The organism is Streptomyces griseiscabiei, from assembly GCF_020010925.1.
Classification (GTDB): domain Bacteria; phylum Actinomycetota; class Actinomycetes; order Streptomycetales; family Streptomycetaceae; genus Streptomyces; species Streptomyces griseiscabiei.
Genome location: NZ_JAGJBZ010000001.1, coordinates 173015 through 287211 on the forward strand (window position 1 = coordinate 173015; position 114197 = coordinate 287211).

Consider the following 114197-nt stretch of genomic DNA (forward strand, 5'->3'; position numbering starts at 1 on the left):
CCCCCCGCCCGGGCCGCGTCCACGGTTCGCAGACGAACGCCGCGAGCAGGGCGAGCCCGCACGCCGCGACGAGCGGAGCACGCGCCCCCCACTGGGTGATCAGCAGACCGCTGAGTGCGGTACCGGCGACGTTTCCGGCGGCGAACATGCTGTTCATCCACCCGAACGCCTCGGCGGCCGCGCCTTCGGGCGCCGTCGCGGACAGTCGCTCGAACAGGCCGGACATCGCCGGGGCGACCGTGAGCCCCCAGAAGAAGAGCAGGACGGTCAGGGTGAACTCGCCGGTGGCGAGCGGCAGGACGGCGAGCCCCGCCGCGAGGAACACCATCAGGTGCCGCAGCCGTGCCCGGTGGTTCTTGCGTGTGCCGTGGATCAGTCCGCCGACGAGGGACCCGAGGCTCCCGACCGCGATCACGAAGCCCGCCTCCGCGGACACCTGCCGCCCGCTCACCAGGGCCACCACGCCGAGCACCTGTCCGGCCAGCGCACCGGTCAGCAGGAATCCCGCCGCGAAGAGACGCGGCAGGCCAGGTCGCCGCAGCAGGGCCCCGGCCTTCGCGGGAGCCGCCGAAGCGCGACCGGCTTCCGCGTTGCGGTCCCGCACATAGGCGAGCGTTCCCGCGAGGACCAGTGCGCCGCAGGCGCCGAGTGCGAGCCGGGGCCCACCGAACACCGCGAGCGACGACGTGACCACCGGCCCCACCACGAAGATCACTTCTTGTGACGTCGCTTCGAGCGCGAAGTAGGTCCCCCGTTGGCCGGAACGCAGCAGCGTCGGCAGGGCCGCCCTGACCGCCGACGTCATCGGCGGTGTGCAGAGCCCGAGGAACAGGGACAGTCCCACCAGCGGCACGGGCCGTGGCGGCGCCAGGAGCAGTGCCGCGATGCCCACCGTGTGCAGCACGGTGGTGGCGGTGAGGACCCGGCGTCGTCCGTGGGCGTCGGCCAGTCTGCTCAGCAGTGGCCCGGCGACGACCGCGCCGGCCACCCCGGCCGCCGACACGGCGCTGTAGACCGGGTAGCTCGCGTGCTCGGTGGTCAGCATCATCAGGGCCAGGCCGGTCATGCCCTGGTGGAAGCGGCCCACGATCGACGTGACGAACAGCCAGGACACCGAGGGAACCCGCATGATGTCCCGATAGGCGGCTACCGACACGACCGGTCACCCGCCACCGGAGTGTCGAGCGTCCGGGCTCGTGGAACGAGGCGGTCAGACACGCTCGACCACTGCCTCGCTGAGAAACGCGCGCTCGCCGCTCGCGAGGACCCGTGCTCTGCCCAGGACCTCGAACGCACCCTCGACGCGCCGGTCGTCGGAGTCGAAGCCGAGGAAGAAGTCCACGCGCGCCGGTTCCACCGCGAAGTCCCTGGCCGCGCCCGTGTGTCCGAGCTGGGCGGCCCGGACCTCGAAGGTGACACGGCGGGACTCCCCGGGTCGCAGGTCGACCCGGCGGAAGCCGGCCAGCTGCTGTGCGGGACGGGTGACACCCGAGGTGTTGATCCGGACGTAGAGCTGGACGACGGCCGCGCCTTCGGCCCCGCCCGTGTTGGTGACCGTGGTCGCGATCCGCACGGCGCCCGAGGTGTCGGTCGAGTCGTCGGATGCGAGGGCGCCGAGGGCGAAGTCCGTGTAGCTCAGGCCGTGTCCGAACGGGTACAGCGGTGTGGCCTCCATGTCGAGGTAGAGCCGCGTGGTGCCGGGCGGCAGCGGGTTGCGGTAGCCGGTGCCGGTCTTCTGGTGGTGGTACACCGGGATCTGCCCCGTGTGACGCGGAATGCTGTACGGCAGCTTTCCGCCGGGGTTGACCGTGCCGAAGAGGACTTCCGCGACCGACTTCGGCCCGAACGGGCCCCCGTAGGGCGCGACCACGATCGCCGCGGCGTTCTTCACCACGTCGGGCAGAGCGTAGGCCCGCCCCTGGAAGAGGACGACGACGAGGGGCTTGCCGGTGGCGGCCACCGCCTCGGCCAGGCGGGTCTGCGCATCCGGCAGTGAGATGTCCGCCGAGTCGCTGCCCTCGCCCTCGGTACGTTCGCCGTTGAACCACAGGGAGGCTCCGCCGAGGGCCAGCACGACGACGTCGGATCGCGTCGCGGCGTCCACGGCCCGGTCGAGCTGGTCCTGGTCCAGGGGCCGCGTCAGCGTGCTGCCCGTCTCGGTCAGGACGCTCCCGGCGAGGTCGGCGATCTCCTCGGAGAGCGAGCGTGCCCCGTAGCGTTCCCGGACGAAACCGGCGGTGTCGGCGCCGCTCAGCACGCCGTCGTTCCACGCGGTGTGCGCGGCCTCGGCGCCGACCATGTTGATCATTTCGCCTCGGCCCATGGCCAAGGCGGCGTCGCGCCAGGCCGGGTAGGTGTAGGTCGGGAACTGCAGCGCGGCGGCGTCGGCGTGCGGGCCGATCACCGCGACGGTCAGCCCCCGCGGGGAGAGCGGGAGGACGCCCTCGTTCTTGGCGAGGACGACCGAGCGACGGGCCAGTTCGTGGGAGAGGTCCTTGCCCTCGCCCGCGGCGGCGACCAGGTCGACGCCCTCCTGCGGATACGGGTTCTCGAAGAGTCCCAGCGCGAACTTGGCCCGCAGCACGCGCAGGACGCAGGTGTCGACATCGCGCTCGTCCAGCGCTCCGCGCCGCACCTCGTCCACCAGGGTGCCGTAGGCGTACGGGGTGGGCAGTTCGACGTCGAGACCGGCGAGGATTCCCAGGCGTGCCGCCTCGCCGGGCGTGGCGGCGGCCCGCTGGCGGGTGACGACGTGGTCCAGGGCCGAGTAGTCGGAGGAGACGAAGCCGTCGAAGCCGAGGGTGTCGCGCAGCAGGCCGGTGAGCACCTCGCGCGATATGCCGACGGGGACGCCGTCGACATCGGCGTAGGAGTTCATCACGGACCCGAGACCGGCGAGTCGGATCGCGGCCTCGAAGGGATGGGCGAAGAGGTCTCGGGTCGCCCGCGCGCCGCCTTCGTAGGCGGACAGGTTGATCCCGCCCGCCGCGAGGCCGTAGCCGACGAAGTGCTTGGCGGTGGCGATGACACCGCGCGTGAGGTCGTCGCCCTGGAGTCCGCGGGTGTACGCGACGGAGAACGCGGCGCAGAGGTAGGGGTCCTCCCCGTACGTCTCGTGGACTCGTCCCCAGCGGGGGTCCAGGGCCACGTCCATCACCGGGGACAGCGCCTGGACGAAGCCCAGGCGGCGCATCTGGCCCCGGATCAGGTCGCTCATCTCCTCGACGAGGTCCGGGCTGAAGGTCGCGGCGAGCCCGACGGGGGTCGGGAACACCATGTGCCCGCCGGTCATGAACCCGTTGAGCGCCTCCTGGTGGATCAGCACGGGGATGCCGAGCCGGGTACGGGTCACGAACTGGTGCTGGATCGCGCCGACGAGGCGGACGAGCCGGGCCGGGTCGTCACCGGCCAGGGCCGGGACATGACCCGGCGGGCACCGGAGCAGCGTGTCCACGCCGTCGGCGTCCGAGCCGTCCGCGTCGACGAACGTCCATGGCCATGCCCCGCTGAGCTGGCCGCACTTCTCCTCCAGCGTCATCTCGCGCAGCAGCAGTCCGGCACGGACGTCGGCGGACAGTTCGGTGTCACGGTGGGTTCGGGCTGATGCGGTCACGATGGTCCTTGGATCTGGATGTGGCTGTGCTGCGGGCAGGCGATGGGCGGGGCGGGCGGGCCGGTCAGCGCACGACGACCCGTACCCGGCCCAGGTTGCGGACCCTGGCGAACGGTGTGTGGGCGTCGCCCTCGCGTTGGGCGGTGGCGCGCAGTGCCACGAAGTACGTGCCGGGCTTGTCGTAGGTGAAGGCCGCCTGGACCTCCGCGGCCTCCCGCGCGGGGCCGCAGGGCCGTGCGGTGAAGGTCCCGGATCCGGTGAAGTCCCATTCGGTGGCCACGATCCGGCCGGCCTTCGGGGGCACCTCGATCCTGGCGCGGAAGACGACCGGCCGTCCGACGGCGACCTCGACCCGGTCCCGGCCGTGCACGGTGAGGTCGACGACGGGCTGGACACCCAGCCGGGCGCGGGCCCGCGCCGGCACGGCGATCTGGCTGTCGCTCACGCGGTAGGCGGTGGTCCGCGCCGGTGCCCTGCCCTGTTCCACCCAGGCGCACAGGTCACGGAGCGCGTGCTCCAGGATGCCTGTCCAGTCCACCAGCCGGTTCGTACCGACCCCGGTGGGGGGTTCTTCCAGATGGTCGGCGCTGTCGTTGTACCAGAGCCGGTAGGTGTCGTCGAACCGGTCGCCCATGGCCTGTTTCACCTGGGCGCCGTACCAGTCACCGGGCCAGGGGCAGGCGTCCGGGTCCAGCAGGTTGCCGACCACGATGACCTTGCCGTTGACCTTGCCCGTGTGGGTGCCGCCGCCGCTGGTGTTGGCGGACACCAGCGGGCCGATCTGGACCGCCCGCTGCGGGTACAGGGGTTTGCCGTCCGGCCCTCGGTACTGGTCGAAGGTGTGGAGACCGGGCCGGGTCGGAACCTGATACCGGTGGTAGGCGTGGAGGGCGAGGAACCAGTGGTTGTCGCACCGGAGCCTGCCACCGTCGGCGAGGGCGTCCAGGACGTCCGCGCTGTTTCCGGCGGCGAGGGTGAACGTCCTGGCGGCGACGTCCAGCGAACCTGTCAGCGCGCCGATGCTCGTCGTGCCGTCCGCGCCGCGGGCCGTGAAGTCGAGGGGTGTCCTGATCTCCGTGGACGGCACGCTGCCGAGGAGCAGAGCGGTCGGCACGCCGTCCGCGTCGCGGCGCACCTCGGTGACGGTGGCCGTGTGATCGATCCGCGCGGCGCGGACGAGGTCGCCGAGAGGTGACCGCTCGGTGCCCAGGTAGCCCGGCTTCGACCAGAAGTCGTCCGCGTACGTGGGATCGATGCCGCGCACGATGGCCCCGATCCCCAGCAGGTTGTCGGGGTCCACCGGCAGTCGGAGTACGTAGGAGTAGTCCTCCCAGGTCCGGAGCGGGACTCCCATGGCCGACACCTCGCGCAGCATGGCGCGCTCGACGCCGTTGAGCCCGGCGTAGGGGTCGCCCGAGCCGCCGGGGGCGACCGCGTCACCGATGCGGGCGGCCTTCTCCCGCAGTACGAGCCTGGCCAGGGCGCGCACGGTGAAGCTGTTCGGGACGGACACCGGGCTGCCGGGGATGAACGGCACCGCTCCGTCCCACACGCCCACGGTGTTCTCGATGGCGCCGATGGTCTGGTAGGAACCGCCGCTGCCGCCGTAGACGTAGCCGTAGATCCGCCGGCCTGAGCGGTAGTACTTCGCCGCGACCGTCCGGGAGAACTTGGCCGCCGCCGCCTCGACGCGGTAGCCGATGCCTCCGTCGGTCTGGACGGTGTACGCGCCGCTGGCAGCGCCGAAGGCGACGACGTCGTCCGGGGCCTGCTCGTCCTGGGTCGGGTACACCTTGTGGAAGAACCTCCCCTGCCACTGCTTCCTGGGCGGCAGGTAGATGGTGAACTTCTTGGACGTGCCCTCGAAGTGGCCGGACACCTTGCGGTGCCGTACGGGGGTGGTCAGGTCCTCCTCGCTGTCGATCACGGGACGGTCGTACGTCGGGTCGTCGCAGTCGGGTGTGACCTGCAAGGCGCCGCCGGGGCCGCTCGTCGTGCACACCGGCCGTGCCTCGGCCGAGGCGGGGGTACTCAGCAGCGGGGTCGCTCCCAGCACGACGGCGGTGCCTGCCGCGGAGGTGCGGACGAAATCGCGTCGGGAGGGTCGTCGTACGCTCATGTGCTTCTCCTGGGAGGGGAGGTACTGCGCTGGTTCCTTGGGGGCGGGCATGCCGGGCCCGCCCGTCGGTGGCAGGGCATGCCGGGGAGCCGCCCGTACTCATCGGCGTACGGGCCGGCCGGTGCGGTGGTGCGTCAGTGGGCGTCCGTGGTCTCGGGCACGACGGTGCCCTCGTCGGCGACGAGGCTCAGCCGCTTCGCGCGGCGGACGCGCTGTCGCCTGGGGTCCGCGACCGGTGCCGCCATCTGGAGCTTGCGGGTGTAGGGGTGCCGGGGGTTGGTGGCGATGTCGTGGGCGTCGCCGATCTCGGCGATGCGCCCCTGGTTGAGGACGGCGATCCGGTCGCTGACCTGGTTCACCACGCCCAGGTCATGGCTGATGAACAGATAGGCCACTCCGCTCTCCCGCTGGATGTCCTGGAGGAGCGTGAGCACCCGGGCCTGTGTCGTGACGTCCAGGGCGCTGGTGGGTTCGTCGCAGATGATGACCGAGGGGTCCAGGGCGAGGGCCCGCGCGATGGCGACGCGCTGCCGCTGCCCGCCGGAGAACTCCCGCGGGTATCTGCCGCCGGAGTCGGCCGGGAGACCGACGGCGTCCAGGAGTTCCCGTACGCGTGCGCGTCCGTCCCGCGAGCCGGCGGCGAGGAGGGGTTCCACCAGGATGTCCTCGACCGGCATCGACGGGTTCAGTGACGAGTAGGGGTCCTGGAACACGACCTGGATGTCACGGGCGATCTTGCGTCGGCGGGCCCGGGAGATGTTGCTGATGGCCTCGCCGCGGAAGAGGACGGAGCCGGAGGTCACCGGCGCGAGTCCAAGAACGGCCCGGCCGATCGTCGTCTTCCCCGATCCGGACTCGCCCACCAGGCTCAGGGTCTCCCCCGCGCACAGGTCGAACGAGACGTCGTCGATCACCGTGGAGCCCTTCTTGCCCCGGCGCCCTCCGTAGCTCACGACGAGGTTCTCGACCCGCAGAACGGTCTCCGTCATCCGTCACACCTCCGCGATCTCGACACGGCGTGCCGACGAGAGCAGTTCCCTTGTGTACGCCTCGGCGGGTGCCTCGAAGAGCGCGTCCACATCGCTGCGCTCCACGATGTGGCCGTCCTTCATCACGCTGACCCGGTCGCAGAGGTCCGCGACGACGCCCAGGTTGTGCGTCACGAGGATCACGGCGAGGCCGCGTTCGTCCCGCAGTTCGCGGAGCAGTTCGAGCACCTCCGCCTGCACGGTCACGTCCAGGGCGGTGGTCGGCTCGTCCGCCACGATCAGGTCCGGGCCCGAGGCGATCGCGCCGCAGATGAGGACGCGTTGGGCCATGCCGCCGGAGATCTCGTGCGGGTACTGCCCGAACACCCGCTCTGGGTTCTTGATCCCGACCCGCGCGAGCAGGGCCAGCAGTTCCTGTTCGGCCTCCCGCTTCGTGATGTCCTTCACCGCGCGCAGGCCGTAGGTGAGCTGCGCGCCCACCGTGAAGCACGGGTCGAGGTTCGACATGGGTTCCTGCGGTACGTAGGCGATCCGTCGGCCGCGTGCCTCACGCATGTGCCGCTCGTCGGCGAGCAGGTCCTTGCCGTCGAGGACGATGCCGCCGCCCAGGACGACCGCCTCGCGGGGCAGGATGCCGAGAGTGGAGAAGGCGATCTGCGACTTGCCGGACCCGGACTCGCCGACCAGACCGTGGATCTCTCCGCGCAGGACGTCGAGGTCGACACCGTGCACCACCTCGTTCACCCCGTTCTCGCCGTCCGGGTAGCCGATGCGCAGGCCGCGTACGGACAGGACCGCGTCCGTCGGAGCGGTCGTCGTCCCCGCCTCCGCCGCCCGGTCCCGCGCCTGCCGGACCAGTTCGCGGCGCCGGCTCGGGGTCACCGTCCTGCTGCGAGAGGACGACTGGAGCACATCGCGCAGGGCGTTGCCGAGCAGGACGAGTGCCAGGACGGTCAGGCTGATGAGCAGCGCGGGCCACAGGACGCCGGCCTTGTTGTTGTAGATGTTGCCGAACGCCTCCTGGAGAACGCCGCCCCAGGACGCCTCGGCCGGATCGCTCAGGCCGAGGAAGCCCAGTCCGGCCTCGATGCTGATCGCCGCGGCCAGGACGAAGGCACTCTGGATGATCACGGGCGCGCGGACGGCCCAGAGCACATGGCGGCCGACGATCCGCAGGTCGGACAGTCCGACCACCTTGGCGGCGTCCACGTACAACTCGTTGCGGACCCCGAGGACGACGTTTCTGACGAGGCGGAAGTAGGACGGTGCGACGATCAGCCCGTACGTGGCCATCGCCGCCACGATGTTCGCCCCGGTCCGCGTGTAGAGGGCGATGAGCAGGATGATGCCGGGGGTGGCCATGACCACGTCGGAGGCCCAGTTCGACACCGCGTCGACCCTGCCCCGGTAGAAACCGGCGACGAGACCGGTGATCACGCCGAACAGCATGGAGACGAGGAGCACCACCACACAGGCGAGCATGGTCTGCAGGGTGCCGCTCATGAGCCGGGACAGGATGTCCCGTCCCGTCGAGTCCGTCCCGAGGAGGTGCCCGGCGGAGAACGGCGCGGTGTTCACCGAGTTGACGTCCGTCACGCTCTGGCCGTGCGGGGCCAGCCAGGGGCTGGACAGTCCCGCGAACGCGACGCAGATCAGGAAGATCAGGCAGACGACGGCCTGCGGGTTGGTGAGCAGCCGTCTGACGAGCGAGGCTCCCTTGGCGGCCGGCTCGGCGGGCCCGGCCGTGGTCAGCGGGGGCGTCGTGGTCATCGCTTCCTCGCTTTCGGGTTGACCGCTGCCGTGACGAGGTCGCCCAGCAGGTTGACGACGAGGACGACGAGGATGGTCACCAGTACGCAGCCCATGACCAGCGGCACATCGCCCTTCTGGGCGGAGGTGTTGCTGAGGTCGCCCAGTCCGGGGAGCGCGAACACCGACTCGATGATCACCGCCCCGCCGATGAGTCCGAGGGTCTGCAGGCTCAGGGTGGTCAGTCCGGGACCGGCGGCGTTGCGCAGCACGTGCCGGAACACCACCCGTGACTCGGGGACGCCGCGTGCTCGCAGGGTGCGGACGAAATCCTGCGAGAGCGTGTCGAGGACCGCTCCGCGGAACTGCGCGGCGGCGTTGGCGACGGATCCGATGAGCAGCGCGATCACCGGGAGGGCGATCGATTCGAGCCACCCGCCGAGGCTCTGGTCCGGCGAGACGTACCCCGTCGCCGGGAACATCCGGATCGAGACGGCGAAGGCGAAGACCAGACCGATGGCCATGATGAAGGGCGGCACGGCCGTGCCCAGGACCGAGGTGAACTGCACCATCCGATCGATCCATCCGCCGCGGACGGCGGCGGCGACCCCGACGAGGACGCTCACCGCTGTCGTCAGCACGATCGTCAGCACGATCAGAGCCAGGGTCACCGGGACCCGGGAGGAGAGGGCCGACGTCACGGACTCGCCCGTGAAGAAGGACTCGCCGAGGTCACCGGTGACGACCCCCTTGAGCCAGTCCCCGTACTGGACCAGCAGCGGTCTGTCCAGCCCCAGCTTGACGACCTCCGCCCGGACGTCGCTCTCGGTCGCTCGCACTCCGAGGACCGACCGTGCGATGCCCGTCCCGTTGCCGTACATCAGCGCGAAGGTCGCGAAGCTCACGAGAAGCAGCACGCTCACCGAGCGGACCAGTTTCCTCAGTACTGCACCCAACACCTGCGGCTCCAATCGTCACCCTCCGTCGGCCTACTGGAAGTCCCACAGCATGGGGTGCAGACCGCTCGGGTCGGTGGACGGGCGGACATCGACCTTGGGGTTGTAGGCGTAGTGCATGCTCGCCTGCACCATGGGCACGAACCAGGCCTGGTCGACGATGTAGCGGTTGAGGGCCTGCTGCTCCTTGGCGGACTCGGCGGCACCGCTGGTCAGGATCTTGTCCCAGCCCTTGGCCACCGTGGCGTCCTTCTGGTGCATCACGTTCCAGATGCCGTCGGGCAGCAGGTAGTCGCTGATGTCCAGGACCGAGTTGCCGTAGTTGCCGAGCTGCCAGAACGGGACGGGGTACTTGCCGCTGAGCAGCTCGCTGATGGCGTTGGGACCACTCAGGTTGACCTGCTTGACCTTGATGTTCAGCAGGCCCAGCTGCTGGATGACGACCGGCATCAGCGGTTCGAGGTTCTGGCCCTGCATGAACGGGATCTCCAGCGTGAAACCGTTCGGGTATCCCGCCTTCTTCATCAGGGCCTGCGCGGCCTTGACGTCGAAGGGGTAGGGGTCCTTGAGGCCGTCGATGTACGCCGCGCTGCCCGGGCGGAAGATCTGGGCGGTCGGGTCGGCCAGGCCGCGGTAGATGTTCTTCGCGATGGCCTCCTTGTCGAAGACCATGTTCATCGCGCGGCGCACGTCGACGTCGCCGAGGGCCGGGACCTTCTTGCCGAGGTGGTCCGTCAGCAGCAGCCGGGTCACCTGGGACTTCTGCGACTGGATCTTCAGCTTGGCGGCCTCGGCCTGGCCGTAGGTCGCCTGGGTGATGAGGGAGCCGTCGATCTGTCCCGTCTTGAGGGCGTTGATCGCGGCGGTCTCGTTGGTGAGCACCTTCAGGACGAGCTTCTTGTACGGGAAGGTCCTGGAGTCCCAGTAGCCGTCGTTCTTGACGAAGGTGTACACCGAGCCGGCGGTGGTCGCCGAGGTGTCGAGCGTGTAGGGGCCGGAGCCGACGGGGGCCTTGTTGAGCTTGCCGGAGGCCAGGTACTTCGGACTCGCCACTCTGACGTCGCACAGACGGGCGACGAACATCGGGTTGGGCTTCAGGGTGATCTTGACGGCGAGATCACCCTCCGCGGAGATGTCCCAGCCGGCCAGCCGGGCCTTGCCCGCGCCGTGGTCGCGTCCGTATTCGATCGACGCCTTCACCGCCTCGGCGTTCACGGGCGTACCGTCCGAGAACTTCATCCCCGGGTGAAGGGTGAACGTTCCGCCGGTGTTGTCCTGGTTCAGGTCCCATGACTTCGCGGCGCCCGGCCGAGGCTTGCCCTGCCCGTCGCAGCGGAGCAGGGTGTCGTAGACGGCGGACGCGCCCCAGCCCTGGTAGCTGGGCTGATTGGTGGGGTCCCAGCCCTGGATGTCCTGGCTCATGCCGAGCGTGAGGGTGCTCTTGTCCTTGCCGCCGACCTCGTTCCCCGCGCTGGAGCCGGCATCGGTGCAGCCGCTCGACGCGGCGAGTGCGGCGACGGCCGTGATCACGGTGACCGCTCTGTGGGCAGGTCGAATGGTGCGCCTCATCGTGGACTCCTTCGGACGCGAATGAGGGTGCCGCCGGGGCTGTGTGCCGCCTGGCGGGAAATCGTCCCAGCGCCTCGGGACAGACCGACGCAGACTGGACGGGAGAAGAGGTTGTACAACGTTCTACGCGGCAACGTACGGAGCCGAATCGGCCGCGTCAAGAGGGTGCCCCGGCCCGCACGGGTAACGGTTCCGCAACGCACCCGTAGCCTTGCGTTCGCACGCGCCGACACACGGACACGCGTCACCGCCGACGCGGCAACCCCGGTTGAGCAGGGAGGATACCCGCCGGCGACACGACGGTGCCGTTCAGCCGATTCCCTTCGGCACCCGGGCCCCGGCCGCGGGAGCCGCACTGGTCCCGCGCGGCAGGAGCCGTGGCGCCACGACGTAGTGGACGGGCTGGGTACGGCCTTCGAGCCGTTCCAGGAGCAGGCGGGCGCTCGTCTGGCCGGTGAGGTGGCCGGACTGGTCGACCGTGGTGAGGGAGACCCTGCCGATCGCCGAGGCGTTGACGTTGTCGTATCCGGTCACGGTGAGGTCCTCGGGCACGCGCAGGCCACGTTCCTCGGCCGCCCGGAGCACACCGAGGGCGGCGATGTCGGCGCCGGCGAAGATCGCGGTGGGTGGCGTGGGTCTGGAGAGGGCTTCGAGCGCGGCACGGTGTCCGCCCTCCTCGGTGAAGGACGTCTCGATGACGTCCGGTTCCAGCCCGTGCCGTCTCATCGCCGCCACGAAGCCGTCCAGCCGCGCGGTGTGCGCGAGGACGTGCGGACGTTCCAGCTCACCCATGGGGTGCGTCGTGTGCACGATGCGCCGGTGGCCGAGCCCCACGAGGTGATCGACCATGAGACGCGCTCCGCCCTGGTCGTCGTCCACGACGGTGTCGAAGCCGGCCGCGCCGCCGTGCCGGGCGACGGCCACCGTGGGCAGACTCGCCCCGAGACGCTCCAGCCAGGACGTGCTCATGGCCGGTGAGATGACGACGAGGCCGTCGACCCCCCGGTCCATCAGCGCCTCGATGCTGCGCTGCTGGCGTTCCCGTTCGAGCCCGCCGGTGATGAGTATCTCCTGGTAGGGGGTCGGTTCGAGTTCGTCCGTGACACCTTCGACGATCTCCGGCTGGAACGGGTGCGACAGCGCCACGAGCATGACACCCACCGTGTACGAACGGCCCCGCATCGCGCGGGCGCCGGCCTGCGGGCGGTACCCCAGCTTCTCGATGGCGGCGGTGACCTTGGTCCGCATCTCGGGGCTGACGCCATAGGCGTCGCGGAGAACCTTCGACACCGCCGAGACGGAGACCCGCGCCTCCCTGGCCACGTCCTGGATGGTGACGCGGCGGACGCCGGAGGCCCCCGGGCTCCTCCCGCCGCGGCCCTCCCGCCGCTCCTGTCCGTCCTGTGCGGCGGTCATGTCGCCCCGCCCCCCGTCAGCAGAGCTGGTGTCCATGCGCGCCATGCTACAAGCGCGGTCCTGGCCGGCTTCCTCATGGACCGACCTCCTCCCTCGTCCTTGACACGCGTGAGCAGCGCTCCCTACGCTGCGTGCGTAGAACGTTATACGACACCGGCCCGCCACACAGCGCTCATCACCGCGCGCGGGCGTTCCTGGGCAAGGCCGTGAGCCTGCCCCAGGCCCGGTCACCGACTGCCTGAAAAGTCTGGAGACTTGCATGGCCGTGGCTGCCGCTCCCCACGCACCCCACTTCGAGCACCTCACCGACCCCTCCCCCGTGCGGGGCATCGGAACGGGCTCGCCCCGACTGTCCTGGACGGTTCCGCACGCGGACCCGGACTACCGGCAGACCGCCTACGAGGTGGAGATCCTGCGCGGTGGACGCGCCGAGCGCCACCGGGTGCACAGCGCCGAACAGGTGCTGGTGCCCTGGCCCGCCGCGCCGTTGGGATCCCGTGAGTTCGCCTCGGTCCGCGTGCGCGTGGCGCACGGCTCCGACTGGAGCGAGTGGAGCGGGCGTTCCGTCGTGGAGGCCGGGCTGCTCGACGCCGCCGACTGGTCCGCGGCCTTCGTCAGCCCGGTGGCCATCGGTGGCCTGCGGATGCCGGCACCGGTGCTGCGTGGGTCCCTGCACGTGCCGGGCGAGGTGCGCAGGGCCCGCCTCTACGCCACCGCGCACGGCGTGTACACCGCCACGCTCAACGGCCGCCGCGTCGGCGACCAGGTCCTCGCACCGGGCTGGACCGCGTACGAACACCGGCTGCGCTACCAGACGTACGACGTCACGGACCTGGTGCGCGAGGGCGACAACGAACTGGACGTCCTGCTGGGCAACGGCTGGTACCGCGGACGCCTGGGCTTCAACGGCGAACGCGCCCTGTACGGCGACCGGCTCGCCCTCCTGGCACAGCTGGAGGTCACCACCGACGACGGTCAGGTGCACACACTCGCCACGGACGGCACCTGGACCGCGCGGGAGAGCGAGGTGCTCGCCGACGACCTCTACGACGGTCAGCGCACCGACCTGCGACGGCGCGACGCGCGCTGGCACGCGGCCGGCGACGCCGTGGAGGTGGTCCCGGGCGACCTCGGACGCCTCGTCGCACCGGAGGGGCCGCCCGTCCGGGTCGGCAGTCTCCTGCCCGCCGAGAAGGTGTGGACGACACCCGCCGGCCGCACTCTGGTCGACTTCGGCCAGAACGCGGTGGGCTGGGTGCGGTTGAGGGTGCGCGGGCTGGTGCCCGGCAGCGAGGTCGTCGTCCGGCACGCGGAGGTCCTGGAGAACGGTGAGCTCGCGACCGCTCCCCTGCGCTCCGCCGAGGCGACCGACAGCTATCTGGTCACCGGCGCGTCCGAGGAGACGCTGGAGCCCTCCCTCACCTTCCACGGCTTCCGTTACGCGGAGGTGTCGGGTGTGCCCGGTCTGCGCGCCGAGGACGTGGACGCCGTGGTGATCGGCTCCGACCTGCGCCGTACCGGCTGGTTCAGCTCCTCCCACGCCCTGCTCGACCGCTTCCACGAGAACGTGGTGTGGAGCATGCGCGGCAACTTCCTCGACGTCCCCACGGACTGCCCCCAGCGCGACGAACGGCTCGGCTGGACCGGGGACATCCAGGTGTTCGCGCCCACGGCCATGTTCCTGTTCGACAGCGCGGGCTTCCTCGGCTCCTGGCTCGCGGACCTGGCCGCCGAACAGCAGCCCGACGGGTCGGTGCCGTATGTGGTGCCGGACGTGATCCGCACGCCCTCGCCCGCCGCGACGGCCTGGGGCGACGCCGCCGCGCTGGTCCCCTGGACGCTGTATCTGCGCACCGGCGACCACGGCATCCTGGAGCGTCAACTGCCCAGCATGCGCGCCTGGGTCGACCATGCGGCGGGGCTCGCCGGCCCCGACCGCCTCTGGTCGGGGGGCTTCCAGTTCGGCGACTGGCTCGACCCGACGGCTCCCCCGGAGGACGCCGCCCGTGCCAAGGCGGACCCGGACGTGGTGGCCACCGCGCACCTGGCCCGCTCGGCGGAGGTCGTGGCCGAGGCCGCGCGTGTACTCGGTCGCACGGCGGAGGCCGACCGGTACGCCGCCCTGGCGGCCGAGGTACGTACGGCGTTCGCCCACGCGTACGTCACCCGGACCGGCCGGATCCTCTCCGACGCCCCCACGGTGTACGCGCTGGCCGTCCAGTGGGCCCTGCTGTCCGACGCCGAGCAGCGCGAGCACGCCGGGCGGAGGCTGGCGGACCTGGTCCGCGCGAACGCGTTCCGCATCAGCACCGGCTTCGTGGGAACGCCGCTGGTGACCGACGCGCTGGTCGCCACCGGACACGTCGACGTCGCCTTCCGGCTGCTGTTCCAGACCGGGTGCCCGTCGTGGCTCTACCCGGTGACGATGGGCGCCACCACGATCTGGGAGCGCTGGGACAGCATGCTGCCTGACGGCAGCGTCAACACCGGTGGGATGACGTCGTTCAACCACTACGCGCTCGGCGCCGTCGCGGACTGGCTGCACCGCACCGTCGCCGGGCTGGCCCCCGCCGCGCCCGGCTACCGCGAGATCCGCGTCGACCCTCGCCCCTCCGCCGACCTGACGTCCGCGTCGGCCCGCCACATCACGCCGTACGGCGAGGCCCATGTCGCCTGGGAGAGGTCCGCGGGGACGTTCCGTCTGAGCGTGCGCGTCCCGGTCGGCGCGTCCGCCCATGTGCGTCTGCCCGGAGCCGACGAGCCGCTCACCGTCGGACACGGTGAGCACCGCTGGGAGGCACCCGATCCGGTGGCCGCCGACGTGGTGTCCGGTGCCATGGCCACGGTCCGTGATCTGCTCGACGACGCGGGCGTCTGGTCCGAGGTCGTGGTGTCGGCCGTCGACACCGGTGTCGTCCCTGGGGGCGAGCCGGATGTCGCCGCCCGCCTCGCCCCGTACCTGGACTCGCCCGTGTCCGCCGTCCCGAAGGCCCTCGCACCGCACGAGGTCAACGCCGCGACCAGGGCACTGGAACAGCGGCTGCACACGATCCTCGGCCTGCGCCGCGCCTGACAGCGATCCGCACCAACCGATCCGCACCACAGGAAGAACACCCACATGTCCAGCAACGATCACCGCGACGTGCGCCTGCCCGCCGGCGAACGCGCCACACTGCTGCTGCGGGAGCTGACGGTCGAGGAGAAGTGCCACCAGCTCGTCTCCGTCATGCCGTGGAGCCTGGTCCGCGCCGACGGTTCGGACTCCGACGAGGCCGAACAGTGGCTGCGGAACCCGCCGGGCCATGTCGCCCAGCTGATCACCGACACCCCCGCCAAGCTCGCGCAGCTGGTCGGCAGCATCCAGCGGCAGGCCGTCGAGCGGACCCGGCTCGGGATTCCCCTCCTGTTCCACCAGGAGGCGCTCAGCGGGTTCCTCGCCGGCGGGCACATGTCCTTCCCCACCGGTACCGGCCTCGCGGCGGCCTGGAGCCCGGAGCTGGTCCAGGAGATGACCGAGCTGATCCGCCGCCAGATGATCCGCACGGGCATGCGGCACGCGCTCTCCCCCGTGATGGACGTGGCGCTCGACCCGCGGTGGGGCCGGGTGCACGAGACGTACGGCGAGGACCCGTATCTGGCCGCCGCCCTCAGTGTCGCGTTCACTCGCGGTCTGCAGGGCGATGACCTGCGTCAGGGCGTCCTCGCCACCGGCAAGCACTTCCTCGGCTACGCCCTGCCGGTCGGCGGCGTCAACACCTCGGCGTACGAAGGGGGCGCGCGGCAGACCAGGGATCTGTTCGCCTACCCCTTCGAGGCGTCGATCCGGCTCGCCGGTCTGCGTTCGGTGATGAACTCCTACGCGGACGTGGACGGCATTCCCGTGGGCGCCTCGCGGGAGGTGCTCACCGACCTGCTGCGCGGCGTCCTCGGCTTCGACGGCTTCGTGTCGTCGGACTACATGACCCTGGACCAGCTGGTCGAGCGCCAGCGGGTGGCGGACACCCCGGCGGAGGCCGCCTGCCTCGCGATCGCGGCCGGACTGGACGTCGAGATGCCCAAGCCGTACGGCTACGGCCAGGTGCTCGCCGAGGAGGTCGGGCGGGGCAACGCGGACCTCGCCGACGTCGACACCAGCGTGTGGCGGGTGCTGCGGGCCAAGTTCGAGCTGGGGCTGTTCGAGAACCCGTATCCGGCGGAGCGCATCGATGTGGCGGCCGTCGCGGCCGAGGGCACGGAACTCTCGCGGGAGCTGGCCCGGCGATCGGTGGTCCTCGCGAAGAACGACGGCATCCTTCCGCTGGCAGGCGGGGTGAAGGTCGCCGTGGTCGGTCCGCACGCGGACGCGGCGAAGCTCCAGTTCGCGACCTACACCTACGCCGCGTGGCGGGAGGCGACGGATGCCGTACTGAGCGGGGAACTCGGCAACATGCTCGGCTCCGACGACGTCACCGGCCCCTGGTACAAGGCTCTCGTGACACCCACCGACCCCGAACAGCTGGTCCACGACCGGTTCGGCGCCCGCTCGATCGCGGAGGAGCTCTGCGACTTCGCCGGGCAGGTGCGGACGGAGCAGGGCAGCACACTGACCCGCTCGCTGGGGGACGACGCCGTCGCACGGGCCGTGAAGTCCGCCGAGGACGCGGACGTGGTGGTGCTCGCCCTGGGCGGCGCGAGTCTGTGGTTCACCGGGGAGCGCACCGAGGGAGAGGCCAGCGACACGGCGGACATCTCGCTGCCGGCCGCGCAGACGCGGCTCGCGGAGGCCGTCGCCGCCACCGGCAAGCCCCTGGTGGCCGTCCTGGTACAGGGCCGCGCCTACGCGCTGCCCGAGGTGATCCGCGATGCTCAGGCGATCGTCATGGCGTCCTACGGCGGCCCGTTCGGGCCCAGGGCGATCGCCGAGGTCCTCTTCGGCGCGACGAATCCCAGCGGGAAGCTGCCCTACAGCATCCCCCGGCACTCCGGCCAGGTCCCGGTCTACCACCACCAGAAGGCCGGCTCCGGCTACCGCAACCCCTTGCCCCCCAGCGTCGACCAGCACTACCTCGACCTGGAGGCCACGCCGCTCTACCCCTTCGCACACGGCCTGAGCTACACCGACTTCACCCTCGACGACCTGTCGCACGACGCGCGGGCCGCTACCGACGGGACGATCCGGATCACCACCACGGTCACCAACACCGGCCCCGTGACGGGTGCCACCGTCGTCCAGCTCTACGTCCGGGTGAACAGCAAGGGCGGTGTCACCCGGCCCACACAGCAACTGGCCGGCTTCCACCGGATCGAGGCGGACCCGGGCGACTCCCACCGGGTCACCTTCCGCCTCGCCGCCGCTCAGCTGGGCCACACCGACGCCACCCGCGCGTTCGCGGTCGAACCCGCGCGCGTCGACTTCTTCCTCGGCTTCGACTCCGACGACCGGCGACTCACGGGCTCCTTCGACCTGGTGGGCGCGCCGCGCGAACTCACCGGCGCCCAGCGGGCCTTCCTCTCCGAGGCGGTGGGCGAGCGGGTCTGAGACGTACGCCCACGGCGTCACCGGTTCGGTGGGCATCGAGTGGACCGTCATCGAGAAGGTCCTGTCGGTCGAGGCGGGCGCCGGCTACGCCCATAGCTGGTCGTACGCGAAGTTCTCGGGCTGGTCCACGACCACCCGTATCACCGTCCCGCCGAAGCGGGTGGGCCGGATGGCGATGCGCCCGATGCTCGCGAGCAGGTCGACTCCTGCCCCTGGCGCGGCCACGACTACAACCGGCTCCCACCGCTGCTGATGCTGCCGCCGGGCGGGCGCACCTGACTCTGCCGGTCCGCGCGGGACGCCTTGGGTGACATCACCACCCCTCCGGCCGCCAATCCGCGGACCGGTTGGGCCAGTTGCGCAGCCGCGGCACGGTCGGCCTGGTCTCCCGCGACGTTCCGCCGGGTCGTCCCGCCGCCCGGGGGATGGGTGCCCGCCGTACGGCGGGGGTGGACCGGCCACTCGTCGGATATCCCGAGCGGGGGCCGCGCTCCAGCATCGAGACATGACCCAGAACCCACGGGAAACGGTACTCACCCCATCGGCCGGCGCGCCCACCGGCGTCACCGGGAGCCCGACGGACACGGCTCCGCGCGATGACCGGCCTTCGACAGGACGTCTGATCGGCGTGGACCTCGCCCGAGGGCTGGCCGTCTTCGGGATGTACGCGGCCCATGTCGGCCCGGACCCCTCCGAAGGAGGCACGACCGGCTTCCTGATGGAACTGGCGCACGGGCGCGCCTCGGCGCTCTTCGCCTTCCTGGCCGGGTTCTCGATCATCCTGATGACCGGCCGGCGCGCCCCGAAGACGGGCCGTGCAGGCCGTCAGGCGGTCGCCAAGGTCGTGATCCGGGCACTGGTCCTGCTGGCCGTGGGCACCGCGCTGAGCCTGACCGGCACACCGGTCGAGGTGATCCTCGCCTTCTACGGCCTGTACTTCCTGATCGTCCTGCCGCTGTACCGGCTCGGTGCCCGCCCTCTGGCGGTCATCGCCGCGGCCGGTGCCCTGGTCCTGCCGCAGGTCCTGTACCTGATCAAGGGGGCCCTCGGCGAGAGCGCTCCCGGCGGTCTCTGGACCTGGCCGGCCGACGCCGACGGCGTCCTCTCGCTGCTGTTCACCGGCAGCTACCCCGTCCTGACCTGGATCCCCTTCGTCATCGCCGGCATGGCCGTGGCCCGTCTCGACCTCGCCGCGACCGCGGTACGCGTACGTCTCGCGATCGCCGGTGTCTCGCTGGCCGTCCTCGGTTACGGCGGCTCCTGGCTGGCCCTGCGCCTCGTCCCCGGCGCGCTCACGACACTCACCGAGAACAGCTGGACCGGCTCGGCCTCCTCGGCCTGGTGGTCCGACACCTGGGGCTACCCGTTCGGCGACACCCCGGCGGAGCTGCTGGTCGCCTCACCGCACAGTGAGACGACGCTGTCGATCCTGGGCAACACCGGTGTCGCGCTCGCCGTCCTCGTCGCCTGCCTGGCCGCCGTCGACGCCTTCCCGCGCGTCCACCGTCTGGCCCGGCCGGTCATCGCGGTCGGCACCATGTCGCTGACCGCGTACGTCTTCCACATCGTCGGCATCTGGTTCCTCGGCATCGAGGAGCTGCCCGGCTCGCCCCTGCATGTGCTGCTCGCCTTCATCGCCGCCATGACCGTGTTCGCGACGCTCTGGTCCCGCTTCTTCCGGCGCGGACCCCTGGAGTGGCTGCTCGGGAAGGCCACCAAGCCCGCGGAACTGGTCCGCTGAGCCGACCACGCCCCCTCCCGTCCCCCTCCATTCCCCCCTCTCCACCGATCGGAGCCTCCCCGTGCTGTTCAACCCCCTCACCAGGTCTGCGTCCAGACCTCGTCGGCAGTCCCTTCCCCGCGTTCTGCTGTCGACCGTCGTCGCCATGGGTGTGGCCGGTACCGGGCTGGCCCTCGGCGCCGCACGTTCCGACGCCGGGACGGGCGGGGAGGAGACCAGGTCGCTCGACCAGCTGTACGCCAGGGCGAAGGCCGAGGGCGGGAAGCTCGTCGTCTACGCGGGCGGCGACTGGAAGGACCAGCAGGACGACACCAAGAACGCGTTCGAGGAGCGATTCCCCGGCGTCGAGGTGGAGATGGTCGTCGACTACAGCAAGTACCAGGACGCCCGCGTCGACAACCAGCTCGCCACGGACACCCTGGTGCCCGACGTGGTCCAGTTGCAGACACTGCAGGACTTCGAGCGCTGGAAGCGCGAGGGAGTGCTGCTCCCGTACAAGCCCGCCGGCTTCGGCAAGGTCCACGACAAGTTCAAGGACAAGGACGGCGCCTGGGTCGCCACCGATGTCCTCGCGTTCGGCGCGGCCTACAACAAGGACCTCGTCGGCAAGGACGCGCCGCGCGGCGTAAGGGAGTTGGCGGACCCGAAGTGGAAGGGCCGGATCGCCTCGGCGTACCCCAACGACGACGACGCGACGCTCTACCTCTACAGCCGGTACGTGCGGAAGTTCGGCTGGGAGTGGCTCGACGGAATGGCGCGCAACACCGAGTTCCTGCGCGGCTCGGACTCCGCCGGCAACCGGATGGCGGAGGGGAAGAAGGCCGTCGGTCTCGGCGGATGGGTCACCCCCGACGCGGGGAACGACCCGGAGGCCACCACGGTCGGCATGCTTCCCCGTACCGACGACCCGTTCGTCGCCTGGGGGCAGCGCGAGGCGATCCTCAAGGACGCCCGCCATCCGGCCGCCGCCAAGCTCTTCCTCAACTGGCAGCTGTCCAAGGAGCGGCAGACCAGCGACGGTTGGTCCGTCCGCACCGACGTGGCCGCGCCCACCGGCCTGAAGAAGGTCTGGCAGTACGAGAACTCCGGCATCGACGGCTTCCCGGCCTTCATGCGCGACCGCGCCGCGGCCGAACGCCTCCGTCAGCAGATGACCGTGTACATCGGCGAGGTCAAGGGCGCTCCGACCCCGGGGCACCTGGGCCCGCACCCCGGCGGACCGCAGGCCGCTTCCCGCTGACGGCCGCTTCCCGCTGACGGCCGGCGCCCGTGTCCCTCGCGGCGGCACGGGCGTCCATGTGATCGGTGGTCGTCTCGGCGGGCCGGTTCAGCGGGGGCTGTCCGCCGGCAGCGCGCCGGGCATGGACCCGGTCGTGCGCAGGTGTTCCCGCAGCCATTGCTCGGTGTTGCCGACATGCAGGAGCGCGGCGGCCTTGCTGAGGGCGGCGTCGCGGCCGACGAGGGCGTCGAAGATCGCCTGGTGTTCGGCGAGGGTCCGGTCGGCGGCGCGGGCGTCGACCAGACCGCGCCAGATGCGCGCCCGCAGCGTGCGGCCGGAGACGCCCTCCAGGAGGGTGAGGAGCGATTCGTTGCCGGTGGCCGACACGACGGCGTGATGGAAGGCGGCGTCGTGGGCGTTGAGCCGCTCGACGTCGTCCTGTGCCTCACGCATGGCGTCCAGGTGCCGCTTCACCTCCGCGAGGCCCTCGTCGGAGATCCGGATGGCGGCCAGCGCGGTGGCGGCGGGTTCGAGCAGCCGTCTGACCTCCATCAGGTCCAGCAGGGCACCGGAGTCGCTCTGGAGCAGATCGACGGCGCCGCTGAGGCCCTCCAGCAGCAGACTCGGCTGCAGGCTGGTCACATAGGTGCCGTCGCCCCGTCTGACCTCCAGCACCCGGGCCACGGCCAGCGCCTTGACCGCCTCTCGTGCGAGGTTGCGCGACAGGCCCAGCTGGGCGGCCAGTTCCGGCTCCGGGGGCAGCTTCGACCCGGGCGGCAGGGCGCCCGACCGGATCAGCTCCCGGATCTGCGCGATGGCCTTGTCCGTCAGAGACAACGCTGAACACCTCCCGTGACTGTGGGCACATCAGCCCTGATCAGGCCTTGATCGCGAAGATCGTCCCACAGGGCGTCGGGCACGCTTCGGCGGTGGAGCTCCACGTTCCGCCCGACCTGCTCGGCATTCCGCATGCCGAGGGTGACGTTGATGATACTGGGGTGGCCGAAAGGGAAGGCCATGGCCGCCGCGGGGAGCGTCGTGCCGTGCCGTTCGCAGGTGTCCGCGATGGCGTGGGCGCGGGAGACGAGGTCCTGCGGGGCGTCCTGGTAGTCGAACTTCGCGTCCTGAGCGGGACGTTCGCGGGAGAGCAGGCCGGAGTTGAACACCCCGGCGGCCACGACGCTCTTGCCGAGTTCCAGGGCGGTGGGCAGCACGTCGTCCAGTGCGGTCTGGTCGAGGAGGGTGTAGCGGCCGGCGATCATCATCACGTCGGCCGGGGTCTCGCGGAGGAAGCGGGCGGGCATGGCCGACTGGTTCATGCCCGCCCCGATGGCGCCGATGACGCCCTGGTCGCGCAGGTCGGCGAGGGCGGGCATGGCCTCTTCGGCGGCCTGCCGCCAGTGGTCGTCGGGATCGTGCAGGTACACGACGTCCAGGCGGTCCAGCCCCATACGCGTCAGGGTGTCCTCGACGGAGCGGAGCACGCCGTCGCGGCTGAAGTCCCACTGTCTGCGCAGGTCGTCCCGTACGACGAAGCCCTCGCTGTCGACGCCACGGGGCCGCTCGTTGGGCACGAGCAGCCGCCCGACCTTGGAGGACACGGTGTACGCGTCGCGCGGCCGGTCCCGGAGGGCGGCGCCGAGCCGCTGCTCGGACAGGCCGAGCCCGTAGTGCGGTGCTGTGTCGAAGTACCGGACGCCGGCGTCCCACGCCGCGTCGATCGCGGCCGTCGCGTCGTGGGCGGGCGTGACCCGGTAGAGGTTTCCGATGACCGACGCCCCGAAGCCGAGTTCGGTCAGTTCCACGGAGGTGGTGGTGATCTTCCGGTGGCGCATGGTCTTCTCCTCGGAGGGTGCGGTCGGTCGGGGTGGCGGGTCAGCGTCTGACGTGGGCGGAGCCGCCCGTCATGAGCGCCTCGACCTCGGCGAGCGAGGCCATGGAGACGTCCCCGGGCGTGGTCATGGTGAGGGCGCCGTGGGCGGTGCCGTAGGCGAGGGCGCGTTCCAGGCCCGCTCCGGTCAGCAGGCCGTGGACGAGCCCGGCGGCGAAGCCGTCGCCCGAGCCGATCCGGTCCATGACGTGCAGCCCGGGCATGTGCGGGCCGGTGACGAAGCCGGTCTCGGGTGACCAGCCCGCCGAGGACCAGTCGTTCCTGCCCGCCGACGGCACCTCCCGCAGGGTGGTCGCCAGTACCCTCGCGTCGGGGAGCCGTGCCGCGACCTCGGCGAACGCCTCCGGCAGCGCGTCGGCGCCGATGCGTACCGCGCCGGGGTGGGCGCCCGCGAGTCCCAGGGCGCCCACCACGACATCGGCCAGCGGGGCGAGCCGCAGGTCGATCTCGCGCGCGCCCTCGGCTCCGCCACGGTCGGCCCAGAGGCTGGGACGGTAGTTGGGGTCGTAGGAGACGGTCACCCCGTGACGCCGGGCCGATGCCATCGCCTCCTCCGCGACGTCCGCGGTGGTCTCCGACAGGCCGGCGAAGATGCCACCGGTGTGGAACCAGCGCGGGCCCGCGGAGAAGACGGAGTCCCAGTCGATGTCACCCTTGCGCAGGTGGGAGACGGCGGTGTTCGCGCGGTCGCTGACCCCCAGCGCTCCACGGATGCCGAAGCCCCGCTCCACGAAGTTCAGCCCGTTGCGCGCGCCGCGGCCGACGCCGTCACCGGGCACCCAGCGGATCAGCGAGGTGTCGACGCCGCCCTGCAGGATCAGGTCCTCCACGAGCCGGCCCACCGCGTTGTCGGCGAGCGCCGTGACCACGGCCGTACGCAGACCGAAGCAGCGCCGGAGGCCGCGCGCCACGTTGTATTCACCGCCGCCCTCCCAGACCTGGAAGGTGCGAGCGGTCCGGATCCTGCTCTCGCCCGGGTCGAGGCGCAGCATCACCTCGCCCAGGGCGATCACCTCCGGTGCTCGGCCGACGCCGTTCATGCCCTGCTCCTCTCCTTGGTCACTGCCGCGACCCTGCCGCCGTCGGCGGCCCTCGAATCCGCGGTCCCGACCGCCCCGACCGCCCCGACCGCCTCGGACGTCAGGCGCCGGATCTCCGCGTACGCACCACGCCCGACAAGCCCGGCGGTCGCCATCCAGCTGCCGCCCACGGCGACGACCGCGGGGTGGCTCAGATACCCGGCCGTCCGGGCGGGCCCGATACCGCCGGTCGGCAGGAACCGTGCCTGCGGGAACGGCGCGGCGAGCGCCCGGACCGTCGCGGTTCCGCCCAGGGTTTCGGCGGGGAACAGTTTGACGGTGTCCAGGCCGGCCGCGAGAGCGCGCATGAGTTCGGTCGCGGTCGCGATGCCCGGTACGACCGCCACCCCCAGCCGACGGCAGCGGGCGACGACGTCGGGGTCGAAGCCGGGTGAGACCACGAAACGGGCCCCGGCCTCCACCGCCCGCTCCGCCTGCTCGGGGGTGAGGACCGTCCCGGCGCCGACGGTCAGCCCTCCGTGCGCGGCCATCGCCTCGATCGCCCGCTCGGCGTCCGGTGTGCGGAGGGTGACCTCGACGCAGGACGCGCCGCCGGCGGCGAGCGCCTCGGCCAGCGGGGCGGCCGTCGACACATCGGGCACGGTCAGCACCGGCATCACCCGGGTACCGTCCAGAAGGGACACGATGTCGCCGGTCATCGGCCCAGCCATCCGCCGTCGACGGGCAGGACGGCGCCGTGGACATAGGCGGCGGCGTCGGAGGCCAGGAACAGCGTGGCGCCCGCGAGGTCGTCCGCGGTGCCCCAGCGCCCGGCCGGGATACGGGCGAGGATCGCCTCGCTGCGGTCCGGATCGTCGCGCAGGGCCTGGGTGTTGTCGGTGGCGATGTAGCCCGGGGCGATCGCGTTGACGTTGACGCCGTGCGCGGCCCACTCGTTGGCCAGGGCCTTGGTCAGACCGGCGATGCCGTGCTTGGCGGCGGTGTAGCCGGGGACGGTGATGCCGCCCTGGAAACTGAGCAGCGACGCCGTGAAGATGACCTTCCCCCGGCCGCGTGCCACCATGGCCGCGCCCACGGCCCGGGTCAGGGCGAACTGCGCGTGGAGATTGACCTGGAGCACCAGGTCCCAGTCCTCGTCGCCGTGTTCGGCGGCCGGGGCCCGGCGGATGGTGCCCGCGTTGTTGACCAGGATGTCCACCGGGCGTGCGCGTCCGGCGAGTTCCTCGCCCAGCGCCCGTACGGCGTCGGGGTCGGCGAAGTCCGTGCGGATCGCCTCGAAGGAGCGGCCGGCGGCGTGCACGTCCTTCTCCACCGAGCTGCCCGACTCCTCCAGGCCGGCGCTGACGCCGATGATGTCGGCCCCGGCCTCGGCGAGCGCGCGCGCCATGGCCCGGCCGATGCCTCGGCGGGCGCCGGTGACGACGGCGAGCCGTCCGGTCAGGTCGAAGGGGTGCGCGGCGGTCATGCGAGGGCTCCCGTCGTGTCGTTCGTCGTGTCGTTCCCGCAGTCCACGAGGATCTTCATCACGTCGCCGCCGGCCTCCAGGGCCTCGAACGCCGACGGTGCCTCGGTGAGCCCGACGACCTTGCTGATCAGCCGGTCGGCGGGGATCGTGCCGTCCGCGATCAGGCCCACCGCCCGCTCGAAGTCCGCGCGGTCGTACAACCGGGCGCCGACAAGGGTGAGTTCGCGCCAGAAGAAGCGGTGCAGGTTGATCTCGCGGGGCCGGGGGTGGATGGCGACGAGGCACAGCCGGCCGCGCACCCCCAGCACCTCCACCGCCGTGTCGACGCCGCCCGCGGCGCCGGACACCTCGAAGGCGACGTCCGCGCCCGCGTCGCCCGTCCACCGCCGTACCAGCTCGGCGATGTCCTGTGCGGCGGGATCCCAGGTCGCCAGGCCCAGTTCCTCGGCGACGATGCGCCGGTGGCCGCTCAGCTCGACGACCCGGACATCGGCTCCGGCGGACCGCGCCACCAGGGCGATCAGGATGCCCACCGGTCCGCCGCCGACCACGACGACCCGCTCGCCGTCCCGGACTCCGGCGCGGCCGACGTCGTGCACGGCCACCGCCGTGGGTTCGACGAGGGCCGCCCGGTCCAGGGGGACCGCGTCGGGCAGGCGGACGAGTGTGGAGGCGGGCACCACCCAGCGCTGCTGCATCGCGCCGGGAGAGTCGATGCCGATGAAGTCGAGGTTCTGGCAGACGTGCCGATGACCCGCCAGGCAGGCGGCGCAGGTGTCGTCCCAGCGCAGCGGCATCACGGTCACCGCGTCGCCCGCGCTCCAGCCCTCGACCTCCGCTCCCACCCGGACGATCCGTCCGGACATCTCATGGCCGAGGACGGCGGGGGTGCTGACCCGGGAGTCCATGTCCCCGTGGAAGATGTGCAGGTCCGTGCCGCAGATACCGACGTAGGCCGGGGCAAGCTCCACCTCCCCGGGACCTGGCGGCGTGCTCGCGACGGGTCCCAGGTCCAGTGTGCGGGCGGCGGTGTAGCGGACGGAGAGTGACGTGGTCATCGTGATCCCAGGGTTGCTTCGGGGCGCACACCGATGGTGAGCAGAAGGTTGGCGTAGGTGCGGATGTCGGCGGTGACGACGGCCAGCGCCAGGTCGGGGGAGCGGGCGGCGTCGTAGAACGCGAAGCGGCCGAGCGTCGTGACGGGGACGGGCGCCAGCACGGAGCGATACTCGGTGATGGCCGGCGGCTCCGGTTCGCCCTCCGGGGGCACCATGACGTGGGCCGATTCCACGGGCAGGGCGCGCAGCAGCACGTCCAGCACCGTGGTGACGTCCAACAGGCCCGGAGCCAGGTTGAGATGCACCGTCCTGGCACGTTCGCCGACGGCCGTGCCCGCCGGGTAGTGGCCGTCGGCGAGCAGGACGCGCGCCCCGTGACCGGAGCCGGCCAGGGCTTCCAGGATGCCGGGATGCAGGAGTTCGGTCAGGAGCATGGCTGTGTCCTTCGCGCGGTCGCTTTCGGGGCGGGACGGAGTCCGTAGAACGCCGTCGCGGTGTCGTGGAGGACGGCACGCGTCTCGCTCTCGGAGCAGTCGAGCAGGAGTTCCTCGACGGTGGCGGCCCAGCGGTTCCAGCCGCCCGCCAGGAGACAGACGGGCCAGTCGGAGCCGAACATGAGCCGCCGCGGGCCGAAGGCGGAGAGCAGGGTGTCCCACACCGGCCGGATGTCGTCGAGGGTCCACTTGTCGTGGTCGGCCTCGGTGATGAGACCCGACACCTTGCAGTGCACCTGCGGATGGCCGGCCAGCCGGCGTATCCGCCGTTCCCAGTCGGCGAGTTCACCCCTGGCGAGGGGAGGCTTGCCCGCGTGGTCGAGGACCAGCGGCAGACCGGGGACACGCTCGGCGAGGCGGATCGCCTGGGGCAGTTGATGGTCCCGGACCAGCAGGTCGTAGCCGAGTCCCAGGTCGCGTATCCTGCACAGCCCCGACTCCACGACCGGGCGCTGCAGCCAGTCGGGGTCCGGCTCGTCCTGGACGACATGGCGCACGGCCCGCAGGTGTTCGCCGCCGGGTCCACCGCGGAGCCGGTCGAGCATGTCGCCGATCGCGAGGGACGTCAGGTCCAGCCACCCCACGACCCCGCCGATCAGGGGTTCCGTGTCGGCCAGGGCGAGCAGTTCCCGTGTCTCGGCCAGCGAGGTCACACACTGCACGACGACCGTGCGCACCAGGCGCTCCCCGGCGATCGCCCGGGTCGCGTCGGCACGGAGGCGCTGTGCGTCGAAGGACCGCCGGAGAGGGGCGTGCCGGGGCTCGTCCAGCCAGGGCTGAGGGCGCCGGTCGAGGTCCCATACATGGTGGTGGGCGTCGATCAGGCCGGGGCCGGCACTCTCAGACACGGGAGATCCAGACCGGGCCGTCGGGGTAGAGGTACTCCTTCAGGGACTCGGGATGCATCTGCGCGCTCAGCCCGGGCACGCTCGGCGCGAGGTAGTGGCCGTCGGCGATGCGCACCGGGTCGACGAAGTGCTCGTGCAGGTGGTCGACGTACTCGATGACCCGGTCCTCCGTCGTGCCGGAGACGGCGACGAAGTCGAACATCGACAGGTGCTGCACCATCTCGCACAGGCCCACACCGCCCGCGTGCGGGCAGACCGGCACCCCGAACTTCGCGGCGAGCAGCAGGATGGCGATGTTCTCGTTGACACCACCGACCCGGGCGGAGTCGATCTGCACGATGTCCACCGCGCCGGCCTGGAGCAACTGCTTGAAGACGACCCGGTTGGCCACGTGCTCCCCGGTGGCGACCTTGATCGGAGTCACGGCCGCGCGGACGGCGGCGTGGCCGAGGATGTCGTCGGGGGAGGTGGGCTCCTCGATCCAGTACGGCTGGTACGGGGCGAGGGCGCGCATCCAGTCGATGGCGGGCTGGATGTCCCATCTCTGGTTGGCGTCCACGGCGATGCGGACGGAGTCGCCGACGGTCTCGCGGGCGGTCCGCATCCGCCGTACGTCGTCCTCCAGGTCCGCCCCGACCTTCAGCTTGATCTGGGTGAAACCGTCGGCGACGGCCTCGCGGGCGAGGCGGGCCAGCTTCTCGTCGGAGTAGCCGAGCCAGCCGGGGGTGGTGGTGTAGGCGGGGTAGCCGCGTTCCAGCAGCGCGGCGGTGCGCTCCTCGCGGCCCGGCTCCGCCTTGCGCAGGATGTCCAGTGCCTCGTCGGGGGTGAGGGCGTCGCTGAGCCAGCGGAAGTCGACCTGGGCGACCAGTTCCTCGGGGGACATCTCCGCGAGCAACCGCCAGACGGGCTTGCCCGCCCGCTTGGCGGCCAGGTCCCAGGCGGCGTTGACGACCGCGCCGGTGGCCATGTGGATGGCGCCCTTCTCCGGGCCGAGCCAGCGCAGTTGGGGGTCGTGGACCAGGGAGCGCGAGAACTCCCCGAGGTCGCCGCAGACCTCCTCGACCGAGCGGCCGACGACGTGGGGGGCGAGCGTGGCGATGGCGGCGGCCTGGGCGTCGTTGCCGCGGCCGGTGGTGAAGGCCAGGGCATGACCCTCCAGACCGTCACCGGCGTCGGTGCGCAGGACGACGTAGGCGGCGGAGTAGTCGGGTTCGGGGTTCATCGCGTCCGACCCGTCCAGGTGCTCGGACGTCGGGAAACGCACGTCCAGGACATCCAGGGCGATGATGCGGGCGGACGGGGACAGGGCAGAGGGCATGGGGGCAACTCCTGTGAAGGCGCCGAGCGTGCTCGGGCGGTGACGTGGACGCGGGTCGTCCGGCCTGCGGAGGCGGGCGCGGCGGTCTACTCCTGGACCTTGCCGCCGGTGATGCGGGAGATGGTCAACGCGACCAGGATGATCAGGCCGTTGAGGGCGCCGATCCACTGCGCGGGCACGCCCGCGAGGGTGAGGACGTTCTGGATCATGAAGAGCAGCAGGATGCCGCTGAAGGCCCCGAACATGGTGCCCTTGCCGCCGTTGAGGCTGATCCCGCCGATCACGGCGGCGGCGAAGACAGTGAAGATGTACCCGTTGCCCTGCGCGGAGGCGACGGACGCGAGCCGTCCGGAGAGCAGCAGTCCGGCGAGGGCGGCGAGCAGGCTGCCGGTGACGATGACGATCCACAGCACCCGGTCGGTGCGGATGCCGGCCGCCTTGGCGGCGTCGACGTTGCCGCCGATGGCGTAGAGGGAGCGGCCGAAGCTGGTCCAGCCGAGGACGACGATGGCGACGGCGAACAGGACGAGGCAGAGCCAGATGGAGGCGGGCATCCCGAACCACTGGGCGGTGCCGAGGTAGAGCATCGACTCCGGCAGCTGGAAGAAGGTCTGGCCGCCCGAGATACCGGTGAGGACACCGCGCAGCACGATCAGCATGCCGAGGGTGACGATGAACCCGTTGAGGCCGAAGCGGATGATCAGCAGGGCGTTGATCACACCGACGAGCACGCCCACGGCGAGCGTGACCGGGATCGACCAGGCGCCGGGGAGCAGGCCGAGTCCGTGTCCGGCGCTGCCGATGGTCAGCCAGGCCGCGACACCGGGCGCGAGGCCCATGGTGGACTCCAGGGAGAGGTCCATCTTCTTGACGATCAGGACCATCGTCTGGGCGAGCACCAGCAGGGCGATCTCGGACATGGTCTGCAGGACGTTCATGAGGTTGTCGGCCTGCAGGAAGACCGGGTTGACGATCTGTCCGACGATCGCGATGGCGATGATGGCCGGCACCAGGGCGAGGTCGCGCAGCCGGGCCAGGGGGATTCTGCCGCCCAGCAGGGCGGTCCGCTTCGCGGTCGGTTCCGTGGCGTCGGGCGCGGCGGCCCCCGGCGTGTCCGCGAGGACGGTTTCAGGCATGGAGGTCCACTCCTTCCATCGCGGCCACCAGGTCGTGGTCGTGCCAGCCGCGGGCGATCTCTGAGGTCACTCGGCCCTGGAACATCACCAGGACCCGGTCGCACATACGCAGGTCGTCGAGCTCGTCGGAGGCGATGAGCACTCCGGTGCCGGTCTCCGCGGTCTCCTCGACCTTTCCGAGGAGGAACTCCTTGGACCGCACGTCGACGCCTGCGGTCGGGTTGATCAGGACCAGCAGCCGCGGGTCGTCGGCCAGAGCGCGGGCCATGACGACCTTCTGCTGGTTGCCGCCGGAGAGCCCGGAGACGGACAGTTCGGGGCCCGGTGTCTTGATCGCGAGGTTCTCGATCATGCCCTCGGCCAGCTGGTCCCGGCGTCGACCGCTGATGAATCCGCGCCGGCCGAGCCGCCGCGGTACGGACAGCGTCGCGTTGTCCGCGATCGACATGTCCGGCACGAACCCCTGGTGGTGCCGGTCCTGCGGGACGAAGCCCGCGCCGGCCGCGAGGGCGCTCGGCACGCTGCCCGGACGGGGCCTGGTCCCGGCGATCTCCACCCCACCGGTGTCGGCCGCCCGCAGCCCCACGACCGTCTCGGCCACCTCGGTGCGTCCGCTGCCCGCGGCTCCGGCGAGTCCGACGATCTCACCCGCGCCCACCTGGAACGTCACGCCGCCGTAGACGCCGTCACTGCTCAGGGCATCGACGCTCAGAGCGGCGGGAGCCGTGGTGTCGAGCGAACCGGCCCGCTGCTCCCGCTCCGCCGCGGCGGCCTCGCCGGTCATGGCGGCGACCAGCTCGGTGCGCGGAAGCCGTGCGACCGGGACGGTGACGATGTGCCGGGCGTCCCGGAACACGGTGACCGTGTCGCAGATGTCGTACACCTCCTGCAGGTGATGGCTGATGAACAGGAAGGTGACGCCCTGGCGCTGCAGATCGCGGACGCGGTCGAAGAGCCGGCTGATCGCCGCGCCGTCGAGCTGGGCGGTCGGCTCGTCGAGGATGATGAACCGGGCGCCGAAGGACAGTGCGCGGGCGATCTCGACGAACTGCCGCTGTTCCACGCTCAGATCGCCGGCCGGGGTCTGCGGGTCCACGTCCACGGACCAGGTCGACAGCAGGTCCCGCGCCCGGCCGCGCAGACCCTGCCAGCTGATCAGCCGGTGCCGGCCGTGGTCGTGCCGGTTCAGGAAGAGGTTCTCGGCGACGGTCAGCGTGGGAATGATCGTCGACTTCTGGTAGACGCAGGCGACCCGTCGGCGCCAGGCGTCGCGGTCCGCGAGCCGGGGGGCCGGCTCGCCGCCGAAGGTGACCGTCCCCTCGTCGGGGGCCTGGAGTCCGGTGAGGACGGACACCAGGGTGGACTTGCCGGCGCCGTTGCGGCCGACGAGCGCGTGGGTCTCGCCGGGCCTGATGGTGATCCGGGCGCCGTTCAGGGCGACCGTCGGACCGTACCGTTTGACTATGCCCGTCGCCTCGACGACGGGCGGGCCCGCCGGGGCCCGTCCGTCGTCCGCAGGGACGGATGCGGGGCTGACTGCGCTGTCCCCGTCTCTCATCTCAACCGCCTTGTGTACGTGGGTCGTCGAGCTGTCGGGCGGGAGCCTCAGCCGAGGTTGTTGCCCCACAGGGACGTGTCGTCGCTCTTGAGGCTGGGCACGCCGCCGTAGGTGCCGCCGTCGGCGGTCACGAGCGGGGCGGAGAGCTGGTCCTCCAGCAGGCCGTCGCGCACCTGGACGATGGTGCTGTCGTGGTCGGTCCTGCCGGGCTTGAACGTCTTCCCGTCGATCGCGGCCTTCAGGTAGTACAGGGCGTACTTGGAGTAGAGGTCCGCGGGCTGGGAGACGGTGGCGTCGATCTTGCCCTCGGCGATGGACTTGAGCTCCTCCGGAATGCCGTCGTTGGAGACGACGAAGACGTGCTTCTTGTCCTTCGGGTCGACCAGCAGGCCCTTCTGCTTCAGCACCTGGAGCGTGCCGGACAGGGCGAAACTGGACTGCATGTAGACGCCCTTGATGTCCGGGTGCTGGGTCAGCCGGGTCTGGAGCTTCTGCGCGGCGACGGCGCCGTCCCAGTTGGTGGCCTCACCGAAGACCGTGATCTTGGGGAAGTTCGTCTTCATGCACTCGTTGAACGCCTCCGTGCGGTCACGGCCGTTGATGGAGTCCAGACCGCCCTGCAGCATCACGACCTTGCCCTTGCCGCCGAGCTTGGCGCCCAGGTACTGGCAGGCCTTCTCGCCGTACGCGCGGTTGTCGGCCCGCACCACCATGTAGACCTTGCCGGAGTCGGGGCGGGTGTCGACGGTGACCACCGGGATCTTCTTGGCCTCCATCTGCGCCAGGGTGGGGGCGATGGCGGCGGTGTCCTGCGGCGCCATCGCCACGCCCTTGACGCCCTGGCTGATGAACGTCTGCGCGTTGGCGGTGAGCTTGGCGACGTCGTTCTGCGAGTTGGTGGTCTTCAGCCCGAGGCCGAGCTCCTTGGCGTACTGCGGCGTGTACTTGATGTACGAGTTCCAGAAGTCGGTGTCCGAGCGCGGGTAGTCGACACCGACCAGGGGCTGGTCGCCGCCTGCCGCGGTGGTGGTGCCGGAGCTCGAGCCGCTGCCACAGGCACTGACCAGGGCCAGTGCCGAGAGGACGGCGACGGTGGAGCTGAGGACGGTTCTGAGTCTCATGTGTTCCTCGCGCTGATCCAGTGGATTGATGGGATGTATGTATACGGCGCATGACGCGATCCTGTCTAGCCTTCCGGGGATTTTGATGGAATTGGCTGGTCGGAGCGGTGGGTCATCACATCTCTAGCGGCGCCCGTCCTGAGAATGCATCCCATTAATGTCGGGGATGTGGGGGTTGCCGACCCGACCGAGGGGGGTGCGTGCGCCCGAGTGTCGGCTCCGCCGTGCAGACATGCCATGTTTCCGGCATGACAAACAGCTCGAAAGTGAGCAATTCGCCCATAAGGGATGACCATTGGTCGTCTTTCATCCCTGCATACCTGTTGACATCAGGGGCTTACGTGGACGAACTTCTTCCGTAACATCTGGTGCCCGAGCTCCGCGAGTGTGCCGTGTCTCCTCCTGGTACGCGGGTGCCGTTTCCGTCCTCGGGCCCCTGGGCCCCGTGGTGCGCGACGGGGCTCGCCGTCGACGGATTCGGGACAGCGGGATCTCTGCCGTTCCTCGACCGGTCGCCACTCCCCATCGGCTCAACTGCGGGAAGGGCCACTTCCATCGGCGGCTGACGCTCCGAAGAGTTCACACCGCGACACCGGCATAGCGGGCATACGCAACGACTACGGAGGTTCCTGCAATGTCAAGGCCCATCAACAGACGTGCTTTCCTGGCCTGCGCCACAGGTGTCGCGGCCGCCGCGGTCGCGGGTGGCCTCATCGGCTCCGGCACCGCGCACGCGGCCCCGTCCACCTACACACCTTCATGGGACTCGGTCGACCAGCACCCGGCGGCCCCCGAGTGGTTCAAGGACGCCAAGTTCGGCATCTACTTCCACTGGGGTGTGTTCAGCGTGCCGGCGTTCGAGAGCGAGTGGTACCCGCGCCACATGTACCAGAACAACAGCGCGGCGAAGCAGCACCACGTCGCCACGTACGGCAACCCCTCCTCGTGGCCGTACCACAACTTCATCAACGGGGCGAACGATCTGGCGGGCAACCACAAGGAGTTCGCGCCGAAGCTCAAGTCGGCCGGCGGCAACTTCGACCCCGACGAGTGGGCACAGCTCTTCGCCGACGCCGGGGCGAGGTTCGCCGGGCCGGTCGCCGAGCACCACGACGGCTACTCGATGTGGGACAGCCAGGTCAACGAGTGGAACTCCGTCGACAAGGGCCCCCATCTGGACCTGCTGGAGCTGTTCACCGACGCCATCCGCGCCAAGAACCTCAAGCTGCTCGTGGCCATGCACCACGCCTACAACTACACCGGTTTCTTCGAGTTCGCGCCGGCGCAGTCGGACCCGAGCCTGAAGAAGCTCTACGGGCAGTTGGGCTCAGCCCAGGAGAACCAGCTCTGGTACGACAAGCTCAAGGATGTCGTCGACCGGGCCGAACCGGACATCCTGTGGCAGGACTTCAGACTGGACCATGTCGACGAGACACAGCGGCTGAAGTTCCTGTCGTACTACTACAACCAGGCCAACAGCTGGGGCAAGGAGGTCGTCGCCACCTACAAGGACGGCTTCAACAGCCACGGCGCGGTCTTCGACTACGAACGCGGCGGTCCCGCCGACCTCACGGCACCCTACTGGCTGACGGACGAGAGCATCTCCAGCACCAGCTGGTGCTACACCGAGGGCATCGGCTACTACAGCGTCAAGCAGATGGTGCACTCGTTCCTCGACCGGATCAGCAAGAACGGCAACGTCCTGCTCAACATCGCGCCGAAGGCCGACGGCACCATCCCCCAGGCCCAGCGCGACATCCTGCTCGGCATCGGCGACCACCTCGGGCGCTTCGGCGAGTCGGTGTACTCGACGCGGGCCTGGACGGCGTACGGCGAGGGTCCGACGAAGATGGGCGGTGCCACCTTCTCCCAGCCGACGACGGGCACCGCGCAGGACATCCGCTTCACCCGCAACAAGGCCAACAACGTCCTGTACGCCACCGTCCTCGGCTGGCCCGGCAGCTCCCTGGAGATCAAGACCCTCGGCTCCGGCCGGATCGACGTCGGCTCGCTGACCTCGGCCAAGCTGCTCGACTCCACGGCCGGCACGTACATCAACCTCGCGAACCCCACACAGAACGCGTCGGGGCTGCAGGTGACCCTGCCCTCCTCCGCCCCCTTCTCCGCCCACGCGTACGTGCTGAAGCTCAGCTTCTCCGGCGAGATACCGGGTCTCAAGCCCCTAGCCGGTGCCGTCGCCCACACCAACGTGAACTACGCGGGTGACGCCGCGGTGCTCGCCCTGGGCAGTTACACGGCCGACGAGCTGACCTCCGCCGGCGTGCCCCCGCTCAGCGTCTCCTCGCTTCGTGTGGCACCTGGACACCAGGTCATCGGCTACTCCGGTGACGACTTCAGCGGTACGTCGTGGACGTTCGGCGCCGACAACAGCGATCTGCGCACCACCGGGAACAACGACAGGATCACCTCGCTGAAGGTGGTCCTCAACCCGTCGGCCTGGCTGCGCATCACCAATGTCACCAACGGCCTGGCCCTGGACAGCGGCGGCAGCGCCACCGGCGGCTCCAACCTCAAGCAGTGGACCTGGGACGGCAGCAACAACCTGCAGTGGCACGCGGTCGACCTCGGCAACGGCTACTACAAGCTGGAGAACCGCGCCAACAGCATGGTCGCCGACGGCTGGGGTGCCACCGCCAACGGCACCGCGTGCAGGCAACTGGAGTGGAACGGCCACACCAACCAGCAGTGGAAGATCACCTATCGCGGTGACGGCCGGTACTCCCTCACCAACCGCACCACGGGTATGGCGCTGGACGGCGGGGGCAACGTCTCCTCCGGTTCCAACGCCAAGCAGTGGAGCTTCAACAGCAGCACCAACCTGCTGTGGACGTTCACCGCGCTGTGAGCGAACCCGGTGCGGCGGCCCCTGCCGGGCAGGGGCCGCCGCCCCTCCGTCAGTCGACGAGCGGGCGTGCCACCTTCAGTTCGTCGTGGTCGATCAACCAGCGGACGGACTCGAGCACGGCGGTCTCGGGTGCGTAGCGCGGCGCGTAGTCGAGCAGGGTCCTGGCCTTCTCGATGGTGAGGCAGTGGCTGCGGTAGAGGTGCTCCCAGCTCACCTCCGCCTGGTCCGGGGCGGTGGTCCGGCGGAACTGCTCCCAGGTCACCGGTTCGAGCGACGCGGTCTGCCCGAACCACCCGGCTGCCGTGTGCGCGTAGCCACGCACGTTCAGCGCGGTGGGCGCCACGACGTTGAAGTCCTCCCCCGCCGCCGCGCCGCGGTGCTCGACGGCTCGTTCAAAGGCCTGTGCGACGTCGTCCGCGTGCACATGATGCATCGACTCGACGCCGATCCCCGGAATCCGCAGAGGCTCCCCGGCCGAGAGCGCGTACCAGACCGCGGGGTCGAGGTTGCCCACCGGACCGATCGGATGCCAGCCGGGACCGACGATGTGCCCGGGGTGCAGCGAGGTGGTCACCAGTCCCCCGGAGGCCGTCTCCTCCTTCAGCATCCGTGCGATCCGGTCCTTCTGGATTCCGTACTCGCCGACGGGAGCGGTACCCGTCGTCTCAGAGATCGGCAGCTGTTGACTGGGGCCGTAGCGCCACAGGGTGCCGCAGTGCAGCAGGTGTCCGGCCTCACCGCGCAGCCGTTCCACCAGGGCGCGGGCCGAATCCAGGGTGAAGCACACCAGGTCGATGACGACGTCGGCCTTCAGTCCGGCCACCCTGTCGCCGAAGGTGCCCTCGCCGTCCTCCTGTTCACGGTCGGCGACGACCTGGCGCACCTGCTGCCATTCGGAGGCTTCGGTATAGGCGGTGCGCGTGCCACGGCTGATGTTGATCACATCATGGCCGGCTCGCACCAGGCGGGGGACGAGGAATGTGCCGATGTGCCCACTCCCACCGATAACAGCGACCCTCATGCTTGTCCGATCTCCCAGCGATCCAGGCGAAGTGCTTGCATCATCCTCGGTCTTCCTCGGCCCGCAAGCGGACCGCGATGTACGGCCGGCCCGGCAGCGGGAGGGTGAAATCCGCCTCGTACGTGCCGGGCAGTTCGGTGACCGTCATGTTCCAGGTGTCGATGACGTCCGCCCGGTAGCGGACGCCGGGAGGAAACGTGAACGCCCGTCGGCGGGGTTGGCGGGCGCCGAAGTAGATGAGCAGCTGGCGTTCCTTGACACCTCCGACCGGGAAGTCCCAGGGCGACGGTAGCGGGGCGATGCCGGCCGCGTCGGAGGGGACCTCTTCGAGGATCCGGCGCAGGAATCCCATACGGGCCGCGCTCTCGCCCTTGAGAACACCTCCCTTGGCCCACCACAGCACGTCGTCGTCGGCCAGGTGGCATTCGCCGTGGGTGACGTATCCGCCGCGGACCACCCCTTCCCAGCAACGGCGGATCATGTCCTCGGCCGTGAGGTTGCCCCAGCCGTGTTCAATGTCGCCCTCGTAGCCCAGTTCGTCCACGAGCACCGGCTTGCCCCACCGGGACCGCCATTCCGCCGTGTTCTCGGTGGGCTTCTGGATGCTGCAATGGGTGACCCAGTCGGCGGCGTTGTCCCAGATGTCGATGCACTCGTGCACGCTGATCAGGTGTCCGTGGGGGTCGTGCGCGCGGATCACCGCCGCGGTGCGGTGCCAGTGTTCGGTGTCCTTGGACCACACCAGGTCGTACTCGTTGGCCAGGGACCACCACACGTTGGGCAGCGCGGCCAGCCGGGAGACCAGGTAGCGGACATAGCGTGCGTCGGCGGCCGGGCTCATCTCGGAGAAGCCCCAGCGGTCGTAGGAGTGGAAGAGGATGAGGTCGGCCTGGATGCCGAGCCGGCCGAGCTGGGCGATCCGCTGTTCGAGGTGCCGGAAGTAGGCGGGGTTCGGACGGCGGAGGTCCCAGCCCGACTCGGGCGTCCCCTCGAAGGGGTACAGCGGCGGTTCGTTCGTGTTGAAGGTGTACGACTTCGGGAAGACGCACATCCGGATCTTGTTGAACGGGCTCTCCGCGAGCGTCCGGAGGGTCTGCTCCTCCAGTTCCTCGCCTTGGTGTGTCCAGGCGTAGGCGGTGGTCCCGACCGGCTGGTACCGGGTGCCGTCCGCGTGACGGAAGTGGAACGTCTCGTGCACGCGTACCGGCCCGTGGTCGCCGGTGCGGGCCGGTCCGCAGTGGAGGGACCCGGTGATCGCGTCCAGGGACCGGGCGTTGCTCGTCGTACGGAAGGTCCAGGTGCCCTCCTCGTCCGGCAGGAAGCGGATGCGATAGGTCCCCTCACCGTCGTAGAAACCGTGCGCGGTCAGCGACCGGTCGCCGTGGCGGAACTCCGCCCGCAGCGCGACGTCCGTGAAGGGGTTCCCGTGGTCGGGACCGTGCAGTTCCAGCTCGAACGTCCGCCACCGCGTGGCGGTTTCCTCCCGCACACACCGGGCGCTGCCGACGGGCACATCGGCCGGTTCGTAGTCGGCGGACGGAACGGGGTCCGCCTCGGCGGCGAGGGCCGACGGCTCGCGGACCGTCTCGGGGAGGGTGGCGAGATCGGCGTAGAGCGCGGCCCGCGCTTCGGGGTCGGACTGCAGCCGCGGCATGAAGTTCAGCACCTGCCGCAGCGTTCCGTGCCGGAACTGGACCAGCGTCGGTTCGTCGTCGAGGCGGGGCAGGTGTCTGCGCACCACGGCTCCGGCCTGCTCGTCGCGCAGGATCTCGCCGAGGACGGAGTCGGGACCGTAGGTCATACCGGATTCCTTGGGCTTTCTCGAGAACGTGAAGGTGTGCGGAAGAAGGGGTCGCGGGGCCGGCCTGACTGGTCGCCGACGGCCTCAGCCGAGCAGTGCGGTCCGGACGATGCGCTGGACGGCCATCGCGTCGTGCGCGGACTGCGCGGCGCGCAGCTCGCCCAGCGGCAGACGGGCCGCCTTGTCCTCCAGGGCCCGCAGCGTGGCGACGGATTCACGGACGGCGTCGGCCGGGTCCTCCCGGTAGGGGAAGAGGTCCAGCTTGAGCGGCTCGTCCCAGCCGATCTGCCGGACGACGTGCAGGAACTCCAGGGTCTCCACGAGGTGCAGCGCGCCGGCGGTCAGATCGTCGTCCCACTCGCGGTAGTTGTCGTCCAGCTCGATGTCGACGAGGCGGCCCATGGAGTGGGCGAGGGTGAGGACTTCGGCGGGGTTCTCCTTGGCGAAGAGTGAGTGTCCGAAGTCCACGACCAGGCCGACGTTGTCCACGCCCATCTGCTCGATGGCGAGCAGGCTGGTGGCGGCCGTCGACCAGAAGAGACGGTTGCGGGGCTCCTTGAGCTTGTACTCGATGGCGAAGGTGACGTCGGGGAAGTTCCGGGCGACGTCCCGGATCCCCTCGATGGCGTGGCGGCGCAGTTCGGCGTAGTCGACCTGGAAGGGATAGTCGTAACCGTCCTGGCCGGGCCAGAACTTCACGTAGCGGGCTCCGAGGCGGCCCGCCACCTCGACCGATTCATGGGCGAGTTCGACGGCGCGTCGGCGGGCGGAGGCGTCGGCGCTGGTGAACGAGCCGCTGCGGAAGCCGCGGTCGTAGATCACCGGCGTGATGTTGACGGCCGTCAGGCCGTGCGCGGTGAGGGCCTTGCCGACGTCGTCGACGGTCACCCCCTCGTCGAAGGGGTAGTTGAGGTCCAGACCGACCAACTGACCCGACGCGGCGGCCAGTTCGATGGCCCGCAGGGTCGACACGGTCGGCCCGTAGCCGTCGGTGGCGTAGCGGTCGATGATGCGGCCGAAGGTCCACATACCGCCGGTGAACGTGCGGTCGGCGGAGGCTGTCCCGGGCTTCATACGCGACCTCTTGAATGTTTATTCACTGCATTCCCTTTCGGCTGACCGGACGCTAGGTCGGCACTCGGCCGACTGTCAAGGCCCCCAACAGGGGGTTGACGGCCGCCACGCCCACCCTCCACCATCACGGCGTCATAGATATCAGGTACTGAATGGATATTCACGAATGCTGACCGCTGATCCGGACGCGGCCGCGGAGTTCCGCCGACTACGGCGCGCACTCCTGTCCGAGCGCCCTGACGAAACAGTCGAGCGGCTGCGCACCATGTCCGCGGAGATCCGCCTCATGGTTCTCGACATGATCGACAAGGCGGGGATGGGGCACATCGGCGGCGACTTCTCCGTCACCGACATCCTCGCCACGCTCTTCGGAGCCGTCGTCGACGTCGATCCGGAGCACCCCGACGCACCCGGACGCGACCGGTTCATCCTGAGCAAGGGCCACTCCGCCGCCGCCCTCTACGCCACGCTCGCCCATTGCGGATACTTCCCGCGGGCGGAACTCGCCGGCTTCACCACCGCCTCGTCCGCCCTGAACGGGCACCCCGACCGCCGCAAGGTGCCCGGTGTCGAGACCAACACCGGCCCCCTCGGGCACGGCCTCCCCGTGGCCGTCGGCTGCGCGCTCGGCGCCCGGCTGCGTGGAGACGGCAGCCGGACCGTGGTCGTCCTCGGCGACGGCGAACTGCAGGAGGGCAGCAACTGGGAGGCGGCGATGACCGCCGGGCACCAGAGGCTGGCCGGGCTGTACGCCGTGGTCGACCGGAACCGGCTGCAGCAGGGCGCCCGCACCGAGGAGACGGTCGGTCTGGATCCGCTCCCGGAGAAGTGGGCGGCTTTCCGCTGGGAGGTGCGCGAGACGGACGGCCACGACCATGCGGCCCTGCTCGCCGCCTTCGCCCCGCCGTCGAGCGGGCGCCCCGTCGCCGTCATCGCCCACACCGTCAAGGGCAAGGGTGTCTCGTTCATCGAGGACCGCGCCGAATGGCACCACAAGGTGCCGGACCCGAACCAGGTACGCGCAGCCGTAGAGGAGCTGACCCGATGACCGGTACCGTCGCCCGCCCCCTCGCCACCGCGCCGACGCACGACTGCCGACAGGTCTTCGCGGAGGAACTCATCGCACTGGCACGCGAGGACAGCCGCGTGGTCGTGGTGTGCAACGACTCCGTGGGCTCCAGCAATCTCACCGGATTCCGGGACGCCTTCCCCGACCGGTTGATCAACGTCGGCATCGCCGAACAGAACATGGTGGGCGTCGCGGCCGGCCTAGCCAACGCCGGCCAGGTGCCGTTCGTCTCCGCGGCCGGCCCGTTCCTGACCGGCCGCGCGCTGGAACAGATCAAGGCCGACTGCGCCTACAGCGGGCACAAGGTGATCCTCTGCGGCCAGAGCCCCGGCCTGGCGTACGGCGAACTCGGGCCCACGCACCACTCGGTGGAAGACCTGTCCTGGCTCCGCGCGGTCGCCGACCTCACCGTGGTCGTGCCCACCGACCGCGCCCAGACTCGCGACGCCGTCCGCTGGGCCCACTCCCACGACGGACCCAGCTATCTCCGCATCCCCCGCTTCAAGGTGCCCGACGTGACTCCTCCCGGCGCCCCCTTCGCACCGGGGCGTGCGCTGACCCTGCGGGCGGGAGACGACGTCACCCTCGTGGCCATCGGCACGATGGTCCCGCGCGCGCTGATCGCCGCCGACCGGCTGGCCGTCGAGGGCATCTCGGCCCGGGTGCTCAACACCCCCTTCGTCGCCCCCCTCGACGAGGCCGCGATCCTGCGGGCCGCCGCCGAGACCCGGGCACTCGTGGTCGCGGAGGAGGCCACCGTCAGCGGCGGCCTCGGCGCGGCCGTCGCCTCGCTCACCGGCCGGCACTCCCCCGTCCCGCTGCGGCTGCTGGGCGTGTCCGGCTTCGCGCCGACCGGCAGCCCCGAAGGTCTGCTGGAGCACTTCGGGCTGACCGCCGACGCCATGCACCGCGCCGCGCGCGAAGCCCTCGGTCTGCCATCCTCGGCGTCATGACGCCCGCTCCGCTCCTTGTCGCCGTCGACCAGGGGACCTCCGCGACCAAGGCCCTGCTGATCGACGGCGCCGGGTCCGTCGTGGGCTCGGCGTCCGTACCTATCGGCGCCGCCCACCCGCACCCCGGCTGGGTGGAGCAGTCCGCCGAGGAGATCTGGCGCAGCGTGACCCGGGCCGTCGAGGTGTGCCTGGCCGGCCGGGACGGCACCCAGGTGGCCGGCATCGGCGTGTCCAGTCAGCGGGAGTCGTGCCTGCTCTGGGAACGGTCCTCCGGACAGCCGCTCGGCCCGGTGCTCGGCTGGCAGGACCGCCGCACGGCTCCCGCCTGCGCCGAGCTGCTCGCCGAAGGAGTCGGCCCGTTCGTCCGCACGACGACCGGCCTGCCCCTGGACCCGATGTTCACCGCTCTGAAGGCGCGGTGGCTCCTCGACACGTACGACCCTGACCGCACCCGGTCCCTGCGCGGCGAACTGTGCCTGGGCACCGTCGACTCCTGGCTGCTGTGGAAGCTGAGCGGGCACACCGACCACCTCATCGAGATCGGCAACGCCTCCCGCAGCCAGCTCCTCGACCTACGCACCCGGCACTGGGACGAACGACTCCTGGACATCTTCGGCGTACCCCGTGAGGTGCTGCCCCGGATCATGGCCTCGACGGGCCCCTTCCCCGCCGTACGAGGGCTGTCGGCGGTGCCGGACGGCACCCCGGTCGGCGCCGTCCTGGGCGACTCCCATACCGCCCTCTTCGGTCACGGCGTCCGCGCACCCGGCACCGTGAAGGTGACGTACGGCACCGGCTCGTCCGTCATGGGTCTGGTCGACACCCCGACACAGGCGGAAGACTCGCTCCTCTGTCTGACCATCGCCTGGGACGACGGCACACCCGCCTATGCCCTGGAAGGAAACATCCGCTCCTCCGGTGCCACACTGCGCTGGCTCGCCGGCCTGTTCGGCACCGACGAGGCCGACCTCGCCGCACGGGCGGCGCCGGACGCCGCGGGCGTGCACCTCGTCCCGGCCTTCGGCGGACTCGGCGCGCCCTGGTGGGACAACGAGGCCACCGGGCTCGTCTGTGGACTCACCTTCGCGGCGGGCCTGCCCGAACTCGCCCGGGCCGCCCTCGAGTCCATCGCCTTCCAGGTCGAGGACGTCGTGGCCGGGCTCGACGCCCCGGGCGCCCCGGTCACCACCCTGCTCGCCGACGGTGGCCCCACCGGCAACGCGACGCTCATGCAACTGCAGGCGGACATCTCGGGACGGACCCTGCACCGCCCCCGTGCCCGCGCCATGTCCGCCCTGGGCGCGGCACACCTCGCGGGCCGCTCCCTCGGACTGCTCTCCAAGGAGGACCTGAGCGCTGCGACGGGTGCGGCGGACCTCTACCACCCCCAGTGGTCGCCCGCACGGCGCGCCCACCGTCTGAGCGCCTGGCACGAGGCGGTGTCACGGGCGAGGACGACCTCCACGGCGGCGCCGGGCACGGAGCTGTCGCCATGACGGCTCCGCCACGACCGCCCGGGGTCAGTAGGGTGCGGGGTGTGTCCCAGCGTTCTGACCTCACCAGCGGCGAATCCGTCGACAAACTGCGGCTGATCGTGCGCGTGGCCCGCATGTACCACGAACGCGGCATGCGCCAGGCCGACATCGCCGACGCCCTGGGCCTGTCCCAGGCCAGCGTCTCACGGCTGCTGCGCTCCGCGGCGGACCAAGGCGTGGTGCGGACCGTCGTCATCTCACCGCCCGGCATCCACAGCGACGTCGAGGACGCCCTGGCGGAGCGCTACCAGCTGACCGACGTCGTGGTCCTCGACGACGAGGACCAGCCGGAACACGCCGCCACGCTGCTGCGCGGACTCGGATCGGCGGCCGCCAGCCATCTGGAGACCGCCTTCCGCCCTGGCGACCTGATCGGCGTCTCGACCTGGAGCGAGACACTGCTGGCCGCGGTGCAGACGATGCAGCACGCCAAGACGCCAGGAGCCTCCCAGGTGGTCCAGCTCATGGGCGGTATCGGCGACCCCCGCAGTCAGGTACAGGCGACCCGTCTCACCGCCCGCCTCGCCGAACTCACCGGCGCCACCCCGCTGTTCGTCCGCGCCCCCGGGCTCGTCGGCTCCGCGGAAGCCCGCCTCTCCCTGTTGCGGGATCCGGCGGTCCTGGAGGTCAGCCAGGCGTGGCAGCAGCTCAGTGCCGTCCTGGTGGGCATCGGAAGCCTGGAACCGTCCCCGCTGCTCCAGCTCAGCGGCAACGCGGTGGCCGAGGAAGAGATCGCCCGGCTGCGTGCCCTGGGCGCGGTGGGCGACATCTGCCAGCGTTTCTTCGACGAGAACGGCGTCCATGTCGACGCCGGACTGGGCGAGCGGACGATCGGCATCTCCGTCGACCAACTGCGTACGGTCCCGCGCCGCATCGCCGTCGCCGGCGGTGAGCGCAAGTACACGGCTGTACGCGCCGCGGTACGCGGCCGCTGGATCACCGCACTGATCACCGACATCGCCACGGCTCGCCACCTGCTCCAGGAGCCCTGAGGCGCCGCCGCCCGAAGTCCTCCGAGCGGCGGCGCACGAGGAAGCGCGGACGCCCTTCCGACCCAGGACTACGGGGCTACGGGGCTACGGGACTAATGGATCAGGGTGTTCACCATGATGATCACAAGGCCGATCAGCATGTCCAGGCCTCCCGACCGGCACGAGGACGGCCATCCCCGCCCGGCCGCGCGGGCGGCCCAGGTGCCCAGGCCGAACAGGGCGGCGGTGTTGAACAGCAGGGCCGCGTCGGCCGCGGTGTCCTCCGCCCACCACCCGGCCACGGCGGCGAGCAGTGCCCCGGCCGTGGGCAGCACGGTGGCGACCAAGGGCCACTCCGCGACCACCGAGCGCAGTCTGCTGGTGGTGGCCGACCCGTCGCCGGACGCGCGCTGGGCGATGACGTGCGCGTATCCATGGGCGGCGGCGGACGCCAGCGCGGTGATCAGTACCCACAGCGCGTCCGCACCGGGATCGGCCTCGTCTCCCGTCGAGTCCAGCGCGGCGACCATGGCACTGGCCAGCACCAGTCCGTAGATGCCGCTGAACAGCCACTGCTCCGACGGCTGTCGCCACAGGGTGTGTCGTGCCGCGACGCCCTCGGGACGGACACGGTCGGCGCGGTCGGGCATCGCATCCCCTCGGTGTGGAAACAGGGCTGGGCCCGCACATGCTCACCCGCGTGGTCTCGGGGGCCACGACACCACGCGAGCGAGCTTGCTTGTTGTGCCCGAAAGGAGGTGCAGGCCGCACCACCGTTGATCACGGCGTTCCCGGCCGAACGTGCCAGTGACGCCGAGGCGGTCCTGTCGGTGATGCCTGCTTCTCGGCTCCGGCTCCATGGCTCGTTCACGGTCGCCGTGGAGGGCCGGCTGGTCCGGATCCCAGAGCGCCTCTACCACGAAGGTCGTCGGTGCCACGGACCCGTGGATCGTCCCCTTCGTCGTCCAGATGGTCGGCGAGTACGTCCTGGAGATCCTCGTCGTCATCGGCGACGAGCTCCGTGATCCCACCACGCCCGGCACCCGCGGCCACCTCGCCTACGGGCAGTTCATCGTGGACAACCCAGCCTTCTTCCTTCTTCGCGCGCACCCGACGGCGGGTCGTGAGCTACTGGAACTGCTACCACCGGGGCCGCTGCGCCGGCTTTCGGGGCCACCCGGGGTGCACTCTTCTCGACCTCCCGCGCTCCGCCGCCTCCGACAGAGCGGGGCGCCCATGGCCCGCCCTCGCTCCCGCCGGTGCCAGGGTGGACGGCTACTGCCAGGGCGCGACCGGGCAGGCTCGCCGGGCCGGTCAGGAACAGTCGTACGTGAAGCGGGCGGTGGCCGAGCGCGGGTCGGCCGAGAGGATGCGCAGTTCGGCCTGTGCCGAGCGGTGTCCCTCGCCCTGGAAGGTCCACCGCAGGTGCACACGTGCCTGACGCTGTCCCCGGACCACCACCTCCTCCAGGACGCCCGAGCGCGTGCCGTCGCTTCGGATCCAGCGGTAGGAGAACGTGCCGGGTCGGCCGTTCGTCGCGACCACGGCGACGATGTCCGCGGTGCTGTCGCACTTCAGGACCGTGGGCCTGGCGGTGACCGTCACCGTGCCGACCTCGAGACGCGGTCCCAGCCGCTGCCAGGCCAGGAAGGCGAGGACGGCGAGGAGGACCAGTACGGGCAGCGCGTGTCGGCGCAGTCGTCGGCGCCGGGGTACTCGTGGCGTCGGGAGGGCGGGCAGTGTGCGGTGGGTTCGCTGCGCGACGACGTTGGTCACGCCGGGGCCGAAGCGCAGCAACGTGCCGTCGATGCGATCGGGCGGCGTCGCCCCGTTCACCGCGGCTGTGGAGGGCTGTTCGACGGTCTCCTCGGCGACGGTCGCTTCGGCGAGGGTCGGTTGGACGACGGTCGGTTCGGCGAGGGTCTCGTCGGGTTCGGGTCGCTGGATCCAGTGGCTGGCCAGCACGGTGGCGCTGTACTCGGCGTCGGCCGTGCCCGCGCCCGCCTCGGCACCGGGGACGCGACCGGAGCCGGCATGCGGGGTGGAGCCCAGGAAGAGGGTGGGGGCGGACTCGTGGGCGGCCGGAAGAACCAGGGTGGGCTCGCCCGCCTCGACGAGCGTGGGCTCGTCGGTCTCCGTGAGCGTGGGCTCGACGGCCCCCGCCGGCCGGGGTGTCCGGTCCTCGTCGTACGCGGTCATCCGATGACACACCGTCTGGTCAGGAGCTGCTGCGAGGCGCCGCCGTCGGCGGCGGTCGGGGTGGTCGTGGCCTGCACCGACCAGTAGCAGCCGGTACCGCGGAAGGTGTGGTCGACGGTGAGGGTGTACCGGGTGGCGCCGCTGCGTTCGAAGGTCTGGGACACGCCGTCCGGGGTACCGAACCGCCCTGGCGCGTCGCCTACGGACCACGAGACGGTGAGGGAGATCGGTCCGGTGCCGTCCGTGACGACGTCGATGGTCGCCGTGGCGGTCGCCGGACCGGTCTGCCGGAAACCCGACACCGAGACGTCCTTGACGGCGGGGGCGGTGACCGGCGCGGGGGACGTCGTCGTCGGTGGCGGGGTGGTGGTCGCGCCGCCCGGCTCGGTCGTGACCGTGCTCCCGTCCGTGGTCACGGTGGACGAGGGCTCACCGGTGGGGGTGAGCGCGGTGTCCGACGGCGACGGGGTGGGAGAGGACGACTCGCTCGCCGAGTCGGTGGGTGTCGGGGACGAGGAAGCGGAAGCGGAGTCCGTCGGCGCCGGGGGTGCCGCCGTCTGTGTGCTCCCCTCGGCACTGGTGGTGGCGAGGGCCTGGGCGACCTGCCCGGTGTCGGCTCCGGGGGCGTGCTGGAGGCCGAAGGTGAGGACGGCTCCGAGGAGCAGTGCGGCACCGGAGACGAGCATGCCGGAGGGGCCGGGCAGCCACGCCTGGGCGCCGCCGCGGCCCGGCTCCTGGCGCAGCACCGTGCGGGCGGTGTCCGTGGTGGTCCTCGGGTCGCCGTGGGCCGAGGGCAGCAGCAGCGGCAGCAGGGCCACCAGCGCGGCGAGCCGCCCACGGCCGCGTTCCTCCCAGTCGGGCCCGTAGCCGGCGAGGGCCGCCGCCTCCAGTTCCCCGACGAACTCCTCGGCCTGCGCGGGCCGTTCCTCCGGGTCCTTCGCCAGACCTCGGCGCACCAGCTCACGGACCGCTTCCGGTACCTCGTCGGCGGGGACGGGCGCGTCGACATGCTGCAGCGCCAGAGCCGCCATGTTGTCGCCGCGGTAGGGCTTGTGGCCCGTGAGGCACTCGAAGAAGGTGGCGGCGGCCGCGTACACGTCGGCCGCCGGAGAGGCGGGCGCGCCGGTCCACTGCTCGGGGGCCATGTAGGAGGGGGTGCCCGCCACACCGGCTCTGGTGCCCGCGTCCACCGCGATACCGAAGTCGACCAGCTTGGAGGACCCGTCCGGCGCGACCAGGACGTTCTCGGGCTTGTAGTCGCGGTGGACGACACCGACGCGGTGCGCGTCCGCCAGACCGAGCAGTGATCCCTTGAGGATGACGAGCGCGGCCTCCGGGCCGAGCTCGGCCTCCCGCCGCAGTACGGCGCGCAGCGAGACACCGTCCACCAGTTCCATCACGATGGCGGCGCCGTCCGGGCTCTCCACGTACTCGTACAGCTCGGTGACGAAGGGGCTCTCCAGCCCGCCGAGCAGCCGGGCCTCGGCCCGGAAGTCACGGACGAAACCCGGCCGGGTGCACAGCGACTCGCTGAGGTACTTCACGGCCACCGGCACACCGGTCTCCTCGTGCACGGCGAGGACCACCCGCCCGCTCGCCCCCGACCCGAGCACGAACGACTCGGTGTATCCGGGCAACGCCCATGTGTTCATCCCAGCCCCCAAGACCGCCGTGCGCCAGAGCCCCGCCCTCTGGCGAACCACCACATCGCGCGATGAGAGACACATATTCAGCCACATCGGTTGCGGAAAACCATCCCCCGAGCGGCAAGCCGCCGGGAAGGGACCACCGTCCCGGAATCTCCCGGCGGTCACGTGACAGGAAGGTGGGGCGCGTCCTACCGGCCCGTGGCGCCGTCGTCGACGGAGCCCGCCAGGGCGGCGGCGGCCGTGGTGAGGGCGGTTCGCATCGTGCGCTCGCGGGAGAGCAGGTCCTGCTGTCTGCCGACGACGGACACGGCCGCGCGGATACGGCCGCCGGTGTCGCGCACGGGTACGGCGTACTCGGTGACGCCGTGCTCGAACTCGCCGTGCGCGGCGACGACGCCGCGCAGACGGTCGCGGTCGTTGGCGGCGGCCAGTTCCCCGGCGGAGTGGGCGGCGTTGGGACCGCCGACGCCGATCAGCTCGTAGTCGTCGAGCAGGGTGGAGATCTCCTCGGCGGTGTGGTCGAGGAGGAGCGCGCGGCCCGCGCCGGTGCACCAGCACGGCGTGACGAGGCCCGCTCGGCCCTGCCACTCCCTGGCGAAGTCCGCGGCGGACTCGGCACGCAGCAGCCTGACCTGGACGCCGTCGCGGACGGAGAGACGTGCGCCCACGCCGTGTTCGACGGCGATACGGCGCAGGAGCGGGCGGCTGCGGCGGAGCAGGCCGGGGTGCAGGGAGGCGGCGGCGGTGAAGAAGGCGTCGCCGACGCGCAGGGTCGAGTCGTCGCGGCGTTCGAGGAAGCCCTTGTCGCAGAGGTCCTGCGTGGTACGTGACGCCTTGCTGCGCTCGACTCCGACCTCGTCGGCGAGCCTGCTGACGTTGAAACCGGTCCGGCCGGAGGCTTCGCGGTCCAGCACGGTGTTGACCATGCGCAGGGCCATCCGCAGTGAGGAGGCCGCCCCCAGGCCCGTCTGTCCGCTTGAGGGGCCGTTCGTCGTCACGTCCGCACTATAGCGGGCCGGTGATCTCCGGCCCGGGGCGGCGGCAGCGGGCAGCAGGGGCGCACGGTCCGGGCCCCGCGAGCGCAGGCAACCGGGAGCAGGACGCAGGACGCATGGCATGCGACCGGAGCACATCGGCAGTCGTAGCGGTCGTTTCGGCATGGCCGGGCCGACCCGCCGGAGCCTGACGCTGTACATGGTCGCGCCGCCGGACGGGTGGCGCCGGTGGAGACAAGGAGGAGGTCCGGATGACCCGATACGACCTGGCGCTCATCGGATTCGGCGGGGTGAACCGAGCGCTCGCCGAGCTGATCGCCGACCGCGGGGACGCCCTGGAGGCCGAACTCGGCTTCGCCCTGCGGGTGGTGGCCATCACCGATCTGCGGGCCGGATCGCTCGTCCGCACGGACGGCGGCGGCGTCGATCTGGCGGGGCTGCTCGCGGTGGCGCCCGGTGAGCTGGACTTCTCGGCGTGGGAGGGCGGCAGCCCGGAGCCCCGCAACGAGTGGGTGATCCGTGAGGTGCCCGCCGACATCGTCGCCGAGGCCACCTTCACCAACCCCTCGGACGGGGAGCCCGCGCTGTCGCACGTGCGGTGGGCCGTCGAGGCCGGCAAGCACGTGTGCACCACCAACAAGGGCCCGGTCGCCCTGCACGGGCGGGCGCTGAAGGAGCTGGCACGGCGGCACGGGGTGTCCTTCGAGTTCGAGGGCACCGTGATGTCGGGCACCCCCGTGCTGCGCACCGCCCGCCGGATGTTCGGCGGGCTGTCCGTGCACGGCTTCGAGGGAATCATGAACGGCACCTCCAACTACGTCCTGGGCCGCCTGGAGTCGGGGCTGTCCTTCGCGGAGGCCGTCGCCGAGGCCCAGGCCCTGGGCTACGCCGAGGCCGACCCGACGGCCGACATCGAGGGCCATGACGTCCAGCTGAAGGTCGTGATCCTCGCCAACGAGGTGCTCGGCGCCGACCTGCGGCGCGCGGACGTGCCCTGCACCGGTCTGTCCGCCCTCACCCCCGACGACGTCCGCCGGGCGGCGGCCGAGGGACTGCGCTGGAAGCTGGTCGGCTCCGCCGCCCGGCGCCCGGACGGCACGGTGGACGCGCGGGTCGCGCCGGTCGCGCTGCCCGCCGGGCACCCCCTGGCCGGCGTCGCCGGCCCCGGCAACGCCATCGCCTTCCACACCGACCCGCTGGGCACCGTCACCGTCGGCGGCCCGGGAGCGGGACGCGTCGAGACGGCGTACGCCCTGCTGTCCGACGTCATCGGCATCCACGAGCAGACCGTCGCGGGCGCGGTCCCCGGAGCCGGCACCGAGATCCTCGCGGAGGCCCACCGTGTCTGACACCACCGTCCTGAGCTCCCGTCCGGCCTCCCCCGAGCGGGTCGGCGACGGCATGGCCGCCGTGCGCGACCCCTACAGCGGCGAGACCATCGGCTCGGTGTGTCTCACCCCGGCGTACGCCGTGGACGACGTCATGCGGCGGGCCCGCGCGGGGCGGGAGACCGCCCGCCGGCTCTCCCGGGCCGCCCGTGCCGCCGTGCTCGACGGGGCGGCCCGGCTGATCGAGGAGCGTGCCGAGTCGTTCGCCCGGCTGATCGTCGCCGAGGCCGGCAAGACCCTCGTCCAGGCCCGCAAGGAGACCGGTCGCGCCGTCAACACGCTGCGGCTGTCGGCCGCCGAGGCGCGCCGCAACGCGGGCGAGGTGGTGCCGTTCGACGCCTTCGCGGGCTCGGAGGGGCGCCTCGGCTGGTTCACACGCGAGCCGCTGGGCGTGATCGCGGCCGTCACGCCGTACAACGACCCGCTCAACCTCGTCGCGCACAAGCTCGGGCCGGCGATCGCCGGCGGCAACGCGGTCGTGCTCAAACCGTCGCTGCTCGCCCCGCTGTCCGCGCTGCGGCTGGTCGACACCCTGGTGGAGGCCGGGCTGCCGGAGGAGGTGGTGACGGTCGTCAACGGAGGCGCCGAGCTGGGCGCCGCCGTGGTGTCCGCGCCGGACGTGCGCATGGTGTCCTTCACCGGCGGCTTCCGCACCGGTGAGACCATCGCGCGGTCGGCGGGGCTGAAGAAGCTGGCCATGGACCTGGGCGGCAACGCCCCGGTCGTCGTGCTGGCCGACGCCGACCTGGACGCGGCGGTGGAGGCGTGTGTGTCCGGCGCGTTCTGGGCGGCCGGGCAGAACTGCATCGGCACCCAGCGCATCCTGGTCGAGCGCGAGGTGTACGCGGCGTTCCGGGACGCCTTCGTGGCGCGGACCCGGCGGCTGCGTGCCGGGGACCCCGCGGACGGCGGCACCGACGTCGGCCCCATGATCGACGAGCGGGCCGCGCGGGCGGCCGAGGCCATGGTCGCCGCCGCGCTCGCCGAGGGCGCCCGGCTGCTGTGCGGACACGAGCGCCGCGGCAGTCTGTACGCGCCGACCGTGCTGGAGGACGTGCCGGACACGTCCTCGGTCCGGCGGGAGGAGGCGTTCGCGCCCGTCGTGGTGCTGCAGGCCGTCGACTCCTTCGAGGAGGCCGTGGAGCGGGCCAACGAGATCGACTTCAGCCTGCACGCGGGCGTGTTCACCGCCTCCCTGGACCGGGCGATGGACGCGGCCCGGCTGCTGGACGCCTCCGGCGTGATGGTCAACGACTCGTCCGACTACCGGTTCGACGCGATGCCCTTCGGCGGCTTCAAGTACGGCAGCATGGGCCGCGAGGGCGTGCGCTTCGCCTACGAGGAGATGACCCAGCCGAAGGTGGTCTGCCTCAACAGGGAGCCGGTGTGAGCGAGTTCGACGCCGGGCGGGTCGTGAGCGCGGACGGCTCCGAGGCGCGGACGGAGACCGGCGCCGGGTCGCGGACCGGTACCAGTACCGGCACCGGGTTCCGGATCGAGACCGACGCGCTGGGGGACGTGGCGGTTCCCTCGGGGGCGTACTGGGGTGCGCACACCGCTCGGGCCCTGGAGAACTTCCGCGTCAGCGGGGTCCCCGTCTCGGTCCATCCCCATCTCGTGCGCGCGCTGGCCCAGGTGAAGCACGCCGCGGCGCTGGCCAACGGTGAGATCGGGGTGCTGGAGCCGCACAAGGTGCGGGCCGTCGCGGCGGCCTGCCGGGCCGTCGCGGAGGGCCGGCACCATGACCAGTTCGCCGTGGACGTCGTCCAGGGCGGTGCGGGCACCAGCACCAACATGAACACCAACGAGGTGATCGCGAACCTCGCCCTGGAGCACCTGGGTCACCCGCGCGGACGGTACGAGCACCTGGACCCGCTCGACGACGTCAACCGCTGCCAGTCCACCAACGACACCTATCCCACCGCCCTGCGGATCGCGATCAGTGCGTCGCTGTCCGAGCTGAGTACCGAACTCACCTTGCTGGCGGCCGAGTTCGCGGCCAAGGGCGAGGAGTTCGCCACGGTGGTGAAGGTGGGGCGGACCCAGTTGCAGGACGCCGTGCCCATGACGCTGGGCCGGGAGTTCGCGGCCTTCGGTGTGACGCTCACCGAGGACGTCGCCCGGATCGGCGAGACGCTGCCGCTGCTGGCCGAGACCAGCCTCGGCGCGACGGCGATCGGCACGGGCATCGCCGCCGAACCGGGCTACGCCGCCGCGGTCGTACGGCATCTGCGGGCGCTGACCGGGCTCGACGTGACACCGGCCGCGGACCTGGTGGAGGCCACCTCGGACACGGGTGTGTTCCTGCTGGTGTCGGGGGTGGTGAAGCGGACGGCGGTGAAGCTGTCGAAGGTGTGCAGCGATCTGCGGCTGCTCGCCAGCGGACCGCGTGCGGGCCTCGCGGAGATCGGCCTGCCGCCGCGCCAGGCCGGTTCGTCGGTCATGCCGGGGAAGGTGAACCCGGTGATCCCCGAGATGGTCAACCAGATCGCGTTCGCGACCGTCGGCGCGGACGTCTCCATCACCATGGCCGCCGACAACGGACAGTTGCAGCTGAACGCGTTCGAGCCGCTGATCGGGCATCTGCTGCTGCAGCACATCGTCTGGCTGGCGCGCGGCTGCTCCGCGCTGCGCACGCTGTGCGTGGCGGGTGTCACCGCCAACCGGGAGCACCTCGCGCGCGGGGCCGCCCACGCGGTGGGCGCGGCGACGGCGCTCGCCCCGCACATCGGGCACGAGGCGGCCGCGGAGGTGGCCCGGCAGGCGTCGCGGACCGGCACCGACCCGATCGAAGTCGCCGTCGCGCGCGGTCTGCTGGAGCGGGAGACCGCGCTGCGGATCATGGCTGCCGCTGCCGCCGGCTGACGACCCGGGACAGCGCCAGCGCTGTCACCGTGTCCCGTACACCGGGCATCTGGGCGATCTGCTCCCAGATGCCCTGTACGCGTTCCAGGGAGCCGGCCTCCACACTGACCAGCAGGTCGAACTGGCCGCTGAGGACATCGCAGGAGACCACCTCGGGGATGCGTTTGAGGGCGGCGAGGACGTCTCCGCCGCGCAGCCGGTCCTCCCGGTAGACCAGGACGTGCGCGGCCACCGCGGCCCGGTCCGGCCCGCAGGACGGGCGGACGATGGTGTAGCCGCCGATGTGTCCCTGCCGTTCCAGGCGCTCGACGCGCTGGCGTACGGCGTTGCGGGACAGCCGTACGCGCTGGCCCAGTTCGGCGTGGGAGATCCGGGCGTTGCGGGTGAGTTCGGTGATGATCTGCTCGTCGATGGAGTCCATGGCGCGGTCCGTCTCCTGACTGGCCGAAGGCTCCGGTGGCCTGGGGCCACCGGAGCCGGGTGTGCCGGTACGACTGGGGTTCAGCCCTCGTGGTGCAGGGCGAAGACGCGGGCCGGGAAGCCCGAACCGCCCTGCGGCTTGGGCCAGGTGGCGACGATCAGGGCGCCCGCCTCGGGTACCCGGTCGAGGCCTGCCATCAGCTCGATCTGCCAGCGGTCGCGTTCCAGGACGTAGCTCTCCAGGCTGAAGTCGCCCGCCGAGGTGGCCGATCCGGGGTCGGTGTCGGTCTGCTCGTGCCCGATCGCGGTGACGCCGGCCTCCTCGAAGAGGTGGCGCAGGACGTCCGCCGACCAGCCGGGGTAGTGGCTGACGCCCGCCTCGTCCTTGTTGGCCATGGCGGCCGGGTCGGGCCAGCGGTGGCTCCAGCCGGTCCGCAGGGCGACGAACGCCCCCTCGGGAATACGGCCGTTGCGGGCCTCCCAGGCCTCGATGTCGTCCAGGGTCGGTACGGCGTCGGGGTCGGCGGCGACGCGGTCGCTGATGTCGAGGACGACGAGCGGGAGGATCATCTCGTCGACGGGGATCTCGTCCAGGGTCCGGGCGCCGTCGACGAAGTGCACGGGCGGGTCGACGTGGGTGCCCCACTGGCCGACGATCGTGTAGAGGTGCACGTTGAAGCCGTCGCCGCGGGACATGTCGAAGGGCATCTCGCGCTTCTCGTCCGGGAAGGCGGGGAAGTGCGGCTGACCGGGGTGGAAGGCGTGGGTGAGGTCGGTGCGGACCGTCCTGTCCATCAGTTCCCGGTGCAGGGCCCACAGCGGCGGTACGGCGGTGGTGACCGTGTTCGGTGTCATGCGTGCTCGTCCTCTGTCTCGGCTGTCTCGGTGTGGTGCGACAGGTCCATCAGTCGGGCCAGTTGGGCCGGTTCGGCGACGGAGGCGACCGCGCCGGCCGACTCCGCCGGGCCGCCGTACCCCCACCGCACATGGACGGCGGGGATCCCTTCGGCGGCGGCACTCTCGATGTCGTAGGCGCGGTCGCCGACCATGAGCGGCCGGCGGACGTCGGTGCCTCCGGCCCGCAGCCGGGCGAGGCACTCCCGGATCACCAGCCGTTTCGTCGTACGGCCCGCCTCGTCGCAGACACCGCAGACGGTCCGCAGCCGGGAGTCGAGGCCGAAGCGGCGCGCCATCAGTTCCGCCTGGTCCTGCACCTTGGAGGTCGCGATGCCCATGGGGAGGCCGCGCGCGGCCAGGGCGTCGAGCAGTTCGGGTATGCCGTCGTACAGCGTGGCGGCGGACGCGCCGTCGCGGGCGTACGCGGCGCGGTAGGCGGCGAGGGCGGCCCGCGCGGCGGGCTCGTCGAGGCCGACGACCCGGCGGAAGGTGTCGTACATCGGCGGGCCGACGAACCCGCGCAGGGTGGGGGCGTCGGGGACCGGGGCGCCGACGGCCCGCAGGGCCTCGGCGGCGCTGGCGGTCACTCCGGGGGCGGAGTCGACCAGGGTGCCGTCGAGGTCCAGCAGGAGGCAGGTGGGCGGCTTCACGCGGCCGCGCCGGAGGTACGGCGACGGCCGTGCCGCAGCCAGTGGTACAGGTAGCAGCCGGCGACGAACGGGACGCCGAAGTACAGGGCCGTGGCCTGCGCCGGGTCCAGCGCGATTCCGACGAGCGAGCCGAGGCACAGGGCGAAGGCGAGCACGGGCACCACCGGGTAGAAAGGTGTCCGGTACGGAAGGGTGGCCGGGTCCCCTCCCCCGCGGACGAAGGCCCGCCGGTGGAAGAACTGCGCGGCGACGATGGACATCCAGACCCCGACCGCGGCGAATCCGGCGATCGACACCAGCACCAGATAGACCGTCTCGGGCGCGGCGACGCTGCTCACCAGGGAGGCCAGACCGCCGAGCATGCTGAGCGAGAGCGCGGTGAGGGGGATGCCACGGCGGCTGAGGCGGCGCAGCGCCTGCGGTGCCTGCTTCTCCTGGGCGAGGGAGAAAAGCATGCGGGCACAGGAGTACAGGCCGCTGTTGCCGGCCGACAGCAGCGCGGTGATGATCACGAAGTTCATGACGTCGGCGGCGTAGGGGATGCCGATGGAGGAGAAGACCGTGACGAACGGGCTCTCGTCCAGGCCGACTTCGTCGTACGGGATGGTCGCGGCGATCACCGTGATCGCGCCGACGAAGAAGATCAGCAGCCGGATGACGGTGACGCGCAGGGCCTTGGGCACGGCCTGGGCGGGGTTCTCGGTCTCGCCGGCGGCGACGCCGATCAGCTCGGAGCCGGAGAAGGCGTAGAACGCGGCGAGCACGGTGACCAGGACGCCCGAGAAGCCGTTCGGGAACAGACCGTCCGAGGTGGTGAAGTTCTCCAGCAGGAACGGGTGGGAGCCGCCGTCGGCTAGGGGGTGGAAGCCGGCCAGGGCGGCGCCGCCCAGGACGATGAGGGCGACCACGGCGACGACCTTGACCAGCGAGAACCAGTACTCGGTCTCGCCGAAGACGCGGGCGGAGAAGGCGTTCACCGCGAAGACGACGGCGGCGAAGACCACGCACCAGATCCAGACGTCGACGCCGGGGAACCAGCGCCGCATCAGCAGCCCGCACGCGGTGAACTCGGAGCCGAGGGCGACGGCCCAGGTCAGCCAGTACAGCCAGGCGGTGGCGAAGCCCGTGGCGGGGCCGATCGCGCGGGTGGCGTAGATGTGGAAGGCGCCGGAGACGGGGTAGGTGACGGCGAGTTCACCGAGGCAGGTCATCACCAGCCAGACGACGAACGCGCCCACCAGGTAGGCGAGGACGGCGCCGAGCGGGCCCGCCTGGGAGACGGTGAATCCGGAGCTGAGGAAGAGCCCGGAGCCGATGACACCACCCATGGCGATCATGACGAGATGCCGGGAACGCATGGTGCGGCGCAGGCCGTCGCCGGGCGGCTGGGGGGTGGGGTCGGCGGTGGCCGGAGCGTTCTCCGGTACGGCTGAGACGGACATGGCGGTCTCCTCTGGGGAGCTGAGCGGGAGGGGCGGGGCGTGGGGGGTGATCGGCACGGCATGGCTGTGGGGTGTGGCCACTTTCGACGGGTGAGGGGTGCGCGTCGGGGTGGTCGCGCACGGTGGGAGCGGGCGCCCGGTGCGGGCGGCGGGGCTCGGGGGTGGCGGGCGGTCAGGCCCGGGAGACGAGGTCCAGCGGGGCGGAGAGTTCGATCACCGGGATCTCCCAGGGGTGAGCGTCGGTGAGGCGGGCGAGCACCCGGGCCAGGTCGTCGTCGTCCGCCTCGGCGTCGATGTACGTGGTGACGGCGAGGGTCGAGGAGAGGAACCGTCCGCCGACCGAGCCGAGGGAGGGGCGGGCGCCGGGCCGGACGGTGAAGCCCTCGGCGCCGAGGGCCACCTCGAAGACGTCGCCGTAGACGCCGAAGTCCCCGAGTTCGGGCGAGGCCTCCACGACCCGCAGCAGCGAGGCGAAGGACTCGTCGGCGCGCAGCGCGTCGAGGTCGCCCTCCGCGCACGCGGCCAGGGTCGCGGTCTCGACCGGCCAGTACACCTTGACCGTGCGGACGGTCCGGCGCCGGACGGGGGCCGGGGCGGCCTCCCGCTCCTCTCCGGCGGCTCCCGGTGTGATCGTCGTCGTGGCCATGCGCATCTGTCCCTCGGTGCTCGGCGGCGGCTGATGCGTGGATGGTAGGCCGTGCATTAAATGCACGGCAAGATGCAGATGCTGCACAATTCCGAGAAGCTCGTGCGGGCGGCGATACAGTGCGGACCGACAGTCACGTCGGTCGGCACCCCGGGCGACCGCACACGTCGGCACGGCGGAGGAACACGTGGACTCGAGCGTGACCAAGGGGCTGGACGCCCTGTCGGAACTCGCCGGCACGGCCGGCGGCCATCGCGACGGCGCCGCCGCATCCGTCTCGGAGCTGGCCCGGCAGATGGGACGCGACCGCAGCCAGCTGTCCCGCATGGTCACCGCCATGGCCGCGGAGGAGTTCGTCGTCCGCGACGACGTCTCGGGTGGTGTCGCACCGCACTGGCGGCTCTACACGGCGGCACGCGACCTCACGGCGCACCGGCTGCGCACGGACGGGCTCACCGCCCTGGAGGGCATGGCCGCCGAGACCGGCGAGAGCTGCTACCTCGGCGTCCTGGTCGGCGACACCACCGTGACCATCGCCGAACGGGTGCCCCAGGGCAGCCGTCAGCTCGGCTCATGGATCGGCCGCCCCTACCCGGCCTACTGCAGCGACTGCGGCCAGGCTCTGCTCAGCGACGCCGACGACGACGAGGTGACCGCCGTCCTCGCCCGCACCGACTTCGTCCGCCACGGCCCCAACACACCCACCGACCTGGACGACTTCCTGCGCCGGCTGGAGGTGACCCGGCAGCGCGGCTACTCCGTCGTCGACGAGGAGGCCGAACCGGGCCTGTACTCGGTCGCGGTGCCGGTCCGCGACTTCACCGACGAGGTCGTCGCCGCCGTGCAGGTCGTCGGCCCGCGACGACGCCTGGAACCCAGGACGCGGGAGTGCGTGGCCGCCGCCCTGCGCTGGGGACGCCACCTGGAGACGGCCCTGCGCGGCGCCTGAACCGAGGCAGTGACGCGATCCGGGCGCCGTCCCCGGGTCAGGACGCTGCCGCGCCGTCGTCGGCGCCGGACCCGTCCTTCGGCGAGCGCCGTGTCATGCCTCGTGCCGTGCGGCAGGGGGCTGTTCTCCCGAGCCGCGGCTGATCAGCCGGGTGGGGACGGTGACGGTGCGGGTGCGGGAGCGGTCGCCGTCGAGGCGGGTCAGGGCGGTCGCCGCGGCCGCTTTGCCGATCTCCTCGGGGTTCTGGGCGACGACGGTCAGGGCCGGTTCGAGGGCCTCGGCGAGCGCCACGTCGTCGAAGGCGACGACCGCCACGTCCTTGCGTCTGCTGCGGGCGAGTTCGCTGACCACGCCCAGGGCGACGATGTTGTTGCCGGCGAACAGCGCGGTGGGAGGATCCGCCAGGTCCAGGAGCTGGGATGTGGCGACCGAAGCACCGTGCTGGTCATGGGCGTTCATGACCAGCGCGCGGTCATGGGCCAGGCCCGCCTCCCGCAGGGCGTCCCGGTAGCCGGCCAGCCGCTCGCGGCGGGTGTACAGCTTCGTCGGCAGGTCGCCGACGAAGCCGATGCGCCGGTGTCCGTGGGCGATCAGATGGGCGACGCCGTCGTGCGCGCCCGTGCGGTTGGTGCTGACGACGCTGTCCGTGGTCAGTCCCGCTCCCGGCCGGTCGAGGAAGACGATGGGCAGCCCGGCGTCGCGATGGGACTTGAGGTGGGCGTGGTCCGCGCCGACGGACGGCACGACCATGAGGATGCTGATCCGGCGGGCGAGGAACTTGTCCGTCAGGGCGCGTTCGCGGTCGGGGTCGTCCGCGGACGATCCCATGAGCAGGGTCAGGCCGCGGTTGCCGACCGTGTCCTCGATGCCCCGGGCCACGGCCCCGAAGAAGGGGTTGCCGAGTTCGGGGATGACGAGTCCGACGGTGGTGTCGGGGCCGCCGACACGGATGTTGCGTGCCATCAGGTTCGGCTGGAAGCCCAGCCGGGCCACGGCGGCGAGCACCTGTTCCCTGGTCTGCGCGGAGGCGGGTCCGTCCTCGTTGAGGACACGGGAGACGGTCTTTGCGCTGACTCCCACTTCCCGGGCGACATCGGCCAGGGTGGGGCGGCGGTTCGCTGCCATGGAGGAAACGGTCTCCTTGCTCGTCGGTTCCGGCCTGGGCCTCGGCCGGAACCCGTAGCTGCTGAAGGTTGGTCAGTTGGCCTGGACCCCTGCGGCCTTGGCTGCCTCGGAATCCGCGACGACGGTACCTCCCGCCGCGTCGACGGTGAGCGCGCCGGTCATGATCGCGACGACCTCGGCCATGGAGTAGTCGGAGGGCTTGATCACGGCGGCCCGCCGGCCCAGCCGGTGGACGTGGATACGGTCGGCGATCTCGAAGACGTGCGGCATGTTGTGGCTGATGAGGACGACCGGCAGCCCCTTGTCGCGGACCCGCCGGATCAGGTCGAGGACCTGACCGGACTCCTTGACGCCGAGGGCGGCGGTGGGTTCGTCCATGACGACGACGCTGCGCGCCCAGGCGACGGAGCGGGCGACGGCGACGGCCTGGCGCTGTCCGCCGGACAGGGTCTCGACCGACTGGGTCAGCGAGCCCAGTCCGATCTTCAGGTCGGCCATGTGTTCGGCGGCCTCGTCGCGCATGCGCTTCTTGTCGAGCATGCGGAAGACGCTGCCGAGGACACCGGGCCGGCGCAGTTCGCGGCCCAGGAACATGTTGGAGGCGATGTCCATGGAGGCGGCCACGGCGAGGTCCTGGTACACCGTCTCGATGCCGTGGGCGCGGGCGCTCTGCGGTCCGGAGAAGGTGATGGGTTCGCCGCCCAGGCGTATCTCGCCCGCGTCGGGGGTCACCGCGCCGGTGAGGGCCTTGATCAGGCTGGTCTTGCCGGCGCCGTTGTCGCCGATGACGGCGAGGACCTCGCCGGGCAGCAGGTCGAAGTCGGCGCCGTCGATGGCGGTGACGTGGCCGTAGCGCTTGACCAGGCCGCGGGCCTGCAGAACGGGCGTGACGGTGCTGGTGGCGGTCATCGTGCCTTCTTCCGGGAGATCTGGTCGACGGTCACCGCGAGGATCACCAGGACGCCCGTGATCAGGGTCTGGTAGATCGAGGCGACGCCCATCAGCTGCAGGCCGTTGCGGAACACGCCCACGATGAGCACGCCGATGAACGTGCCGAGGACCGAGCCGCGCCCGCCGAAGAGGCTGGTGCCGCCGAGGACCACGGCGGTGATGCTGTCGAGGTTGTCGGTCTGCCCGGCCTGCGGGTCGCCGACCCCGGTGCGGGAGATCAGCAGCAGGGCGGCGATGCCGTAGAGGATGCCGGCGACGGTGTAGACACCGATGGTGAGCCGGCCCGTGCGGATGCCGTTCAGGCGCGCCGCCTCCGGGCTGTTGCCCAGGGCGTAGACATGACGGCCCCAGCCGGTGCTGCTCAGCGCGTAGGCGAGCAGGAGGAACAGGGCGATCGTGACCAGGGACCCGTAGGTGATGTCGGTCTTGCCGAGCGGGAAGGTCTGCCCGAGGGCCGTGAGCGGGCCGGGCAGGTTGGTGACGGTCTGTTCCTCGGAGTAGATGTGGGTCAGGGCGAACGCCACGTTGAGCATGCCGAGGGTGACGATGAACGGCGGCAGCGGGATCTTCTGCACCAGCAGGCCGTTGAGCAGTCCGAAGCCGCCGCAGACGACCAGCCCCAGGGCGATCGCGGCGAGCGGGGGCAGGGAGCCCTCGGCGGCCATCTTGGCGATCATGATGCTGCCGAAGGCCATCACGGCACCGCACGACAGGTCGATGCCCGCCGTGAGGATGATCAGGGTCTGGCCGATGGCGAGCGTGCCGACGACCATGACCTGCTGCACGATCAGCGAGAAGTTGCCGCCGGTGAGGAACTGGTCGGACGAGAGGGAGAAGAAGGCACAGGCCAGGAGCAGGGCGACCAGGGGGCCGGTGGTCGGTGCCGTGAGCAGTCGGCGGGCCGGGTTCGGTGCTTTGAGCTCGGCGTACGGCGAGGACGTGTCCGGTGGTGTGGTCGTGGCAGTCATGCGAGGTCCTTGTCGGAAGACAGAGGTCGTCGCCCGCGCTGATCGGAGACGATCGGCGGACAGGAGGACGGGCGGGCGGCCGTCCCGATCGAGGGAAGGGACGGCCGCCCCGCTGAGAGGTGAGGCTGTCGTACGGCCTCAGGGGGCGGCTCAGCCCCAGCAGTTCTCCAGGCCGTAGGCGGTGTCCTTGGACGTGATCCCGTCCTGCGCCTTGTCGGTGATCAGGGTGACGCCCGTGTCGGTGTAACCGGACGCCTTCTTGCCGTCCTTGGCGAAGGTGACGACGGCCTTGACGCCCTCGGCTGCCATCTTCAGCGGGTACTGCTGCGAGGTCGCGGCGATCTTGCCGTCCTTGACGGCCTGGGTGCCGGTGCAGCCGCCGTCGACGGAGACGATCAGGACGTCCTTCTCGCGGCCCTTGGCCTTGAGCGCGGTGTACGCGCCCAGCGCGGCCGGCTCGTTGATCGTGTAGACGACGTTGATGTCCGGCTCCTTCTGGAGACAGTTCTCCATCGCCGTCTGGCCCTTGGCCTGGTCGCCGCCGGTGTCCTGGGCACAGGCGACGTCCTTGTCGGTGGCGCCGAACCCCTTGAGGAATCCGTCGTGCCGCTGGACGCCGACGGAGACGCCCGGCGCGAGGTCGAGGGCGGCTATCTTCGCGGTCTTGCCCTTCATCGCGGCCTTGGCGTACTCGCCGATCAGCTCGCCCGCCTTCAGGTTGTCGGTGGCGAACAGGGCGTCGACGGCGCTCTCGGGCTCGGTGGGGGTGTCCAGGGCGATCACCAGGACGCCCTTGGCCTTGGCCTTCTCGATGGCGGGCACGATGGCCTTGGAGTCGCTCGGGGTGATCAGGATGCCCTTCACACCGGCGGCGACCATGTTCTCGATGGCGGTGACCTGACCGGCGTTGTCGCCGTCGAACTTGCCGGCCGCCGTCATCAGCTTGACGCCCTCGGCCTTCGCGGCGTCCTCCGCGCCCTCCTTCATCTTCACGAAGAACGGGTTGGTGTCGGTCTTGGTGATCAGACCGACCTTGACCTCGCCCGAACCGGCACTGGCCGAACCCGATCCGGTACCGGAACCGGAGCCGCAGGCCGTCAGGGTGAGGGCCGCGACGCCCGTGATGGCAGCGGCTCTGAGGAGAGAGGAGGACAGGCGCGTGGTGCGAGACATGAACGACTCCTGTGGGATAGCGGGCGGCACAGGGCAGGGTGCGGGCATGCCGCCCCCGGTGTCACCGTTGACTTATGTCATCGTTGACACTGCATGGCGAGGATGATGGACTCCGTCTCCCGGCAACGTCAATGCCTTCCGCCCGTCACAAATCGGCAACGCCCCGCAGCCGCCGGTCACCGGCCGGGAGGAGGCAGGCGTGCGCCCCGCCCCGTGTGCCCGTCCCACCGCGAGAGAAGAGCCGCACATGAGCCCGCGCCAGATCACCGTTCTGGGAGAGTGCGTCGCCGACGCCTTCACCGAACCCGTAAGCGCCTCCAGCGAACTCGCCCTGCGGGTGCTGCCGGGCGGCGGACCCGCGAACACGGCGGTGGCCCTGGCCCGCCTCGGCACCCGGTCCCGCTTTCTCGCGCGGCTGTCCGGCGATGTGTTCGGCCGCCTGTTCCGCGCCCATCTCCAGGCGTCCGGCGTCGACCTCTCGGACGCCGTCGCGGCGGCAGAGCCCAGCACGCTGGCCGTGGCCGAGCTGGACGCCCACGGGCAGGCCGCGTTCTCCTTCCACGCGCAGAACACCGCCGACTGGCAGTGGACTCCGGGAGAACTGGCGGGAGTCGACCTGTCCGACACCTCCTGTCTGCACACCGGCTCACTTGCCCTGGTCAGGGAGCCCGGCGCGGCCGTGGTGGAGGAGTTCCTGGCGGGGGCCTCGGCCGAGGCCACCATCAGCGTCGATCCCAATGTCCGGCCTCTGCTGGTGCACCCGGACGTCTACCGCGCCCGGCTGCCGCACTGGTGCTCCCTCGCCGACATCCTGCGCCTCAGCGAGGACGACCTGCACTTCCTCCTGCCGGACACCGCGCCGGAGGCGGCGTGCGACCTGTGGCACGCGGCCGGGGCGCGCCTTGTCGTGATCACCCGGGGTGCCGGCGGCGCCCTGGCCTCGCTGGACGGCGAACGCGTCTCGGTACCGGCGGTGGCGACACGGGTCGTCGACACGGTGGGAGCCGGGGACTCCTTCACCGCCGGGCTGCTGCACCACCTCGACACCCGCGGACTTCTCGGTGGCCGGCTCGCCTCCGTGGGCCTCGACGATGTCGCGGAAGCCGGCCGGTTCGCCGCTCGGGTAGCGGCTCTGACCTGCTCCGTCGCGGGCCCGAATCCGCCGTGGCACGACCAGTTGGCACAACTCGCGACAGCAGATCACGCCTGACGGACAGACAGGCCGCACCAGCCAATCTCGTCCGGACCGTTGACGTGTTGGCCGGATTGCACCCATCATCGGGCCACTCGATGTCAGCGTTGACACAAGTCATCGCTGACACACTCTGGTCGGCGGTGTGGACGACATCGCGGACCGGGGCGTCACATCGTCGGGCCGCCCGCCGCAGGCTGTGCTGCGTGGAGCCCGCAGCACAGGAGACACCATGAGCTCTGGACGTACATCCCGGCGTGCCCGCGTGAGAACGACCGCCGCGGCCGCGGCCGTCTGCGCCCTGTCCGCCGCCCTGCTCACCCCTCAGACAGCCGCGGCCGACACCGCGCCGTACGCCGAGACCTACCGTCCCCAGTTCCACTTCACTCCCGAGAAGAACTGGATGAACGACCCCAACGGGCTCGTGTACTACAAGGGCGAGTACCACCTCTTCTACCAGTACAACCCGAACGGCAACTCCTGGGGCGACATGTCCTGGGGCCACGCGGTGAGCGAGGACCTCGTCCACTGGAAGGAACTGCCGCTCGCCCTGTCGCACGACGACAAGGAGATGGTCTTCTCCGGCAGCGCGGTCGTCGACGAGGACAACACGACCGGTTTCGGCACCAAGAAGAACCCGCCCATGGTCGCGATATACACGAGTCACAACAACACCACCGGCATACAGTCGCAGGCGCTCGCCTACAGCACCGACCGCGGCCGCACCTGGACCAAGTACCAGGGCAACCCCGTCATCGACATCGGTTCCCGCGACTTCCGCGACCCCAAGGTCCAGTGGTACGCGCCGACCAAGAGCTGGCTGATGTCCGTGTCGCTGTCCGCCGAGCACAAGGTGCGGTTCTACTCCTCCAAGAACCTCAAGGACTGGACGCACCTCAGTGATTTCGGCCCGGCCGGCGCGACGGGCGGGGTGTGGGAGTGCCCCGACCTGTTCCCCCTCGCCGTCGACGGCGACAAGAACAACATCAAGTGGGTCCTGGTCGTCAACATCAACCCCGGCGGTATCGCGGGCGGTTCAGCCGCCCAGTACTTCGTCGGCGACTTCGACGGCACCAAGTTCACCGCCGACGACGACGGCTCCTACACCCCGCCCGCCGGTACGGTGACGCAGGACTTCGAGGGCACCGACTTCGGTTCGTGGACGGCCACGGGGTCCGCGTTCGGCGCGGGACCGGCAGCCGGGACGCTCGGCGGGCAGCAGACGGTCAGCGGCTTCGACGGCAGGGGCCTCGCCAACAGCTTCCACTCCGGTGACGCCACCACCGGCACCCTCACCTCGCCCTCCTTCTCCGTCACCAGCCCCTATCTCAACTTCAAGGTCGGCGGCGGCCGGCACCCGCACGAGTCCGGGAAGGTCCTCGCCGACTTCGAGGGCGGCACCTACGGCGGCTGGACGGCCACCGGAGACGCCTTCGGCCCTGCGCCGGCCACCGGCACCCTCCCCGGCCAGCAGCAGGTCTCCGGCTTCCTGGGCAACGGCCTGGTCAACACCTTCCGCGACGGCGACGCCGGCACGGGCACCCTCACCTCGCCCGAGTTCACCCTCGACAAGCGTTACGTCAACCTCCTCGTCGGCGGCGGCAACCACCCCGCCGGATCCGCCGACCCCACCGCCGTCGAACTGCTCGTCGACGGCCAGGTGGTACGCAGCGCCACCGGAAAGGACGCCGAGGCACTCGACTGGGCCTCCTGGGACGTCCATGACCTCGCCGGCAAGAAGGCGCGGATCCGGATCGTCGACGACAACACCGGCGGCTGGGGCCACCTCAACGTCGACCAGATCCTGCTGTCCGGCACCCGCGCCGAGCCCGGCTCCCGCGAGACGTCCGTCAACCTGATCGTCGACGGCAAGGTCGTACGCAGCGCCACCGGCTCCGACAGCGAGACCCTGGACTGGGCCTCCTTCGACCTGCGCCCCTACCTCGGCAAGAGGGCGCAGATCCAGCTCGTCGACGACAACCGCGGCAGTTGGGGCCACATCCTCGCCGACCAGTTCACCACCGCGGACGCCCCCGCCCGCTCCGCACTGCAGCGCGCCTCCTGGGCGGACTACGGCAAGGACTACTACGCGGCCGTCTCCTGGGAGAACACCCCGGGCAGCAAGCGGCACATGATCGGCTGGATGAGCAACTGGGACTACGCCGGCGCCGTCCCCACCTCCACCTGGCGCGGCGCGCAGAGCATCCCCCGTCAGATGGGGCTGCGTACCGTCGACGGCCGCGTCCGGCTGACCAGCGAGCCGGTGAACAGCGTGAAGTCCCTGCGGCAGGCCCCCCTGTCGACCGCTGCCGCGGACACCGTGACGAACACGTCGAAGGCGCTGATCGGCCCCGCCGCGGAGGGCAAGGCCCTCGACATCGAGGCCACCTTCTCCGTCAAGGACGCCGAACGGTTCGGGCTGAAGGTGCGCACCGGCGCCGCGGGCGAGGAGACCGTCATCGGCTACGACACCACGACCCAGGAACTGTACGTGGACCGCACCCACTCCGGCGCCGTGGGCTTCAACGGCACCTTCCCCGGCGTCCAGACCGCGCCCCTGAAGGCGGAGAACGGCAAGATCAGAATGCGGATCCTCGTCGACTGGTCGTCGGTCGAGGTCTTCGGCGGCGAAGGCGAAGCCGTGATCACCGACCAGATCTTCCCCGATCCCGCCAGCCAGGGAGTCCAGGTCTTCGCCGAGAACGGCTCGGTGAAGCTCGACAAGGCCACCGTCTGGCACCTCGACCCCACCCACGACTGACACGACGGCCACCCGCCGCATCAGCCCTCACACAAGGACATGACACAGTGAAGAAGACCCTGCTCGCGGAGTTCACCGCCCGCGAAGGCGCACAGGACGAGGTCGCCCGTCTGATCGGCGACTACGCCCGCACGGTCCGCGAGGAAGAAGGCAACCTCGCCTTCGACGTCTACACCAAGGCAGCCGACCCGCGCGCCTACTGGATCTTCGAGGTCTACCGCGACGAGGACGCCTTCCAGACCCACCTCAAGGCCCCCTACGGCCCCCCGTTCAACGCCGCGCTCACCCCGCTCATCGAGGAGGACGCCTCCGTCCTGACCTTCCTCGATCCGACGGTGTGAACGAAGCCGGGCCCGGCCGTGTGCGCGGCCGGGCCCGGAGCCGTCGAACGAGTGGCCCGCCGCGCCCGGGAGGCGATCAGCCGGGGTGCTTCCTCGTCAAGGAGGCCAGGCCGTCCTCCAGGCCCTGCCGGAACGACAGCCGCCGTTTCTCCGGCATGTCCAGCAGCAGGCGGTCCTCCAGCTGTTGCACCGCGGGCGCGCAGGCGGCGAGCAGCTCCTCACCGTTCCGGGTCAGCCGGGCCTCCATGATCCGCCGGTTCCCGGGAGCGTGATCACGTTCGATCAGCTCCCGCTCCTCCAGGGACCGCACGATCTCGTGCATGGTCTGGGGCCTGACGAAGGAGCGCCGGGCCAGCTGGGCGGAGGACAGACCGCCGCGGTGCTGCAGCACGGTCAGGGCGGTGTACTGGAGGGTCGTGAGTCCGTACGGGCGCAGCGCCTCGTCCATGTAGGACCGGATGGCCAGTTCGAGTTGTTTGACGAGATAGATCGTCAGCGGACTCCGTGGACCCGGCCCGTCCGGATCCGAGGGCGGATCGGGGCAGTCGGCGGGGGTCGGATCCCGGTCAGCTGCCTCCGCCATCGTGCGCACCTTCTCAGTCGTGTCCAGGGACGCCGGGCGCGGCGGTCAGGAAGATCGGACGGCCGGTGTCCGCACCCGGTAGCCGACAGGCAGTAGCTCGAGATCACGTCGGCGTGCCACCGTACCCCAGAGGCCCTGGGGCATCCACAGCGTCATGCAGATGGCCAGGGCGCCCAGGCCGATCAGGTACCAGGTGCCTCCGTTGTCGCCGAACCAGTCCTGCACCAGGAAGAAGACGATCGCTCCGACGATGGGGCCCTCGAAGGTTCCGAGACCGCCGATGACCACCATGAAGATCATGTAGGCGGACCACTGGACGCCGAAGATCGAGTCCGGCTGCACCCGCAGCGAGTTCGCGAGGATCAGACCGCCGGCGGCCCCGCAGCCCACCGCCGCGAGCACGAAGACCAGTCGTTTCGCCGAGGTGACGCGTACGCCGACGGACGCGGCTCCGGCCGGGTCGTCGCGGATCGCCTCCAGCGCGGCCCCCGTCCGGCTGCGCAGCAGCAGGAACACGGCGAGCAGCAGCAGGCTCATCAGCGCCAGGGCGAGCCAGTACACCTGGGCCTGGCGCACCGCCGGGTCGGCGGTGGACAGGTCGGTGAGCGAGCGGCCCGATCCGCCGCCCAGTGACGGTGTGTTCACCACGACCAGGCGGAAGAACTCGGCGATGGCCCACATGCCGATGGCGAACTGCCCGCCGGTGAGCCGGAAGGCGAGAAACGAGGTGGGTACGGCGACGGCTCCGGCGAGCAGGGCGGCGAGGACGATCGCGGTGAACGGGCTCATGCCCCGGTCGACGAGGACGAAGACGCCGTACGCGCCGAGGCCGATGAAGCCCTGCTGGCCGACCGAGACCAGTCCGGCGTAGCCCGACAGCGCGTTCCACATGGCGGCGACGATGACGAGCACGAACAGGCCCGTCAGCTTCGCGGTGACCTCCGGCGCGAAGACGAAGGGCGCGAACGCGAGCGCGAGCACCAGGGTGCCCAGGACGGCGGAGGCCGTGCGGGACACGGGGGTCCACCGATGGACGGTGCCGGGCGGCACCGGGGATGTGGCACTCATGTGCGGCTCCTTCTCATGCCGAGCAGCCCCTGCGGGCGGAAGGCCAGGACGGCGAGGAAGACCACGTGTCCTGCCACGATGGAGAAGCGGGGGTCGACCTGTGCGCCGACCGTCTGGGCGACGCCGAGGACCATGCCCCCGACGAGCGTCCCCCACAGCGAACCGAGGCCGCCGATCACCACGACCTCGAAGGCGAACAGCAGTTGGGTGGGCCCCATGGACGGGCTCACGGACGACCGCATCGCGAAGAACGCGCCCGCCAGTCCCGCCGTGGCGACCGCGATGGCGGCGGCCCAGGCGTAGACCCTGCGGCTGTCGATGCCGACGAGTTCGGCGGTGTCCGCGTCGGCGGCCGTGGCCCGGATCGCCCGGCCGACGCCCGTCCGGGCCAGCAGCAGTTGGAGTCCGCCCAGCAGCGCCACCGCCACCACGACGGTGAGCAGGCCCAGATACGGGACGCTCACCGACGGCCCGAGCTGAAGACCGGCCGTGGCGAGGGAACCGACGTCCAGGGAACGGCTGTCGGCGCTGAAGATCTCCAGCAGCGCGTTCTGCAGCACGATGGCGAGCCCGAACGTGGCCAGCATCGACGACATCTCGCCGGTGCGCAGCGCGGTGCTGAGCAGCCCTCTCTGCAGCGCGACCCCGACCAGGCCCATCAGGGGCAGCACCAGCAGCACGGCGAAGAAGGGGCTGATGCCCAGGGCGGCCGCGAGCGTCGCGACGAGGAACGCGCCGAGGACGGCGAGGTCGCCGTGGCTGAGGTTGACGGTCCGCATGACGCCGAACATCAGGGAGAGGCCGCAGGCGAACAGCGCGTACACGCCGCCGAGCATGACGCCCTGCACGAGGGCGTTGATCCAGTTCATACCGGCTCCCCTTGCGCGGCGGGTGTGGCGGCGGTCCGGCCCAGACCGAAGTACGCCTCGACGACCTGGTCGCGGGTGACGGCGTCGGTGGGCTCGTCGAGGACGACGCGGCCTTCGAGCATGCACAGCACACGCCGGGCCACGCCCAGGGCGCGGCCGAGGTCCTGTTCCACCAGCAGCACGGTGGTGCCGCCGGAGAGGATCGTGGCGAGCGAGGTGTAGACGGTGTCGACCACGATGGGCGCGAGGCCCAGGGAGACCTCGTCGAGCAGCAGCAGCCGGGGGTTGGTCATCAGCGCCCTGCCGATGGCCGCAGCCTGCTGCTCACCGCCCGAGAGGTCGCCGGCGCGCCGCTTCAACAGCCCGTCGAGCAGGGGGAAGGCGGTCACGACGGATGCCAGGTTCCACGGCCCGGCTCGCCGTGTCCGGGACGCCACCAGCAGGTTCTCCTCCACGGTGAGGTCGGCGAAGAGCCGCCGCCCCTCCGGGACCAGGGCGATACCGGCGGCGACGCGGTCGTGGGCCCGTCGGTCCGTCACCTCGACGCCGTCCAGACCGATACGGCCCCGGGCCGGGTGGTGTGTTCCGGCGACGGCCCGCAGGAGGGTGGACTTGCCGGCGCCGTTGGCCCCGACGACGGCCACGACGTCGCCCTCGTCCACGGTGAACGAGACGTCACGGACCGCGCGCAGCAGGCCGTGTCGCACTTCCAGGTTCTCCACCGACAACAGGCTCATGCCGCGCTCCCGAGGTACGCCTCGACCACTCTGGGGTCGGACATGACGGCGTCCGGTTCGCCCTCGGCGAGGACCCGGCCCTGGGCGAGACAGACCAGTCTGTCGATCACCCGCAGCAGGGCGTGCAGGACGTGCTCGATCCAGACGATGGCGATGCCGTCCGCGCGCAACTGCTGGATGGTGGCGATGAGTTCGTCCGTCTCGGCGTCGGTGAGCCCTCCGGCGATCTCGTCGAGGAGCAGCACCTGGGGATCGGTGGCCAGTGCCCGCGCCAGCTCCAGCCGCTTGCGGTCCAGCAGGGTGAGGGCGGCAGCGGGCCGGTTGGCCTGGGCGAGCATGCCGCAGCGGTCCAGGACACCGAGCGCGTGCCGCTCGGCCTCCCGGCGGCGGTGCGCTCCGCCCTGTACGGAGGCGACCAGCACGTTCTCGTACGTGGTCATACCGCTGAAGGGGCGCGGCACCTGGTGGGAGCGGCCGATGCCGCTGCGGCAGCGCCGGTCCACCTTCCAGCGGGTCACGTCCTGGCCCTGGAAGGTGACACTGCCCTCGGAGGGTGCCTGGGCGCCGGAGAGGATGTCGAGAAGCGTCGTCTTCCCGGCGCCGTTCGGGCCGACGATGCCGAGCGCCTCCCCGGGGCCGAGCGTGATGTCGACACCTTCGAGGACGACCAGGCTGCCGAAACGCCGATGGACGCCGTGCGCCGCGAGGACCGGCGGGGCCGTCCGGCCGGCCGGCCCCGCCGTCTCCGCCTGGGCGGTCACCGGCTCAGCGGAGCGGCTCAAGGTGGCCTCCGAGCGGGATGCCGGCGAAGGCGCCGTTGTCGACGATGACCGGCTCGACGGCGAACTTGCTTCCGGTGGCCTTGCGCCACTGGGCCATGACCAGCGGTTCGGTGGACACGTTCTTCACCGGGCCGGACGTGAAGTCCAGCGGCCCGGCGACCGTGGTGAGCTGGACCTTGCCGAGGGCCGCCGCGAGTTCGTCGCGGTCCTTGGGGTCGGAGGTGGCTCGCAGCGCGTGGACGGCGACCTCGAACAGCGCCATGTTCGATCCGATGACCTGGTTCCACTGCTTGCCCGTCGACTTCTCGTAGTCGTCGGCCAGTTGCTGGGCGGTCTGGTCGGTGAGGGTGGAGGTGTAGGGGAACTTGGGCGACCACCAGAAGCCGGCGGTGAGTCCGTGTCCGAGCGTGCCGAGTGCCTCGATCTGGGAGGGCAGGAGTCCTGTCTTGGCGATGCTGGCGATGCGCGGCCGGTAGCCCTGCTGGCGGGCCTGCTTCCAGAAGGTGGCGAAGTCGGGCGGCAGCGGGAAGGTGTTGAAGATCTCCGCGTCGGCCTTCTTGAACGCCGCGATCTGCGCCGAGTAGTCGTTGGTTCCGTCCTCGTACGCGCCCGGGTCGACGATCCTGAACCCGCTCTTCGTCAGCTGGGGCCCGAGTCCTTGCCGGATCGCCTTGCCGTCGGGGTCGTTGGGCCACATGACGCCGACCCGTTTGTTGGTCTCCACCCCGCCCTTCGTCCACAGGGAGTGGTAGGCGGCATGGATCTCCGCGACACCGATGAAGAAGTGGTACGTGTACGTGAACGGCTTCTCGGGGGTGGCGCCGCGGCCGAAGTACCAGGCTTCCCACGGCACCGCGGTCGACAGGCAGGGGATCTTGGCCGCCTCGCAGGCGTCGGCGACGGGGTTGACCGTCTCCGGCGTGGAGGTGACGAGCATCAGATCGATCTTCTCGCTGTTGATCAGATCGGTCGCGACCTGCGCCGCCGTCTGCGGGTTCGACTGGCTGTCGCGGTCGATGATCTCGACGGAGTACTTCGTGCCGCCGATCCTCAGCCCGTCTTCGAGGCGTGAGCGCAGTTTCTTCAGCAGATACGCGTTGGGCTCGCCGAAGCCCGCCGCCGGGCCGGTGCTGGGCGAGACATAGCCGATGCGGAGCACGGCGTCGGACTGGGCGGACGACGACTTGATCCCGCCGCAGGCGGCCAGCAGGCCGCCTGCGGAGAGCATGCCGGCAGTTGTGGCCGAGCCTCGGAGAAGGGATCTCCGTGACAAATCGCCGCGCATGGGTGCACTCATGAATACCTCCGGGCACATCGAGGGAGCGGAAGTGAAGAGGTGAAGAGGGGTGGTGACTGCTGGGGAGGCCGGGATCGGCGGCAGTGAGCGGTGACGGTCCCCGATGCGCACCGGTGGGGCGGGCGACGGCCAGATATCAGGAACCCTGATGTTGGCCATGATGATGCACACGCCCGAACCGAATGGCAAGAGGGCCGCCGAGACGGCCGCCGCACGTGCCCGCGCCCGTCACCCCGGGGAGAAAGACTGCCGCCGGAGCCTTGACGCGCCCCCTACGACGGAAGTACTCCTTTATCAGGTTCCCTGATCAACCTGTTCAACCCATTCACCCTGATCAACCCGTTCACCCTGATCAACCCGCAACCGAGCGACCACACCCTCCGGCGCTCGGCCTCGGATGATGAATTCCGCTGGAAGGGTGAGTCCTCACCGTGCTTGCATGAGCTTCATGGTGTCCGCCGACCGTCTACTCGCCTTCGCCGCCATGTCGTTCCTGCTGATCGTGATACCCGGTCCGAGCGTGCTGTTCGTGATCGGGCGGGCCCTGGCGCAGGGGCGCCGTGCCGCGTTGACCACGGTGGTGGGCAACACGGTCGGTGCCTATGTGCTGATCGTGGCCGTGGCGTTCGGGGTGGGAGCGGTCGTGGAGCGCTCGGTACTCGTCTTCACGGTGCTCAAGCTGGTGGGCGCCGCCTACCTGGTGTTTCTCGGCATCAAGGCGTGGCGTGAGCGTGCTTCGCTGCAGGCGGCGGTCTCCGGGGCGGGCACCGCGCGGGGCGGCCGGCGCACGTTCTGGGAGGGGTTCGCCGTCGGCGTGAGCAATCCCAAGACCATCGTGTTCTTCGCGGCGGTCCTGCCGCAGTTCGTCGACCGCGGCCAGGGTCATGTCGTGGCGCAGATGCTGCTGTTGGGCCTGGTGTTCAACATCATCGCCGTGGCGTCCGACATGGTGTGGGGGTTGGTCGCGGCCACCGCCCGGGACTGGTTCGCACGCTCGCCGCAGCGGCTTTCCCTGGTCGGCGGGATCGGCGGACTCACCATGATCGGGCTCGGCGTGACGGTCGCCACCACGGGGCGCAAGGACTGATCACCGCCTGCCGGTCGACATCCGGCGGGCCTTGGCCTCTGTCCGCGTTCACGGCCCCGTACGGCTGGTGTTCGGGCGCCTGTTCCTCCTGGGTGAGGCCCGGGGTGAAGCTTCCGCGGCGCACAGCCTCAGTTGAAAGCCGGCCGCGACGTTGAACGGTTGGGCTCCGGTCGGCGCCCAGTTGACGGAGCACACCCGCGCGCAGGCCGCCCTGCCGACCGCCTTCACCCCCCGCAACGGACCCGGCCACCCACCCCCTCCCCGGCACCCGCGCCCCCGATCTCGCCTTCGCCGACCCGGGCGAGAGCCTCCTCTCCCTGCTGCGCGCGGACGCGTACCTCCTGCTCGACCTCACGATGGGCGGCACGCCGGCGAGCGCGCGCTGCCGGTCTCGCCGTCCGCACCGGGAGGCTCTACGCACCCCCGGCCGCCCGCCCCCTCACAGGAAAAAGGCGCCCCCGCACCCGATCTACGCCTCGACGGCTGCGCCCGACCGCGCGGCCCGCTCGATCTTCGCGTGGTGGGCCGTGCGGGCCTCCTCGTCGATCTGCTGTTCGTGTTCGGGGCGCAATCCGGTCCGGCCGTCGAGGCTCTCGCGCAGGATGTCGGCGTGCCCGGCATGCCGGACAGTCTCGCCGAGGACGTGGACCATGACGGCGAACAGGTTGGTGTCGGCGTGGGGCTCCGGCCACCACGGCACGTGGCCGGGGGCGTCGAGGGCAAGCGCGTCGATCGTCGCGTCCGCGTGTTCCCACGTACGCCGGTAGAACCCGATGATCTGGTCGCGGCTCTCGTCCTCGCCCGCCCACAGATCGCTGCCGTCGGAGTCCTGCCACCGGGGCAGCGGTTCCGGGGACGGGCGGCCGAAGACCTCGCCGAAGTACCGGGCCTCGACACTGGCCACGTGTTTGACCAAGCCGAGGAGATTGGTCCCGGTCGCCGTCAGAGGCCGGCGGGCGTCGTAGGCGGACAGGCCGTCGAGTTTCCACAGCAGCGCCGTGCGGTCCCGCCGCAGCCTTCCGTGCAGGGTGTCCTTCGCGAACTCATCGATCATGCGGCACGAGCCTGCCACGGGCTGATCATGGTCTCAAGATCCCGACGACCTGAGGGCGCCCTGCTCCAGGCGGCGGACGAAGACGTCGCCGGTCTCGTTGGTGTCCCCGGCGACGAGGTCGTTGTCCGCCGAGCCGAAAGCCGCCCTCCGTCCGAAGGCGTCGATCACGGGCGACGAACGTTGGGCCGTGTCGCTCTGCCCGTCGTCCCGCGTGAGGTTCAACCGCCGCACCTCGCCGGTGACGAGATCACGGACAAAGGCGTCGGCGTCGCCGTTGGTGTCGCCCGGCACCAGATTGTCGGCGGACGAGGTGAAGACCACACGCCGGTTGTCGGCACTCAGCGCGGCTCCGCGCTGGTTGACCTGCCCTGCCGAGTGGCCGTTCGGCTCCGACCCGTCGTGGGCGAGGGTGAGGCGCCGGGTGACTCCGGTCCTCAAGTCCTCGGCGAAGACATCCCGTTTGTCGTTGGTATCGCCCGGCACGATCTCTGGCCACTCGCTGGCGTAGAGGGCGTGACGCCCGTCCGGGCTCAGCCCGATCTCGCCCCGCACAGGCACGGACACGCCGTCGTGCGTGTGCGCCGCCCGGACGGTCTTCCCGGTCCGGGTGTCCCGCACATAGAAGAGGAAGGCCTGCGGCCGTCTGGCCTCGGAACTCTCCGGCCGAGTCCCTTCCTGGTCCTGGTCATCACCCTCCAGCGGGAACTGGGTCCGGAAGCCGATCCGGGTCCCGTCCGCGCTGATCGCCGCGCCTTCCGAGAACCCCTCCGTCTGTGACCCGTCGTCGGCCACGCTGATCCGCTCGACGGTCCTCTTCCACCGGTCGCGGACGAAGACGTCCGCACGGTCGTTGGTGTCCCCAGGAACCAGATCGCTCCTGCTCGAAGTGAACGCCACATAGCGGCCGTCGGCACTGATGGACGGCTCGTACGTCTGCGCCCACGCGGTCCCGGCCTCCACCAACACCTCCGTCCGGCCTGTCCGTCGATCGTGGACGAAGACGTCCTGGGCGTCAGGGGTGTCGCCGGGCGCCAGGTTGCCGGCGTAGGAACCGAAGGCGATGTAGCGCCCGTTCGCGCTCAACGAGTACGTCGTGGATTCGTTGTCGGCCTGCGCGCCGTCGCCGGCCACGTTGACCCGCTCGACGGCGCCGGTCCGCAGATCCTTGACGAAGATGTCGGAAAATCCATTGCTGTCCCCGGCGACCAGATTGGTCGCCGAGGAATCGAATGCGACATATCTACCGTCGGCGCTGATCCCGCCCACGTCGGAGAAGTCATCGGCCTGCGAGCCCTCGGCCGTGACGCTGACCCGCTCCGTTCGGGGCCGGTGCTCGTCACCGGCCGCCACCGCCGGGTTCCCAGGCAGCGTGGCCACACAGCTGCCGGCCAGGACCACCGACACCGCGGCCCGTCTCAGACGACGCATCGCTCCCCCTCCACAAGCTCCTCGGACCCTGGACGTTCGGGCCCGACAAAGCCAATAGCCAGGACTGACCGCGGGCAACGGCGCGGGGGGACAAATCAGCCGCTCGCCCGACTGCCCATATCGCCGCATATCACCTCCCACGCCACCTGCGGACAGCAGCCGGGAGTCGGCGACGCCTCCGGCCCTGAGGGGACATCCCCGACCACACGTCCGGGACGCGCCCCTCCTCACGCAGGACGCCCGGCGCCTGCCCGAGCGGATGTCCTTGGACCATGGGACTGAACAGGCGTACGGCCATGCGGGCAGCCCTCTTGACGACGGTGGTGTCGGCGCTGGGACCGAACCGCAGGCACGCGCAGGGCACTTCGGCCCTCCCCACGCTCACCGTCCAGGGCGAGGCGGCGGTCCGGACGAACATCCCGGTCGTACGCGACCGCCGCGCGTCGGGAGGCAGATACCTGGCCCTGGCGACGGGGAGGACGCCCGGGCCGCAGGGCTGGTACGCGACGTACGCCGTTCGGGCCCCGGAGGCGGGCGTCTACGCGCTGACCGCGATCGCCACGGCGCCGGTGGAGGTACCGCACACGGAGGCGACCGCCTCGTACTTCCGACTCGCCCTCAACGAGGGCCCGTTCCGGGAGATCGCCCGCTCCCAGCCGTACTGGTACGAGTCGAAGCCGGCGTGGGGCGACCTCTCCGAGCTGGACCTGGGAGTGCTCGAACTGCGGTGCGGCGAGAACACGTTGACGTTCCGGGTGACCGAGCCGACGGTGGTGGAGTCCGGGACGGCGTACGCGCTCGCGCTGGACCGCTTCACGTTGAAGCGGCGGACGGGGGTGCGGGTGCGGAGGGTGTCCGTGGGCGACGGAACGCTCAACACGTACCGGCACGGGGAACCGGCCCTCCTGACCCTCACACTCGACGGGCGTCCGGCCCGCCCGCTGCGTGTGCGGCACACCGTCGTCGACCACATCGGCAGGCGGGTCGCGGCAGGGGACTCGGCCGTCGCGGCCGGGGAGACGACGGTGAGGGCCGCACTCCCCCGACTCCCGCCCGGCAACTACCGCGTGACGGTGTCCGCCGCCGACGACGGGAATGACGACGGGGACGACGTCGGCGGCGGTGACACCGAGGGCGTGACGGCCCACTTCGCGTGCCTGCCCGCCCGTCCCGCCGCGCCCGGTGACACCAACCGCTTCGGCGTCAACGTATGGGCCACCTCGCTGGTGCCGCCCTCCCGGGTCGACGCCTTCGCCGCCGCGATGAAGGACATGGGCGCGGGCTGGACACGGGACGGCCGGTCCTGGCCCGCCACCGAGCCGACGCCGGGCGCGTACGACACGGCCCACCACGACCGGTTGACGACGGCGATGCGCCGCCACGGTCTCTCCTCGCTGGAAGTCGTCTCGCCGGCCCCCGCATGGGCCATGACCGACGCGTCGCTGCCGCTCCCCGCGGACTTGCGGCACGCGTACCGCTACGCCCGCCGTATCGCCTCCCGCCACCCCGCGGCCGTCCAACTCTCCAACGAACCCGACGTGGACGTCACCAGCGGCACCGGCGACGCGCACGCGGCCTTCGTCAAGGCGGCCGCGCTGGGCGTCGCGGACACCCCCGACGCCCCTCTCGTCGTGCTGCCCGGCATCGCGCAGGCGGGCCACTTCCAGGATCTGATGCTGGCGAACGACGTGGTGCGGTACGCGGACGTGTGGGCGTTCCACGGCTACCCGGACCCGGCCGAACAGGACGAACCCGCCTTCCCCGGTGCCGCCGACGAGCAGCGGGACCTGGCCGTCCGGCAAGGGGCCGGTGACGTGCCGCGCTGGATGACGGAGTGCGGCGCGTTCCTCACCGTGCGGCCGGGCGTCGACCTCACTCCCGCCCAACAGGCCGTCCAGGCCCGCTATGCGGTCCGCTCGACGGTGGAGGGGCTGGCGGCGGGAAACGCCCGGCAGTTCTGGTTCGCGGGGCCGCCGCTGCACGACGACGGTGTGTACTTCGGGCTGCTGAGCCGGGAGTTCCAGCCGCTGCCCGCCTACAGCGCGTACGCGGCGCTGACGTCCCTGCTGGGCGAGGCACACTTCGCCGGCCCGGTGGACGGGCTGCCCGCCGGGGTGGCCGGGTTCGCGTTCGACTCGGGCCGGGGCGAGACGGTACGGGTGTTCTGGGCGGCGAAGCCGGTACGGGTGCCGGTCCCGGGGGCGCTCGTGTACGACGTCATGGGCGGGCTGCTGGCGACCGACGGCACGGTGACGGTGTCCCGCGACCCGGTCTACGCGGTGACGGCGACGGGGACGAGGGGTGGCGGCGCCCCGCAGATCGCTCCTCCCGCTCCCCCTCGTCCGGTCCGGCGCCGCCGGGCGCCCCTCTCCCCCGCCGAACACATCGTGCTGAGCCAGCGCCACGCCGCCCGGAACGCCGCCCCGAACAAGGACAACGGCGACGCCGAACCCCCGCTGGGCTACCGCCTGTCACGCCGTACCCGCATGTCCCTGGACGTCTACAACTTCACCGACACCACCCGGACCGTCACCGTGCGGGCCGAGCCCGCCGGGGGGTGGGCGGCGCGGGCAAAGGGCCCGGCGCGGTTGGAGGTGCCGGCGCAGGGCCGCAGGACACTGGAGTTCACGATCACGGCGGGCAGCGGGGTGGAACGCCGCACGGACCACCGCCTGACGTTCACGGCCGCCCTCGACGGTGTCGCCGTACCGCCGTCGGTGTCCGTGGTCCAGCTGCGGTAGGCGCGGGCGCGGGACGCGACCTACCCCCGTGGCCGGTCGAGTCCCGGGGCCACGGGGGCGGGCGAGGGGAGGATTCAGCGGGTGGCCTTGGCCGCCTGGACGATCGCGTCGGCCACGGTGTCGGGCTGGGAGATGGACACGGCGTGCGAGGCCTCGACGCGCACGATGTGCGATCCGGCGCGCTCGGCCATGAACTCCTGGGCCTGGCCGGGGATGGCGTGGTCCTGGGTGGCGACCACGGCCCACGAGGGCAGGGTGCGCCAGGCCGGGGTGCCGGACACCTTGTCCGTCAGGGCCTTCACCGTCACCGGGCGCTGGGTCACCGCGAGGACGTCCGTGACCTCCGTGGGCAGGTCACCGGCGATCACGTCCTGGTAGTGCGCGGCCAGGACCCGCAGCTCCGGCTCACCCTCGTGCGCGAAGGAGAACGTGACGTCCGGGCCCATCTTGGCACCGGGGAAGTGCGAGGCCGCGTTCTCCAGGGCGCTCTCGCCCTCGTCGGGCTGGTAGGCGGCGACGTAGACCAGGGCCTCGACATTGGAGGCGTCACGGGCGGCACGGGTGATGATCGCGCCGGCGTAGGAGTGGCCGACCAGGACGACCGGGCCCTCGACAGCCCTGGTGACGGTCGCGACGTACGCGGCGTCCGACTCCAGGCCGCGCAGCTGGTTCGCCACGGCGACGGTGGTGTAGCCCTGCCCCTGGAGCCTGGCGACGACTCCCTTCCACATGCCGGAGTCGCCGAAGGCGCCGTGGACGAGAACGATGGTGGGGGTGGTGCTCATGGGTGGGGCCTCTCAGGAGTCTCGGGAGATAGAGAACGATCGGTCTTTCTGCGAGAGAGACTAGTCGTTCTCCCTGGATGCCGCAAACGCCCCGAGGACGGGGGTCGAACGGAACGACTGGTCGTTCTTTACGATGGAGGCATGACGACCGCCTCGCCACTCCACCCCAAGGACCGGCTGCTGCGCACCGCCTCCCGCCTCTTCTACGCGGAGGGCATCCAGGCCGTGGGCATCGACCGCCTGGTCACCGAGGCCAAGGTCACCCGGGCCACGTTCTACCGGCACTACCCCAGCAAGAACGACCTGGTCTCCGCCTATCTCACGACCACCGCTCAGGACATCCGCGGCGCGGTCGCGCGGGCCCGTGAAGGCAAGGCGCCGCGCGAGGCGATCCGCGCGGTCATGGCCGTCCTCGGCGACGCGACCCTCGAGGACGGCTTCCGCGGCTGCCAGTTCCTCAACGCCGCCGCCGAGTACCCCGACCGCACCCACCCCGTGCGCGCCGTCATCGACGACCAGCGCGGCTGGCTGTTCGGCGTGCTGCGCGACCTCGCGGCCGACATGGGGCACCACGACCCCGACCACGCCGCCCGCGTGCTCGTCCTCCTCCACGACGGCGCCTTCCAGGCCGCCGAACTCGACAACGCCCAGGCCGTCCGGGAAACCCTGCGCCGCGCCGTCGACGAGGTCTTCCCCGCCCGGGACGCGTGACAGCGGCTGCCGGAGGGCCCGCCCGCGCTCGCACCGTGGTCAGAGGGTCGCCCGCAGATGGCTGACCGTGACGAAGTGGTACCCGCGGGCGGTGAGGGTGCGCAGGATCTCGGGGACCGCGGCGACCGAGGTCGGGTGGATGTCGTGCATCAGCACGACGTCGTTGCGCCGGGTCGTGTCGATGACGGTCCGGGCGACCTTGGCGGCGTCGCGGTACTTCCAGTCCTCGGTGTCCACGTCCCACAGCACGGGCGAGAGCGTGGTCGCGGCCTTCACCCGGGCGTTGACGGCGCCGTAGGGCGGGCGGAACAGGGTGGGGGCCGTGCCGGTGGCCGCCTTGATGGCGGCGCTGGTGCGGTTGAGCTGATGGGCGACCTGCTCCGCGGTCAGTCCGGTGAGATCGGGGTGGTTCCAGGAGTGGTTGCCGATCTCGTTCCCGGCGCGGGCGGCGGCCCGCACCAGGTCGGGGTGGGCGGCGACGTTCTGGCCGACGGTGAAGAAGGTGGCGCGCGCCTTGTACCGCGCCAGATACGTCAGCAGGGTCCCGGTCTCCGGGACGGCCGGTCCGTCGTCGAAGGTCAGCGCGACGCACTTGACCTTCGCGCAGTCGGTGTCGTCGTCACCGGAGGCGGTGTGGGTGGGCACGGCCGGCGTGGGGGTGTGCGTGGCGCCGAGGTCGAGCGAGCCGGCGGGCGTCACGGTCTGCCGCTGGGCGCGTTCGCCGAACGCGGAGAGCCAGGGCGTGACCGTCTCGCGGGAGAGAACCACCAGGGAGGCCCCGGCGGCCGGGACGCCCACGTCGCCGCGGTCGAAGGCCACCCGCAGTCCGCCGGTGGCGGTGAACTCCATGTCGTCCAGCACGGCGGCACGGGTGGCCGGGTCGGCGAACGCGCTGTCGAGCGTGGCGTCGTCCATCCCCTCGTTCCCCTTGAGCCGGTTCTCGAGCGCGGTCAGGAAGGCGTCCCGGGAGGCGTCGGAGACGAGTCCGAGAGCCGTCCGGTAGGCGCCGGCCCCGCCGTCGTACCAGTACGTCGTGCTCGACAGCCCGGAACCGGCCGCGCTGGTGTCATGCGTGGTGAGCCGTACGCCGAGGACGTCGCCGGAGGCGACCAGGAAATGGTGGCTGATGTTGAACTCGGGGCCGTCCGTGCCGCCCGTGCACCCGGCCGAGCGGAACGTGGCCAGGCGCTCCTCCACGTACCTCTTCATCACGGCCGTCATCGCCTCGGCGCCCGGCACGTCCGGATAGCTCGTCGCGAACGCGCAGGACCTCTGCTCGCTGCTGTCGCCGACGATCCGCAGGCCCTTGATCTTCGACGGATCGACGCCGTGCACGGGCGGGGCGGTGGAGGTGGATCCGGGCTTCGCCCCGGCCGACGCGGCGTCCGAGGTGCCGGAAGGTCCGGGTGAGCAGGCCGCCGTGAGGGCGAGCGCGCCGAGCAGGAGGAGTGACGGGAAGAGGGAGTGAGTGCGCATGGGACCAGAACCTGGGTGAGGAGGAGGGCCGGCACCGCCGACGGGGTGCCGCGGTCGTTCTGGTCATGGACTGTGCGGGTCGGAGCCGTTTTTCAGCGACCCGCACGGCCACGGTGAAAAATCCGCACCGCCTGTGCGCCGAGCCCGGCCCCCGAAATCACCGACCGCCCGGGCACAGTTCCTGGTACGGCGCGTCGGGGATGTAGGTCCGCCACTGCGCCGGGCTCAGTCCGCCGCGCGTCCGGGCGCAGACGGTGCGGACGGCCCGTTCCGGGTCGACGGACCGATGCCACAGCGGGACGTGGGGGCCGCTGGCGTAGAGCGTGCCGCCGTTCGCCGTGAAGGCGAGGGAGCGGATCTCGTCGCCGGGTGCGGGAAGGTCGGTTCCGAGGAGCTGACCCCCCGCGGTGTCCCACAGCCGCAGGGTTCCTTCGGTGCCGCCCACGGCCAGCGTGCCGCCGTCGGCGGAGAAGGCGAGCGCCCCCACGGCCTCGGGCGCGCCCCGGGAGACCGTGTCCGCGGTTCCGGTGAGCACGCCGTTGCGGTCGCGCAGGTCGCCGTCCCAGAAGGTGACGTGCCCGGAGTCGTCGCCGACGGCCAGCCGGGTGCCGTCGGGGCTGAACGCCAGGGCGGTCACCTTCCGTCCGTCGGCGAGCGCGCGCCCCGTGACCTTCGCCGAGCCCGGGTCGGCGTACCGGTCGTCGGAGCCCACGAGCAGTTTCCCGTCCGGCCGCGCGGCCAGCGTCGCACCGGAGAGACCGCGTAGGGTGCCCGTCTTCCGGCGGGCCGGGACGTCCCACACCTCGGTCGCCGAGCCCTCCGCGGTGGCGCGGCCGACCAGCAGCGTTCGGCCGCCGGGGCCCAGGGCGAGCGCGGTCGCGGGGCGGTCGGCCGCGCCGGAGGTGCCGAGGACCGTACGTGCCCGGTGCGCCCGTACGTCCCACACGGTGAGGCACAGCCGCAGTGAGCCGCCCGTCGAGACGGTGTCGGCGACGGCCAGTGCGCGGCCGTCCGGGCTGAAGGCCAGGAGCGGGGCCTCCCCGCCGGGCATGCCCCGCAGGGTGATCGGGCGTGCGTGAGCGAGGACGGTACCGGTGCGGGTGGAGAGCAGCTCGAAGCGGTAGCCGCTGCCGGAGCGGACGAGGGTGGCCAGCGTGGTGCCGTCCGGGCTGAGCAGGCCGACGTCGGCCGTGGTGCTGTGCCAGCGTGCGTCGAGCGAGTCGGTCGGGTCGAGGGTGTGGACGGTGGCACCGTCGAGGTAACGAAGGAGACGCCGCCCGCCCGGGACCCAGGTCAGCCCGGCCGTGTCCGTCCCGGACAGCGGCTGGTGGAAGATCCGTGTGCCGCCGGTGGCCAGGCGCCATACGGCGAACTCGTGGCCGTCGGACGTGGCCAGGAACTCCCCGTCCGGGGAGAGGCGGGCCTCGGTGAACCCGGAGTCGTCGCCACTGGCGAACTCGGCGAGCGTGCGCCCGCTGTGGACGTCCCAGATGACGGCCGTCGTGCCGTGGACGGCGGCGAGCCTGCCGCCGTCCGCGCTGAGGCTCAGCAGCCGGGTGCCGTCGTCCGCGCCGGAGGCGGTGCCGCACACTTTCGCGTCCGCCTTGTCCCAGGCTCCCGAAAGCCGCTCGCCGCGGGACGTGTCCCACAGCCGGGGCGGGCCGTCGGCGGGGCAGAGGGCGAGGAGTCGGCCTCCGGTGCCCAGGGCCGCCGCGGTGAGGGGGCGTGTGAGGCCGGTGGTGAAGAGGGCCTTGCCGTCGGCCGTCCGGCGCAGCCGGACCGTGCCGGGCCCGGTCACCGGTCCGGTGAGATAGGCGCTCCCGTCGGGCGCGCTGTCCCACAGGGTCGCGCCGCCCAGTTCGGCGGCGGGAGCCGCCCGCGGCAGGCTCCACAGCCGCTCGGTGCCGTCCGGTCCGATGACGTCGAGGTGGCGGGCGCCAGGACCGGCGCCGACCACTTCGGTGCCGCCCGGCAGACGGTAGGTGGCCGTGATCCTGTGGTCGGTCATGTTCCGGACGACCACCGCGTCGCCGTCGACGCTCAGCAGGGTACGGCCGCCGTCGGTCAGGAAACGCCGGACGGCGCTGGCGGAGCGGGGGTCGGTGTAGGCGTCGCGTTCCGGCTGGGCCAGGGCGCCGAGCAGCGCCGAACGGGACTCGGTGAGCGGGGCGATCCGCCAGGCCGCGACCCCGAGCAGGGCGGCGGTACGGGGATCGGTGGAGCGCAGCCCGTCGGCGGCCGTGGCCAGTCGGCGGGCGGCGGCCTTGGCGGCCTCCTCCTGGCTCGCCCTGTCGCGTTCCCAGGCGACCAGCGCGGCGACCAGAGCCAGCACGAGGACCACGGACAGCCCCACGGCGAGGGAACGCGTCCGCCGTACGGTGCGGTGCTCGGCCTGCCGCTCGGTGTCCCGGGCCGTGAGGGAGGCGCCGAGGAACCTCCGCTCGGCTGCGGTGAGGTCGTCGTCGTCCGGCTCACGGGCGAACAGCTCCTCGGCCCGCACCAGCCGTTCACCCCGGTACAGGGCGCCCGGATCGCGATCCAGCTCCTCCCAGCCGCGCGACGCCTCACCGAGCAGGCGCTGGGCGCGCAGCCGTACCCTGCCCTCCTCGATCCAGCCGGTCAGGCGCGGCCAGCCGATGATCAGCGCCTCGTGCGCGAGTTCCACCGTGTCGCCGTCCAGGGTGACCAGCCGCGCGGCGGCGAGGCTCTCCAGCACCTCTCGCGCGCCGGCGCCGAGTTCGGCCCGGGATGCGGGGCGGCGGGTGTCGGCCGTGCCGTCGCCCGGGGAGATCAGCCGCAGCAGGACGCGCCGGGCGGTACGGCGCTGCTCCGGCGGCAGCGCGCCGTACACCTCCTCGGCGGTGGTCGCGATCGCGCCGGACACACCGCCCGTCTCCTCGTACGCCGCCAGGGTCAGCAACCGGCCGCGGCGCCGTCGCCAGGTCTCCAGCAGGGCGTGCGAGAGCATGGGCAGCGCGCCGGGCCGGTCGACGACCTCGTCGACGACGCGGGCGGTGAGCGCGCGTTCCACGTTCAGGCCGGCGCCGGCCGCCGGGCCGGTGATCGCCGCGCGCAGCTCGTCGCGGTCCATCGGCCCGACCAGCAGGCCGGCCCGGCACACGGCCTCGGCCAGGTCGCGGTGGTCGGCGCAGTGGCCGTAGAAATCGCCCCGGACCGCGATGACGACCCGCAGTCGGCTCTCCGGATCGCGGGCGGCGAGCAGCAGGTCGAGGAACCGGTCGCGTTCCTCGCGGTCCGGGCAGAGGGTGAACAGTTCCTCGAACTGGTCGACGATCACCCAGGTGTCCAGGTCGCCTCCGCGCGGTACGAGCGCCTTCTCATGGGTGCGCGCGGGCCGCTCCCCCCGGGGTGAGCACCCGGATCACGGCCGGCCGCCGACCGGCAGGCGCCCGCCGCAGGCTCGGGATCAACCCCGCCCGCAGCAGGGACGACTTGCCGCTGCCGGACGCTCCGAACACCGCCGCGAACCGGTGCTCGCCCACCAGCTCCACCAGCTCGGAGACGAGCCCGTCCCGGCCGAAGAACAGTTCGCTGTCGTCCGCCTCGTAGCGGGACAGTCCCCGGTACGGCGGCCGCTCGTCCGGCGCGGGCGCCCGCAGCTCGGCGTCGGCCTCCCGTCGGCGCCGCTCCCACTCGTCGGGGTCGGCGTCCAGTGCCTCGGCGTACGCCCGCACCACCGGCGGGGACGGCAGCTGGTCACCGGCGGCGGCCTGGGACATGGCGGTGATGGAGTATCCCGTGCGCGCGGCCATCTCCCGGTACGGCGGCTTCCCCGCCTTCTCACGGAGCTCCCGCAGCTCGTACGCGAACCGCTGCACCGGGCCCGCACCGGGGTCGACCGGCTTCTCGCGTCGTCCCACGGGTGGTGCCTTCCTGATGTCCGGGTCCGGCTTTGAAACGCTTCAAGAGCGAGTCGTCGCCCAAGGTACGTTTCCCCCCGATCGCACCGCAATGCCCTCCCGTACGGGGCCCGCCCGCGACGTCCAGGGTGCCTCGCCCGGTGGCGTCACCGGACTCGTATGATCTCGCGGTGAAGATCTGGACGGAGCCCCCTGGCAGGACCGACGTCGAGGCGGTCGTGCGCGATTACTTCGACCTGCTCCGGGCCGGGAGGATCCCCGAGGCCGAGCAGTCCGTCGATCATCACCCGGTCCGGCATGTGCTGAAGGCCCTGTGGACCGGCTCTGTGGAAGCGAGCGCCGGTGAGGACGGGACGAGCGGCGGTCCCCCTCCCGACGACTGGGAGCGGGACCTGTCCTGGCTCGGCGACCTCGATCTCGCGGACTTCCACTGGGGCGAGACCGGCAGCGGCTTCTACGTCGAGCTCACCTGCCGCGGACGGATCATCGAGGTGGCGCTGGGCTTCTGGGTCAGACCCACCGACGCGGGCTGGGTGCTCACCGGACCGGCCACGTACTGGTAGGACCGGCGCAGAGGCGGCACGGTACGAGGCCCTCGGCGGCCGCGTGTCACGGGGACGCCGGTCGGGCGACGCGCCGCCGCCACAGGTCGCGCAGTGCGGGGACGATGCCGCGCGGCAGGAACAGCACGACGAGGATGAGCAGGGCGGCGTACACGGCGTAGTTGAGGATGCTGGGGGCGGCGGCGGGCATGCCCGGCCGGGAGCCCAGGTCGTTGAGGAGCTGCACGATCAGGGTGACCGTGGTGGCGCCCAGGAGCGCGCCCCAGATGGTGCCGAGCCCGCCGACGACGGCCATCACCAGGAACTGGATGGACAGCAGCACCGGGAACGAGCCCGGATTGATGTAGCCGATGAAGAAGGCGTAGACGCCTCCGGCGAGTCCGGCGAACGCGGCGGCCAGGGTGAACACGGCGAGCTTGTAGCGGGCCACGGGGACTCCGCTCGCGCTCGCCGCCGTCTCGCTGGTGGCCAGTGCCCGAAGTCCGCGGCCGGCCCGGGAGGTGACGACGTTGCGGGCGATCAGGACGGTCACGGCCAGGGCGGCCCAGGCGAGGTAGGCATAGTGGATGTCCTCGCCGAGTTCGGTGCCGCCGACGGAGAGCCGCGGGATGCCCTGCAGACCGACCGAGCCACCAGCCCACTCCGCCTCGCCGAGCAGGGAGACGAGGATGAGCTGCAGGGCGATGGTGGCGAAGGCCAGGTGGTGCCCGCGCAGCCGCAGCAGCGGTCCTCCGATGGCGGCGGCGAGAGCCGCGGCGACCAGCGGTGCCGCGGCCAGCGCCAGCAGGGGCGGGGTGCCGTTAACGCTCAGCAGCCCGGCCGCGTAGGCGCCGATGGCGTAGAACGACGCCTGGCCGATGGAGACCTGGCCCGCGTAGCCCATGAGCAGGCTCAACCCGACGGCGACCATGGCGGACAGCCCGAGCATGATGTACACGGAGAGCTGGGCGCCGGTCAGCATCGGAGGCAGGGCGAGGGTGAGGGCCGCCGCCGCTCCGGCCGCGACGCGTCCGGCTCGCCCTCCCCGGCCGATGGCGGCGCCGACGGGCCCTCGGGTGTTCGACGGCGAGGTGTCGCCCGTCCCGCCCGCGCCGCCGGCGGCGGCGGCGGTCTGGGACGTGGCCCGTTCACGGCCGGAGGTGACGGCGCTCATGCGTGCTGCCTTTCTGGTGCGGCGGTGCGGCGGTACGGGGGTCGAGCACGGAAGGGGGTCCCCCGGGCGTCCCCGCGCCCGGTGTGCACGGCGGACGGCGGGCGGCCCGCTCCACCTTGACGAGGTGTCATCCCGCCTCCGCCACGACGCTGCGGGTCCGGGCCGCCTGTCCGATCATCAGCGCCAGGATCAGGCCCAGCGCCACCACGCTCTGGTAGGCGGCACTGCCGTAGCCCGCGACCATCGCCTCGGCCACTCCGAGGAACAGGGCACCGGCCAGGGTGCGGCCGATGTGACGCATGGAGCCGACGACCGCCGCCGCGAAACCGTTGATGATCAGCGCCACGTCGGAGTCGAAGGACACCGAGTTCATGGGCGTCAGCAGAACACCGGCCAGTCCGCCGAGGGCGCCGCCGACGGTGAAGGCGATCAGCCCCATGCGGGTGACGGAGATCCCGACGACACGGGCCGCGTAGGGGTTGGACGAGCACGCGGAGAGTGCCTTGCCGGCGTCGGTACGGCCGAACAGCGCGGCCATCGCGGCGAAGACGGCCACGGTGACGCCGATGACGAGCAGGTAGTGGGTCTGGACACGGGCGCCGAACAGGGTCACGGCACCGGCGAGGCCCTCGGAGGACCGGCCCTGGTCACCCCAGATCATGACCTCCACGGCGTACGCGAGGACGCCCAGGCCCAGGGTGACCATGAGCGCGGCCTGCGGCGAGGTGCCCCGCCGCCCGATGGCGATCGCGCCGAAGAGCAGTCCCACGAGGGCGGCGACCGCGACCCCGAGCAGTTCGGCGAGCCCGTGCGGGACGCCCATGCCGAGGAGCGAGACGGCGGTCAGCGCCGCGACGACGGCGAAGGTGCCCTGGGCGAAGTTGACCACCCGTGTCACCCGGTGGATGAGCACCAGTCCGCTGCCGATCAGCGCGATGCCGCAGCCGGTGCCCAGTCCGGTGATGAGGTAGACGAGGAAGTCGCTCATGTCGTCTCCGGTGTCACGGCCCGCGTGGCATGGGCCGCTTGGGTCTCGCCGAGGTAGGCCCGGGTGATCTCGGGGCTCGCGGCCAGGTCGGCACTGCTTCCCTCGGCGGTGATCCGGCCCGCTTCCAGGACGTAGGCGCGGCTGCACAGGTCCAGGGCGAGCCGCGCGTTCTGTTCGATGAGCAGCACGGCCGTGCCTCGCTCCCGGTTGAGTTCGGTCAGGTGTCCGGCGAGGTCCGCGACGACGAGGGGGGCGAGGCCGAGGGACAGTTCGTCGATCACGAGGACCTCCGGCCGGCTCATCAGGGCGCGTCCCACGGCGACCATCTGCTGCTGTCCTCCCGAGAGCCCGCCCGCCCTGCGGTCGCGGACCCGGACCAGGCCGGGCAGCAGTTCGTACACCCATGCGGTGTCCCGCTGTCCGCGGCGGCCGTGGCCCCGGCCGGACAGCCGCCAGGCGCCGAGGCGCAGATTGTCGTCGACGGTGAGGTCGCCGAACATCTGCCGGCCCTCGGGCACCTGAGCGATCCTGGCCCGTACCTCGACGGTGCCGGAGGCCGGTGCCAGGATTCCGGTCAGGGTGTTGACCAGGGTGGACTTTCCGGCTCCGTTGGGGCCGACGAGGGCGACCGTCTCACCGGGGGCGACCCGCAGCGAGACGTGGTCGAGAGCGGTCGCGACGCCGTAGCGGACCACCAGGTCGCGGACCTCGACGACATCGCTCCGCGGCGGTTGCGAGGTGTTCATGCGGCGGCCTCCGTCCCCGTGCCCAGATACGCCGTGACGACGCGGGGGTCGGCGCGTATCTCGTCCGGTGTGCCCTCGGCGATGACCTTGCCGAGGTCCAGGACGGTGACGCGGTCGGCGAGGCGGCCGACCAGGGCGACGTCGTGTTCGACGAGCATGATGGTGAGGCCGTCCGCCCGCAGGTGCTCGATGAGGTCGGCGAGCCGTTCCCGCTCCCCCGCCCGCAGGCCGGAGGCGGGTTCGTCGAGGAGCAGCAGGGTCGGCTGCCCGCACAGGGCGCGGGCGACCTGGAGTTCGCGCTGCTGTCCGAGCGGCAGCAGCTCCGCGGGGTGGTCCGCCCAGGCCTCCAGGCCGACCCGCCGCACCGCCTCGCGCGCCCGCTCGGCGATCAGCCGTTCCTCCCGGCGGTGGCGCGGCAGCCTGAGCGCGGCTGCCGCGAACCCCGCGCCGGTGGTGGCGTGGGCGCCGACCATCACGTTCTCCAGGACGCTCATCCCGTGGAAGGTGCGGGCGCCCTGGAAGACGATGGCGATGCCCAGGCGGGCTCTGCGGTGGGGCGGCAGCCGGTCGATGCGCCGTCCGTCGAGCCGGATCTCGCCCCGCTCGGCGGGCAGTTGACCACTGACCAGGTTGAACAGGGTCGACTTGCCGGCCCCGTTGGGGCCGATGATGCCGCGGGTGGTCCCGCGGTCCACCGTCAGGTCGACGCCGTCCACGGCGTACACCCCGCCGAACGACCGCGTCAGGCCGCTCAACCGGAGCAGGGGATCGGTCACTTGGCCACCTTCTCCAGCTCGCTCTTCGACCAGGCGGTCGGGACGAACGCGCCGTCGGTGACGGAGTTGACGGAGATGTAGTCGGCGGAGAGTCCCGAGTGGTTCTCGGCGCTGAAACGGTAGGTGCCGTTCGGGGTGGTGAGCGTCAGCTTCTCCATGGCCTGCCGGATCTTCTCGTGGTCGCTGCTCCTCGCCTGCTCGATGGCGGCGGCCAGCAGCTGGATCCCGGTGTATCCGTCCTGCGCGAACTGCGGTGGCTGGTAGTCGTACTTGTCCTGGAACGGCTGGTCGACGGCCTCGATGGCCTTCTTCTGCGCCCCGTCCGGCAGCGTGTCACCGACCACTCCGATGGAGCTGGCGACGATGGCGCCCTCGGCGGCCCTGCCGGCCGGGTCGAGCCACAGCTTGCTGGCCTGGGAACCGGTGAAGGAGATCGGGATGTCCAGTCCCGAGGCGGCGTACTGCTTGGTCAGGACGACGGAGGCGGGGCCGGTCACCCATACCGCGAGAGCCTGGGCGTCGGTGCCCTTGACGTGTGTGAAGACGGCGCTGAAGTCGGAGGCGGTGCTCTGGATCTTCTCCGTGGCGACGATCTCGACGCCGTACTTCGCGGCCATCGCCTTCATCGCCCGGTAGCCGGAGGTCGGGTACGAGGTCTTGGTGTCGTAGGCGACGGCCAGCCTGGTGATGCCCTCGGACCTGTAGTACTGCAACAGGCGCTCGGCGTAGTCGGAGGCCAGGGCCGGTACGACGAAGACGTACGGGTGGACGGGCGCCACCTGCTCGTCGGCCGGGGTCAGGGAGAGGTAAGGGATCTCCGCGCGGTCCACCGCGGGCAGGGTGGCCAGCGCCGATCCCCCGGACGGAGAGCCGAGGACGGCGGCCACGCCCTTGTCCTTGAACGCGTTGAAGGCGAGGACGGACTGGTCGGGCAGGCTCTTGTCGTCCTTGACGGTCAGTTTCAGCTGCCGTCCGAGGACCCCGCCGTCCGCGTTGATCTGGTCGACCGCCAGTTCCGCGGCCTTGCGGCCCTCCGTGCCGAGGGTCTGCAGCGAACCGGTGAGCGAGGTGATCATGCCTATCTCGATCGGGCCGTCGCCACCGGAGGAGGACGTGGACGAGCCCCCTCCGCACGCGGTGACGGTGAGCACCAGACCGACGGCGAGGGTGGCAAAGGGAGTACGAGGGCGCACGGGGACCTCCCGGATACGGAGCGGGAACGGCATGGGAGAAGAAGCACACGCACCCGGCGAACACCCGGCGTGCACGAGAACGACGCGAGAAGAGTCGCTTTGCGGGCTTTCGCGGCTTGCGGCCCGATCGACGGGTTGAACGTAGAGCCGCGGCCGTACGACCGTCAACAGTTCAAGCAGATATTCGTGGACTCAAGTCCAAAAATAGCCTCAGGTCTGCCGAATCGGCGGCGCTCACCGACCTCGGGCGCCGGCCGCCGCCGTGGCCACCGCCGCGGCGGCCACCACGATCACCGCTGCGGTCACCGCTGCGGTCACCGCTGCGGTCACCGCTGCGCGAGGATGCCCAGCAGGATGATGTCGAGCGCTCCGTCGAGGCGGCGTGGGAGGTCGAACGGCTCCGGCTCTTCGCGGATCCAGCGCAGGACCGAGGAGAAATAGCAGGACGCGAGCAGCGCGCCGGCCTGGTCGGGGTCGACCTGCGACCGGATCTCGTCGCGCTGCCGCCCCTCGTCGACGATCTTCGCCAGTTCGATTTCGAGTGAGGGGTCCTGCAGCAGGCGGCCGAACCGCGCGGAGGCATCCATCAGGATGACGGTCTCCGCACGCGAGGCGACGTTGAGGTCGGCCATCTCCCCGAGGTAGCGGCGCAGCCGGTCGCCCACCGGCAGATCCTCCGCGTTCTCCTGGCTGAGGATGGCCGCGACCCGGGCCCGTCGGCGGACTCCCCACTCCTCCAGGAAGCCGACCTTCTGCGAGAAGTGGTTGAAGACGGTGGCCCGGGCGACGTCGGCGGACTCCGCGATCTGCTCCATCGTCGTCGCCTCGTACCCCTGGGCCACGAAGAGTCCCGCCGCGGCGGTGTAGAGCTGGTCGCGCACCTGCTGCCGCTTGCGCTCGCGGCGCCCGAGGGGCGGGGTGTCCTGGGCGGGTACGCCTCCCGCCTCCGAGATCGTCATGGGCCCAGTACAGCACAGGCCCCCACGGGTATTGACCCCCGCCGACCGGCATATTTAGATTGCACCCCACAGATGGACTCCAGTCCATCAATGGACTTCAGTCTCGATATGATTCGGGACATGGACAGGAGGCGGCGTGGCTTCCACGATCTCCCCGGCGAGCCGGATCGATCTCGGCCAGGGCTGCCACGCATGGGTACCGGGCACCGGCGGATGGGGCATGAGCAACGCCGGGCTGGTCACCGGCCGGGGCGAGTCCCTGCTCGTCGACACCCTGTACGACCTGCGTCTCACCCGGGCCATGCTCGACGGACTGGCGCCGGTGACCGAGACCGCGCCCGTCTCGACCGTGGTCAACACGCATGGCAACGGCGACCACTGGTTCGGCAATCAGCTCGTGGCCCACGCCGAGATCATCGCGACGCGCGGTTCACTCACCGACATGCGCCAGGTGGGCCCGGCGGAGATGCACGCGCTGACCAGTGCGGACACGGCGGCGGGGCGGTTCGCCCGCCGGATCTTCGGCCGTTTCGACCATGCCGGTGTCCGGCCCGTGCTGCCGCACCGGGTGTTCGACGGCGGGACGGTCCTGGACATCGGCGGGACGGAGGTCCGGCTGATCGACGTCGGCCCCGCGCACAGCGCCGGGGACACGATCGTCCATGTCCCGCGTGCGCGGACCGTCTACACCGGGGACATCGTGTTCGCCGGTTCCACACCCGTCGTCTGGCACGGTCCGTTCGCCAACTGGCTCACCGCGTGCGATCTGCTGCTCGCCCTGGACGTGGAGGTGATCGTGCCCGGACACGGTCCGGTCACCACGAAGGACGCGGTCCGCGCCGTCCGCGACTATCTGTCGTACGTCCACGAACAGGCCACCGCGCGCTTCGACAAGGGCATGCCCGCCGAGGAAGCGGGCCGCGACATCCGCCTCGGACGCTTCGCCGGCCTCGACGAGAGCGAACGCCTCGCCGTCAACGTGCACACCGTCTACCGCGAACTCGCCCCCGGAACGCCTCCGCTCGACGGCCCCCAACTCTTCGGCCGCATGGCCGACCTCGCCTGGCCCTGCCCCGGCCCCGGCCCCGGCTTCTGAGCGGCGTCGGCACCCGGGAGTCTCGGCACGCGCCATCGCGCCCCGCTCACCCCCGGCCCCATCAAGGAGAAGACATGGCCACCAGCACCGTCCATGGCACGGCCGGCCCCGCCCCGGCCACGGCAGAGGAGAGCGCTGCGTGAAGTTCGCGACCTTCGTCCACGACGGGAAATGGCAGTCCGGAGTCGTCGCCGACGACCGGGTCCACGCCTTCGAGCACCCCGTCGACCTGCTCGATCTCATCATGGAGGGAGGGGAGGCCCTGTGTGAGGAGGGAGAGCGCGCCCTCGCCCGCTCCCTGTCGGTACCTCTGGCCGACGTCCGGCTGCTGCCGCCGCTCGAACCGCCGACCGTCCGCGACTACATGACCTTCGAGAGCCATGTGGCGGGTGTCGCGCGGGGATACGGCGACACGGTCCCCGAGGAGTGGTACGCCGCGCCCGCGTTCTACTTCACGAACCCGTACGCCATGATCGGCGCCCATGACGATGTGCCCGTGCCTCCCGGCTGCCGCCGCTTCGACTTCGAACTGGAGGTGGCCGCCGTCATCGGCAAGGAGGGCCGCGACCTCACGCCCGAGCGGGCACGCGACCACATCATCGGCTACACGATCCTCAACGACTGGTCCGGACGCGATGTGCAGGGCCGGGAGATGAAGGTGAAACTCGGCCCGGCCAAGGCCAAGGACACCGCCACCACCCTCGGCCCCTGGCTGGTCACCACCGACGAACTCGAACCCCACCGCGACCCGGAGGGCTTCCTCGACCTCGCCCTCTCCGTCCAGGTCAACGGCGAGACCGTCGGCCAGGACCGGCTGTCCAGCATGGCCTGGACGTTCGAGGAGATGGCCGCGTACGCCTCCCGAGGCACCTGGATCCGCCCCGGCGACGTCCTCGGCTCGGGCACCTGCGGCCACGGCTGCCTGGCCGAACTCTGGGGCCGGAAAGGCTTCCTGGAACCTCCACCACTCGTCCGCGGCGACACCGTCACCATGACGGTCGAGGGCATCGGCAGCATCAGCAACACCGTCGCCGGGGGCGTCGCCCCGGTCCCACTGCCCCGGGCCCGCCGCAGAGGGTGACCTCCGTAGGTGAGAACGAGAAAGGCCCGAACAACAAGGACAAGGACAAGGGCCTCACCGTCCTCATCACCGCCCTGCGCGCCCAAGGCGCCGACGGGCTGCGTGTGGTGTCCAACAACTGCGGCGTGGACGGCCAGGAACTCGGCTTCCTGCTGACGGCGGGCCGCATCGCCCGGGTCACCGGTTCCTGCGTCGGGGAGGACAGGGAGTTCGCCCGCCGGCGGCAGGCGCTGTTCTTGGCGCCGGAGGGGAACTCGCGCGGGGGCCGGCGGCGCACGGCCGGCCGGATCAGACCTGGACGCTGTCGCGGATCAGGACCCTGATCGGACGCCGGTTCCACCGGAGCATGACCTTGTCGGCGATCGCGCAGATGCTGCACCGGCACGGCTTCAGCCACCAGGTCCCGGCCCGGCGCGCGGTCGAGCGCGACGAGGAAGCGGTCAGCGGCTGGGTGAAGGAGACCTCACTCCGGCTGGAAACACCGCGGCGGCGCTCGACGCCCGGGTCTGCTTGTGGGCGGGCTGATCAGCCTCGACCACTCGGTGCAGCGGAAAGGTGATCATTTATCGTCTTCGGGTGCTCTGTCCTCCAAGTCTGGGAGCAGGCCGGCAATCAGTCGATAGGCGGCGCGATGGGCACATGAACTTCTTGCTGCCGAGCGGGTGGTGCGCAGCGATGAACGGATCTGCGAGAGGGAAACCGATGAGCGGCAAGAGTCTGACTCAAACCGAGGCTGAGCGGCGCGCGAGGCTGCTGACGGTCGAGCGGTATGACGTGGCCGTCGATCTTTCGGAGTTGCTGACCGGTTCGCGGGTCCGGTGCGAATCGACGATCACTTTTGCGTGTCGCCGGCCCGGGGCCGATACCTTTGTCGATTGTGCGGCGACGGTCGAGAGCGCGACGCTCAACGGGGTCGTGCTGCGGCCGGCCGTTGAGGGCCGGATCGCGCTGACCGATCTTGCCGAACACAGCGTCCTCACGGTGGTCTCGGTGACGGAGTGCTCGGCCGATGGCCGGGGCGTGCACAAGGCGGTCGATCCCGCCGACGGCGAGACGTATGTCTACACCGACTTCGCTCCCGACTACGCCCGGCATGTGCTGGCCTGCTTCGACCAGCCGGACCTCAAGGCGCCGTGGGCATTCACCGTGACCGCTCCTGCCGACTGGCGGGTGCTGAGCAACAGCGGTGACCCGCAGGTTGAAGAGCTCGGCTCGGTGCGGCGCTGGACCTTCCCGCCGACGCCGCCGCTGGCGGCGTACAACACCGTGATCAATGCGGGCCCGTACTACGAATTGCGTCGTCGCGGAGCTGGTCATGATCTCGGGCTCTTCGCCCGGCAGTCGCTGGCTTCGATCCTGGACCGGGACGCCGATGAGCTGTTCACCCTGACCACTCAGGGGCTCGAGTTCTTCGCCGGCAAGTTCGGCATGCCGTTTCCGCAGCACAAGTACGACCAGGTCTTCACGCCCGAGTTCCCCGGCGCGTTGGAGAACTTCGGCTGCGTCACCTGGATGGACTGGTTCCTGCGCAGGACCACTCCGACCAGGGCGGAGTGGGACATCTTCTCGCGGTACCTGCTGCATGAACTCGCGCACATGTGGTTCGGCAACATCGTCACGATGCGCTGGTGGGACGACCTGTGGCTGAACGAGGCGTTCGCGGAGTTCGCGAGCAACTGGGCCGCGGTGAGCGTGACGTCGTACACCGATGCCTGGACGGCACATCTGGCCGGCGAGAAAATCAGAGCCTATTTCATGGACCAGGGACCGACGACGCACCCGATCCGCCAGCGGGTCCGCGACGTCTCCGAGGCGAAAGCGACGTTCGACGCCATCACCTACCCCAAGGGCGCGTCCGTACTGCACCAACTGATGACGTACGTCGGCGAGGCGAACTTCTCCGCCGGTCTCACCCGCTACTTCGCCACACACGCCTGGGGCAACACCACGCTGCATGACCTGATCGACGCGGTCGCCGACGCCAGTGGACGTGACCTGGACCGGTGGCGCACGGGATGGCTGGAGACGGCGGGCACCGACCGGCTGACTCTCGACCACGATGCCGACGGGTTCGCCCTGGTCGCTCAGGGGCCTGAGGGCCGGCCACGCCCGCATGTGCTTGCCGTCGGCGCCTACGAGCGGTCCGGGGACCACCTTGAGCGCATGGCACTCGTCGAAGTCGAGGTGACGGGCGAACGGACCCGGCTCGACCTACCAGCAGGGGCCGACCTGTATCTGGTCAACGATGAAGACCTGACCTTCGCCTCGACGAGACCCGACGCCACGACCAGAGACGCGTTCTTCCGCAACGCCGCCCGCCTGCCCACCGCGACCGCGCGGGGTGTCGCCGTGACCACGGCCTGGGACATGCTGATCAACGGCGAAGCGACAGCCGCCGAAGCCGTGCGGTGCCTGACCGGAGTGCTCGCTGTCGAGACGTCCGCGTCGGTGATCGAGCCGTATCTCAACCTGGCCGTCGAGGCCGCGGATCTGTGGAGCCCGGGATCGCAGCGGGACGAGTTGCTGCGAGCAGTGGCTGAGGCGTGCCGCAGCCTCTCCGACGTCGGCGCCCACCGCAAAGCGGCGTTGCGTGGCTTCGCCCGCACCGCGGCCGGACCGGAGGAGGTCGCGTGGCTCCAGACCGAGGCCGGGGAAGACATCGACCTCCAGTGGCGGGCACTGGTTCGCAAGGCTCAGCTCGGAAGCCCGACCGCAGCCGAGGCACAGACTCTGGACCGCGACCCGGATCCCGACGCATGGATCAGCAGGCTTCAGGTCCGCGCGGCGACCCCGGACGCGGCCGTGAAGAATGCGGTCTGGCAGACGCTGGCGACGGACCGCGCGGTGCCTGTCGCCTCGGTCCACTCGGTCGCGACGCTGTTCTGGAGCGCCGGCCAGGACGACTTGCTCAGGCCCCACACGGAGGCCTACCTCGATCTCGTGCGAACCATCCACCGCAGCGGAACCCAGCAGGCGACGACCTACACCAAAAGCCTCTTCCCGGTGTTCGGTATCGACCTGAACTTCGTGGGTCGAGCGGAAGACCTGGCGGCACAGGTTGTCCCGGTCGTCCGCACGAACCTCCTGGACCGGGCCGACCGGATGCGCCGCATACTGCGCTCCCGCGGCTGAAGGCTTGCGGCGCTGGTGCTTCTCCGGGCGCCCATCCGCGGTAACTCGGGCGCCGGACGGTCAGCAAATGACACTCCGTCACCCCGTCACCCCGTCAGCCCGTCAGCCCGTCACGGAAATCTTGACTGAGACCATCGAGAACCCGGCTTCGTCCGCGAAGCAGACCCGGGCGTCGTCACGCTCGACCGCATGGCTTCGTAGGCGAATACGGACACCGTCTGCATCCGAGTTTGGACACCACTTGCCGATCACAGGGCCCGAGAATGTCGGTGAGAAGTAACACCGCCGCGAAGTGGACGGAGCGGCCCTATTCGGCGGGTTCGGCGATCAGCGCCGTACCGATCTTGCGGAAGCCGAGTCGGGCGTAGACCCGTGCGACGTCGTCGTCACCTGCCGACAGGAAGACGGTGGCCGCACCCCGCGATCGGGCGTCGGCCACCAGTGCCGCGGTGACCGCGAGTGCGAGACCGCGACGGCGAGCTGCGGGGAGTGTTCCGACGCCGACGATCTCGCTGACTCCCGCGAGTGGTTGGTGCTGGCCTGCGGACAGCGCTGATCCATGTTCGACAGCTGCGGCGACCGCTGTCAGACCTGCCCGGATACGCACGATCGTGCGTTCCACCGATCCGTCGGCGACGCGTCCGTCGATCGCTTCCGCCAGTTGTGGTGCTCCCGCGAGACCGACGTGGGTTCCAGGCTCGGCGAAGGCGAGGTGAGGAACCGCCAGGGCGCTGGGCAGTATCGGGTCGTCCGCGCCTACGATGCGTACGGATATGGTGCCGGACAACTCCTCAGGTGGAGTTGCGGGAGTACCGGGATCGAGCGTCATCAGCGGATGTTCGTGGACCACGAGTCCCGACTCCTCGACTGCTGCCCGCAGCGTGGGCGTGGTCTCGGCGACCCATTCGAAACTCTCCGGGATCCCCAGTTCGCGCTGACGGGCACGGACCTTCTGCACGTCGGTGGCCTCCAGCGGTCCTGTCCATCCCCGTGCGGGACGTGCGTAGAACGGCCAGCCCTGGCCCTCCCGCACGAACAGGGTCAGCGGCCCGTGGTCCTCGACTCGGGCGCCGTGGCGCGGGACCGCGTCGTAGTACTCCTCGAGCCGGTCCAGCAATGCCCGCTCAGGATGATCGTCAAAAGCAGCGGAAGTCACGCCGGGCATCCAAGCAACAGGGCACGAGCGACGCCACTTCATTTCCAATCCGCCTGCGGGAGTTCTCGGCCGGAAACCGCTGCCGAGATGTCGTCCATTCTTCGCTGAGAGCATGTGCACCTCCGCACGGTGCCCTTCGGGCGCGGACGGCGGTTCGCCGATACGCCGGAGACCTGTCCTCTGCCAGCAGCAGAACACCGGCCCGACCGGGCTCGACGATCACTACAGTCCAGGCTCATGACGACAGTCACCACGCGCACGATCGAGTACGCGGCCGACGGCCTGACGATGATCGGGCACCTCTCGCTCCCGGCCGGTGTCGACCGTCGGCCCGCCGTGCTGGTCGGGCCCGAGGGGGTGGGACTCAGTGATGTCGAGCGCCGCCGTGCCGATGCGCTCGCCGAGCTGGGGTATGTGGCGCTGGCCTTCGATCTCCACGGCGGGCGCTGTCTGGGCGACCCCGAGGAGATGCTGGCCCGTTGCATGCCGCTGCTCGCCGACCCCGACCGTATGCGAGGCATCGGCCACGCGGCGCTCGACGTGCTCCGGGCCGAGCCGCGGACCGTCCCGGACCGGATCGCCGCCGTCGGCTACGGCACCGGGGGCGCGATCGCGCTGGAACTCGGGCGCGACGGCGTCGACCTGTGCGCGATCGCGACCGTCAACGTACTGACCACGGGCCGACCGGGCGACACGGCGCGCATTCGCTGCCCGGTGTGGGCCGGGGTCGGGTCGGAGGACCCGATCATGCCGCCCGCCCAACGGGACGCGTTCGCCGCCGAGATGCAGGCCGCGGGCGTCGACTGGCGCCTCGTGGTCTACGGCGGCGCCTTGCACGCCTTCCATCACCCGCCGGTCGACCACATCGTGCTTCCCGGGGTCGGTCATCACCCTCAGCACGCGCAACGCGCTTGGCGGGACGTCGTCGACCTGCTCGCCGAGTGCCTGCCCCTGACGGAGTGATCTGGGCCGACTGGCGTTCGTTCACGGGCTTGACCTTGTTCTTCAACCCTGGTCAACAGATCCTTCGACGAGCTTCATGATCGGAGCCAGGATCCGGGGCAGGTCGTTCTCCGAGCTGATCACCTGCTCGTCCTGCCAGGTGTACTCGGTCCGGCAGTCGATGAAGAGCAGTGAAGCGCTTCCCGATTCCCATACAAACAGCTTCCCCAGACGCTCGTCCGACTCCAGGGTGAGGCACACGGCCGTTGCCTTCGGGCGCCCTCTCCCTGCTGTCCCAGGGGCTGGCTGCTTCACCGTGGCGGTGATCCCGCGAGAGCGGAGTTCCTGCTCTTGTGTGGCGTGCCAGTCCACGAGCCATTCAACGGTCTCCGGCATTGCGCCCCTCGCTGTCATAGTCGAACGAGTCGTCGAACTTGAGCGTACGGATGGTGTGCGCCGGACTCCGGGACGGCCACCACACCAGCGAACTCCCCGCCGTCGAGGGCACGCGGCGGATGTCGTCGCTCGTGCGCGCTCACGACAGCAGGATGCGGGTCCCCACCACGGCCAGGAACACGCAGGCCAGGGTGAATACGGTCTGCACTACGGCGGTGACCGGCATCCTCAGGCGGGCGTGTGCGAAGGCGCTGGTCGCTGCCACGGCCGGGACGCCCCAGACGACGAGCCATGTCAGGACGGAGACATCGCGGGAGTGCGCGGTCGCGGAGGAGCTCGGCGGATGTGTACCGGCCAGGCTGAGCATGACGAGCAGCATCCCGGCGACCACGACGATGACCGCGTCCGCGACCAGGAACAGCAGGGCGACCGCGATGTCGATCAGCCATGAGCGGCGTCGGCGGGCCCGGGGAGTCACCGGGGAGTCCTGCTCGTCCTGGGGCGGTGAGGCCATGAGTCGACTGCACCACGGAACGGCCTGTTCGGCACCGCGCAGGACACGATGGCGGCCCGATCCGACCGTGACGATCGGGCATCGAGCGCACCTGGCGCACCGCGCGGTGGAAAACACCTCCGCGGCACCGCCCGGCGGCTCCTCGATCCGCGCGAAACCACCACCTGTTCGCAGGTCGGCGAGGGAGGAGGGGAGGAATTGCTCAGTAATAGCTGCTACCCCTTGGACTCCTATACTGCGACGCGTGCAGTCCACCACGATCAGACGTGCCGTCACCCAGGACTCGGCGCGTCTCACCTCGCTGATCCACCGCTCCAGCGCCTACCGGGGGCGGTACGCCCCGATCATCGCCGGGTACCAGGTGACGGCCGACTACATCACCCGGCATCGGGTCTTCGTGGCCGTCGACGGGTCCGGTGAGCCGCTGGGCTTCTACGCCCTCGTCCTGGAGCCACCGGAGTTGGACCTGGCCTTCGTGGCGGACGAGGCCCAGGGGCGGGGCATCGGGCGGCTCCTGATCGAGCACATGACGGGTGAGGCCGGACGGGCCGGTCTCACCGCCGTGCGTGTGGTGTCCCATCCCCCGGCGGAACAGTTCTACCGGCGCCTGGGCGCGCAGCCCGTGGGGACGGTCGCCCCGTCGCCGCCGCAAGTCTCCTGGGAGCGGCCGGAGTTGCGCTTCGTCATCCCCTGACCGCCGCTCAGGACCCCATGCTCGATAAATGGGGGCTGTGCCCCCATGAGCCGCCGTCACGCCATGAGCATGCTGAGTCCGGTTTGCCAGTCGCCGCCCGACCAGCGGCCGGCGCGGCAACGTCTCTACGACAGGAGCAGCATGGGAACGACAACCCGCAAGGGGTTGCAGACGGCAGTGACGGCGGCGGTGGCGGTGGGCGCGGCGCTCGTCCTGCCGGTGGGGCAGGCGCACGCCGCGACGGGGGGCACGGTCACCGCGAACTTCGCGTTCATCTACGTCACCGCCGCCGAGGGCAAGGCCAACCAGATCACCATCAGCGCCGCCGGAACCAACATCGTCGTCACCGACGCCGGTGACACCCTCACCGCCGGCACGGGCTGCACCCAGCGGACCGCGAACTCCGTGACCTGCGCGACCGGCGTACGCGCGCTGTCCGTCGACACGGGCGACCTCGACGACACCGTCACCCTTCAGACCACCAGGACCCGCGCCTACCTCTACGGGAAGGGCGGCGACGACACCTTCGACGCACGGCCCAGCGACGTCCGTGTCGTGATGGAGGGCGACGCCGGTGACGACCTGCTGCAGGGCGGGAACAACACGGACGAGCTCTGGGGCGAAGCGGGCTCCGACACCATGACCGGCGGCCCGGGCAACGACCGGATCATCGCCCAGGAAGGCATACACGGCAACGACTTCTCCGACGGCCAGGACGGCAACGACGTCTGCCTCGGAGATCCCGGAGACAGCGAAGTCTCCTGCGACGACTGACGGTCGCACCGATCCTGTCCGGCCGGCCCTGCCCGGTCCGGTCGTGTCCGGTCCGGCCCTGTCCGGTCCGGTCGTGTCCGGTCCGGCCGCCTCACACTCCACCACGGCGGCCGGACCGGGCCCCACCCCGAGCCGTTCGCACGACACCTGGCGCGGCTCACCGGTCAAGCGCCGTCGAACGCCTGCCGCGTGTGCGTGAGCAGTTCGCGTACCGCCGGATTGTGCGCGCGCTTCCAGATCAGGGCGAGCAGTGCCGGTGTGTCGACGTCGTCGATGGTACGGGCGGTGAGCCGGTCACGGTAGTTCGCGGCCATCGAGTCGCTGAGGAGGGCGACGCCGAGCCCGCGGGCGGCGAGGTCGGCCATGGCGTCGGCGGCGCTGGCCTGCAGCGCGATCGAGGGGCGGAGGCCCTGTGCGGCGCAGGCTTGGTCGAAGACCGCGCGCAGACCAGTACCGGGAGGCATGCACACGATCGGGTGGGCCATCAGGTCGCGCAGGGTGACCCGTCGCTGATTCGCCAAGGGGTGCCCGGCCGGGACCGCCGCGACGAGCCGATCGTTGATGAGGGTCAGCGCGCCCAGCCCGTCGGGGGTGGCGGCCGCGGCACCGATGAGCGCCAAGTCGACGGTGCCGGTGCGTACTTGGTCGGTGAGCCGGTCGGAGCTGTCTTCGAGGAGCGAGATCTCCACACCGGGATGCGCCTGGTGGAACGCGGCGAGGGCGTCGAACAGCGGAGTGAGGGTGCAGCCGATGACCATCCCGACGGTGAGCCGCCCCCGGATCAGACCGGCCACCTCGCCCACCGCCCGGCCGACGGCCCCGGCCGCGGCGAGTGCGGTGCGGGCGTGTTCGAGCGCTGCCTTCCCCGCGGCGGTGAGGGTGACGGTGCGGGCCGACCGGTCGAACAGCTCGGCGCCGAGTTCCCGTTCGAGCCGGCGGATCTGGGCACTGACGCCGGACTGGCTGATGTGCACACGCTCGGCCGCCCGCGTGAAGTTCCGCTCCTCGGCGACGGCGACGAGGTACTCCAGCTGCCTCAACTCCATAACCACAGATTCTAGTTCGCATCGAATCCAGCTGTTGGATTTCTGGACGGCGGGCGACCAGGCTGAGAGAGACACCGAAGCCTCACGTCAGGAGAAACCCATGCCGGAGTACGAGAAGGCCATGCGGCCCGAAGACCTCACCCGTCTGTTCATCGAGCGGTCCAACGCAGGTGACGCGGCCGGGGTCGCCGCGCTCTACGAGGAGGGCGCGGTGCTGGCCTATCCGCCCGGCGAGGTGACGGTGGGACGGGACGCGATCCGCGCGCTGTGGGAGAAGGTGCTGGCGGGCGGGCCCCGTTTCGAGGCGGAGCCGCCGCTGCCGACGTTGGTCAGCGACGGCATCGCCCTCACCTCGACCCCGCCGAAGGACAAGGCCGGGGCACGGGCGCAGGTCGTCAGGCGTCAGTCCGACGGAAGTTGGCTGCGCCTGCTCGACCAGCCCGAGTTCGTCCCGCCGGCACGCTGATACCCCGGCGCCTCCCGCGTGCCTTGAGGATGAAGGCTGTTGAACGGCGGTCCTACTGGTGCGGGATGCGGCGGCCGAGGAACGCGGCCACATGGTCAAGGGCCGGGGCGCCCTCGGGTGCGGGATGTGCCGGGGCGATGGACCCGCCGACCGTGCGGGGCAGGTCGCCGTAGATCTCCCGGACGACCGGCAGGGCGGCGCGCGCGATGTCGGGCTCCAGGTCTCGGTCGCGGCCGAGCGCGGTCGCGAGATCCCAGCCGTGCACGAGCAGTTCGACGAGGAGTTGCTCGACCACGCGTCGGCCGGGGGCGGGGCCGAAGGAGCGGTCGAGCATGCCCGGCTGCCGGAAGGCGTCGCGAGCCCGGACGGCGGCCGTCTCGAAGGCGGCGAGGTGGTCGTCACCGAGATGGTCCTCGGTGTGGCCGCCGGTGGGAGGCGTGCCCTGGGCCAGGCCGCCCCAGATGATGTTCTCCCACACCAGGTGGTCGAGCAGATCCCGTACGGTCCAGGCCTCGCAGGGAGTCGGCAGGCCGAACCGGTCCGGCGCGGTCGCCCGTACGAGCCCGCCCACGGTGTCCTGGACACGGGTGAAAGCGTCCAGGACGCCGCCCGGCCAGGGGTCGGTGTCATCCGCGTAGAGGGCTGCGAGCCGGGCGTCGCGCGCGCCGGGGGCGGGGTTGGCGCGCAGCGCGGTGGTCAGCCACTGTCCTTCGCCGGTGATCCCGGCGGGTGCGGGGCGACCGCCGAGGACGCACAGCAACTGCCAGAAGCGCTCGACGGCGGGCTCGGCCGCGGTGGTGAGCTGCTCGTGCAGGAGTCTGCGTGCCTCGGTTCCGTCGGCGGTCACGGTGGCGGGGGCGGTGTTCGCGCGGCTGGGCAGCCACGCGGCGACGACGTCCGCGACGACCCCGTCGGCGGCCGGGGAGTCCGCCGCGGTGCCGGCCCGTAGCGCCGCGCGGACGCGTGCCGTCCAGGTGTCGGTCAGTGCGCGCATCTCCTCGTCCACGGTGGCGTCCTGCTCACCCTGCCCCCGCCCCTGCCCCTGCCCCCGCCCCTGCCCTCCCGCCTTCCCCTGACGGGCGGCGTACTCCGCGAGGCGCCGCACGGCGGGACGCAGTTCCCCGTCGGCGACCAGCTCGCCCAGCTCCAGCCAGGCTTCGACCTGCTCGTCGGTGGGATCGTCGGGCAGGTCGGAGCCGGCCGCGAGGAGCCCTTCCCGGAAGTGGGGCACGTCCAGGTCGCCGAGCGTGTCGGTGAGGAACTCGTGGACCAGTGTGCGGCGTTCGTCGGGGGACATCCGGGCGTGACGGGTCATCAGGGTGAGTCCCTCGTGGGTGGTGCGACGAGTGACCGTGCGCAGGACGGCCTGGTCGGTCCGCAGGCGGCGGATCCGGGCTTCCAGTGCCTCGACCTGGGCGACCGCCACCTCGGCGAGCCCGTCCTCGCGGTCCAGGGCGGCCCGGATGTCACCGAGGCCCAGCCCCAGGTCCCGCAGCGTGCGGGCCAGGTGCAGCCGGGCCACGCCGGTGGTGTCGTAGCGGCGGTAGCCGCCGGAGGTCCGGTCGACCGGTACCACGATGCCCGCGTCCGACCAGTGCCTGACCACTTTCACCGGCAGCCCGGTCTGCCGTGCCACCGCGCCGATGCTCCACGTGGGCCGCGACGCGTCGTCCCTGCCCATGTGCGCGTGCGCGTGCGTGGGCGTGGGCGGGTGTGTGTACATGTGCATGGGCTCCACCTTCGACTCTCCCTCCGTGGGAGAGTCAAGCAGCCTCATACACCGCTCAGCTGCAGAGTTCCATGATGGTGTCGTCGAAGTCGGGGAACCCGCCGGCGGCCTGTTCGATCACGGTGGCTGCCGGTGCCCGGAAACTCGATGCGAATTTCTCCGCCACGGCCGTCAACTCAGCTTTGGGTTGCGGGGTTCGGTCGGGCTCGTAGGCGGTGGCCGCTTCCCAGGGCCCGAGGCCGTCGGCCGACAGCCACAGGAAGGCGCCCAGGTTGCGGGCGACTACGCCGGGCTCGCCCTCGGAGCCGAGGAAGACGACCGGCTGTTCGTCCAGTGCGCGGGCGGGGCGGGCCAGCCAGAAGGCGGCGTATCCGCCGGTGCCGTCCCGGCCGAACACACGGAAGTCGTCACCGGTCAGCTCGTCGTTGCCGGTCCAGTCCCGAAACCACTCGGTGGCCTCGTCGGCGGAGAGAAAATCCGGGAAGGGCTCGAAGTCCACCCCGTCGCCGCCATCGCCGTCACTCTCGCCGTCGCTCTCCCTGTCGCTGTCGAATCCGAGCGCCATCGCGGCGGCGAGTGCGGGAGGGAACCGGCGGTCGCCACTCAAGATCATGCGAACAGATCAGCGAACGATCCGACGACACCGACAGCCCGTCCCGTGCCCCCTTCTGCTGGTCCGGGAGACCACCCCGGACGGCCTCGTCGCGTCGTCAGGTGCGCCGGACCGCGCCGAGTTGGGCGCGGTTCAGACCGGGGGCGGTGAAGCGCTGCGCGACCGTGCGCAGGACGCGGGCCATCGCCTGGGCCGGTGGGGTGGCGGGGCGGGCCGTGGCGCGAGCGAGGAGGATGCGGCGAGTGGGGGCGGGTACGTCGGAGGCGAACGGCAGGAGACGTACGTCGCTGCGGCGGCTGGTGAGCGCCAGGCGGGGGGCGAGGGCGACGCCGAGGCCGGCGGCGACCATGGCCTGTGCCTCCTGGTAGTCGTGCGAGGAGTAGGCGATACGCGGCTCGAAGCCCGCCTGGCGGCAGCTGCGGCGCAGCACGTCGGCGACGGGGTGGTTGTCGGCGCGGATGATCCACTCCTGGTCGGCGAGGTCGCCCAGGCGCACGGAGGGATGGGTCCGCAGGGGCGAGTCGGCGGGGACGACCAGCACCGTGGGGTCGTCCAGGAGGTGGGTGAGGGAGAGCGCCGGATCGTCGAGGCGATTCCACTCGTAGTCCCAGAGCAGGCCCTGTTCCACCTCGCCGGTGTGCAGCATTTCGCGCAGCTCCGCGAGGACCCCGGCGCGTACCTCGATGCGGATGCCCGCGTGGCTGCGCCGGAAGCGGGTGAGTGCGAGGGGCAGCAGGGACGCGCTGGCCGTGGGAAACGAACCGAGCCGGAGCGTGCCTTGGTCGAGGGCGGTGAAGGAGTCCAAGTCCGCCTGCGCGGCGCGTAGTTCACGGCGGATCACCCGGCCGCGTTCGGCCAGCGCGGCCCCGGCCGGTGTGGGGCGGATGCCGCGGGGCAGCCGCTCGACGAGGGGCTGCCCGGCCTCCTTTTCCAGCAGGGACATCTGCTGGGAGGCGGCGGAGGTCGTCATGCCCAGCGCCTCGGCCGCCGCGGTGAGTGATCCGCGTTCGGCGGCCTCGGTGAGCAGGAGCAGTCGGCGCACGTTCAGCATGCCTTCGACTTTAGCCGAGCTAAACCCAGGTGAAGTGAACTGCGATTGTTCCGAAGTCAGGCCTCTGCCAAGGTCGCCGAAATCGCCGAGCGGTTCACCGGCCCGCGGTCCACCCGCGGCCACCGCTTCGGCCGTTCCCTCCCCCTTGATCGAGGAAGAGCTTCGGACATGCACACTCCCGCGACTCTGGTGCGTGGCGGCACCAGCAAGTGCTGGCTGTTCAACCAGGTCGATGTCCCCGCCGACCGTGGCGAACTGGAGAGGCTGCTGGTCTCCGCGTACGGCGCCGGCGATCCCGTGGAACTCGACGGGGTGGGCGGGGCAACCCCGACCACCTCGAAGGCGGCCGTGGTCAGCCCGTCGCCCGCCCCCGAGGTGGACGTGGACTACCTCTTCGCCCAGGTCGGCATCGGCACGGGCTCGGTCGAGTGGACCAGCAACTGCGGCAACTGCGCCACAGGGGTCGCTCTGTACACGGTCGCGAAAGGCCTGGTCGCGATCACCGGCGACCGGACGCGCGTGGTGATGCGCAACATCAACACCGGCGCGGTTCTGGAAGGGCTGGTGGACACCACGGGTGGTGTGGTGCGCCACTTCGGTCGTCAGACCGTCCCCGGCACCCGTGCCGGTGGGGTCGCCGTCGGTCTCACGTTCCGCGATCCGGCCGGTGGCACCACCGGTTCGCTGCTCCCCACCGGGCGGGCCGCGCAGGACCTGCGGGTGGCCGCCGCCGAAACCGTACGGGTGAGCATGGTGGACGCCGGGGCGCCCGTCGTGCTCGTGGACGCCGTCGGGGCCGGTCGCACCGGCGCCGAGTCCCTGGAACGGATCAACGCGGACGTGCCCTGGCTGCGCACCGTGCGGCACACCGCCGCGCCGTTGATGGGGCTGGTCGAGCCGGCCGAGGAGCCGGGCGACGCGGTGCCCAAGGTGGGTCTGGTGGGCCCGCCGGTGCCGTACACCACCACCCTCGGCGAATCGGTCGGGGCGGCGGACTACGACATCTCGGTGCGCATGCTCAGCATGAACACCCCGCACCCCGCGATCGGTCTGACCTCCGCCGTCGCCGTCGCCGCGGCCGGGCTCGTCGAGGGCTCGGTGGTGTGCCGGGCCGTGGGCGGTCCGACCGACGAGTGGCTGCGTCTCGGTACACCGGCCGGTGTCGTCGCGGTCCGCTGCACCGACGTACGGGACGGCCTGCCGCAGCGGGTCACCGTGCAGCGTGCGGCGCGACTGCTCGCCGACGCCCGTATCTACGTCCCCGGAACGGGCAGCCCGCGAGCGGCCTGAACCGGGACGGACATCACCCCGGCCGGCCGGTCCGCCGACCGTTCGCGCCGGGATACCCTCGCGCCCTCGGGGCGCGCCCCTCCCCCTCGCACCAAGGACAAAGATGTCTGCTGAAGTGATCTCCATAGGCGCGCTGCTGGTGATGTTCGTGGTCGGCACGGTACTGCCGATCAATCTCGGCATCCTCGCCTTCGTCGCCACGTTCGCGGTCGGCACCGCCTCGCTCGGCCTCACCGAGGACGAACTCTTCGAGGGGTTCCCGGCGAAGCTCTTCGTCACCATCGTCGGGGTCACCTATCTGTTCTCCGTCGCCCGTCGCAACGGCACCATCGACTGGCTCGTCGCGGCCGGGGTGCGGCTGGTGCGCGGCAGAGTCGCGCTGATCCCCTGGGTGCTGTTCCTGGTGGCCGCGCTGCTGACGGCGTTCGGCACCTTCACTCCCGCCGCGGTCGCGATCCTCGCGCCGATCGGCATGAACTTCGCCTACCGCTACAAGCTCAACCCTCTGGTCATGGGCATGATGGTGATCAGCGGTGGACACGCGGGCGCGTTCTCCCCGCTCGCCGTCTCCGGCGCGCTGGTGCTCGGCCTGGTCGACGAGACCGCGCTGCGGGTATCCGCGGTGACGCTCTTCAGCGCCAGCTTCCTGATCAACCTGGTGCTCTCGGCGGTCACTTACGCGCTGTTCGCCAAGCGCCCCGCCCCGTTGGCCGAGGGTTCCGAGGAGGCGGCCGAGGACGAGGACCTCGCCGTGTCCGGCAGCCCCGACTGGCGTCAGTGGCTCACCCTCGCCTGCCTGGTGGGACTCGTGGTGGGCGCCCTGGGCTTCCAGTTGGAGATCGGCTTCCTGGCGCTCGCCGCCGGAGCGCTGCTGGCCCTGGTGGACATGAAGCGGCAGGAGAAAGCCGTGGACGGGGTCAGCTGGTCCACTCTGCTGCTGGTCGCGGGGATGATGACGTACATCGCCATGCTGGAGAAGGCGGGCGTCATCGAGAGCATCTCCGAGCACGCGGCGGGCCTCGGCGCCCCGCTCGCCGTCGCCCTGCTGCTGTGCTTCACCGTGGCCATCACCTCGGCCTTCGCCTCCTCCACCGCGATCCTCACCGCGATCATCCCCATCGCCGTACCGCTGCTGCTCTCCAGCCACCTCAGCGCCGCCGGGCTGATCGCCGCGCTCGCCGTCTCCACGACGATCGTGGACACCTCGCCCTTCTCCACCAACGGCGCGCTGGTCCTCAGCAACGCCCGCGGGGTGGACCCCCGCCGCTTCTACCGCCAGGTCATCGGCTACACCGGCGGCATCGTCGCCCTCGGGCCGATCGTCGCCTGGGGCGCGCTGGTCCTGCCCTGGTCATAGCGATGCACAGCATGCCGCGGGCCAGGGCGGGGTCGGTGCCGGGCAGCGGGCGCGGATGCAGGTCGGCCCGTGCGGCGGTGCGGGTGGGGCGCGGGTCCACCACGAGTGGACCGGGAACTCCGGCCACCCGGACACCGCGAGCGGTGCCGGTCCGTCCCGGTCGGGCCGTAGCACCGTCCCGCACGACGAGCACGATGGCGCCCCCGGCGCCGGCGTGCCGGCCCTCCTCCGTCAGTAGGGCGGTCCGGAGGACGAGGATCTGATCGACCGTGCCGTCGCAGGGAGGAAGCCGCTCCCGACGGAGCCTGGCGTGCTCCGCCTCGTCCGTGCCGCGCCGCGAATCCCGGCCCGTGTACGGAGCGCCGAGCCCGACGATGGCCCCCGCCCGGAGAGCGGGGGCCATCGTCGGTGCCTCGGGTGAGGGCGTCAGGCCGCGAAGTCGCGATCACGGGTCTCCGGCAGGGCCAGTACGCACAGCAGGCTGACCAGACACAGTCCGCCCGCGTAGACACCGAGGACGAGGGGCGACTTCCACTGGGAGTTCAGCCAGGTCGCGACCAGTGGGGCGAAGCCGCCGCCGAGGGTGTTGGCGAGGATGAAGGTCGCCGAGGCTCCCGTGTAGCGCAGCCGGGCCGGGAACAGCTCCGGCAGGAAGGCCGCGATCGGCGCGAACATCAGGATGAACAGGACCAGGCCCACCGTGAACGCGCCGGTGATGACCAGCCCGTCGCCGGTCGACAGGGAGCCGAACATGGGCAGCGCCCACACCGCGCACCCGATGGCCCCGGCCATGATGACCGGCCGCCGCCCCACCTTGTCGGCCAGCCGGGCGACCGGTATCACCGCGGCGGCCGTGACGCCGGCGGCCACGCTCGCGGCGACCAGCATCGTGTTCTGCGCGATGCCGAGCGCCTTGGGCCCGTACGACAGGCTGTAGACGATCGTCAGGTAGTAGACGGCGGAGCCGCCGGCCGCCGCGCCGATGCCGAGCAGCAGCTGTCCCGGGTACTCCTTGACCAGGGCGCCCAGCGGGAACCGCGGGGCGGCGGGGCGGCCGCCCGGGGCCTTGGCGCTGAACACGGGGGACTCGCTGACCCGGGTGCGCACCCAGAAGCCGACGACGATGAGCAGCGTGCTCAGCAGGAACGGCACCCGCCACGCCCCGTCGGCGAAGCCGTCGCGGCCGGCGACGGCGATCGTCGGCAGGATCACGGCGCTCGACAGCAGGAAGCCCAGCAGCGGGCCGATCTGGGGAATGGACGCGTACACCGCGCGTCGCCCCGGCGGGGCGTGCTCGGCAGCGAGCAGTACGGCGCCGCCCCACTCGCCGCCCATGCTCACGCCCTGGAGCAGCCGCAGGGCCACCAGGAGCACCGGGGCGAGGACGCCCACGGTGTCGTACGTCGGCAGCAGGCCGACCCCGACCGTGGCGATACCCATCAGCACCAGCGAGGCCACCAGGGCGCGCTTGCGGCCGAGGCGGTCGCCGATGGTGCCGAAGAGCACGACGCCGACGGGACGGGCGAGGAAGGCGGCGGCGAAGGTGAGGAAGGCGGCGAGGGTCGAGACCGTGGAGCTGCCGGAGGGAAAGAAGGCCGGGCCCAGGACGAGTGCGGCGGCCGTGCCGTACACCGCGAAGTCGTAGTACTCGATCGTGGTGCCCACGAGGCTGGCGACGGCGACACGCGAGACGTCGTCCTTGGCCTCGGGCGGTGGGGCTGGGGGTGTGACGGTACCGACTGCTGCTGCGTCGCTGCTGGTCTCGGACATGGAGCGGTTCACCTCCGGCGGACCCGGCCATGGAGGGTGACCCGGGCCACAGTGGGGACTGGTGCCGTGGACTGTAGGAGGCCGTCGGCCGGTCGGCGCATGGCTGTGCCGCCCTGCGGAACACCGGTCGGGCGCGGGTGAGAAACCCACCCGAACACCTGCAACATGCATGCTTCTCCGGGTGTCGCGCGCCGCGCCCCGGTTCCCCGGATCGTCGTGATCGACAGACTGTCACGACCGTTCACACCCGCGAGCAGCCCTCCACATTGGATGTTCGTCCATCTCAATGGCCACCTGACGCCCCATGCGCGGAAGCCGGGCAGAGAACCCTTCCGCCGGACGGAAGTACGCTGGAGCCCACCGGCGCGTATGGCGTCCAATCCTCTTCACCCCCGGCGACGCTCGCGAGGTCGTCGAGCCGAACAGAGGAGTCACCCATGTCCACAGGATCGACCCCCCTGCTCTTCCTGCACGGCTACTGGCACGGATCCTGGTGCTGGACGGACGTCATCGCCCGCGTCGCGGCCCTGGGCCGTCCGGCGGTCGCGGTCGACATGGCGGGCCACGGACTGCGCGCCGAACGCCCGCGGTGCCTCACCAGACGTCCCTACGACCCCGGGGCGGTGGCCACCGAGGTCTCACCGGTCGCGGGGGTGGACCTGGACCAGGCCGGGGACCTGCTGGTCTCACAGATCGAGGAGGTCGGCCGGGGCGGCCCCGTGACGGTGGTGGCGCACAGCATGGGCGGAGCCGTACTGACGCGGGCGGCCCAGCGGGCACCGGAGCTGGTGGCGCACGCGGTGTACCTCACCGCCTTCATGCCCGCCTCGGGCGTTCCGGCCATCACCTATGTGCAGATGCCCGAGAACGCGGGCGAACTCGTCGCCCCCTCCGTACGGGCCGACCCCGCCGCGATAGGGGCCCTGCGGTTCGACCTCGCCTCCGACGACCCGGAGTACCGAGGGCAGTTGCGGGACGCCTTCTTCGGCGACGTCGCACCGGCCGTCGCCGACGCCGCCCTCGCGCTGCTGAGCCCGGACGCCCCGGCCGGCATCGCGCTCCAGGCCACGACCCTGACCCCCGACGGCTGGGGCTCGGTCCCCCGCACCTACGTCACCTGCGCCCAGGACATGGCCGTACGCCCGGACCTGCAGCGGAAGTTCATAGGCGACGCGGACGCCGCCTTCCCGGACAACCCGACCTCCGTGCTGGCGCTGGACGCCTCGCACTCGCCGTTCCTCTCCATGCCCGGGCGGGTCGCCGACCTCGTCATGGACCTGGGCTGACCGACTCGGCCCCTGCTTCCGCCCGGGGCGGCGCACCGGGTGCGGCGCGCCGGCCTACTCGACGCGGTCGAGGAAGCCGAGCACCCGATGCACGACCTGCTTCGCGGCCTGTTCGTCGTAGGACGGCAGGCCGCTGTCCGTGAACAGGTGCCTGTCGCCCGGGTAGAGGAACAGTTCGGCGTCCGCCGCCGCCCCGACGAGCGCGCGAGCGGCGTCCACGTCGCCCTCCCCCGCGAAGAAGGGGTCCGCGTCCATGCCGTGGATCTGGACCGGGACGCCCCGCGGCCAGACGTCGCCGAACTCCGAGACCGGGACGCAGGCCTCCAGCAGCACCGCGCCCTTCGCGCCGGGGCGGGTCTGGGCCAGCCGCTGTGCCTGCATGACGCCGAGCGAGAACCCGACGTGGACGAGCCCCGCGGGAAGCCCCTCGACGGCGGCGGTGCCGCGCGCCGAGATCGTGTCGAAGCCGAGGCTCCGGGCGTAGCCGATGCCCTCCTCCAGGGTGTCGAACACCTGCCCCTCGTAGAGGTCCGGGGTGTGGACGGTGTGTCCGGCCCGGCGCACCTGCTCGGCGAACTCGCGCACTCCGGTGGTCAGACCATGTCCATGGTGGAAGACCAGCACCTCAGCCATGTCGCTCCCCTCGTGTCGCGGTGCCCGGGTGGCGCCGCGGCACGAGTATGGCCCCCGGCACTGACATGCACGGTCCGGGAAGCCGGTCCGCGGGGCGGCGATGACACCTGACGGACCGATAAACCGCATTGCACCGATTATCACCGCTTCGAGGTAAGCATCTTGTCTCCCTGGCGGATGCGGCCGGTTCGGCGGCTAGGTTTCTGCAGGTGGACGGATTCCCGTGATCCTTCTCGCCCGTTGCCCACTCCTCCCTGTCTCCCTTTCGGCGCACCCGTGCGCGCCGTACGACCCGCCGTGCAAGGAGAAACCTCTCGATGTCCGTCGACAGCGTCCCGGAAGCCCGGACCACATCCGACGCACCGCAGCAGTCCCTGAGCACCTCCGCCGCCCGTAACCTCGCCACGACCACCAAGTCCGCCCCGCAGATGCAGGAGATCACCTCCCGCTGGCTGCTGCGGATGCTGCCCTGGGTCGAGGCCGGCGGTGGCGCCTACCGGGTCAACCGGCGCTTGCGGCACACCCTCGGCGACGGGCGCGTCGAGTTCGTCCAGGAGGGCGCGACGGTCCGGGTCATCCCCCGGGAGCTGGGCGAACTGGCCCTGTTGCGCGGATTCGAGGACCCGGACGTCCTCACCGCCCTCGCCGACCGGTGCACACAGCGCGACTTCGCGGCGGGCGAGGTCCTCGCCGAGCGCGGCGGCCCCGCGGACGGCATCCATCTGATCGCCCACGGCCGGGTCAGCCAGACCTCCGAGGGCAAGTACGGCGGGCAGATCGCCGTCGCGGTGCTCTCGGACGGCGAACACTTCGGCGAGAACGCCCTGCTGGACCCCGACGCCCGCCACGACCGTACGGTCACCGCCGAGACCGCCGGTACTCTCCTGACCCTCTCCCGCGCCGACTTCGCCGCCGTCCAGGCCTCCGCGCCCCGTCTTCGGGCCCACATCGACGAGTTCGGCTCCCGCGCCCGGCAGCGGCAGAACAAACACGGCGAGGCCGAGATCGCGCTGTCGGCGGGCCACGTCGGCGAGCCCGACCTGCCGGGCACCTTCGTGGACTACGAACTGCGGCCGCGCGAGTACGAACTCTCCGTCGCCCAGACCGTGCTGCGCATCCACACCCGGGTCACCGACCTCTACAACGGTCCGATGAACCAGAGCGAGGAGCAACTCCGGCTCACCATCGAGGCCCTGCGTGAGCGTCAGGAGCACGAGCTGATCAACAACCGTGAGTTCGGGCTGCTGCACAACGCCGACTTCAAGCAGCGCGTCCAGCCCCGCTCCGGCCCGCCGACCCCGGACGACATGGACGATCTGCTCTGCCGCCGACGCGGCACCAAGATGTTCCTCGCCCACCCGAGGACCATCGCCGCCATCGGGCGCGGCTTCAACGCCCACGGCCTCTACCCCGACCATGTCGACCTCGGCGGGCAGTCCGTCCCCGCCTGGCGCGGGGTCCCCATCCTGCCGTGCAACAAGATCCCGATCAGCAGGGAGCAGACCAGCTCCATCATCGCGATGCGCACCGGCGAGAAGAACCAGGGCGTCATCGGCCTGCGGCAGACCGGACTGC

General features: G+C 71.2%; 95 protein-coding genes and 3 pseudogenes (2 of these 98 running past the window's edge). 34 read left to right on the plus strand and 64 right to left on the minus strand.

Annotated features, from left to right (window positions below; all coding sequences use genetic code 11):
* The 8 genes from J8M51_RS00685 to J8M51_RS00720 all read right to left on the minus strand — a co-directional run.
* A protein-coding gene (locus J8M51_RS00685; protein ID WP_256965451.1) for an MFS transporter crosses the window boundary here: on the minus strand, positions 1–1129 show its 5' portion. Its footprint begins 143 nt before the window's first position; only the first 1129 of its 1272 coding nucleotides appear in the window; its start codon is at positions 1127–1129; its stop codon lies beyond the left edge, outside the window.
* A gap of 81 nt (positions 1130–1210) precedes the next feature.
* Positions 1211–3613 (minus strand): glycoside hydrolase family 3 N-terminal domain-containing protein, encoded by a 2403-nt coding sequence (locus J8M51_RS00690; protein ID WP_256965452.1) that lies wholly within the window; start codon positions 3611–3613, stop codon positions 1211–1213.
* Positions 3614–3677: 64 nt separating this feature from the next.
* Positions 3678–5732, minus strand: a complete 2055-nt coding sequence (locus J8M51_RS00695) for a PKD domain-containing protein (RefSeq protein ID WP_086758705.1) — start codon at positions 5730–5732, stop codon at positions 3678–3680.
* Between the two features lie 134 nt (positions 5733–5866).
* Complete coding sequence (locus tag J8M51_RS00700; RefSeq protein WP_086758707.1) at positions 5867–6721, minus strand: ATP-binding cassette domain-containing protein; 855 nt, start codon at positions 6719–6721, stop codon at positions 5867–5869.
* Positions 6722–6724: 3 nt separating this feature from the next.
* Positions 6725–8491 (minus strand): dipeptide/oligopeptide/nickel ABC transporter permease/ATP-binding protein, encoded by a 1767-nt coding sequence (locus J8M51_RS00705; RefSeq protein WP_086758709.1) that lies wholly within the window; start codon positions 8489–8491, stop codon positions 6725–6727.
* Positions 8488–9429 (minus strand): ABC transporter permease, encoded by a 942-nt coding sequence (locus J8M51_RS00710; protein WP_086758721.1) that lies wholly within the window; start codon positions 9427–9429, stop codon positions 8488–8490. The genes J8M51_RS00705 and J8M51_RS00710 overlap by 4 nt, the downstream gene beginning before the upstream one ends.
* A 30-nt stretch (positions 9430–9459) precedes the next feature.
* Positions 9460–10995, minus strand: coding sequence for an ABC transporter substrate-binding protein (locus J8M51_RS00715; protein ID WP_086758711.1), 1536 nt, complete (start codon positions 10993–10995; stop codon positions 9460–9462).
* Positions 10996–11304: 309 nt separating this feature from the next.
* Positions 11305–12447, minus strand: a complete 1143-nt coding sequence (locus J8M51_RS00720) for a LacI family DNA-binding transcriptional regulator (protein WP_256965455.1) — start codon at positions 12445–12447, stop codon at positions 11305–11307.
* A 223-nt stretch (positions 12448–12670) separates the two neighbouring features.
* Here J8M51_RS00720 and J8M51_RS00725 point away from each other — a divergent pair, with 223 nt between their 5' ends.
* From J8M51_RS00725 to J8M51_RS00735, 3 genes are read left to right on the plus strand one after another with little or no spacing between them, the layout of a single operon-like run.
* Positions 12671–15484 carry a glycoside hydrolase family 78 protein gene (locus J8M51_RS00725; RefSeq protein ID WP_086758714.1) on the plus strand — a complete coding sequence of 938 codons (2814 nt, stop codon included), beginning with the start codon at positions 12671–12673 and terminating at the stop codon, positions 15482–15484.
* Positions 15485–15529: 45 nt separating this feature from the next.
* On the plus strand, positions 15530–17929 hold the full coding sequence (locus J8M51_RS00730; RefSeq protein WP_086758715.1) for a glycoside hydrolase family 3 N-terminal domain-containing protein: 2400 nt from the start codon (positions 15530–15532) through the stop codon (positions 17927–17929).
* A 28-nt stretch (positions 17930–17957) separates the two neighbouring features.
* The gene (locus J8M51_RS00735; protein ID WP_086758717.1) at positions 17958–18182 is read left to right on the plus strand and encodes a hypothetical protein; all 225 of its coding nucleotides are present in this window, start codon (positions 17958–17960) and stop codon (positions 18180–18182) included.
* 37 nt (positions 18183–18219) lie between these two features.
* On the opposite strand, the pseudogene J8M51_RS00740 reads toward J8M51_RS00735, so the two are convergent.
* Positions 18220–18288, minus strand: a pseudogene (locus J8M51_RS00740) (DNA-binding response regulator); the annotation flags it as partial.
* A 146-nt stretch (positions 18289–18434) separates the two neighbouring features.
* Here J8M51_RS00740 and J8M51_RS00745 point away from each other — a divergent pair.
* Positions 18435–19670: a DUF418 domain-containing protein gene (locus J8M51_RS00745; protein ID WP_398855294.1), complete on the plus strand. Its 1236-nt coding sequence runs from the start codon at positions 18435–18437 to the stop codon at positions 19668–19670.
* A gap of 145 nt (positions 19671–19815) precedes the next feature.
* Positions 19816–20910 carry an ABC transporter substrate-binding protein gene (locus J8M51_RS00750; RefSeq protein WP_267298890.1) on the plus strand — a complete coding sequence of 365 codons (1095 nt, stop codon included), beginning with the start codon at positions 19816–19818 and terminating at the stop codon, positions 20908–20910.
* An 87-nt stretch (positions 20911–20997) separates the two neighbouring features.
* Here the strand turns inward: J8M51_RS00750 and J8M51_RS00755 are convergent, their stop codons facing one another.
* The 12 genes from J8M51_RS00755 to J8M51_RS00810 all read right to left on the minus strand — a co-directional run bounded on the left by J8M51_RS00755 (position 20998) and on the right by J8M51_RS00810 (position 32818).
* Positions 20998–21726, minus strand: a complete 729-nt coding sequence (locus tag J8M51_RS00755) for a FadR/GntR family transcriptional regulator (RefSeq protein ID WP_086759535.1) — start codon at positions 21724–21726, stop codon at positions 20998–21000.
* The gene (locus J8M51_RS00760; protein WP_086759534.1) at positions 21717–22724 is read right to left on the minus strand and encodes an aldo/keto reductase; all 1008 of its coding nucleotides are present in this window, start codon (positions 22722–22724) and stop codon (positions 21717–21719) included. The genes J8M51_RS00755 and J8M51_RS00760 overlap by 10 nt, the downstream gene beginning before the upstream one ends.
* A 40-nt stretch (positions 22725–22764) precedes the next feature.
* Complete coding sequence (locus J8M51_RS00765) at positions 22765–23820, minus strand: sugar kinase (RefSeq protein ID WP_086759532.1); 1056 nt, start codon at positions 23818–23820, stop codon at positions 22765–22767.
* Positions 23817–24518, minus strand: coding sequence for a bifunctional 4-hydroxy-2-oxoglutarate aldolase/2-dehydro-3-deoxy-phosphogluconate aldolase (locus J8M51_RS00770; RefSeq protein WP_086759530.1), 702 nt, complete (start codon positions 24516–24518; stop codon positions 23817–23819). The genes J8M51_RS00765 and J8M51_RS00770 overlap by 4 nt, the downstream gene beginning before the upstream one ends.
* Complete coding sequence (locus tag J8M51_RS00775; RefSeq protein ID WP_086759529.1) at positions 24515–25285, minus strand: SDR family oxidoreductase; 771 nt, start codon at positions 25283–25285, stop codon at positions 24515–24517. Before J8M51_RS00775 ends, J8M51_RS00770 begins: the two co-directional genes overlap by 4 nt.
* Entirely contained in the window at positions 25282–26343 is a 1062-nt protein-coding gene (locus J8M51_RS00780; RefSeq protein WP_086759527.1) for a zinc-dependent alcohol dehydrogenase, read from the minus strand. Before J8M51_RS00780 ends, J8M51_RS00775 begins: the two co-directional genes overlap by 4 nt.
* Entirely contained in the window at positions 26340–26777 is a 438-nt protein-coding gene (locus tag J8M51_RS00785; protein WP_086759526.1) for an RbsD/FucU domain-containing protein, read from the minus strand. The genes J8M51_RS00780 and J8M51_RS00785 overlap by 4 nt, the downstream gene beginning before the upstream one ends.
* On the minus strand, positions 26768–27685 hold the full coding sequence (locus tag J8M51_RS00790; RefSeq protein ID WP_086759524.1) for an amidohydrolase family protein: 918 nt from the start codon (positions 27683–27685) through the stop codon (positions 26768–26770). The genes J8M51_RS00785 and J8M51_RS00790 overlap by 10 nt, the downstream gene beginning before the upstream one ends.
* The gene (locus J8M51_RS00795; RefSeq protein WP_086759522.1) at positions 27678–29003 is read right to left on the minus strand and encodes an L-fuconate dehydratase; all 1326 of its coding nucleotides are present in this window, start codon (positions 29001–29003) and stop codon (positions 27678–27680) included. Before J8M51_RS00795 ends, J8M51_RS00790 begins: the two co-directional genes overlap by 8 nt.
* An 86-nt stretch (positions 29004–29089) precedes the next feature.
* Complete coding sequence (locus J8M51_RS00800; protein WP_086759520.1) at positions 29090–30139, minus strand: ABC transporter permease; 1050 nt, start codon at positions 30137–30139, stop codon at positions 29090–29092.
* Positions 30132–31697, minus strand: a complete 1566-nt coding sequence (locus J8M51_RS00805; protein ID WP_086759519.1) for a sugar ABC transporter ATP-binding protein — start codon at positions 31695–31697, stop codon at positions 30132–30134. The genes J8M51_RS00800 and J8M51_RS00805 overlap by 8 nt, the downstream gene beginning before the upstream one ends.
* A 47-nt stretch (positions 31698–31744) precedes the next feature.
* The gene (locus J8M51_RS00810) at positions 31745–32818 is read right to left on the minus strand and encodes a sugar ABC transporter substrate-binding protein (RefSeq protein WP_086759517.1); all 1074 of its coding nucleotides are present in this window, start codon (positions 32816–32818) and stop codon (positions 31745–31747) included.
* A gap of 634 nt (positions 32819–33452) precedes the next feature.
* Here J8M51_RS00810 and J8M51_RS00815 point away from each other — a divergent pair.
* Positions 33453–35684, plus strand: coding sequence for an alpha-L-fucosidase (locus J8M51_RS00815; protein ID WP_086759515.1), 2232 nt, complete (start codon positions 33453–33455; stop codon positions 35682–35684).
* A 49-nt stretch (positions 35685–35733) separates the two neighbouring features.
* Here the strand turns inward: J8M51_RS00815 and J8M51_RS00820 are convergent, their stop codons facing one another.
* The 3 genes from J8M51_RS00820 to J8M51_RS00830 form a co-directional block, all read right to left on the minus strand.
* Positions 35734–36705, minus strand: a complete 972-nt coding sequence (locus J8M51_RS00820) for an NAD-dependent epimerase/dehydratase family protein (RefSeq protein ID WP_086759514.1) — start codon at positions 36703–36705, stop codon at positions 35734–35736.
* Between the two features lie 40 nt (positions 36706–36745).
* Positions 36746–38506, minus strand: a complete 1761-nt coding sequence (locus J8M51_RS00825; protein ID WP_086759512.1) for a DUF5605 domain-containing protein — start codon at positions 38504–38506, stop codon at positions 36746–36748.
* A gap of 84 nt (positions 38507–38590) precedes the next feature.
* Positions 38591–39580: a sugar phosphate isomerase/epimerase family protein gene (locus J8M51_RS00830; RefSeq protein ID WP_086759510.1), complete on the minus strand. Its 990-nt coding sequence runs from the start codon at positions 39578–39580 to the stop codon at positions 38591–38593.
* Between the two features lie 166 nt (positions 39581–39746).
* Between J8M51_RS00830 and J8M51_RS00835 the strand changes: the two genes are divergently transcribed.
* Genes J8M51_RS00835 through J8M51_RS00850 form a run of 4 tightly spaced genes read left to right on the plus strand, consistent with a single transcriptional unit; the run spans position 39747 to position 44129 of the window.
* A complete protein-coding gene (locus J8M51_RS00835) occupies positions 39747–40628 on the plus strand; it encodes a transketolase (RefSeq protein ID WP_086759508.1) in 882 nt (293 codons plus the stop codon).
* Positions 40625–41602, plus strand: coding sequence for a transketolase family protein (locus tag J8M51_RS00840; protein ID WP_086759506.1), 978 nt, complete (start codon positions 40625–40627; stop codon positions 41600–41602). Before J8M51_RS00835 ends, J8M51_RS00840 begins: the two co-directional genes overlap by 4 nt.
* Positions 41599–43098, plus strand: coding sequence for an FGGY family carbohydrate kinase (locus tag J8M51_RS00845; protein WP_086759503.1), 1500 nt, complete (start codon positions 41599–41601; stop codon positions 43096–43098). Before J8M51_RS00840 ends, J8M51_RS00845 begins: the two co-directional genes overlap by 4 nt.
* 41 nt (positions 43099–43139) lie before the next feature.
* Entirely contained in the window at positions 43140–44129 is a 990-nt protein-coding gene (locus J8M51_RS00850; protein ID WP_086759539.1) for a sugar-binding transcriptional regulator, read from the plus strand.
* A 92-nt stretch (positions 44130–44221) separates the two neighbouring features.
* On the opposite strand, the gene J8M51_RS00855 is transcribed toward J8M51_RS00850, so the two are convergent.
* The 4 genes from J8M51_RS00855 to J8M51_RS00870 all read right to left on the minus strand — a co-directional run bounded on the left by J8M51_RS00855 (position 44222) and on the right by J8M51_RS00870 (position 48954).
* Positions 44222–44758, minus strand: a complete 537-nt coding sequence (locus tag J8M51_RS00855; protein WP_086759501.1) for a hypothetical protein — start codon at positions 44756–44758, stop codon at positions 44222–44224.
* A gap of 664 nt (positions 44759–45422) precedes the next feature.
* A complete protein-coding gene (locus J8M51_RS00860) occupies positions 45423–46307 on the minus strand; it encodes a hypothetical protein (RefSeq protein ID WP_267298891.1) in 885 nt (294 codons plus the stop codon).
* Positions 46304–47959: a serine/threonine-protein kinase gene (locus tag J8M51_RS00865; protein ID WP_267298892.1), complete on the minus strand. Its 1656-nt coding sequence runs from the start codon at positions 47957–47959 to the stop codon at positions 46304–46306. The genes J8M51_RS00860 and J8M51_RS00865 overlap by 4 nt, the downstream gene beginning before the upstream one ends.
* A 185-nt stretch (positions 47960–48144) precedes the next feature.
* On the minus strand, positions 48145–48954 hold the full coding sequence (locus tag J8M51_RS00870) for an IclR family transcriptional regulator domain-containing protein (protein ID WP_086759723.1): 810 nt from the start codon (positions 48952–48954) through the stop codon (positions 48145–48147).
* Positions 48955–49202: 248 nt separating this feature from the next.
* Here J8M51_RS00870 and J8M51_RS00875 point away from each other — a divergent pair, with 248 nt between their 5' ends.
* From J8M51_RS00875 to J8M51_RS00885, 3 genes are read left to right on the plus strand one after another with little or no spacing between them, the layout of a single operon-like run.
* Complete coding sequence (locus tag J8M51_RS00875; protein ID WP_086759721.1) at positions 49203–50300, plus strand: homoserine dehydrogenase; 1098 nt, start codon at positions 49203–49205, stop codon at positions 50298–50300.
* A complete protein-coding gene (locus tag J8M51_RS00880; RefSeq protein WP_256965710.1) occupies positions 50293–51729 on the plus strand; it encodes an aldehyde dehydrogenase family protein in 1437 nt (478 codons plus the stop codon). The genes J8M51_RS00875 and J8M51_RS00880 overlap by 8 nt, the downstream gene beginning before the upstream one ends.
* On the plus strand, positions 51726–53204 hold the full coding sequence (locus tag J8M51_RS00885) for an aspartate ammonia-lyase (RefSeq protein ID WP_086759719.1): 1479 nt from the start codon (positions 51726–51728) through the stop codon (positions 53202–53204). The genes J8M51_RS00880 and J8M51_RS00885 overlap by 4 nt, the downstream gene beginning before the upstream one ends.
* Here the strand turns inward: J8M51_RS00885 and J8M51_RS00890 are convergent.
* The 5 genes from J8M51_RS00890 to J8M51_RS00910 form a co-directional block, all read right to left on the minus strand.
* Positions 53179–53625 carry an Lrp/AsnC family transcriptional regulator gene (locus tag J8M51_RS00890; RefSeq protein ID WP_086759717.1) on the minus strand — a complete coding sequence of 149 codons (447 nt, stop codon included), beginning with the start codon at positions 53623–53625 and terminating at the stop codon, positions 53179–53181. The two genes, J8M51_RS00885 and J8M51_RS00890, sit on opposite strands and share 26 nt — an antisense overlap.
* A gap of 80 nt (positions 53626–53705) precedes the next feature.
* Entirely contained in the window at positions 53706–54479 is a 774-nt protein-coding gene (locus tag J8M51_RS00895; protein ID WP_086759715.1) for a cyclase family protein, read from the minus strand.
* A complete protein-coding gene (locus tag J8M51_RS00900) occupies positions 54476–55171 on the minus strand; it encodes an HAD hydrolase-like protein (protein WP_086759714.1) in 696 nt (231 codons plus the stop codon). The genes J8M51_RS00895 and J8M51_RS00900 overlap by 4 nt, the downstream gene beginning before the upstream one ends.
* Entirely contained in the window at positions 55168–56613 is a 1446-nt protein-coding gene (locus J8M51_RS00905) for an amino acid permease (RefSeq protein WP_216589626.1), read from the minus strand. Before J8M51_RS00905 ends, J8M51_RS00900 begins: the two co-directional genes overlap by 4 nt.
* A 172-nt stretch (positions 56614–56785) precedes the next feature.
* Positions 56786–57259, minus strand: a complete 474-nt coding sequence (locus J8M51_RS00910; protein WP_216868926.1) for a hypothetical protein — start codon at positions 57257–57259, stop codon at positions 56786–56788.
* 187 nt (positions 57260–57446) lie between these two features.
* On the opposite strand from J8M51_RS00910, the gene J8M51_RS00915 reads away from it, so the two are divergent.
* The gene (locus tag J8M51_RS00915; RefSeq protein ID WP_086756182.1) at positions 57447–58208 is read left to right on the plus strand and encodes an IclR family transcriptional regulator; all 762 of its coding nucleotides are present in this window, start codon (positions 57447–57449) and stop codon (positions 58206–58208) included.
* A 93-nt stretch (positions 58209–58301) separates the two neighbouring features.
* Here J8M51_RS00915 and J8M51_RS00920 read toward each other — a convergent pair whose 3' ends face one another.
* The 4 genes from J8M51_RS00920 to J8M51_RS00935 all read right to left on the minus strand — a co-directional run bounded on the left by J8M51_RS00920 (position 58302) and on the right by J8M51_RS00935 (position 62425).
* Positions 58302–59333, minus strand: coding sequence for a LacI family DNA-binding transcriptional regulator (locus tag J8M51_RS00920; RefSeq protein WP_086756180.1), 1032 nt, complete (start codon positions 59331–59333; stop codon positions 58302–58304).
* 72 nt (positions 59334–59405) lie between these two features.
* Positions 59406–60242, minus strand: coding sequence for an ATP-binding cassette domain-containing protein (locus tag J8M51_RS00925; RefSeq protein WP_086756179.1), 837 nt, complete (start codon positions 60240–60242; stop codon positions 59406–59408).
* Complete coding sequence (locus J8M51_RS00930; protein WP_086756177.1) at positions 60239–61252, minus strand: ABC transporter permease; 1014 nt, start codon at positions 61250–61252, stop codon at positions 60239–60241. The genes J8M51_RS00925 and J8M51_RS00930 overlap by 4 nt, the downstream gene beginning before the upstream one ends.
* Before the next feature lie 150 nt (positions 61253–61402).
* Positions 61403–62425, minus strand: coding sequence for a sugar ABC transporter substrate-binding protein (locus J8M51_RS00935; protein ID WP_086756176.1), 1023 nt, complete (start codon positions 62423–62425; stop codon positions 61403–61405).
* Positions 62426–62672: 247 nt separating this feature from the next.
* Here J8M51_RS00935 and J8M51_RS00940 point away from each other — a divergent pair, with 247 nt between their 5' ends.
* The 3 genes from J8M51_RS00940 to J8M51_RS00950 all read left to right on the plus strand — a co-directional run bounded on the left by J8M51_RS00940 (position 62673) and on the right by J8M51_RS00950 (position 66719).
* Positions 62673–63635, plus strand: a complete 963-nt coding sequence (locus tag J8M51_RS00940) for a carbohydrate kinase family protein (RefSeq protein WP_086756174.1) — start codon at positions 62673–62675, stop codon at positions 63633–63635.
* Between the two features lie 214 nt (positions 63636–63849).
* The gene (locus tag J8M51_RS00945) at positions 63850–66378 is read left to right on the plus strand and encodes a glycoside hydrolase family 32 protein (protein ID WP_086756173.1); all 2529 of its coding nucleotides are present in this window, start codon (positions 63850–63852) and stop codon (positions 66376–66378) included.
* A 47-nt stretch (positions 66379–66425) separates the two neighbouring features.
* Positions 66426–66719 carry a putative quinol monooxygenase gene (locus J8M51_RS00950; RefSeq protein ID WP_086756171.1) on the plus strand — a complete coding sequence of 98 codons (294 nt, stop codon included), beginning with the start codon at positions 66426–66428 and terminating at the stop codon, positions 66717–66719.
* Between the two features lie 76 nt (positions 66720–66795).
* Here the strand turns inward: J8M51_RS00950 and J8M51_RS00955 are convergent, their stop codons facing one another.
* The 6 genes from J8M51_RS00955 to J8M51_RS00980 are packed head-to-tail and all read right to left on the minus strand — an operon-like array spanning position 66796 to position 71986.
* A complete protein-coding gene (locus J8M51_RS00955) occupies positions 66796–67302 on the minus strand; it encodes a MarR family winged helix-turn-helix transcriptional regulator (protein ID WP_086756169.1) in 507 nt (168 codons plus the stop codon).
* A 45-nt stretch (positions 67303–67347) separates the two neighbouring features.
* Entirely contained in the window at positions 67348–68370 is a 1023-nt protein-coding gene (locus J8M51_RS00960) for a branched-chain amino acid ABC transporter permease (RefSeq protein ID WP_086756167.1), read from the minus strand.
* Complete coding sequence (locus J8M51_RS00965) at positions 68367–69239, minus strand: branched-chain amino acid ABC transporter permease (RefSeq protein WP_086756165.1); 873 nt, start codon at positions 69237–69239, stop codon at positions 68367–68369. The genes J8M51_RS00960 and J8M51_RS00965 overlap by 4 nt, the downstream gene beginning before the upstream one ends.
* On the minus strand, positions 69236–69976 hold the full coding sequence (locus tag J8M51_RS00970; protein ID WP_086756164.1) for an ABC transporter ATP-binding protein: 741 nt from the start codon (positions 69974–69976) through the stop codon (positions 69236–69238). Before J8M51_RS00970 ends, J8M51_RS00965 begins: the two co-directional genes overlap by 4 nt.
* A complete protein-coding gene (locus J8M51_RS00975) occupies positions 69973–70758 on the minus strand; it encodes an ABC transporter ATP-binding protein (RefSeq protein ID WP_218781446.1) in 786 nt (261 codons plus the stop codon). Before J8M51_RS00975 ends, J8M51_RS00970 begins: the two co-directional genes overlap by 4 nt.
* A complete protein-coding gene (locus J8M51_RS00980) occupies positions 70742–71986 on the minus strand; it encodes an ABC transporter substrate-binding protein (RefSeq protein ID WP_256964810.1) in 1245 nt (414 codons plus the stop codon). Before J8M51_RS00980 ends, J8M51_RS00975 begins: the two co-directional genes overlap by 17 nt.
* 517 nt (positions 71987–72503) lie before the next feature.
* Here J8M51_RS00980 and J8M51_RS00985 point away from each other — a divergent pair.
* Positions 72504–73142 carry a LysE family translocator gene (locus J8M51_RS00985; protein ID WP_086756183.1) on the plus strand — a complete coding sequence of 213 codons (639 nt, stop codon included), beginning with the start codon at positions 72504–72506 and terminating at the stop codon, positions 73140–73142.
* Between the two features lie 469 nt (positions 73143–73611).
* On the opposite strand, the gene J8M51_RS00990 is transcribed toward J8M51_RS00985, so the two are convergent.
* Positions 73612–74196, minus strand: coding sequence for a DinB family protein (locus J8M51_RS00990; RefSeq protein WP_267298893.1), 585 nt, complete (start codon positions 74194–74196; stop codon positions 73612–73614).
* Between the two features lie 33 nt (positions 74197–74229).
* On the minus strand, positions 74230–75624 hold the full coding sequence (locus J8M51_RS00995; RefSeq protein WP_179203400.1) for a TolB family protein: 1395 nt from the start codon (positions 75622–75624) through the stop codon (positions 74230–74232).
* 272 nt (positions 75625–75896) lie between these two features.
* On the opposite strand from J8M51_RS00995, the gene J8M51_RS01000 reads away from it, so the two are divergent.
* Positions 75897–78365, plus strand: coding sequence for a copper resistance protein CopC (locus tag J8M51_RS01000; protein ID WP_143673388.1), 2469 nt, complete (start codon positions 75897–75899; stop codon positions 78363–78365).
* A 74-nt stretch (positions 78366–78439) separates the two neighbouring features.
* Here J8M51_RS01000 and J8M51_RS01005 read toward each other — a convergent pair whose 3' ends face one another.
* A complete protein-coding gene (locus tag J8M51_RS01005) occupies positions 78440–79150 on the minus strand; it encodes an alpha/beta fold hydrolase (protein ID WP_086763668.1) in 711 nt (236 codons plus the stop codon).
* Between the two features lie 141 nt (positions 79151–79291).
* Between J8M51_RS01005 and J8M51_RS01010 the strand changes: the two genes are divergently transcribed.
* Positions 79292–79861, plus strand: coding sequence for a TetR/AcrR family transcriptional regulator (locus tag J8M51_RS01010; RefSeq protein WP_086763670.1), 570 nt, complete (start codon positions 79292–79294; stop codon positions 79859–79861).
* A gap of 39 nt (positions 79862–79900) precedes the next feature.
* On the opposite strand, the gene J8M51_RS01015 is transcribed toward J8M51_RS01010, so the two are convergent.
* The 3 genes from J8M51_RS01015 to J8M51_RS46075 all read right to left on the minus strand — a co-directional run bounded on the left by J8M51_RS01015 (position 79901) and on the right by J8M51_RS46075 (position 85218).
* Complete coding sequence (locus J8M51_RS01015) at positions 79901–81337, minus strand: polysaccharide deacetylase family protein (RefSeq protein WP_086763672.1); 1437 nt, start codon at positions 81335–81337, stop codon at positions 79901–79903.
* 157 nt (positions 81338–81494) lie between these two features.
* A complete protein-coding gene (locus tag J8M51_RS01020) occupies positions 81495–84635 on the minus strand; it encodes a WD40 repeat domain-containing protein (protein ID WP_317852970.1) in 3141 nt (1046 codons plus the stop codon).
* A 40-nt stretch (positions 84636–84675) separates the two neighbouring features.
* Positions 84676–85218, minus strand: a complete 543-nt coding sequence (locus J8M51_RS46075; protein WP_179203101.1) for a helix-turn-helix domain-containing protein — start codon at positions 85216–85218, stop codon at positions 84676–84678.
* Between the two features lie 170 nt (positions 85219–85388).
* On the opposite strand from J8M51_RS46075, the gene J8M51_RS01025 reads away from it, so the two are divergent.
* Entirely contained in the window at positions 85389–85781 is a 393-nt protein-coding gene (locus tag J8M51_RS01025; RefSeq protein WP_086755865.1) for a hypothetical protein, read from the plus strand.
* 46 nt (positions 85782–85827) lie between these two features.
* Here J8M51_RS01025 and J8M51_RS01030 read toward each other — a convergent pair whose 3' ends face one another.
* From J8M51_RS01030 to J8M51_RS01055, 6 genes are all read right to left on the minus strand, one after another.
* Positions 85828–86934, minus strand: coding sequence for a branched-chain amino acid ABC transporter permease (locus J8M51_RS01030; RefSeq protein WP_218781438.1), 1107 nt, complete (start codon positions 86932–86934; stop codon positions 85828–85830).
* Positions 86935–87061: 127 nt separating this feature from the next.
* The gene (locus J8M51_RS01035; protein WP_086755860.1) at positions 87062–87922 is read right to left on the minus strand and encodes a branched-chain amino acid ABC transporter permease; all 861 of its coding nucleotides are present in this window, start codon (positions 87920–87922) and stop codon (positions 87062–87064) included.
* Entirely contained in the window at positions 87919–88668 is a 750-nt protein-coding gene (locus J8M51_RS01040; protein ID WP_086755859.1) for an ABC transporter ATP-binding protein, read from the minus strand. The genes J8M51_RS01035 and J8M51_RS01040 overlap by 4 nt, the downstream gene beginning before the upstream one ends.
* A complete protein-coding gene (locus tag J8M51_RS01045; protein WP_218781437.1) occupies positions 88665–89444 on the minus strand; it encodes an ABC transporter ATP-binding protein in 780 nt (259 codons plus the stop codon). Before J8M51_RS01045 ends, J8M51_RS01040 begins: the two co-directional genes overlap by 4 nt.
* Positions 89441–90637 (minus strand): ABC transporter substrate-binding protein, encoded by a 1197-nt coding sequence (locus tag J8M51_RS01050; RefSeq protein ID WP_218781436.1) that lies wholly within the window; start codon positions 90635–90637, stop codon positions 89441–89443. The genes J8M51_RS01045 and J8M51_RS01050 overlap by 4 nt, the downstream gene beginning before the upstream one ends.
* 326 nt (positions 90638–90963) lie before the next feature.
* Positions 90964–91596: a TetR/AcrR family transcriptional regulator gene (locus tag J8M51_RS01055; protein ID WP_086755857.1), complete on the minus strand. Its 633-nt coding sequence runs from the start codon at positions 91594–91596 to the stop codon at positions 90964–90966.
* 136 nt (positions 91597–91732) lie between these two features.
* Here J8M51_RS01055 and J8M51_RS01060 point away from each other — a divergent pair, with 136 nt between their 5' ends.
* The 5 genes and pseudogenes from J8M51_RS01060 to pepN all read left to right on the plus strand — a co-directional run bounded on the left by J8M51_RS01060 (position 91733) and on the right by pepN (position 96905).
* Positions 91733–92692: an MBL fold metallo-hydrolase gene (locus tag J8M51_RS01060; protein WP_256964706.1), complete on the plus strand. Its 960-nt coding sequence runs from the start codon at positions 91733–91735 to the stop codon at positions 92690–92692.
* 139 nt (positions 92693–92831) lie between these two features.
* Positions 92832–93773 (plus strand): fumarylacetoacetate hydrolase family protein, encoded by a 942-nt coding sequence (locus J8M51_RS01065; protein ID WP_086755856.1) that lies wholly within the window; start codon positions 92832–92834, stop codon positions 93771–93773.
* A gap of 59 nt (positions 93774–93832) precedes the next feature.
* Positions 93833–93994: pseudogene (locus J8M51_RS46430) on the plus strand (CoA transferase); the annotation flags it as partial.
* 26 nt (positions 93995–94020) lie between these two features.
* Positions 94021–94284 (plus strand): annotated as a pseudogene (locus tag J8M51_RS46435) (helix-turn-helix domain-containing protein); the annotation flags it as partial.
* A 191-nt stretch (positions 94285–94475) separates the two neighbouring features.
* On the plus strand, positions 94476–96905 hold the full coding sequence (pepN, locus tag J8M51_RS01080) for an aminopeptidase N (RefSeq protein WP_086755855.1): 2430 nt from the start codon (positions 94476–94478) through the stop codon (positions 96903–96905).
* 307 nt (positions 96906–97212) lie between these two features.
* Here the strand turns inward: pepN and J8M51_RS01085 are convergent, their stop codons facing one another.
* On the minus strand, positions 97213–98070 hold the full coding sequence (locus tag J8M51_RS01085; RefSeq protein ID WP_086755854.1) for a GNAT family N-acetyltransferase: 858 nt from the start codon (positions 98068–98070) through the stop codon (positions 97213–97215).
* Positions 98071–98298: 228 nt separating this feature from the next.
* On the opposite strand from J8M51_RS01085, the gene J8M51_RS01090 reads away from it, so the two are divergent.
* Positions 98299–99024: a dienelactone hydrolase family protein gene (locus tag J8M51_RS01090; protein ID WP_086755853.1), complete on the plus strand. Its 726-nt coding sequence runs from the start codon at positions 98299–98301 to the stop codon at positions 99022–99024.
* A gap of 42 nt (positions 99025–99066) precedes the next feature.
* Here the strand turns inward: J8M51_RS01090 and J8M51_RS01095 are convergent, their stop codons facing one another.
* Both J8M51_RS01095 and J8M51_RS01100 read right to left on the minus strand, forming a co-directional pair.
* Entirely contained in the window at positions 99067–99399 is a 333-nt protein-coding gene (locus tag J8M51_RS01095; protein WP_143673187.1) for a hypothetical protein, read from the minus strand.
* A 139-nt stretch (positions 99400–99538) separates the two neighbouring features.
* Positions 99539–99913 (minus strand): hypothetical protein, encoded by a 375-nt coding sequence (locus J8M51_RS01100; protein ID WP_086755851.1) that lies wholly within the window; start codon positions 99911–99913, stop codon positions 99539–99541.
* 244 nt (positions 99914–100157) lie between these two features.
* Between J8M51_RS01100 and J8M51_RS01105 the strand changes: the two genes are divergently transcribed.
* On the plus strand, positions 100158–100607 hold the full coding sequence (locus J8M51_RS01105; protein WP_256964701.1) for a GNAT family N-acetyltransferase: 450 nt from the start codon (positions 100158–100160) through the stop codon (positions 100605–100607).
* 141 nt (positions 100608–100748) lie between these two features.
* A complete protein-coding gene (locus J8M51_RS01110) occupies positions 100749–101381 on the plus strand; it encodes a calcium-binding protein (protein WP_143673186.1) in 633 nt (210 codons plus the stop codon).
* A gap of 164 nt (positions 101382–101545) precedes the next feature.
* On the opposite strand, the gene J8M51_RS01115 is transcribed toward J8M51_RS01110, so the two are convergent.
* The gene (locus tag J8M51_RS01115; RefSeq protein ID WP_086755848.1) at positions 101546–102427 is read right to left on the minus strand and encodes a LysR family transcriptional regulator; all 882 of its coding nucleotides are present in this window, start codon (positions 102425–102427) and stop codon (positions 101546–101548) included.
* Between the two features lie 100 nt (positions 102428–102527).
* Between J8M51_RS01115 and J8M51_RS01120 the strand changes: the two genes are divergently transcribed.
* A complete protein-coding gene (locus J8M51_RS01120) occupies positions 102528–102893 on the plus strand; it encodes a YybH family protein (RefSeq protein ID WP_086755847.1) in 366 nt (121 codons plus the stop codon).
* Positions 102894–102945: 52 nt separating this feature from the next.
* Here the strand turns inward: J8M51_RS01120 and J8M51_RS01125 are convergent, their stop codons facing one another.
* The 3 genes from J8M51_RS01125 to J8M51_RS01135 form a co-directional block, all read right to left on the minus strand.
* Positions 102946–104622, minus strand: a complete 1677-nt coding sequence (locus J8M51_RS01125; RefSeq protein ID WP_267298894.1) for a TIGR03086 family metal-binding protein — start codon at positions 104620–104622, stop codon at positions 102946–102948.
* Between the two features lie 55 nt (positions 104623–104677).
* Positions 104678–105235 (minus strand): SMI1/KNR4 family protein, encoded by a 558-nt coding sequence (locus J8M51_RS01130; protein WP_086764426.1) that lies wholly within the window; start codon positions 105233–105235, stop codon positions 104678–104680.
* A gap of 97 nt (positions 105236–105332) precedes the next feature.
* A complete protein-coding gene (locus J8M51_RS01135; RefSeq protein WP_216587583.1) occupies positions 105333–106286 on the minus strand; it encodes a LysR family transcriptional regulator in 954 nt (317 codons plus the stop codon).
* Between the two features lie 168 nt (positions 106287–106454).
* Here J8M51_RS01135 and J8M51_RS01140 point away from each other — a divergent pair, with 168 nt between their 5' ends.
* Complete coding sequence (locus J8M51_RS01140; protein ID WP_086758935.1) at positions 106455–107576, plus strand: PrpF domain-containing protein; 1122 nt, start codon at positions 106455–106457, stop codon at positions 107574–107576.
* Positions 107577–107679: 103 nt separating this feature from the next.
* Positions 107680–108933 (plus strand): SLC13 family permease, encoded by a 1254-nt coding sequence (locus tag J8M51_RS01145; RefSeq protein ID WP_256965517.1) that lies wholly within the window; start codon positions 107680–107682, stop codon positions 108931–108933.
* 426 nt (positions 108934–109359) lie between these two features.
* Here J8M51_RS01145 and J8M51_RS01150 read toward each other — a convergent pair whose 3' ends face one another.
* Positions 109360–110703, minus strand: coding sequence for an MFS transporter (locus J8M51_RS01150; RefSeq protein ID WP_256965515.1), 1344 nt, complete (start codon positions 110701–110703; stop codon positions 109360–109362).
* Between the two features lie 437 nt (positions 110704–111140).
* Between J8M51_RS01150 and J8M51_RS01155 the strand changes: the two genes are divergently transcribed.
* Positions 111141–111989 (plus strand): alpha/beta fold hydrolase, encoded by an 849-nt coding sequence (locus J8M51_RS01155; RefSeq protein ID WP_086758931.1) that lies wholly within the window; start codon positions 111141–111143, stop codon positions 111987–111989.
* 54 nt (positions 111990–112043) lie between these two features.
* On the opposite strand, the gene J8M51_RS01160 is transcribed toward J8M51_RS01155, so the two are convergent.
* The gene (locus J8M51_RS01160; RefSeq protein WP_086758930.1) at positions 112044–112622 is read right to left on the minus strand and encodes a dienelactone hydrolase family protein; all 579 of its coding nucleotides are present in this window, start codon (positions 112620–112622) and stop codon (positions 112044–112046) included.
* Positions 112623–112939: 317 nt separating this feature from the next.
* On the opposite strand from J8M51_RS01160, the gene J8M51_RS01165 reads away from it, so the two are divergent.
* Positions 112940–114197 carry the 5' portion of a family 2B encapsulin nanocompartment shell protein gene (locus J8M51_RS01165; RefSeq protein WP_267298895.1) on the plus strand. 158 nt of this gene lie beyond the right edge of the window, so the window shows 1258 of its 1416 coding nt (coding positions 1–1258); its start codon is at positions 112940–112942; the stop codon falls past the right edge of the window.

Excerpts from the sequence above, each read along its gene's own strand:
- J8M51_RS00695 (WP_086758705.1), bottom strand. The coding sequence starts at position 5,732 with ATGAGCGTACGACGACCCTCCCGACGCGATTTCGTCCGCACCTCCGCG.
- J8M51_RS00700 (WP_086758707.1), bottom strand. The coding sequence starts at position 6,721 with ATGACGGAGACCGTTCTGCGGGTCGAGAACCTCGTCGTGAGCTACGGA.
- J8M51_RS00705 (WP_086758709.1), bottom strand. The coding sequence starts at position 8,491 with ATGACCACGACGCCCCCGCTGACCACGGCCGGGCCCGCCGAGCCGGCC.
- J8M51_RS00715 (WP_086758711.1), bottom strand. The coding sequence starts at position 10,995 with ATGAGGCGCACCATTCGACCTGCCCACAGAGCGGTCACCGTGATCACG.
- J8M51_RS00720 (WP_256965455.1), bottom strand. The coding sequence starts at position 12,447 with ATGGACACCAGCTCTGCTGACGGGGGGCGGGGCGACATGACCGCCGCA.
- J8M51_RS00725 (WP_086758714.1), top strand. The coding sequence starts at position 12,671 with ATGGCCGTGGCTGCCGCTCCCCACGCACCCCACTTCGAGCACCTCACC.
- J8M51_RS00730 (WP_086758715.1), top strand. The coding sequence starts at position 15,530 with ATGTCCAGCAACGATCACCGCGACGTGCGCCTGCCCGCCGGCGAACGC.
- J8M51_RS00745 (WP_398855294.1), top strand. The coding sequence starts at position 18,435 with ATGACCCAGAACCCACGGGAAACGGTACTCACCCCATCGGCCGGCGCG.
- J8M51_RS00750 (WP_267298890.1), top strand. The coding sequence starts at position 19,816 with ATGGGTGTGGCCGGTACCGGGCTGGCCCTCGGCGCCGCACGTTCCGAC.
- J8M51_RS00760 (WP_086759534.1), bottom strand. The coding sequence starts at position 22,724 with ATGCGCCACCGGAAGATCACCACCACCTCCGTGGAACTGACCGAACTC.
- J8M51_RS00765 (WP_086759532.1), bottom strand. The coding sequence starts at position 23,820 with ATGAACGGCGTCGGCCGAGCACCGGAGGTGATCGCCCTGGGCGAGGTG.
- J8M51_RS00770 (WP_086759530.1), bottom strand. The coding sequence starts at position 24,518 with ATGACCGGCGACATCGTGTCCCTTCTGGACGGTACCCGGGTGATGCCG.
- J8M51_RS00775 (WP_086759529.1), bottom strand. The coding sequence starts at position 25,285 with ATGACCGCCGCGCACCCCTTCGACCTGACCGGACGGCTCGCCGTCGTC.
- J8M51_RS00780 (WP_086759527.1), bottom strand. The coding sequence starts at position 26,343 with ATGACCACGTCACTCTCCGTCCGCTACACCGCCGCCCGCACACTGGAC.
- J8M51_RS00785 (WP_086759526.1), bottom strand. The coding sequence starts at position 26,777 with ATGCTCCTGACCGAACTCCTGCATCCCGGCATCCTGGAAGCCCTGGCC.
- J8M51_RS00795 (WP_086759522.1), bottom strand. The coding sequence starts at position 29,003 with ATGCCCTCTGCCCTGTCCCCGTCCGCCCGCATCATCGCCCTGGATGTC.
- J8M51_RS00800 (WP_086759520.1), bottom strand. The coding sequence starts at position 30,139 with ATGCCTGAAACCGTCCTCGCGGACACGCCGGGGGCCGCCGCGCCCGAC.
- J8M51_RS00805 (WP_086759519.1), bottom strand. The coding sequence starts at position 31,697 with ATGAGAGACGGGGACAGCGCAGTCAGCCCCGCATCCGTCCCTGCGGAC.
- J8M51_RS00810 (WP_086759517.1), bottom strand. The coding sequence starts at position 32,818 with ATGAGACTCAGAACCGTCCTCAGCTCCACCGTCGCCGTCCTCTCGGCA.
- J8M51_RS00815 (WP_086759515.1), top strand. The coding sequence starts at position 33,453 with ATGTCAAGGCCCATCAACAGACGTGCTTTCCTGGCCTGCGCCACAGGT.
- J8M51_RS00820 (WP_086759514.1), bottom strand. The coding sequence starts at position 36,705 with ATGAGGGTCGCTGTTATCGGTGGGAGTGGGCACATCGGCACATTCCTC.
- J8M51_RS00825 (WP_086759512.1), bottom strand. The coding sequence starts at position 38,506 with ATGACCTACGGTCCCGACTCCGTCCTCGGCGAGATCCTGCGCGACGAG.
- J8M51_RS00830 (WP_086759510.1), bottom strand. The coding sequence starts at position 39,580 with ATGAAGCCCGGGACAGCCTCCGCCGACCGCACGTTCACCGGCGGTATG.
- J8M51_RS00835 (WP_086759508.1), top strand. The coding sequence starts at position 39,747 with ATGCTGACCGCTGATCCGGACGCGGCCGCGGAGTTCCGCCGACTACGG.
- J8M51_RS00840 (WP_086759506.1), top strand. The coding sequence starts at position 40,625 with ATGACCGGTACCGTCGCCCGCCCCCTCGCCACCGCGCCGACGCACGAC.
- J8M51_RS00845 (WP_086759503.1), top strand. The coding sequence starts at position 41,599 with ATGACGCCCGCTCCGCTCCTTGTCGCCGTCGACCAGGGGACCTCCGCG.
- J8M51_RS00855 (WP_086759501.1), bottom strand. The coding sequence starts at position 44,758 with ATGCCCGACCGCGCCGACCGTGTCCGTCCCGAGGGCGTCGCGGCACGA.
- J8M51_RS00860 (WP_267298891.1), bottom strand. The coding sequence starts at position 46,307 with ATGACCGCGTACGACGAGGACCGGACACCCCGGCCGGCGGGGGCCGTC.
- J8M51_RS00865 (WP_267298892.1), bottom strand. The coding sequence starts at position 47,959 with ATGAACACATGGGCGTTGCCCGGATACACCGAGTCGTTCGTGCTCGGG.
- J8M51_RS00875 (WP_086759721.1), top strand. The coding sequence starts at position 49,203 with ATGACCCGATACGACCTGGCGCTCATCGGATTCGGCGGGGTGAACCGA.
- J8M51_RS00890 (WP_086759717.1), bottom strand. The coding sequence starts at position 53,625 with ATGGACTCCATCGACGAGCAGATCATCACCGAACTCACCCGCAACGCC.
- J8M51_RS00895 (WP_086759715.1), bottom strand. The coding sequence starts at position 54,479 with ATGACACCGAACACGGTCACCACCGCCGTACCGCCGCTGTGGGCCCTG.
- J8M51_RS00905 (WP_216589626.1), bottom strand. The coding sequence starts at position 56,613 with ATGTCCGTCTCAGCCGTACCGGAGAACGCTCCGGCCACCGCCGACCCC.
- J8M51_RS00910 (WP_216868926.1), bottom strand. The coding sequence starts at position 57,259 with ATGGCCACGACGACGATCACACCGGGAGCCGCCGGAGAGGAGCGGGAG.
- J8M51_RS00920 (WP_086756180.1), bottom strand. The coding sequence starts at position 59,333 with ATGGCAGCGAACCGCCGCCCCACCCTGGCCGATGTCGCCCGGGAAGTG.
- J8M51_RS00925 (WP_086756179.1), bottom strand. The coding sequence starts at position 60,242 with ATGACCGCCACCAGCACCGTCACGCCCGTTCTGCAGGCCCGCGGCCTG.
- J8M51_RS00930 (WP_086756177.1), bottom strand. The coding sequence starts at position 61,252 with ATGACTGCCACGACCACACCACCGGACACGTCCTCGCCGTACGCCGAG.
- J8M51_RS00935 (WP_086756176.1), bottom strand. The coding sequence starts at position 62,425 with ATGTCTCGCACCACGCGCCTGTCCTCCTCTCTCCTCAGAGCCGCTGCC.
- J8M51_RS00940 (WP_086756174.1), top strand. The coding sequence starts at position 62,673 with ATGAGCCCGCGCCAGATCACCGTTCTGGGAGAGTGCGTCGCCGACGCC.
- J8M51_RS00945 (WP_086756173.1), top strand. The coding sequence starts at position 63,850 with ATGAGCTCTGGACGTACATCCCGGCGTGCCCGCGTGAGAACGACCGCC.
- J8M51_RS00955 (WP_086756169.1), bottom strand. The coding sequence starts at position 67,302 with ATGGCGGAGGCAGCTGACCGGGATCCGACCCCCGCCGACTGCCCCGAT.
- J8M51_RS00960 (WP_086756167.1), bottom strand. The coding sequence starts at position 68,370 with ATGAGTGCCACATCCCCGGTGCCGCCCGGCACCGTCCATCGGTGGACC.
- J8M51_RS00965 (WP_086756165.1), bottom strand. The coding sequence starts at position 69,239 with ATGAACTGGATCAACGCCCTCGTGCAGGGCGTCATGCTCGGCGGCGTG.
- J8M51_RS00970 (WP_086756164.1), bottom strand. The coding sequence starts at position 69,976 with ATGAGCCTGTTGTCGGTGGAGAACCTGGAAGTGCGACACGGCCTGCTG.
- J8M51_RS00980 (WP_256964810.1), bottom strand. The coding sequence starts at position 71,986 with ATGCTCTCCGCAGGCGGCCTGCTGGCCGCCTGCGGCGGGATCAAGTCG.
- J8M51_RS00985 (WP_086756183.1), top strand. The coding sequence starts at position 72,504 with ATGGTGTCCGCCGACCGTCTACTCGCCTTCGCCGCCATGTCGTTCCTG.
- J8M51_RS00990 (WP_267298893.1), bottom strand. The coding sequence starts at position 74,196 with ATGATCGATGAGTTCGCGAAGGACACCCTGCACGGAAGGCTGCGGCGG.
- J8M51_RS00995 (WP_179203400.1), bottom strand. The coding sequence starts at position 75,624 with ATGCGTCGTCTGAGACGGGCCGCGGTGTCGGTGGTCCTGGCCGGCAGC.
- J8M51_RS01000 (WP_143673388.1), top strand. The coding sequence starts at position 75,897 with ATGGGACTGAACAGGCGTACGGCCATGCGGGCAGCCCTCTTGACGACG.
- J8M51_RS01005 (WP_086763668.1), bottom strand. The coding sequence starts at position 79,150 with ATGAGCACCACCCCCACCATCGTTCTCGTCCACGGCGCCTTCGGCGAC.
- J8M51_RS01010 (WP_086763670.1), top strand. The coding sequence starts at position 79,292 with ATGACGACCGCCTCGCCACTCCACCCCAAGGACCGGCTGCTGCGCACC.
- J8M51_RS01015 (WP_086763672.1), bottom strand. The coding sequence starts at position 81,337 with ATGCGCACTCACTCCCTCTTCCCGTCACTCCTCCTGCTCGGCGCGCTC.
- J8M51_RS01030 (WP_218781438.1), bottom strand. The coding sequence starts at position 86,934 with ATGAGCGCCGTCACCTCCGGCCGTGAACGGGCCACGTCCCAGACCGCC.
- J8M51_RS01035 (WP_086755860.1), bottom strand. The coding sequence starts at position 87,922 with ATGAGCGACTTCCTCGTCTACCTCATCACCGGACTGGGCACCGGCTGC.
- J8M51_RS01040 (WP_086755859.1), bottom strand. The coding sequence starts at position 88,668 with ATGAACACCTCGCAACCGCCGCGGAGCGATGTCGTCGAGGTCCGCGAC.
- J8M51_RS01055 (WP_086755857.1), bottom strand. The coding sequence starts at position 91,596 with ATGACGATCTCGGAGGCGGGAGGCGTACCCGCCCAGGACACCCCGCCC.
- pepN (WP_086755855.1), top strand. The coding sequence starts at position 94,476 with ATGAGCGGCAAGAGTCTGACTCAAACCGAGGCTGAGCGGCGCGCGAGG.
- J8M51_RS01085 (WP_086755854.1), bottom strand. The coding sequence starts at position 98,070 with ATGCCCGGCGTGACTTCCGCTGCTTTTGACGATCATCCTGAGCGGGCA.
- J8M51_RS01090 (WP_086755853.1), top strand. The coding sequence starts at position 98,299 with ATGACGACAGTCACCACGCGCACGATCGAGTACGCGGCCGACGGCCTG.
- J8M51_RS01095 (WP_143673187.1), bottom strand. The coding sequence starts at position 99,399 with ATGCCGGAGACCGTTGAATGGCTCGTGGACTGGCACGCCACACAAGAG.
- J8M51_RS01100 (WP_086755851.1), bottom strand. The coding sequence starts at position 99,913 with ATGGCCTCACCGCCCCAGGACGAGCAGGACTCCCCGGTGACTCCCCGG.
- J8M51_RS01110 (WP_143673186.1), top strand. The coding sequence starts at position 100,749 with ATGGGAACGACAACCCGCAAGGGGTTGCAGACGGCAGTGACGGCGGCG.
- J8M51_RS01115 (WP_086755848.1), bottom strand. The coding sequence starts at position 102,427 with ATGGAGTTGAGGCAGCTGGAGTACCTCGTCGCCGTCGCCGAGGAGCGG.
- J8M51_RS01120 (WP_086755847.1), top strand. The coding sequence starts at position 102,528 with ATGCCGGAGTACGAGAAGGCCATGCGGCCCGAAGACCTCACCCGTCTG.
- J8M51_RS01125 (WP_267298894.1), bottom strand. The coding sequence starts at position 104,622 with ATGCACATGTACACACACCCGCCCACGCCCACGCACGCGCACGCGCAC.
- J8M51_RS01130 (WP_086764426.1), bottom strand. The coding sequence starts at position 105,235 with ATGATCTTGAGTGGCGACCGCCGGTTCCCTCCCGCACTCGCCGCCGCG.
- J8M51_RS01135 (WP_216587583.1), bottom strand. The coding sequence starts at position 106,286 with ATGCTGAACGTGCGCCGACTGCTCCTGCTCACCGAGGCCGCCGAACGC.
- J8M51_RS01140 (WP_086758935.1), top strand. The coding sequence starts at position 106,455 with ATGCACACTCCCGCGACTCTGGTGCGTGGCGGCACCAGCAAGTGCTGG.
- J8M51_RS01145 (WP_256965517.1), top strand. The coding sequence starts at position 107,680 with ATGTCTGCTGAAGTGATCTCCATAGGCGCGCTGCTGGTGATGTTCGTG.
- J8M51_RS01150 (WP_256965515.1), bottom strand. The coding sequence starts at position 110,703 with ATGTCCGAGACCAGCAGCGACGCAGCAGCAGTCGGTACCGTCACACCC.
- J8M51_RS01155 (WP_086758931.1), top strand. The coding sequence starts at position 111,141 with ATGTCCACAGGATCGACCCCCCTGCTCTTCCTGCACGGCTACTGGCAC.
- J8M51_RS01160 (WP_086758930.1), bottom strand. The coding sequence starts at position 112,622 with ATGGCTGAGGTGCTGGTCTTCCACCATGGACATGGTCTGACCACCGGA.